Below are 113,903 nucleotides of genomic sequence, written 5' to 3' on the forward strand. Positions count from 1 at the left end.
GAGGCCATCGCCCCGGTCAGCGTCTCCGCCGATACCGGACCCATCGCACCGCCTGCGGACCTGCCGGATGCGGAGGACCTGAACATTCCCGGCCTGCCGGATGCGGCCTTTGCGGTGGCGGGCAGCCATGCCTTCAGCGGCGATGATCGCGCGCCTTTGATCTTTGCCCATGATGACCGGTTTGATCTGGTTCAGGGAACAATCGCGTTCAACTTCGAAATCGACACATTGGTCGACCATCAGGTGTTGTTCTCAAAGGATGCCAAGGGATATGGCGCTGGCGGTCACATGACGGCCTATCTGGATGCGGCGGGGGATGTGATTGTGCGCCTCCAGGATCAGGACGAGTCCTTTTACCTCAAGGCGCAGATTGGCCTGCAAACGGGCACGTCCTATGATTTTGCACTGTCCTTCGGTGAAGACGGGGCGGAGCTGACGATCAACGGAAACCGTGTCGCCTATGATGCTGATCTGGTCTTTGATCTGGAAACCAATACCGAAGCGCTGATCGTCGGCGCCAGTGGGTGGAGCAATACACCCGGCACGACGGACCGGATCCACAGCCACTTCAACGGCACCATCAGTGAATTCGTGATCTTTGATGAGCCGCTCACCGCGCAGCAGATGCGCGATGCGGGGTTTGGGGCAGGCACGCCCGGAACGCTGGGCAGTTCGGATGACGTGTTGATGGGCACAGTGGCGGCTGAGGTGCTGGACGGCGGTGCCGGGCAGGATCAGGTGGATTATGAGAATGCCCAATCGGGTGTGTTGGCTGATCTGGGTTATGCCCAGTTTGGAACGGGTGCAGCCGCAGGGGACACTTACGTGTCGATCGAAGGGCTTGCGGGAACGGAGTTTGACGACAATCTGCGCGGAGACAGCGGTGCCAATGTGCTGGAGGGCCGCGCAGGCGATGACATGCTGATCGGTCGTGGCGGTGACGATACGTTGTTGGGCGGAGAGGATGACGATGTTCTCAATGGTGGTGAGGGGCGTGATGCGCTTCATGGCGACGACGGGCGTGACCGGGCGGATTACATGCATGCCACCGCGGGTGTCATCGCGGACCTTGGCTTTGCCCATGTCGGCACGGGAGAGGCAGCCGGTGACAGCTATCGTTCGATTGAGGATCTGGCGGGTTCTAACGCCAATGACGGCCTGCGGGGCGATGCCGGTGACAACGTGATCTGGGGCCGCAATGGCAACGATGTGATTGTTGCACGTGATGGTGATGACACGCTGTATGGCGGCAACGGCGATGATGCGCTGAACGGCGGCTTGGGCGGCGATCTGCTGGTGGGCGGGGCCGGGCGCGACCGGGCGGAATATGTCCATGCCAGTGCCGGGATCCTCGCGGATCTGGCAGCAGCGGGCCGGAACACGGGTGAAGCGGCTGGGGACATCTACGCCTCCATCGAAGACCTTGCCGGGTCTGCTTTCAATGACAACCTGCGTGGTACTGCCGGCGACAACGTGATCTGGGGCCGGGCGGGCAACGACTGGATCGTGGCGCGTGGTGGGGATGACACCGTGCATGGTGGCAACGGCAATGATGTGATGAACGGCGGTGCTGGTGCAGATGATCTGCGCGGTGGCGCGGGTCAGGACCGTGCAGAGTATATGTTCGCCAGAGACGGTGTGACCGCCGATCTGATGAATGCCGCGCTGAACACTGGTGAAGCCGCGGGCGATACCTACAACAGTATCGAAGATCTGGGCGGATCGAAGGGGGCGGACATCCTGCGCGGGGACGCGGGGGACAACAACCTCTGGGGCCGCACGGGCAAAGATGTGCTGATGGGGCGCGAGGGCGAGGATACGCTGTCGGGTGGTGGCGGCAATGACATGCTGAATGGCGGCGCGGATGCGGATGTGCTGATTGGCGGCACCGGGCAGGACTGGGCGGGATATCTGAACGCCAGCAGCGGCGTGCGGGTCGATCTGTCGGGCACTGTTGGGGGTTTGGGAGAGGCAACAGGCGACAGTTTCGATTCCATTGAGAACGTTATTGGGTCGGCCCATGCGGATACGCTTCTTGGCGACAGCGGGAACAACATTCTGTCCGGTCGTGCGGGTGCAGATGTGCTCAATGGCCGGGAAGGCGATGACATGCTGCTGGGCGGTATGGGGGCTGACACTTTCGTTTTTTCAGCCGGTCAGAACCGCGTCCTCGATTTTGACGGTGCAGCAGGCGGGGACAGTGTCGATCTGAGTGGCGCATCGGGCATTGGTGATTTTGCCACCTTGATGGCGAGCTTTGTGTCTGAGGACGCCGACAGTTTTGCGGTCATCACGGATGCGCTGGGGTTTTCCGTTGTCCTCGAAAACATCGCTGTTGCTGACCTGACGGAGGCGCATTTCGTCTTCTGATGCGGCTGTCGGAGTGGCCTGTGGTGCAATGAGGGAAATGATCGCGCGGCAAGCACGGGTGATCATTTCCTTTGGCACTTGGAGATGTTCAGCGGAGCGGTGGTCCCTGACACGCCGCGTGCTGAGGGCGGGGCATGAGTTGCTCGGCCAGACCTTTGATCCTGCCTTAACGCTCCATCACCTCGCGCAGTTTTGCGCGAAAGCTGCGGCCCACCAGCACTTTCTGGTCAGAGGTCAGAACCAGTTCCGGCCCGCTTGGGGTTTTGTCGGTGCGCACCACATGGGAGAGGTTTACCCACCATGATCGGTGCACCTGAAGGCCCCCCAGCGGTTCAAGGTCCTGCACGACATCGCGCAACCGCATCAGGACCATTGCGCTGCCCCTGGTGGTTGTCACCTCCACATAGTGATCCTGCGCTTGAACCGCGATGATGTCGTGACCCAGATGATGGGGCAGCTTGCTTTGCAACAATGTTGGCGAAGGAGTGGCCGGGTGCGCTGGCGCCACTGGAGGCGCGGGGGCGGTCACCGGTTCATGGTGTTGCAGGTTCTTGACCAGATGGACCACCGTCGTGACCGCGATCAATGTGGGTGCCACATACATCGTCAGCCGCAAAAATCCGCTCAGATCCAGCCAGCCATCGGCAAACCCAGTGGCCAGACCTTCGGCCAGATAGACCGACCCCACGACCGGCAAAATGCCCGCAATGCCGGCCACGACAGAAACCAGCATCCAGTTCCAGTGACGCGCCTCTGTGACCCGGTAGGCATAGATCGACAGGAAGGTCATCAGCAGGGTGGAGAAGATGATCGTGGAGCCCCAATAGACCAGACGCTCGGGAAAGGTCATGCGTTCCAACGTGAAGTAGGGGCCTGCCATCGCGGTCAGTAAAACCGCCGCAACATTGATAATCCAATAGACCGGGCCGCTGATTGTGACCTGCAGTTGGCGAAGCGCCAACGACATTGGCGTGTCATTGGCGTGGTTTTGAATGTCGGCAACGTAATCCGGCTTGGGTTCGTTCATGGCCCCATGAATACGTCGGGATCACAAATACACAAGTCTTAGGATGTCCGATGTCAGACCAAAGAAATGCACTCCCCCTTTCAGCCCGTGGGTTGTCCAAGCGATTTGGCAGTGTTCAGGCCGTTTCGCATATTGATCTGGAGGTGGCACGCGGCGACGCGCTGGGTTTGCTGGGGCCGAATGGGGCGGGTAAATCGACGACCTTGTCGATGCTGATGGGATTGCGTCGCCCCGACGCGGGGGAGGCGTTGCTTTTCGGTCATGCCGCGGGCAGCCCGCAGGCACGCATGTTGACCGGGGCCACGCCGCAATCCACAGGCTTTCCCGATCAACTCTCCCCGCGGGAGATCCTGACCTATACCGCAGCGCGGTATGGCGGGCGGCCCCGGATCGATGATCTGGTTGCACGTTTTGGGCTGGAAAAGCTGATCGACAGACGGGTTGCAGGGTTTTCGGGCGGCGAGATGCGGCGGGTTGCGCTTGCACTGGCCTTTGTGGGGGAGCCGAAACTGGTGTTTCTGGATGAGCCGACCACGGGCCTCGACACGGCTGCGCAGGAGGGGTTCCGCGCGGTGGCGCGTGACTATGTGGAGGGCGGCGGCACGCTTGTTCTGACTTCCCACCATTGGGAAGAGATCGAAGAGATCTGCGGCACCATTGCGCTGATTGATCAGGGTGAGACAGTGCTGACGGGCCGTATTGAAGACATCCGCGCGCGCACTTCGATCAACCGCCTCAGCTTTGCCTTGGCAGAGAGTGCCGTGCCGCCGGAATGGATGCAGGCTACCCACGATGGCCAGCGTTGGCATGTGGAAACGGCAGACAGCGACGGCGTGTTGCGCCGGATGGTCAGCGACAGCGTTCCGTTCACCGGGCTCACCCTGGAGCCCTTGAAACTCAAAGACCTGATCGACCGGGTCCGCCAAGAGGAGATCCTCCAATGATCCGCCACCTACAGGCCGAATGTGCCCTGAGCCTTCGTATTCTCTTTCGTCAGCCGGGGTTCTGGATCCCGACCATCCTCTTTCCCGCGATGCTCTATGCGTTTTTCGGCGCGCAAAGCGGGGGAGGCCGGTGGGCTGCGAATGCAATGGCGTCCTTCACGGTCTATGCGGTTCTGGGGGTGGGGTTCTTCCAGTTCGGTGTGAGCGTCGCGCAGGACCGCGAAAGCACCTTCGCGACATGGCAGCGCAGCCTGCCGGGCAGCATCGCCTATCAGTGGGTCGCGCGGTTGCTGGCGTCGTTGATCTTTGTGACGATGGCTGTGTTGCTGGTCATCGGGGTTGCGCTGCTGATGACGGAGATCAGCCTCAACGCCGGGGCGTGGATGCGGCTTGGGGCGGTGTGCCTGATGTCGGTGGCGACGGCGACCTTGATGGGCATCGCGCTGGGGTCCTTGTCATCGGCCCGCGCGGCGGTGCCACTGGCGAACCTCATCTATCTGCCACTGGCCTATCTTGGGGGCCTTTGGGTGCCGCCGATTGCGATGCCTTCGGTGATCAACGCGATTTCACAATGGACGCCGACGCGCGCCATGGGTGAATTGAGCTGGGCCGCGATCAACGGAACGTCATGGGACGGCGGATACCTTGTGTTGTTGCTGTTCTGGACGCTGGCAGCGGCGGGGGTGGCGGCCTTGGCACAGACCCGCAACCGCCACCGGGTTGCCTTTTAGGGCGCTCAGCTGTCGCGCCTTGGTTCCGCTGATCTGAGCCGCAGGATCAGCGGCACAATCGCGAGCAAGAGGAGTGCTGCGACATAGAAAGGTGCGCCGGGCAGGTAGATGCCGTCGCTGTTGACAAAACGCTCGAACACGCCGGTCAGCATCAGGGGGGCCGCCACCGCTGCGATGGACGACAGCGACGCGATCACCCCCTGCACGAGGCCCTGTTGATCTTCCCCGACCCGGTTCGCCGCGAAGGCCGTCATCAGCGGTGGGGCCATGTCCGCAAGGGCGGCGACCGGCATGACGATGGCAACAATCAGCACGCTGTTGGCCAAGCCGAACCCGATAAATCCTACAAGAGCCGCGATGGTGGCGATGATCAGCGTTCTGAAATCACCCAGGCGCCGGGTCAGCTGGGGCAGCACACCGGCCTGGATCACCGCAATCAAGATGCCGTAGGCGGACAGCGAAAGACCGATGGTGAACCCGTCCCAGCCAAAAACCTCGCGGCCCCAGAATGCCCAGAGGGTGGGGTAGACCATATTGGCAAATTCAAAGACAAAAATGCAGATCAGCGGGATGGCCAGACCGGGGGTCGCAAAGGCGCGGGCAATGGTGCCAAACGGGTTGAGGTCGCGTTTGCCAAAGGGGCGGCGGTTCTCGTCCTTGAGAGATTCAGGCAGGACGAAGATGCCGAAGATGACATTGAGCGCCGACAGCCCTGCCGCGATCCAGAAAGGCGCTGTGATGTGCCAGCCGGAGGCCAGCCCGCCCAACGCCGGACCCAGCACGAACCCGATGCCAAAGGCTGCACCGATCATCCCAAAGCTGGCGGCGCGTTCTTCGGGTTTGGCAATGTCCGCGATATAGGCGGTGGCGGTGATATAGGTGGCCCCTGCAACCCCCGCGATGACACGGCCCACCAGCAGCACCCAATAGGTTTCCGCCATCGCCATGATCACGTAGTCCACCGTCAGCGTCAGCAGGGCGGCGATCAGGATTGGCCTGCGGCCATAGGCATCAGACAGGCTGCCGATGATCGGGCCGAACAGGAACATCGCAGCGGCATAGGCGGACATCATCACACCGCCCCAAAACGCGCCTTCCGCCGTGCTGCCCGCACCGACCCGGTCCATTAGATCAGGCATGATCGGAAAGACAATGCCAATGCCGATGGCATCGATCATCAGGGTCGCAAGAATGAAGAGATAGGCACCGGAGAGTTTCATGGCGCCACCCGACACGCGAATGGGAGGACTGGCAAGGCGCAAACTGGAAATGCGCTGATGAAATTGGGGTCGAGGCGGGCTGCGTCCTTGAACTTTCTCTGTTGAGGGTGCGCATCTGGTTTTTTGCACCGCTTGTGGTTGCGCTCGAACCCGGTCCTGGGGCCAAGGTCTGCGTGATCAACCCGATGGACCGACCGCGCCCCTTGCCCTATCGTTTCGGGAGCCGGGCAAGAGGGTCGTGTGACGCCGCACCATGCCCTTCAACGGATCAGGGGTGCGTAATGACAGATCAGCCGTGGAAGAAATACTACACCGAAGAAGCGCAGAACTTTGATCTGGCGAACATGGGCGCACAGACCTTTCCGGAAATGCTGGACAGGGCTGCCCGGCAATTCGGCCCGCGAAAGGCGCTGACCACGATCCTGCCATCAGGTGCCGAGACTTCTGTCACCTTCTCTGAGCTGCGCAGCGAAGCGGAGAATTTCGCGGTCTACCTCAGAGAGGTGGTTGGGCTGAAGGCTGGCGAAACGGTTGCAGTGATGACACCCAACTGCATCGGGTTTGCCGTGGCTTCCATGGGGATTGCCAAGGCGGGATGTATCGCGACAAATGTGAACCCGCTTTATACCGCGCGCGAATTGCAGCACCAGCTAAGCGACAGCAACGCGCAGGTTCTGGTGATCATCGACCTGTTTGGTGACAAGGTGGATGAGGTGATCGACAAGACGGACGTCCGTCAGGTCGTGACGCTGTCGTTGCTGGAGTTCTTTGTGCCGCTGAAACGGGCCGTTCTGGGGTTTGTGCTGAAGCGGGTGAAGAAAGCCATTCCCGCGATGCGGCGTGAGCACGTCACTTTCGCCGCCGCTCTTGCAGCAGGCGGCGCGCGCAGGAGGGATGCGGATGTGGCGGCCTATACAGCCCATGTTCAGCCGACGGATACGGCGCTTTATCAATACACCAGCGGGACAACCGGGCTGAGCAAGGGCGCGGAATTGAGCCATCTGGCCGTGCTCGCCAATGCCTATCAGGCGGAGCTGATGACCGCAGGCCTCAGAGACCCGGAGGGGGAGACGGCGCTTGTGGTCCTGCCGCTCTATCACATCACGGCATACGCGCTGGTTTTCATCGCGGGGCTGCGCACGGGGGGGCATGGGGTGCTGGCACCCAGCCCGCGGCCCCTGACAAATCTGAAACCGGCTTTTGAAAAGCACACGGTCACGTGGTTCACCGGGATCAACACTCTGTTTGCTGCACTTCTGACAGAGGATTGGTTCAAGAAGGAGATGGTTGAGAACCTGCATTTCTGTGGCTCCGGCGGGGCGGCGCAGACCACCGGCGTGGCGCAGAAGTTCAAGGATATGACCGGCATCGAGATCCGGCAGGGGTATGGCATGACCGAATGCGCCGGAGTGCTGACGCTCAACCCGACGGGCGACAACCGGTTTGGTTCTGTCGGTGTGCCGGTGCCGGGAACGGAAGTGCGGATCGTCGATGAGGCGGGCGATGACGTGGGGCAGGGCCAGCCCGGCGAAGTCATTGCCCGCGGCCCGACCGTGATGAACGGATACCTCAACCGCCCCGATGCCACGGCTGAAACGATTGTGGAGGGCTGGCTTCATTCAGGCGACATTGGCGTGATGGATGCGGATGGTTTCATCGAGATTGTTGACCGGAAGAAAGACATGATCCTGGTCTCAGGCTTCAACGTGGCGCCGAATGAGATCGAGGAGACGATCTCCAGAATGCCCGGTGTGGCGCAGGTCGGCGTGGTCGGCATTCCGGATGACAAAACCGGCGAAGTGCCTGCGGCTTTTGTGGTGCGCGCTGATGACAGCGTCACCGAAGAGGCGGTGCTGGCCGCCTGTCGCAAGGGGCTGACGAACTACAAGATCCCAAAGCTGATCCAGTTTGTGGACGAAGTGCCGGTGACGTTGTCCGGCAAGGTGCTGCGGCGCCAGTTGCGGCAGGACTATCTGCAATGAAGGTGGCTGCGTTGCGCCCAATGGAAGACAGCATGAGTGACCTTGAGACCAGCGTGCCACCGGGATCGGCACGCGCCTGCGTCCTCAACGGATTTCAGTGTCGGGCACACAGGCCTCTTCTGCATGATCGTTGACCTTATCCGCATTGGCCACGCGCCGGAGGATCCGCTCAGCCTGCGCCGGATGAAATCGATGTCCGCCGTGATCTTCTTTGTGATCATGTGTATGACGTTGGCGTTCTTTCTGGAACCGGACAGGTCTGTCTTTTACCGCGCGCTGGATTTTGTTGTGTTGGGCATTCTGACGACAAGCCTGCTTGTCCTTCATGTCTCCCGCAAAGTCGAAACTACGTTCTTTGCGTTCTTTCCCGCCTTCTTGTCAGTTCAGCTGGTTTTCATGCTGCTGAATGGCAATCGCGAGGGGGATGTCTTGCCGTTTCTGGTGACCCCGGCGGCGGCTGTGGTTGTGCTGGGGCCGGGCCGGTCCCGGCCTTGGTTTGTCGTCTGCATCCTTGTGATGTTCCTTGTCCCGCTTTTTGACAGTGCCTTGCCCGACATTTCGCTTGTCGTGAACCAGTCGCTGGCCAATCCGACCGGATCGCTCTTTCAGTCTCCGCTGAAGCAACCCATGGAAACGGGTGAAAGTCTGGCGATGACCATCGGCGTGTTCTTCATCTACTTCCTGATCTATTCGGGGTACCGGCAACTGGAGGCGGCAAGAGAACTCATTCTGGTTCAGAAAGCGCAAATTGAGCATGAGTTCGGGCGTTCCGAGCGGCTGTTGGAGAACATCCTGCCTGCGCCGATTGCGGAGCGGTTGAAACAGGAACCCAACAAGATCATTGCGGACGATCTGTTGCAGGTGACGATCCTGTTTGCCGATATCGTTGATTTCACCCCCCGCGCAAACCGCATGCAGGCGGCGGAACTGGTGTCCTTTCTCAACCGGGTGTTTTCTGAATTCGATACGCTTGCCGATGTGTATCACCTGGAGAAGATCAAGACGATTGGGGACGCCTATATGGTTGCGGGCGGGATGCCCGAGCCGCGCGCCGATCATGCGTCTGCTGTCGCGGATATGGCGTTGGAGATGCTCGCGATCACCAAGAGGATCGGTGAAGAAATGGGCGAAACGCTGGCGGTGCGGATCGGGATACACACTGGCCCTGCGGTCGCGGGTGTCATCGGGACGCGGAAGTTCTTCTATGACGTCTGGGGTGACACGGTGAACACCGCCTCGCGGCTGGAATCCTATGGGACACCGAACCGGATACAGGTGACGCAGGAAACCTATGCGGTCCTGTCTGGCGGCTACAGATTTGAAAAACGCGGAACCATCGACATCAAGGGCAAGGGCAGGATCGAAACCTACTACCTGATTGATCGTTGTGCGGATCAGGGTTCGCGAGAAGCGTAAGAATGGCGCGCTGCCGGTCTTTCAAGGCAAGCAATAGCGGCTGACATGTACGTTCAAAAAGAAAGAGGCCGGGGCATGTGCCACCGGCCTCTTCCGGTCTGTTTGAGGTAAATCAGTGCGTGAACTTCTTGATCTCGCCTGACTTGAGACGCGCACTGTAGGAGTCCAGCTCTTTGCGCACCACTTTCATCAGGAAGTAGAGGCAGAAGATATTGACCACCGCCATCGCAAAGATCGCCGCATCGGAGAAGTCGATGACCGGCCCGAGGCTCGCTGCTGCGCCAATGACGATGAAGACGCAGAAGATGATCTTGAAGACAAGCTCAGTCGTTTTGCCCTCGCCGAACAGATAGGTCCATGCCTTCAGCCCGTAGTAGGACCATGAGATCATGGTGGAGAACGCAAACAGGATCACCGCGATGGCCAGTACAAACGGGAACCAACTGATCGCAGATCCGAATGCCGCAGACGTCAGCGCGACACCGCTGTTGCCGTCGACCGTTGCAATGGCAGAACCAGCTTCGTTGAGCATGTAGTTGCCTGTTGCCTGATCAATGATCAACTGCTGTGAAATGATGATCACCAGCGCGGTCATCGTACAGATCACAACCGTGTCAATCAGCGGCTCAAGCAGGGACACGAACCCTTCCGTGATGGGTTCTTTGGTTTTCACCGCTGAGTGTGCGATGGCCGCAGACCCAACGCCGGCCTCGTTCGAGAACGCCGCACGTTTGAAGCCCTGGATCAGCGCACCGACGAAACCGCCGGCAACCCCAAGCCCTGTGAAGGCGCCTGCAAAGATCTGGCCAAACGCCCAGCCGATCATGTTGTAGTTCACAATCAGGACAACGAAGGCCGCGCCGACATAGAGGATCCCCATGAAGGGCACGACCTTTTCGGTGACTTTCGCGATGGATTTGATGCCGCCAACGATGACCGCAAACACCACTGCTGCAAAGACAACACCGGTGATCCAGCCCGGAAACTCCCCGGTGATCTGGGTGATCTGCGCATGTGCCTGATTGGCCTGGAACATGTTCCCGCCGCCCAAGGCCCCAAGGATACAGAAGACGGAGAACAGCACCGCAAGGATCTTGCCCCCCGGCAGGCCCAATTCATCAAACCCTTTTGAAATGTAATACATCGGCCCGCCTGAGACGGTGCCGTCAGGATATTCGTTGCGGTATTTCACACCCAGCGTACATTCAGTGAACTTTGACGCCATGCCCAGAAGACCCGCAAGGATCATCCAGAACGTGGCACCCGGTCCGCCGATACCGACCGCCACGGCAACACCGGCGATGTTACCAAGGCCAACGGTACCCGACAGGGCGGTTGCAAGCGCTTGAAAGTGGCTGACTTCGCCCGCGTCGTTCGGGTCAGAGTAATCGCCCTTCACCAGACCGATGGCATGGCCGAAGAAGCGGAACTGTACAGCGGCAAAGTAGACGGTAAAGACCGTCGCCCCGATCACCAGCCACATCACGATCCATGGAAAGTTTGTGCCGGGGATCGACATGAAGATGAAGTTCACGAACCAGCCGGTGGCGTTGGAGAATGCTTCATTGACGCGCGCATCAAGCGAGGCTGCGGCTTCTTGTGCCTGAGCGGGCACTGCAACGGCGAGAAAGGCCGTGACTGCCAGCAGCATTGAGTGAATTCTTGTCATTTGGACCAATCCTTATGCGACGACAGTGACAGGAACGCGCGCGTTCATCACGAGGTTTGCGGTTGAACTTCCGAAGATGCGTGATGTCAGGCCACCCGCGCTTGAACGCGCGACAATGATCTGGGAGGCACCTTCAGAATGCGCGATATCGTCGATTGTGTCCGCCACATCGCCGTGGCGCACGATTGCACGCGCGTCATGGCCAGCCTCTTTGAGAGAGGCGACAGCGGGGTTGACGACCCGCTCCATCGCGATGGAAATCTCTTCTTCGCGCCGCTTGTGTCGCTCTGCGTTTTCCTCTGCTGTCTGGAAGGAAAACGGTGACCATTCGATCACATAGACGACGATCAATTCACAATTGTCGCCGTGCGCTGCGATGCTCTTGGCGAACTCAAGGGCTTTTTCCCCTGAGCTCTGACCATCGAGTCCAATAACTAACTTCATGGTTTTGTCCCTATTTTTAGTCTTTTGACTAGGCTTGGATAATTGGGAGTTGCTTAAAAATGCTTGGTTCCCTTGTGCCTGAAGGTAGGCTAGCGAATGAAAGGGCACCGGTCTATGGGCTTACCAACTATAGGGGGAAATCTGCTTCGGGCTGGTGCTGGTGGTTGATGAATGACGTTCCAATGGGCAAGGGGGCATGGATAGGGTAGGGTTGCCTTGATGCACGGGGCAGGTCCGCTCACGGCAAGGGCGTGACCCCAAAGAGCCAGTGCAACAAGCAGCGGGTGCCGCATAAAACGGACCAAGCCGGGATGGGCCGGATCAAATTGCGCATTCCGGCTGCCACCGAAGGAAAACGGGTTTGGACGGCCGAGGGACATGGTCACGATCAGACAGACCGGCAGCATCACGGCCAATGGCACAAGGTTGAGCAAGGGGGGGCCACGCCCAGAGCGCAACAAATGGGGCTGCGTGTGCAGCATGGATCAGCCAGCCCAGAACAAGAAGGGACAGGGCGGCGCAGCAGGTCGTGAACCCTGCCTGCCCCAAGCGGGCTACCAACCATGATTTGACAGGCGGGCGTACCGGTATGGAATGGCTGGCAAAGAAGAATACAAACGCCAATGCAAAACCGAACCAAGCCATGTTCCACTCCCCTCAGCGTCAAAACGAAGACCTTTGGCGAAAGGCTTGATTGACATACCTGAGTAAATCCATCAGATAAATGCCCAGCGAACCATCCAGTGTTCTGGCGGGAGCGCCATGCTGTGATCTGCCGGACAGGTCACAGGATCACGCGGGTTGCCGACGGTGCTTTCTGGATCGCACGCTCAACGCCTCGCACCTATGACGGGAGGTGCACCGAGGCTTCATATCCTCCTGACATGCCAGCGCTTCGCCAGCAGTTCTTCCAAACATTGACTGGACACAGCATGAAACCTACACTCGTGATCACCACTGCATCAACATTCCTTCTGGGGGCCGGGCAGTACGTTTACGCCCAAGAGAGCGGCTTTTCCTGGGAAGGGGAGCTCGAAATTGGTGTCGATAGCACCTTTGATGCGGATGATCCGGCCGCGGAAATCACGGACACCTATCTGTCGCTTGAGCTTGCTTTTGAAGCCGCACTTTCGGATCGGCTGAGCGCATTTGGTGGTTTGACGCTCGAATCCGTTCTGGATACGACGGACGACAGAACCTTCGACGATATCGGTCTTTACTTCAGCGAACTTGGGCTGCGCTACAGCATGGGGGAGACACAGGTATCGCTCGGCAAGATCAGCCCGGTGTTTGCCGTGGCATGGGATGCGGCACCCGGCTTTTTTGGCACGTCGCTGGCGGAAGACTATGAGCTGAGCGAGATGATCGGTGTTGCGGGAGAGACACCACTGGGTGCAGGCACGGTGTCATTTGCCGTCTTCTATGCAGACGATACCGGACTGAGTGACAGTGTCGGAACCAAACGGGGTCGGACGTCACTTTCTGATGGTGGTGTGGGCAACACCGGGAAGCTTGATAACGTCGCATTGCAGTATACGCAGGACTTTGGCGATACCACCGCATGGGTGGGCGCGCGCCATCTGTCCGCCGGGGAGGGGGACGTCTCTGACGAAACTGGTGTGGTCGCGGGGCTTCGCCATGATTTTGGCAACGGCTTTGATGCCATCGGGGAAGTCGCGCATTTCCATGGGGCCGGGGGAACGGAGGATACTGCGACCTACATGACGGTTGGGGCGGCCTATGGGTTGGACGACTGGACCTTCTCTGCGGCGGCGACGGTTATCGACAACTCGGGCGCGGCGACGGACAGTCTGGTCACAATCGGGGTGGACCGCGCGGTCACCGACACGTTCGAGGTCAGCTTTGGGCTCGCGCGATTTGATGTCGGTGGAGAGCAATCCTCCGCCGTTGGCCTTTCCGGCATCCTGACGTTTTAGGGACGCAGCGGCAGGGCGGGGACAAACCGGCTCTGCCTCGGCATTATGGACGGCACCTCAACCCTGCGCCTCACATGGTCAGAAATATGTGCTAAGATAGGAAAATTGGTCGCCCCTGTGGGTTTGCTGGCAAACGCACCGGGGCTGAGCCATGCGTTGGGAGGTGCGTGTCATGACATCCAAGATCGCCGGATCCACACCTCCGGGCAAACCGTCGCCGCAGCGGCAAACCATGCTCAAGGTCAACAAGGTGACGACCGAAGATATCACGTCGTCGCTCAAGGCAGGGTTTGGCGACTTTCTGGCACGTCCTTTCATGAGCGCCTTCTTCGGCCTGTTCTATGCGGTGTTCGGGATCCTGTTTGTCTGGTGTCTGGTCTGGCTCGGCAAGATCTGGATGATCATTCCCGCCATGGTCGGCTTTCCGCTGGTCGCTCCTTTCGCCGCTGCCGGGCTTTATGAGATGTCCCGACGGTTGCAGAGCGATACGCCCTTCGGCTGGTTCGACATCCTGACTGTCATGGCCAATCAACGCAAACGCGAGATGGGTTGGATGGCGTTCGTCACCCTGTTCATTTTCTGGATATGGAGCTATCAGATTCGACTTTGGCTGGCGATTATCCTGCAAGACTCGTCCTTTTCGGATTTCGAGGGGTTTTTGAACATCGTGTTCTTCACACCGCAGGGGTGGACGTTCCTTGCCGTGGGCACCTGTGCAGGGGCCTTGCTGTCGGCTGTCCTTTTCACCGTGACGGTCGTCGCCATGCCGATGTTGCTGGACCGGGAGACGGACTTTGTGACTGCCATGCTGACGTCTGTTCGCGTCGTGACAGAGAATCCGGTGGTTATGCTCACCTGGGCGGCGATTATCTCCGTCACGATGCTGTTGTCGCTGGTGCCGGCGTTTCTGGGTCTGATCTTTACCCTGCCGATCCTTGGGCACACGACATGGCATCTATACCGCCGCGCCGTTCCACCGGTGGAGGTGGCGTGATCCGGTCAACACCCTGCGTGCCAGCTTCCTGTGCATGACCGAGTGTTTTCCCGTCAAACGAGCGCTTGAGCGTTTCCTTCCCTGCAAATGACGTTACAGTTCGTTGCACACCAACCATGGGAGGCACCTTGAGTGTTACATCTATCTCAGGCGTTGCGCCTTGCTTGCGTTTTCCTTTGTGTATCCTCCCTACAGGCGATTGCGCAGCAAGGGCCACCACCGGTGACGGTTGCCACCCCCCTGGTAAAGAAAATCGTGGAGGATGATGAGTTCGTTGGCCGATTTGATGCGGTGGCTCAGGTCAACGTGCGGGCGCGGGTGTCTGGGTATCTTGATGCGGTGCATTTCACTGACGGTAGTCTGGTGGAGGAAGGGCAATTGCTCTTCACCATCGACCCGCGTCAGTTCGACACGGCCATGCGGCAGGCGCAGGCGCAGATCGGCGTTGCGCAAGCGACCTTCGATTTTGCCGAAGAACAGCTTGAACGCGCGGAAAACCTCATTGCCAACGGAAATATCCCGCAAAGCACCGTGGACCAGCGGCGGGAGGAATACCTCGCCGCGCAAGGGGCACTGGAACAGGCGCGCGCGGCTGTGGAACTGGCAGAGCTCGACCTTGAATACTCCCAGATCCGTGCGCCCATGGCCGGGCGCATTGACCGCACCCGCATCGATCCCGGCAATCTGGTGTCTGCCAATGAATCCGTGCTCACCTCTATTGTGTCTTCCGACCCGATAAACTTCTACTTCGACATCGATGAGCGGTATTTTCTGGCCTATTCACGTGATGCCCGTGCGCGCGGCGTGTCGCTTCAGGAGGGCGGCGGCGGGCTCAATGTGCGCGTGACCCTCTCGGACAGGAGCATTGAGCCGCTGCCTGGCGTGCTCGACTTTTCTGAGAACCGTATCGACGCCGAAACCGGCACCATGCGCATCCGGGCGGTGGTGGCCAATCCTGATAACATCCTGACACCCGGTCTTTTTGGACGTGTGAACGTGCCGGGGTCACTGCCTTATGAAGGTATCCTGCTGCCCGACAGCGCCATCGTGGCGGACCAGAACCGCAGGCTGGTGATGACCGTGGATGCGGACGGCATTGTCGTCCCGCGCGAAGTGCGTCCGGGGCCCCGGATCGATGGCTACCGGGTGATCCGCGAGGGGCTCGATGGGTCTGAACAAGTGGTGATCAACGGGTTGATGCGCGCGCGCCCCGGCAGCGCGGTCACGCCTGAACCGACCGAGCTTCCTCCGGTTGCGGATAACTGAGGTGGGTCGTTTCTTTGTTGATCGGCCTATCTTTGCCGCCGTCGCCTCGATCATTCTGACCCTTGTCGGGGCGATCTCGTACTTCCTGTTGCCGGTTGAGCAATATCCCCCTATCGCGCCACCCTCGATTGTGGTCAGCGCGGCCTATCCCGGTGCCGATGCCGCTACGGTTGCGGCCACGGTCGCCACCCCGTTGGAGCAGGAGATCAACGGCGTCGAGGGCATGCTTTACATGTCCTCCTATTCCACCGCGGATGGGGCGATGGCGCTGACCGTGACGTTCGAGCTTGGAACAGATCTGGATGCCGCTCAGGTGCTGGTCCAGAACCGCATTTCCATCGCCGAGGCGCGGTTGCCGCAGGAGGTGCGCGCGCTTGGTGTGACGGCGGCAAAATCTTCGCCCAACCTCATGATGGTTGTGCACATGCTGTCGCCGGATGAGACGTTCGATCAACTCTATGTCTCCAACTACGCCCGTGCGCGGGTGCGCGACAGGTTGATCCGGCTTGATGGGGTAGGGGATCTGGCCATATTCGGGGAGCGGGAGTTCTCCGCACGGATCTGGATGGACCCGGACAAGCTTGGCTCGCTTGGGTTGACCGCAGGGGACGTTGTGGGCGCGCTGCGTGAGCAGAACGTGCAGGTTTCAGGCGGATCGCTGGGCGCGCCGCCAAACCCGACGGGCTCCGCCTTTCAGGTCGCCATCACCACCCAGGGCAGGCTGGAATCCGCGCGTGAGTTCGGCAATGTCATCGTGCGTGCCACTGATGAAGGACGGGTCGTGCGCGTGCGCGACGTGGCCCGTGTCGAGATCGGTGCGCGGTCCTACACGACCAATTCCTATCTGAACAACAAACCCGCTGTCGCCCTCGGCGTGTTCCAGCGGCCCGGCTCCAACGCGCTCGCCTCTGCCGAGGAAATCGTTGCGGTGATGGAAGAGTTGTCAGAAGATTTTCCCGACGGCCTTGAGTACCGGGTTGTCTACAATCCGACAGAGTTTATCGAGGCTTCCGTCACGGCGGTCTATGACACGATTTTCGAGGCCGTGTTGCTGGTGGTCGCCGTTGTGCTTGTCTTCCTGCAAAGCTGGCGCAGTGCGCTGGTGCCGCTGCTCGCGATCCCGGTATCGCTGGTGGGCACCTTCGCGGTGATGCTGGTGCTGGGGTATTCGCTGAACCTGCTGACGCTTTTCGGGCTGATCCTTGCCATCGGGATCGTGGTCGATGACGCCATCGTGGTGGTTGAGAACGTGGAGCGCAACATCGCGAACGGGATGAGCCCGCGCGATGCCTCTGCACGCACCATGGACGAAGTGCAGAATGCGATCATCGGCACAACACTTGTATTGATCGCAGTCTTTGTGCCCTCGGCTTTCGTGCCGGGTGTCACCGGGCAGTTCTACCAGCAATTCGCGGTCACGATATCGGTCGCCACGGTGATCTCCACCTTCAATTCCCTCAGCCTTTCGCCCGCGCTTGCCGCGCTCTTGCTGCGGCCCAAGAGCGAAAGCGGTGGCCTGATGGCGCGGATCTCGGCGGGGTTCAATCGCGGCTTTGATGCACTCAGCGCCGCCTACGGTGGATTGATCCGGTTTCTTGTCTCCTCAACGGCGATGCTGGCGGTCTGCCTGTTGGGTTTTGCCGGATTGCTTGGCGCCACGGCATATATCTCGCAACAGGTGCCCACCGGCTTCATTCCGGATGCTGATCAAGGCTATGCCATCGTGGTGGTGCAACTGCCTGACGGTGCCTCACTTGAGCGGACCGACGCAGTGACCCGTGCCGCCAGCGAAATCGTGCTCGGCACACCGGGCGTGACGAATGCCGTGGCATTTGCGGGGTTTTCCGGGGCGACTTTTACCAACCAGACCAATCAGGCGGTGATCTTCACCACCTTCGCGCCCTTTGACGAACGGCTTGAAGCCGGACAGCCTGCGGGTGCCATCGTGGGGGAGCTTTTTGGCCGGATGCAGGCCTTGCGTGAAGCCTTCATCATCGCCATTGCGCCTCCCTCGGTGCAAGGCGTGGGCAACGGCGGTGGCTTCAAACTGCAAATGGTGGATACCGAAGGCGCTGACATCGGGCGGGTGCTTGGGACGGCCTATGCGATCATGGGGGCCGCGGCACAGAATGACGCGGTTCAGGGTGTTTTCACCACATTCTCCGCCAGTTCCCCGCAGATCTATCTGGAGATCGACCGGGTGCGGGCGCAGATGCTCAACGTGCCAATCGGTGCGATATTCGAGGCTTTGGCGATCAATCTCGGCTCGGCCTATGTCAACGATTTCAACGCTTTCGGGCGGCTGTTTCAAGTACGCGCACAGGCGGATGCGGGTTTCCGGCTTGAGCCTGATGACATCGCAGCGCTTCGCGTGCGATCCGCCAGCGGGGATTTGGTGCCGTTGGGCACGCTGGTGGAGATACAGCCCGCCGCAGGCCCTGCGCTGATCCAGCGCTATAATCAGAAAGTCTCGGTACCGCTCCAGGGCTCCGCAGCACCCGGTGTATCCACAGGGGAGGCGCTTTTGGCGATGGAGGCGATTGCCGAAAGCGTCATGCCTCCCGGTGTTGATTATGAGTGGACGGAGCTGGCGTTGCAGGAACGCAATCAGGGCAACACGGCAATCTACATCTTCGCGCTGTCGGTTCTGCTCGCCTTTCTCTTCCTCGCCGCACTTTATGAAAGCATCGTGCTGCCCTTCGCCATCGTATTGATCGTGCCCATGGCAATCCTGTCTGCACTGTTGGGGGTCATGTTTCGGGGCATGGACAACAACATCCTCACACAGGTTGGATTGATCGTGCTCGTGGGCCTTGCGGCAAAGAACGCGATCCTCGTGGTGGAATTCGCCAAGCAAGCACAGGAAGAACGCGGCCTGTCCCCGATGGACGCCGCGATTGAGGCCAGTCGCCTGCGCTTGCGCCCGATCCTGATGACGGCCTTTGCGTTTATCCTTGGCGTGGTGCCGTTGATGATTTCGGTTGGTCCGGGATCGGAGATGCGTCAAGCGCTTGGCACGGCGGTGTTCTTCGGCATGTCCGGGGTGACGCTGATGGGCCTGCTGCTTACGCCGGTATTCTATGTCACGCTGCGAAGGCTCTTCCCCGGAGGGGCGGGGGCTCAAGCGCGGTGACGGGGGGCGCCTAACCACCATGCAGATGCTATTGAACCGTCAATAAAGCGTTGGAGCAGGAATGCACGTTCTCACCATCCTTGATCATCCGGATCCCAAGTCCTTCAGTTCAGCCGTTGCCGGTCAGTTTTGTGCCGGTGCGGAGAGCCTCGGGCATACGACCGAACTGGTTGACTTGCATGCGGAAGGCTTTGATCCGCGCTGGTCGATGGAGGACGTGGAAGGGGACGCATCAGGGCGCGTGCCACCTGATATCAAGGCAGAGCAAGACCGCATCGCGCGGGCGGATGCCATCGGGTTTGTTTTCCCGCTGTTCTGGTGGGGGATGCCTGCAATGACAAAGGGATGGGTGGATCGTGTCTGGTCGTGGGGCTGGGCCTATGACCAGTTGGAGGACCCTAATAAATCGCTCCAGAAGCCGCGCACAGGCGTGTTGCTGGTGCCTGCCGGTGCCCGTTCGGATGAAATGGACGAGAAGGGATATACGTCGGCGCTTGAGACGGCGTGGATTGCGGGCACTTTCGGCTACTTTGGGTTTGCCAGCCGAGAGCTGATTTTACTGAACGGCTCCAAGGGTTCTGACGCGCGGCGCAAAGCACTTCTGGACCGCGCCTATCAGGCGGGCGCCACGTTGAAAGCGCCAGATTGAGACAGCCACCCGATGGTGCGACTGCACCATCAACCCGGACGATTGGGAGACTTCTGGCACGCGGGTCTTGCCCGAAAGCCCCCTCATGGTTTGAAGGCAAACACGCCTATCGACACGGCTTCCAGCAAGGCGGTTTGCGTTGCGCGGACAAGGCCGGCCTTTGGCCCGTCCGCTCGGCTGACCAGACCGACGACGCGACGCGGGCTGTTTTCTCCAAGCGGGATCGTTTTTAACGGCAAGCTGCTTTGTTCGACGATGCACCTTTGCGGGACAATTGAAATGCCAAGCCGCGCTGCAACCATGCTTGAAATCGCTTCCAGTCCATCAAGCTCCATCGCGTCGTTTACAACGATCCCTTCGTGCTGCAACTAGGCCTCGATCTGCCGACCGACAACAGCGTCCCGGTTGAACCGGATGAAGGGGTTGTCGCGGAGCAGGTCGTGCGGTGACCGATCTTCCGTACCGTCCGCCACCAACAGGACAAGATCCTCTTTCGCAATGCTTGAGAAAGCCATCGTTTTGGGCAGAACCGGTGGGCGAGAGACGATTGCTGCGTGGATCTGGCCGCGCTCAAGCTGCAACAACAGTTGATTTGAGAGGCCGGGAACAATGCGTACCCGGATGCCGGGATGCTGGATCTTGAGCCGTGACAGGGCAAGCGGCACCAACCCGGTCAATGTCGTTGGCACGGCGCCCAGAACCAGCTCTCCTGACATGTCATCCTGCGCACCGAGCTTGTCCGGCAGGCCATCATAGTGCGACAGCAACGCGAACGCCTCATCAACCAGGGACAGGCCGGTCTCTGTCAGTTTTGGCGTTCGTTGAGCGCGGTCAAAAAGCTGTAGGTTCCACGTGTCTTCGAGGTGTCGCATTTGTTGGCTGACGGCGGCAGGTGTGAGGTTCACAGCATCCGCCGCGGCGCGAAAGCTACCGTGGCGGTGAACAGCAAGCAGCGTCCGGAACGCGCGAATACTCATTTTCTGTAGCTTTTCTCTTCCATCGGGGCCTGCTGACCATCTTAGGGGGTAAATTTTTGTGAATGATAGATCAAATATTTATCGTTTTTAGTGAATATTTTTTACCATTAGCATGGGGTCTGACATGAAATGCGATAGCAGAAAGATCAGAGGTCCTGATGGTTGCGCCAAAGACGAACGACTACAAATTGATCGCCGCAAAACCCTTTGCGCCAAATCTCGGGGCGGAGGTGTATGGGGTCGATCTCAGCCAGCCCGTGCCGGATGCCCAATTTGCCGAGATAAAGGATGCTTTTGCGCGCTATCAGGTCCTGTTCTTCAAGGATCAGAAGGAAATCCCACCGGAACAGCATATTGCCTTTGGCAAACGCTTTGGGCCATTGCACGCCCACCCTGCGGCGCCCACGATGGATGGTTATCCTGAGATATTTGAAATCCACGCGACAAAGGATTCAAAAGTCGCAAATGGGGAGTTCTGGCATTCTGATGTCTCATGTGATGAGACACCGCCGCTTGGCACCATGCTTCAGATCCATATCGCACCGCCATGTGGGGGTGATACGATGTTCAGCGATATGTATGCCGCCTATGATGATCTGTCCGAGCCGTTGAAGAAGATGCTTGGTGGGCTGTCGGCGCTTCACAGCTCGGAGCATATCTACAAAGGGCGCTACAGCGACCGTGGTCAGAAAGATGCCGATATTGACTGCCCCCAGGCGGTGCATCCAATCGTGCGCACGCATCCGGAGACGGGCCGTAAATCGCTGTTCGTCAACCGCACGTTCACAACCAAGATTCTGGGTCTTTCAGACAGCGAGAGTAAGGCCATACTGAACATGCTTTTTGAGCATGCAGAGCAGATCACCTATCAGATCCGGTTTCGATGGACCCTGAACGACATGGCATTTTGGGACAACCGCTGTTGCATGCATCGCGCAATCTGGGACTATTGGCCAGCAGAGCGGAAGGGCAGGCGGGTCACTGTCAAAGGCGACCGGCCAGTCTGAACGGTCCATTACATCGGGCGCAATCGAAAGCCACAGGGCTAAGGGAACAAGAACATGCGGGCAGCTGTTGTCAGAGAGTTCAATCAAGACCTTTCCATTGAAACACTCCCCGATCCGTCCTGTCCTGACAACGGCGTTGTGCTTGAGGTCGAGGCCTGCGGGGTGTGTCGGTCAGACTATCATGGATGGACCGGCGCGCATCCCAAGGTGCAGAACGGCTCGATCCTTGGCCATGAATACTGCGGTACGGTGGTTGCTGCCGGCCCGCTTGCACGGCATAAAATCGGTGATCGGCTGATCGCGCCATTTATCCTTGGTTGTGGTCGTTGTGATGCGTGCGAGACGGGGGTCTCAAACACCTGCGCTCACCAGATCGTTCCGGGATTTGGCACGCCCGGGGCATATGCCGAGTTTGTTGCAGTGCCCTTCGACCACAATCTTGTGCACCTGCCTGACACCCTGTCCCCGGCATTGGCCGCAGGGCTCGGATGTCGCGTGACGACAGCATGGCATGCCCTGACGGACCGGGCTGACGTGAAAGCCGGAGAGTGGGTTGCGGTGCATGGCACGGGCGGCATCGGCCTGTCGGTCTTGCTGCTGGCCAAGATGCTGGGCGCGCGCGTTGTTGTCGTCGACATCGTCGAAGAAAAACTGAGCCATGCAAAACAGCACGGGGCAGATGCCACGGTCAACGCAGCCGAAGTCGATGCGGCCGCCGCGATCCGCGAGATCACCGGCGGTGGTGCGCAGGTCTCCATTGAGGCGCTGGGGGTCGAGGCGACGACAAACGCCTCAGTTGAGTGCCTTGCAACGCTCGGTCGGCATGTACAGGTGGGGATGCCCTCCGGTGATGGCCGGATGGAGGTCAACATGCGGGCGATCTATGCAAAGCAGCTTGCCTTTTTCGGCACACGCGGCATGCCGTCGTGGAAGTACCCGCGTCTGCTGGGCATGATCGAGCGCGGCGAGGTTGATATCCGGCCAATGGTGGCAAGGGAGGTCCGGCTCAGTCAGACAAGCGCGGAGTTGCGTGCCATGCACGGACCGACCCCTCCCGGAACGGCGGTGATTATGGACTTTCAGAGCTAGGCGCAGAAGCCGTTACAATGGCGGGCGCCGGGTATTGGGAAGACCACGCGCTTGGCAGCGTAGGCTCTCTATACCAGCCACTCAAACAGATACCCCGCTGCCAGCGAACCCAGAACAGCCAAGACGAGATACAGGATGAACGGTTTCACTTTCAGGACCGGAGCAATTGCCAAGGCTCCCCAGATGCTGACAACACCGCCTGAGATCAAAAAGGCCATGGCAGCACCGTCTGACATCCCGTTTTCAATCAGACCGCGGGTCAAGGGAAGTGCGGCGTATCCATCGATATAGGCGGGTGCTCCGACAAAAACGGCTGCGGGTATGGCCCACCATTGATCCTCCCCGACATATGCGGCGAGCGATCCCGGCGTGAGCGCAGCATTCAGCGCATATTCGGCCGTGAATGCAGGGATCAGGCAAATCAGGATCAGCCGCGTCGTTGCCCAGAATTGTGCGCTGAACGACTGCCGTCGCGCCGCCGTTCTCCAAACCCATGGGTCGAAAGTCTGAGCCGCGCCACAGCGTTCAGCACTCAGCTGGCGCGCCAGTCCGTTGTCACGAAGCGCGTTCAACGCCCAATGTGTCTTGGCGAACAATCCAGTGATCGCGCCGCCAAAGACACCCAAACCAAAAGCCGCGAGCGTCTTGCCAATCGCAAAGCTCAGACCAAGGGTCGCGGCCGTCGTCGCAAGCATCGCTGGGTCTGTGATCGGGGATGACAACCAGAATGCCATAATCGGGGCCAGCGGAACCCCCGCTGCCAAAAGCCCGGCCATCAATGGCAATACCGTTACGCCACAGACGGGCGTAATCGCGCCAATCAAAGACGCGGCTACCACCGTTCGCAGCGTCTTGCCCTCGAACGCGCCGGCGATGTGGGCATCTGCGCCGCTGGCGATGATCCACGCCGCCAGAAGAATGCCCGGAATGACGATTGGCGCAACGACGACCAAACCCCACAGAACGAAATTCGCCGCATTCCATGCGTGTTCCGGCCAAGCAAAGCCGATACCCGTCATCAGGCAAATGCATATGCCCCAAAGTACATATGTCTTGTTGGACCGTCGGGGGGCAATTGCCTGATCGGACATTGGAAACTCCTCTGACCTTGAAAATTAGCGATCAGCGTGACATCTGTGAAACGAATAGTTTCAATTTTTGGTATCGGAAAAACTGATGGACCACCTGGACAGCGATTTGCTGCGCACGTTCGTCGCCGTAACTCAAGCAGGCAGTGTCACAGATGGTGCTGCGCGCATCCATCGGTCCCAATCGGCCACCAGTCTTCAAATCAAACGTCTCGAAGGCATCATCGGGCAACCCGTCTTTGAACGGCATGGGCGCGGCGTTGTCCTGAGCGACGCGGGCCGACAGTTGCTGCCCGTAGCACTGGAGGTTACCGCACGCCTTGACACCGTGTTGCGAGACATCTCCCAAAACACTGTAGTGGGGAAATTACGTGTGGGTATTCCTGACGATCACGGCCGGGCCAAGCTGGCGGACATCCTCGCGTCCTTTACCCGCCACCACCCCAAAGTCGAGTTGGATGTGACCTGCGCTTTAAGCACACATTTCCCCGATGCGCTGGACAAGGGAGTGCTGGACCTTGCGATTTATGAGGTGGAAACTCCGAAAGAACATGAAGAGGTGTTGATTGAGGATCCGACCTGCTGGGTGTCGTCTGCACATCGGGATTTCCCTGCTTCTGGTTGCCTGCCCGTGGCTCTGTTTGATCACACGTGCTGGTGGCGTGACGCCGCAATCGCTTCGCTGACAGCCCGTGGAAAGCCATACCGCATCGTCTATTCCAGCCAAAGCGTCTCGGGCGTCATCGCAGCAGTTGAAGCCGGGATCGCTGTTGGCCTGCTTGGTCGCTCCTCGTTGCACGTCGGCCTGTCGGTCATGGGCAAGTCTCATGGCTTTGGGGGGACGCCTGCCTCCAAGCTGGTGATGGCGGCACAGGGGTCACAGGAGACCCCGCAGAGGAATGCGATGAAAGCAGCCATCCGCGCTGCGTTCTTGAACGCAGTCTAGATCAATGGCCCTGCGTGCACCTTGCAGCATGCGTCAAACAAGGCTTTCCCGACATTTTGGTTCCATTCGCCAAACCCATGTCCGGCGCGCAGCGACCACCAGACTTCGCCTGTAGGGCCGCGAAGAATGCCGCACCGTAGGGGAGACATCTGTGCACTATAAACCGCGCAGCCGCACAAATTCCTGCTCGATCACTTCTTTACCCCACTGTGTGCCGGGTGTCTCATGGGCCAATGTGAAGCCGTGCTTTTCATATAGATGTCTCGCAGCCTCCAGACCCTTGAATGTCCACAGGCGTGTGCGATCAAAGGCGTTGTTGTCCACGAAGGACATCGCTTTTTTGATCAGAAGGCTTCCGATGCCCATGCCCTGCGCACGGGGGCTGACAATGAACCACCGCAGATGACTTGCCCCTTCGCCCAAATCCTCACCGTCGAGAGAGACTGACCCCAGCAGTTCGGCGCCCAGATAGGCAGAAAAGGTCGTGTTCAGAGGATTGTCGATGCGCCCCATGAACTCCGACATTTCGGTTGCGACTTTCCGCTCGAAAACGGCGCCAAACCCATAGTTCTGTGCGTAGAAGGAAGCGTGCAAGTGCGCCACCGCCGCGATGACGCCCGTGCAGTATCCTTCCCGCACGTCGATGTCCGGCACCCCACCTGTCACCCGTTCGCCTTCCCCGCTCAGAGACTGGGCAAACATCGAAAGACCCGCTTCAATCTGCGCAATATCGGGTGCTGACAGGGCATCCAAAGCGGAGCGAAGTTGCCGCCGCGCGAACTCTTCGATTTCGCTGAGCAGGTTTTTCCCAACCTGCGTTAACAAAAGAACGCGGTATCGTCTATCAACAGGGTCAGGTCCCACCTCGATCAGACCGTCGGTTTCCAGCTTTTGAACAAGGCGGCTGATACTGGACTTTTTCAGGTGCAACATTGCGCCGAGTTCGCTTGCATTGGTCACTGTGCCATATCCAAGCTCAATGATTGTATGCACTGCCGATGGGGACAATGAGGTGCCAGCCAGTCCCTTCTCCATAAACCCAAGCTCGCGCACGATATGCCGTGAAACGGCGCGCAGCTTGTCGATGCGGTGTGTTGTGAGGGTCTGATTCATGGTTGTATAATGCAACTAATATCATGAACCTGTCTAGTCAGGACACTAGACATTTTAGACGCGCGCGGCAGCGCGTCGGTCTGGATGTTCAGGCTCACTGCGGATCACCGCTGCAAGAGGGTGTGATGGCAGAGCAGGGGACGAGGTTGCTACGTCGGATCACACCATGAATGACCGCTTTAAGAAGTTTCCGTGCTATCAAGCAAAGCGACAATTTCTGAGCAGTTTTTGATTTGTCCGCCGCAGCAGTCCGCTATCAAGAACTGAACGAGCGCATTCACACTTGAAAGATTTGCCGCGTAGTGGATTTCGCGTTGATGGCGTGTTGCCGTCAAGACGCCAGCGCGTCTGAGAACTGAGAGATGGCCTGAAAGTGTTGATGCTTTCGTGCCCAACTGCCGCGAGATTTCCAAGGCCGGCAATCCTTTTGGGCCGACCCTGACCAGCAGGCGGAACGTTTCCAGGCGCGTTGGTTGTGCAAGGGCCGCAAAGGCCTCAATGGCATTAGCTTGTTCCATAATTCGTTATTGCCCGAATTAACGAAGCTTGACAAGATTTCCCCTCTGATCTAGCCAAATAATACTTCGGTGTTTGCCGAATTGATATGGGGAAACATCTGGATGTCTGGAACATCGATTTCGTCTGAAGTTGATTTTGATGTCTGCGGCAAGCAGTCGGGGTTTCTCCGCGTTCCGCACTCCGTTCATCGCTCGGCCTATGGCTGGATTCCTCTTCCGATAACCGTCATCAACAACGGCGACGGTCCGACGCTGGTTTTGATGGCGGGAAATCATGGCGATGAGTACGAAGGCCAAATCGCGGTATCGAACCTCGCGCGGGAGCTGGAGGCTGCCGACATTCGCGGGCGGCTGATCTTGCTGCCGATGGTGAATGCCCCTGCGGCACAGGCCGGATTGCGCACATCGCCGGTTGATGACGGGAACCTCAACCGGCTGTTTCCCGGCGACGCGCGTGGCAATCCGACCGCAATGATCGCGCATTACGTTGAAGAGGTCTTGATGCCATTGGCCGACTACGCGGTTGATCTCCATTCGGGTGGCAGCTCTCTTTTCTATCCGCCGACGCTGTTGCGCGGAACCGGCCATAGTGCTGAGGAGACGGAGGCTCTGATCAACCTCCAGGATGCGTTTGATTTGCCTTATGCTTGGGTTTTTACCAGTGGCGGTGGTCGCAGCAGCACGGCGCGCACGGCGATGGGGGCCGCCAACCGGAAGGGTGTGATCAACGTCATGGCCGAGCTTGGCGGAGGAGGTGAGGTCACGCCTGATATCCTCAAGCGCACCGAACGGGGCCTGCGCCGCATCCTGCATCGTCTTGGGATGCTGCCAGACTATACACCCGACGAGACGCGAGGCACGCGCGAGTTGAACGCCAAGGGGTCGGTTTTCGCCTACGCCGCAGGTCTGTTCGAGCCACTGAAATCCATTGGTGAGGACGTTGCCTTGGGCGAGCTTATCGGCTTGATCCATCATCCGGACATGCCTGAAGCTGAACCGGACAGGATCACGTCACCTTATCAAGGGATTGCCCTGTGCAGACGCGCCATTGCGCAGGTCGTGCCGGGTGATGCCGTTTATCAGATTGCTTCTGATGCCGAACCCCGGACAGATCAGGAATGAGCGAGCCTGCCGTATCATTCACCAACTTTCACTCTGCTCAGGCTTCACTTGCGGGCGCGGTTGTTGGCCCTGCCGCAGTTCTGAATGGGCAGGCCCCAACAAAGAACAAGACAGTCGCAACCCTTATCACTGGCGGCAATATCGACCGCACGCAGGGCGCGGCGCTCACGGGAGACATGGAATGACACTAGAACGACGCCTGATGGCCGAATGGCTGGGAACATTTTCGCTTTTGGCGACCGTCATCGGTTCTGGCATCATGGCCGAACGGTTGGCGGACGGAAATGTCGCCATTGCGCTTTTGGGCAATACGATTCCAACGGGCGCAATCCTTGTTGTGCTGATCACAGTCTTCGGACCGATTTCAGGCGCGCACTTCAACCCGGCCGTTACACTCAGCTTTGCACTTCGGCGCGAAATCGGTAGACGCGATGCGGTCCTATATGTGGTTGCCCAAATCCTTGGCGGCATCGTCGGTGTGCTTGCAGCCCATGTCATGTTTGAACATCCTCTGCTGGACCCCTCCACCACATCACGCAGTGGCATTGGCCAATGGGCAGGTGAGTTTGTCGCGACCTTTGGCCTGGTCGGCACGATCCTTGCGTGCATCAAGGCACGGCCTTCTGCGGTTCCGATGGTTGTCGGGCTTTATATTACAGCCGCGTATTGGTTCACGTCCTCCACGTCATTTGCAAATCCCGCGGTTACGATCGCACGCGGTTTCTCGGATACTTTTGCAGGGATCGCGCCAGTTGATGTCGCCGCTTTTGTTGGTGTGCAGATGATCGCTGCCATCTTGGCGACGTGGTTTTTTGGATGGCTTCTGAGAGAGACGCCGAATGACTGACCTCTTTGACTTTGACGAGGGGATCGACCGCCGCGAGGTTCCGGCCCTTAAGGTACACAGCATGGTGCTTGGGGCTGACGGAATGGACCTGTTTCCCGCCGGTGTCGCGGATATGGATTTCAGGGCCCCTGGACCCGTATTGGACGCAATGGCGCGGCGGTTGGAACATGGTGTTTTTGGCTATGAGACTGTGCCTGATCGGCTTTTGTCGGCGCTTGTTGCCTGGGTCAAAAAGCGGCACGGCTGGGACCTTAACCCCAATCATATTCTGCGTGCGCCCAATGTGTTGAACAGTCTGTCTATGTCCGCCAATCGGTTTACAGAGCCGGGCGATGGCATCATTGTCCAACCGCCCGTATTCTTTGATTTCGCGGATATCATTGCGGAAAACGGACGCTGCATGGTTGAAAACCCCTTGGTGCTTTCGTCCGGGCGCTATGAGATGGATTTTGACGGTCTGGAAGCCTGCGCCGCTGATCCGCGCACAAGGATGCTGTTCCTTTGCAATCCGCATAATCCAGTGGGTCGTGTCTGGAATAAGGCCGAGCTGGCCAAACTGGGGGCGATCTGCAGAAGAAACGGGGTCGTCGTGGTGTCGGACGAAATCCACGCGGACATCACGTTTCAAGAACACGCCTATACGCCGTTCGCCAGCATCTCCGAAGCTGATGCGCTGAACAGCATCACCTGCCTTTCTCCGGCAAAGAGCTTTAACATCGCGGCGTGTTGCAGCGCTTTCACGGTCGTTCCCGACAAGACCCGACGCGACGCCCTTAGAACAGAAAACAGCCGTCTGACGGTGAACAAGAACAACGCTTTCGCCAGCGTCGCGATGGAAGCGGCCTATGAGGAGGGCGGGCCGTGGTTGGATGCAGCCCTTGCATACATCGAGGGCAACCTGTCGTTGGTGCGCGCGCGTCTGGCTGACATGCCAGAGGTTTCTTTGATTGAACCTGAAGGCACCTTCTTGCTGTGGTTGGATTTTCGAAATCTGGGGCTGCAACCGGACGACCTGACCAAATTCCTGCGCAAAGAGGCCGGATGGGCCATAACCCGCGGTGTCGCTTTCGGGGACAGTGGCGCAGGGTTTGGGCGCCTAAACATCGCGTGTCCGCGCGCGCGATTGGAAAAGGCGCTGGATCGCCTTGTTCATGCAATTTCAACAACAAAAGACGGATCACGATGACCGACACACCCAATATCGACGACGACCACTTTCGGGACATAGACGAAGACCGTCTGTTGTCGGGTGGCCGTCTGGACCATCCGCCGCGCATCCTGTTGCTCTACGGCTCGCTTCGGGATCGGTCTTTCAGCCGGTTGATGACACAAGAAGCCGCGCGGGTGCTGATCCGTTTCGGGGCGGAGACGAAGACGTATGATCCCAGCGGGTTGCCCTTGCCAGATGATACGGATGCCGACCATCCAAAGGTTCGGGAATTGCGAGATCTGGTGGCATGGAGCGAAGGTATGGTTTGGTGTTCTCCCGAACGTCACGGAGCGATGACCGGCATTATGAAGTCCCAGATCGACTGGATCCCTTTGGTTTTGGGGGCGGTTCGTCCGACTCAAGGAAAAACGCTTGCCGTCATGCAGGTAAATGGCGGCTCGCAAAGTTTTAACACGGTAAATCAGCTGCGCACCCTTGGACGCTGGATGCGACTGCTCACAATTCCGAACCAGTCTTCGACGCCCAAAGCGTTCTTGGAGTTTGATGAAAATGACCGGATGAAGCCCTCCCCAAACTACGACCGTATGGTCGATGTCATGGAGGAGTTGGTGAAATTCACGCTCCTGACACGGGGCCGTTCCGATTATCTGGTTGAGCGCTACAGTGAGCGCAAGGAAACGGGCGAGGCGTTGATCAAGCGCGTGAATGAGGCGGCTATTTAGACTTTCCTCAGGAAGGTTGCAGATGGTTTCAGAAATGCTGAGATAAGTTCGTGGCTGACTACCGGTTGGTGTGCAGCATTGGTAACTTTGGGATCGCGCATCGCTTTCACCACGACTTGGAGCATTTTCCAATGCAACCCGAGGTAACGCACTGGGCTGTCGATCTTCATGTGACCAAGCAGGAGTTGCACAGCACGGAGATTGCCCGTCTTGCGATAAGAGACGCTGATCTGCGCCATGTCGGTGATGTAATTGAGGGCGACGATCTGATAGTTCATGACTTCGACGCCCAGGCGTTCTGAAAGATCTCGGCGCATCTTGTTGGGATCAGACAAAGCGTCGGGCTCGATCTTGTCGAGTGTGATCTTGATGCCGTCGACCGACTTGAGCGTTGCTTTGACCAGCGCGACGATGAATGACGTGGCCTTTGGACCCGTGGCCGCGTTCATCTTGCGTTCATTTGGTATTTGATCGCGCTTCATGTGCCTGTGCGAGCTTCACGCGCTTGAGACCACGGATGCAGACCCGTGGTGCAGGATTTGTTTGGAGATTGGAACAGGTGCGGGACAGTCTATTGGCGGCAAGATGCGCAGCGAGAAACCTCATGACGCGACGGGCCGCATGGGTTGGTGGTGCCTGTGCGGTTCTCGTGATCTGCACCTTTTGGGCACCCGCCTTCGCGCAATCCGCCAGTTTTCGCAACGTGGACACCAATTCGGACCGGGTGCTGAGCCGTGATGAACTTGTCACTGCGTTCGGTGCACGTGGTGCCGCACGGTTGCTGTCACAGTCCGACACCAACGGCGACGGCAAGCTGACAATCCAAGAGTTGCGACAAGGGAGCAGAAGCGGAGGGGAAGGGGGCGACGCCGACAGAAATGATAGGGACGACGGCGACGACGATGATGGGGGCGGTGATGACAACGGCAGCGCCGGCGATGGAGAAGGTGACAGCGACGGCGATGGTGGCGGCGACGGTGATGGAGATGGAGATGGTGGCGATGACTGATCTGCGGCCATCGCATGCCAATCGCCCCGTTCATCTCCCGTTCACCCGATTTGAGAGCAAAGGTTCATCAATCTGCCGGAAAGCTGTCAGCACCAGGCGTCAGACAGGAGGCACAACAGATGCTTCACAACGGAGACGACCAATGACCCAAATGAAATCACTTTCCCCCGCACTCTGCACAAGCGCAAAATGGGCCTTTACCACCCGCCGCGTCATCCGCACCGATGTGCGCGGACTCTCCACGAACTTTGCCACGGCCAAGGCCGGTGACCTGATCCTCTGCGAAATCGCTGAAATCGGGCAGCACAAGAAAATCCAGCTGGCAGAGCGCCGCGTGTCAGTCAGCTACCCCGGCGATCTTGTCGTTCTGTGTCTGGGTGATCGTTATGCGCCGGATCAGTTTCTGGCGTCCGCCGTCATCGACGACGATCTGATCGACCTTGTCGCCGGTGGTGGTGTCGCTGGCCGCGTTGATGTTGCGCATATCCGGATGGATGAGCCAACCCGCCTGAAGCCGCTGGGCCTTTTGACCGATGCGCAGGGTCAGGTATTGAACATTGCTTCATACGCACTGCCCTTTACAGCCCCGAACAATGAGGTGACCGTCATCGGTGTCTTTGGTGCCTCAATGAACTCGGGCAAAACCACAGCGGCATCCAGCCTTGCGCATGGTCTGATGAAATCTGGTTACACCGTTGCCGGTGTCAAAGCGACCGGAACGGGTGCCTTTGGCGACTTCAACAGCTTCGAGGACGGCGGCGCACCAGCGCTTGATTTCACGGATGTCGGGATGCCCACCACCTACCGGATGCCAATGGACCGGATCGAAGAGGGGTTCGACACGCTGGTCGCCACCGCTGCGGCACGCGGCGCAGAGGTTGTGGTGGTCGAGATCGCGGATGGGGTGTTCCAGCAGGAAACCCGTGCCATCCTCAAATCATCCAAAATCCGCGACCGTTTGGACGGGATCCTCTTTGCCGCACCCGATGCTCTCAGCGCGCTGGGGGGCGAAACGGTCCTGAACAAAATGAACCTTGGGGCCTTTGCCATCAGCGGCATGGTGAGTTGTTCCCCGCTTGCTGCTTCCGAGGCGGCAGAGGTTACTGGCCTGCCGATCCTGACCCGCGAAGACCTCTGGTCTCCTGATACCATTGCGTCGCACGTCGCCCCCCTGATGCGCCGTGCCCCGCAGACTGTGGCCGCATGACACCTCTCCCCCCAGTGGCCACAAGGGACCGCGTCTTTGACGCGGTCCTCGTCGTATCCTGCGGGATCGTGCAGGCCGCAGCCCTTGCTGTAGCCGCCTTTGCCACCCGTGATGCCTTTGCCGCGCTGCACGCCGGTGTCCCGCTTGCAACGGCAACAGTGCTGGAACTGGCGCTGGCCGGTGCGCTGACCGCGTTGTGTCTGTTCGTCTCCGGGTGTCGCGCCGAACGGCTTGGGCAAAGCTACGCCATTGATTTGCGCCGTGCGCTTTACGCCCAGATCGCGCGCCTGCCCAAAACGCGGCACGAGGAACGCCGTGTCGGGGCCTTGTCGCTGCGGTTTGTGGGGGATCTGTCTGCCGCGCGGTTGTGGTTCGGGCGTGGGCTTCCAGAAGTGCTGTCGGCCTGCGTGGTGCTGCCGGGTGCCGTCGGCATTCTCTATGCGCTGAGCCCGGATCTGGCGGCGCGGGGGCTGGCGCCGCTGGCAGTGGCGTTGGTTGTGATGGCTGCTGCCGCGTGGCATCTTGAACGACGCCACCGCCGGTTGCGCAAACGCCGTGCCGGGATCGCCATTGCCATGATCGAACGTATCGCCATTGCGCCGGAACTGGACGTGATGGGGCGCACCAGCGCCGAACTGCGCCGTCTGGACACGCAAGGCGCAAAGCTGCGTGAAGATGCCGTTGCCCGCCGGGGACGCACGGTCGGTCTGCAATCCCTGTTGCAGGCAGGAACGGTCGCCTCTGGCCTTGCAATGCTGTGGAGCGCGAGCGCGCTGGGAGTTGCGCCCGCCACGGTCGCCGCCAGCCTGTCGGTCATGGCGCTGATTGCCTTGCCGCTGCAACATCTGAGCGCTGCCTGGGACCAGTATTGCGCCTGGCGCGTTGCGCGCGAAAAGGCGCAGAACCTGCTGAGCGAGCCAGCTCTAAGCAGAGCGCGGCGGCGTGCAAAGGAAGCGGTCTCTGTGACGGCCGCCGGAAAAATCGGGCAGACACAGATCGCTCTTGACGTGGCGGGCGGAAGCGTCGCCCGTTTGAGCGGGCCAACCTGTCGGCAACTTGCACGTGCCATTGCCGGGCTTGATCGCTTTGACACCCTTGATGTGCGCTTTGAAGGCAAGACGACCCGCCCCAATGTCGCCTACATCGGTGACGATCACGTCGGATTGCAGGGCAGTCTGCGCCGCTCGGCCACGATGATGAACCGCAAGCGTCCCCGCGACACAGGCATCACCACCGTTTTGAAGGCCTTTGGTCTTGAGGATCTGGTGACGTCAGGCGGGCTGGACCAGCGTCTGTCAGAAAACGGCAAAGGGTTGAGCGCGGCGCAGACGCTCCGGCTTGATCTGGTGCGGGCTGTTCTGGGCAAGGCGGATGTGATTGTCATTGCATCGCTGCGCTGGTCCGCCGCGCCAGACACAGATGCGCTGCAAAAGACTTTGCTGGAAAACGCCTCTGCGACGCTGCTTTTGGCAGAGACTTCAGATATCTGCTCTACGACACAGAAACCGACGGTGACCTGACATGCGCTCAACCACACTTTTTGGCATCTATGCTGTTGTTGTCATCGGCCTGATCGGCGGTCTGGCGGGTCTAACGCTCTACAACCTCGAAAAATCCCGCTGGTGGGACGCCCGCACGCAACTGGCGCAGGAATCCCATGGGCTGCATCTGAAGCTGGAAACGAAACTCTATCGCTTGTTCAAACAACATAGTGGGGCGCTGCTGCTTGGGGGCAGCAAGGGGGGCGAAGCGGAACGCGAACTGCGCGCCAAGATTGATCAAACCCTGCTGGACATTCGCCAAACAATCGAGCGGGAGATCGAGATGGTCGGGGAGGAGGAGCTTGAGGAGCTTGAGCTGCTCGCTGAAATAGAAGCCGACATTCGCTCCCTGAATGCCACCGTCGCGGCACTGACGACCATCAATGATCCGCTGGAATCCTTCGTCCAGGCAGAACGCCTTGCCGCGCTTCTGGACGGTGGCATTGACGTGGAACTGGACCGCAAGATTGCCGCCGCTCTTGAAGAGGAAATTGAAGAAACCGAAGAAGTGCTGGCCGATGCTGTCGCGTTTCGGGCACGAAATGAAAAGCTGGTCTATGTGTTGGTGGCACTGGCGGTCGGAACGCTGATCGTCGCTCTGTTGTCCTTCAACGGACAAATCCGGCAACCTATCGTCCGCCTGCGCAATGAAATCGAGCGGTTGCGGGGGGCGGACTATTCCAAACCCGTGGCACTCGGCGGCAGTCTTGAGTTCCGCGAACTCGGCACGGTCTTGCAGGACATGGGTGAAGGACTTGCCGTGCGAGAGGCGACACGGGCGGAGCAGAAGAAACAGCTGGAAGAAACGGTCGATGCCCGCACGGCAGAATTGCAGCAGCTGATCAACAAGCTTGAAACGGGTGAGGAAAACCGCAAGCAACTGATGGCAGACATCAGTCACGAACTGCGCACCCCGCTGGCGATCATCCTGGGCGAGGCTGATGTGACCCTGCGCACCCAGCGCAAATTGGATGTGGACGTGTCGGACGCGCTGGCCCGCATTCGCGAATCCGCCAAACACACAAACCAGATCGTTGATGACATGCTGACCGTCGCCCGCCTTGAGGCGGGGCAACTCAGACTCGATCGCAAGGAGGTGGACCTGCTGAAGATCGTGCACGACGCGGTGTCCATGTTCCCCGACACGGTCCGCGTGGACAGTTCGGCCGCCAGAAGTGTCGGGAGCGTTGATGAGGTCAGGCTGCGCCAATCCGTGCTGGCACTGTTGCACAATGCCAAGCGGTATGGCGGCCCATCAATATCCGTATCGCTGCGCCAGAGCGCGACGGCCAACATCATCGCGGTGGAAGACGATGGGCCGGGGCTGAGCGCGGAAGAGAAATCCAAGGCCTTTGACCGGTTCTTTCGCGGATCAAACGCGTCAGGGCAGGGGATCGAGGGCAGCGGCCTTGGCCTGCCGGTGGTGAAATCCATTGTGCTTGCCCATGGCGGCACGGTTGAATTGGAAGATCCCGACGCAGGTGGTCTGCGCGTTGTCATGAAGATCCCGAAAGAGCCGCGTGAACAACCAGTGCCAACCGATGTCGGGCCCGGTTGAACGTAGATTTGTCTGGGAACCGAATTGGTCTTGCGCGCGGGCGACCGCGCGACGTGAGGAAGGAAACTGTCGATGAACATTCTATTGATTGAAGACGAGGGGCGGGTTGCCGATTTTGTCCGCCGTGGGCTGGCGGCGGAAGGATGGTCGGTCGATCATGCCGCCAACGGAGAAGACGGTCTGGAGCTTGCCGCGCAGAACAGTTACGACGTCGTGCTGCTAGACTTGATGTTGCCCGGCATTCAGGGGCAGGATGTCTGCCGCAAGCTGCGCGCGCGCAAATCCAAGATGCCGATCATGATGCTGACGGCGCTCGACGGACCCGAAGAAAAGGTCGAAGGTCTGAAAATCGGCGCGGATGACTACCTGCCCAAACCTTTTGATTTTGACGAACTTGTCGCGCGGGTCGAGGCGTTGCACCGCCGTGCCACCGGCTACGTCACAGATGTGAGCGACACGATCATCACCAGCGGTGCGATTGCGTTTGACCGTGCCTCCCTTGAGGTCAATGTGGCGGAAAGGCCGATTGAACTCTCGAAGAAAGAGCGCGATCTCTTGCAACTTTTCCTGACCAGCAATGGGCGGGTTTTGTCCAGAGAGCGCATTCTGAATACGGTCTGGGGACTGAATGCGGACCCTTTGACCAATGTTGTCGATGTCTATGTCGGGCGGCTGCGCCGAAAGCTCGGTCAGGAAGGACAGCGCATCGTGACGCTGCGCAATGTAGGATACCGGATGACGTAGAGTTTGAAGCCATCCGCTCCACGTCAGGTCACGACCCTGGGGAAAGGAATGAGGGAAAGCAGCTGCATAATCGGCCCTATGAAATCGACCTTCGGCGGCAAGAAATTCAACTTAGAAGGGTGACGAATGCCCGCCAGCACCTACATCCTTGGGAATAGAACTTCATCAGGGAGATTTCGGCATGTCAATTTCGTTAAAAGTCAATGGCAAGACCCAGGAAGTGGATGCAGATCCAGGCACACCGCTGTTGTGGGTCATTCGCGACGATCTAAAAATGACAGGCACAAAGTTCGGCTGCGGTGTGGCATCGTGTGGCGCGTGCACGGTGCATTTGAACGGCGAACCCGTACGCGCGTGTCAAACATATATTGACGACGTTGAAGGCGCCGAAATCACCACCATTGAAGCGATGAGCGAGGACAAGATCGGCGCAGCACTTCAGCAGGCCTGGGTTGAGCTGGACGTTGTGCAATGTGGTTACTGTCAGTCCGGGCAAATCATGTCGGCGGCGGGGCTGTTGCGGGAGAACCCGACGCCCTCAGCGACTGAAATCGATGACTATATGTATGGCAACGCCTGCCGCTGCGCCACGTATCAACGCATCCGTGCGGGCATTCAGCGCGCCGCAGAAATTCTGGAGGCTTAACCATGAATGTTAACACATCCCGCCGTGGATTTCTCAAGGGTGCTGCCGCCACTGGTGCCGTACTGGTCGTGGGCCTTCGGCCCGACGGTGCGCTTGCCGCGTCCGGCAACCCGACCATGCTGACCCCATTTGTGCAGATCGGCAGCGATGGGTCCGTTACCGCCATCATCAAACATTTCGAGATGGGGCAGGGGCCAGCCACCGGTCTGTCGACCCTCATAGCTGAGGAAATGGGCCTGTCCATGGACCAGATTGGCTATGATTTCGCGCCGTCGAATCCTCAAATCTATAACAACACGCTCTTTGGACCGATGCAGGGCACGGGCGGGTCGACAGCCATGGCCAACTCCTATCTGCAATACCGTCAGGCCGGTGCCGCCGCGCGCGATATGTTGCTGCAAGCGGCAGCACAGGCATGGGGTGCCGATGTCAGCGACCTTTCGTTTGCGGACGGGATGATCTCGGGGGCGGGTAAATCGGCACCGCTCGGTGACTTTGTCGAAGCGGCTGCCGCGCTGGAGGCGCCTGCCGAGCCGCGGCTCAAGGATCCGTCCGAGTTTCGCCTGATCGGAAATCCGGATGTGCGCCGCCTTGACAGTGCCGCCAAGGGCAATGGAACCGCGATGTTCGCTATGGATATCCAGCGCCCCAATCAGATGATCGCAATGATCGCGCGGCCCGAACAGCAGCGCGCCACGGCCGTCAGCGTGGATGCCAGCGGAGCCGAGGGGATCAAAGGCTTTATCAGTGCGGGCGTCCTGCCCAACAAGGCGGGCGTTGCGGTCTTTGCCGAAAGTACCTGGGCCGCGATGCAGGCGCGCAATGCCATCTCAGTCGAATGGGATACGAGTAACGCAGAGACCCGCAGTTCCGACCAGATCGAAGCGGAAATCCGCGCAGCGCTTGAGGCCGAACCGACTTACAACGTCAACGATGCGGACGTAATGGCGGTGCGGGCCGCCATTGACGGGGCGGATACGGTTGTCGAGGAAACATTCTACTTTCCCCTTCTGGCCCACGCGCCGATGGAGCCGCTCAACTGCACGATCGAACAGACCGAAGATGGCGGCATCCTGATGCACGACGGCTGCCAAATTCCGACCTTGCCCCACGGCGCACTGGCCGAGATATTTGGTGTCCCCTTTGAGAAAGTACAGATCAGGACCGTGCTTGCCGGTGGGTCATTCGGCCGCCGTGCCACGCCGCAGGCGGACTATCAGGTTGAGGCGGCCATGGCGTTTACGCTGACCGACCGCTCGCGCCCTGTGCACCTTGTCTGGTCTCGCGAGGATGACCTGCGCTCGGGCTATTACAGACCGGCCTTTGGGCACAAAGTGCGCGTCGGTCTGGATGGATCCGGCAATATTGTCGGCTGGGAACATCGGGTTGCGGGCCAATCTATCATGAAAGGCACGCCGTTTGAGGCCTTTGCGGTGCAGAACGGCATTGACCATTCCTCGGTCGAGGGCACAGTGGACAGTCCCTACCAGATCCCGATGGCCTCCTTTGGTCTTACGGATACCGAAAAGGCTACGAGCACGCTTTGGTGGCGCGCAGTGGGGCATACCCACACCGCCTATGTCATGGAAGTCATGATGGATATGGCCGCCGTGGCCGTGGGCATCGACCCGGTCGACTTCCGTCTGTCGTACCTGAACGGGGATGGCCCGGACCAGCAACGCAAGGCCGCTGTGCTGCAACTGGCCGCAGAGAAGGCAAACTGGGGCAACGCCCCGGCAGGACGGTCGCAAGGCATCGCCGTGCACAAATCCTTCAACTCCTATGTTGCCGAAGTGGTCGAAATCTCAGGCACCGCGGAAGACGGCATAAAGATCGAAAAGGTCACCTGCGCCGTGGATTGTGGTGTCGCTGTCAACCCCGACGTGATCAAGGCGCAGATGGAGGGTGCGATAGGCTACGGCATCGGCCACAACATGCGGGACAAGATCACGCTTACGGAAGGTGTCGTTGATCAATTCAACTTCCCCGACTACGAGCCGTTGCGGATCTCCGATATTCAAGAGATCGAGGTGCATATCGTCCCATCGGCGGAACCGCCAACCGGCGTTGGCGAGCCCGGCACCCCACCGGCCGCCCCGGCATTGGCCAACGCAATTGCGGCTGCCAGCAACCTGCGCATCGCGACACTGCCAATGAACGACAACGGCGCATCGTTCGTATGATCCCAAACCCCCGGCGATGAGCCGGGGGTCCATTTCCAGGATTTGGCTGGACTGATGGCGCGCAAGCCCTGTGATCCATGTCACTTCACAGGAAGAAGCGGTAACGGGTCGTGCACGTCCAAGGCCAAGATCATTGCGCACGACTGGCAGGGACATGGGCTGACTATTACCCTTGCCAGTCAGATTGGCCCACACCGTTCTGTTGCAATCGTTTGGCGCTGCCGCTCGTAAGGCTTATGTCTGTAAGCCGACAATCTGTCTTGATGCGCGCGCCCCGGCGCAGAGCGCCGGGGGTGGCTTTTGTTCAAGCGCTAGTTCAACGACTGGATAAAGGCGTTGACCTCTTCCAGCGGTATGTACTGCTTTTCGTCAATGCCGCTTTCGGTGAACACCCAGGACACCGCAGGGGCTGAAACGTCGCCATTTGCATCAAAGGTTACCGCACCGGTGCCACCCTGGAAGGACACGGGTTTGCCTTCGCTCAGCAGCGCCATGGCTTTCTTGAAACCTTCCACGTTGGCATCGACCGGCACGCCCGAGGGGTCGGTTACCATCGGCACCTTGGCCGCAATTTCCGCGCCCGTCGCGTCCTTGCCAGCGGCGTGATAGGCAAGCAACGATATGGCTGCCGCGTCAAAGCTGTTGGGCAGGCCGGGGCCGCTCGGCTCGCCGCCGAATTTGGCCTTGTAGGCCTCCACAAAGGCCGAGGCCGAGGCTGTACGCGGCGAAGACGTATCAGCTCCGATGAAGTCGCCAAGATACTGCATGCCAACCGCATCACGGAACTCCTCGGACCGCAGGGAATTGGCGCCCACCATCTTGGTCGTCCCCCCCAGTGAAATCCATTCGCGGGTCACCGCGATGCCTTCCTTGGGATAGAGCGCGAGGATGACCGCATCCGGGTTGCCCCCCAGCGCTTCGGTCACTTCTGCGCGGTAGGATGGCTGGTTGTCGGTGATCGCGATGGACGCAGCCACTTCGACGCCGGACGCTTTGAGCGCATTGTCCAGCAAGCTGGCCATGTCCTGGCCCCAGTCATCGTTCTTGTAAAACACGGTGACCTTGCCATAGCCCGCGTCCTTGGCGAGCTTTGTCAGGACCGCCGACTGTACGTTGCTTGTGGCAAAGGTGCGGAACCACAGGCCCTTGGTGCTGCCTTCTTCTGCCAGACCCGTGATCCGGGTGGAGGAGGAACAGCAGGAAATCTGCATCACGCCTGCGGGTACGGTCACGGACGTCAGGATTGGCAGCGTCACACCCGAAGACACAGCGCCCATCATCAGCTGCACCTTGTCCAGATCAACCATCGCCTTGGCCGCATCTACGCCCACCTTGGCGTCGACTTGTGTGTCGCGCAGGATGGTTTCCACCGGGCAGCCGTCAACGCCGCCCGCCTCATTGATCATGTCCGTGACCCAAAGCGCGGTTTCCGCGATCGGCTTGCCCCAATCGACAGATGTGGGCAAAGCGACACCGACTTTGACCGGGCAATCAGCCGCTGCGACCCCTGCGCCGCCGACCGTCAAAGCCGCCGCAACGGCAAGCTGTCTGAGATATCTGGTTTTCATGGATCATACTCTCCCTGGTTATCCTTGCGAAGCATTCTCACCGGGCGCTTCGTTCCCTGTCTTGGTTCTTTCAATACGCTCCGGCAGCAAACCCTGAGGGCGCCAGAGCAACATGCCAACGATGACCGATCCGATCATGATGTACTGGATCGGTCCAGTGTAGATTTGAACGGCCGTTGGCGCAAACTTGGACAAGAGAAAGCCGCTCGATGTCCACGCGCCCCAGATCAGGAATGCGCCGAGGACAGCGCCCCGATTGTTGCCCGCTCCACCTACGATAAGCATCGCCCATATCTGGAATGTCAGGATCGGGGCCATGTCCTGCGGGCTGATGAAGGCGTAGAAACTGACATAGAGCACCCCCGCCACCCCGATGATCGCCGACCCCAGAACGAAGGCTTCGAGCCGCAATCTGGTGGCGTTCTTGCCGAGCGCGCGTGCCGCGACCTCATCCTCGCGGATGGCGCGCAACACGCGGCCATAGGGGGATCGGACGAGGCGTTCGAGGCCTGCATAGACGGCAATCAGAATGATCACGACAAAGCCGAGAAAGGCCAGATTGTAGGTGAACTGGTCCGCAAACAGCCCCTCAAAGGGGCGGGGAAAGCCGCGCATCCCCTTGGCCCCGCCGGTCAGCCATTCGGCGTTGCGGGCCACCGCTTCAAGTGCGACGGCCACACCGAAGGTGGCAATGGCAAGGTAGTCGTGTCGAAGCCGCAGGGTCAGCAGGCCAACGGCCCAGGCCACGAGTGCCGCCAGCCCGATGCCACCGGCAAAGGCGATTGGATAGGGCAGTGCAAAACCACCCAACTGCTGTGGGTCTGCCGGGCCGCCCAGCATCATCGCACCATAGGCGCCCGCGCCAAAGAACGCGGCGACACCGCCGTTGAACAGCCCCGTGTTGCCCCATTGCAGATTGAGCCCCAGCACCGCAATCGCGAGGATCGCCGCAACGGTGCCGAAAAAGGCCAGATAGGAGATCACGCCGATCATGTCTGCGGCTCTCCGAACAGCCCGTGTGGGCGCACCAGCAGCACGGCGAGAATGATCAAGAAGGGCATGGCGGGAATATAGCCTGACGGCATGATTTGCAGCGCCAGCCCCGAAGCCGTGCCAACGATGAAGCCGCCCAGAAGTGCGCCATACACACTACCGATGCCGCCCACGATAGTGGCCGCAAAGACCGGCAGCAGGAAGTTGTGCCCGATCAGCGGGGACAGGTGATTGGTCAGTGCGTAAAAGACACCGGCGGCGGCAGAAAATGCGCCACCGATCAACCACACCACAATAACCATCCGCGCAAGCGGCACGCCCGCCACCTGCGCCAGAGCGGGGTTCTCCGCCACTGCGCGCAGGGCAAAACCAAAGGTCGTCCGGGACAAGACAAGATGGAAAATCGCCATGAGGACAAGCGCAGCCGCAAGGACAAAAATCTGGTCAGGTTTTATCAGCAACAGTGGGTCGCGGCTCAGCACCATGGCAAAGGCAATATCGTTTGAATAAAGCTCTGCCTTTAATCCAAAGATCAGGGTGATCACATTGCGGATGATCAGCGCTACGCCGAAAGAGGCAAAAACCATCGACAGCGCATCGGCTTTTTCGCGGATACGTTTGAAAATCGCCCAGTCGATCAGCACGGCAGAGGCCCCCGTGACCGCCATCGCAGCAAGCGTCGCCAGCGTCAGCGACCAGGTGAGGCTCAGACCACCAAAGGTCTGATCCGTCAGCGGCACCAGCGCGGCAAAGAGCCGGTCAAAGACCAATGCGGCATAGGCCCCGATGGCCAGCAGTTCGGCATAGGCAAAATTGGCAAAGCGCAGCATGTGCATCACCATCGTCAGGCCAATCGCCCCAAGCGAGATGATCGATCCGGTCAGGATGCCGTCCATGAGGTTCTGAATCATGCGTCGTTCATCCTGCGCCGCCCCAGATAGATTTCACCCACAATGGGATCTGCCAGAATGTCCGCAGCAGGGCCATCGACCTGGTTGCGGCCCTCCGCGAGGATATAGCAATGGTCGGACACCCTGAGGGCCTGCTTTACATTCTGTTCCACCAACAGGATCGACACGCCTTCGCGGGTCAATCGGTGCGCAAGATCCAGCACCTCAGCCGCTGCTTTGGGTGCCAACCCTGCGGAGGGCTCATCCATCAGGATCAGCGACGGTTCCCGCGCAAGTGCCATTGCCACGGCCAACATCTGGCGTTGACCTCCCGACAGGGACGCCGCCGGATCGGCTTGCTTGTCCTTCAGGGGCGGGAAAAGCGCGAACAGTTCTTCCAGCCGCGCCTCGCGCCTGCGGCTGAGGCGCAGGACAAGTGCGAGGTTTTGGCGGATCGTCAGGGTTTTGAAGATGTTGTCGGTCTGCGGCACATAGGCCATGCCGAGATCGGCCATTCGATCCGCTCGGATGCCCGTGATCTGTGTGCCATCCAATGTGACAGTACCGGCAGAAACGGGCACCAGACCTGCTATGGCCTTGATCAGTGTGGATTTCCCAGCGCCGTTCGGACCGATGATGGCGGTCAACGCATTGCGCCGAACCGCCAGGTTAATCCCACGCAGGATCGGCAGGTCCTTGACATAGCCCGCCTCAACCCCCTCAACGGTCAGAATACTATCGCCGCTCATGCGACCCCGGTCCCGAGATACGCATCAAGCAATCCCGCATCCGCCTGCGCATCTTGGGCTGTGCCTTCAAAGACCACCCGACCTTCCGCAAGCGCAATGATCGGCGCACAGTGGCGCATCACGAAATCCATATCATGTTCGATGATGAAGAACGTCATGCCTTGCCGGTTGAGTTCCTTTATCCGGTCGATCAGAACGTTGGTAAGCGATGGGTTCACGCCAGCGGCAGGTTCGTCAAGCAGAATGAGCGACGGCTCTCCCATCAACGCGCGGGCCAGTTCCAGCAATTTTGTCTGCCCTCCGGAGATTTTGCCCGCTGGCTGGTCGGCAAGGTCAGCCAAGGTCATGAAATCCAGAATTCCCATTGCCTTGTCGCGCAGTGCGCGTTCTTCCCGCGCCATTCTACCACGCTGGAAAATCGCCCCTGTCAGGGTTTCGCCGGATTGTTTTGGTGGTGCCAGAAGCAGGTTTTCCAGCACGCTCAACCGCCGGAAAGGGCGCGGGATCTGGAATGTCCGGGCAAGTCCAAGGTGAAACAGCCTGTCGGGGCTCATGCCGGTCACATCCACACCGTTGAAATGTACACGTCCTTCGGTGGGCTTCAAAGCCCCGGCAAGCAGGTTGAAGAAGGTGGTCTTGCCTGCACCATTGGGGCCGATCAGCCCTGTCATCGTCCCCGGCCGGATATCCAATGAGACCCCGTCGACCGCCCGCAATACGCCGAATGCGCAAGTCAGGTTGCTGGTGGACAGCATCGGTTGGTTGTCGCTCATTTCCGGCGCCACGCGACAGACCGAATGGAAATTCTGGCTTGATCCTGTCCGTGCACCGCATCCCCATTTCTCTGACCGATCGTTCACGTTACGTTAGACCAGCAAATGGCAGGTGGGAAGGTGATTGGCGCGTGAGGACTGTCTCGGTCATTGGACACGGGGAGATCGGCAGCGCGCTGGTGCGCGGTATCGCCGATCTGGAGGCCTGGCAGTTGGGCCGTGTGTTGACCCGCCGTCCGGTGCGCGACATTGCAGGGCAGACGCAGGACGTGGACGTGTTTCTCGCCCATCCATCCGATCTGATCATTGATGCGGCAGGCCCCGATGCGCTGCGCGTTCTCGGACCAAGGGCGTTGACCAATGCGCCGGTCTGGTCGGTGGGCGCGGTCGCCATGGCAGAGACCGAATTCCAAGTGCGCATCGCTTCCGTCTCGGAACGGTCCGGCCACCATTTGCGGCTCTTTGCCTGTGGCATGGCGAACATGCCGCTCACGGCCTGGCGCTTGCGGATCACCATGCGGGCACCAGAAATCGAAACGTCCTGGACCGGCCCCTTGTCGCAGGCGGTTGCCAAGTGGCCGGATCGGCTCAACACGGCGGTCGCGGCGGCGTTGAACGGGCCGGGTCTGGCCGCAACGATGTTGAGCATGCAGGCCGCTGGTGCAGATGCGCCGCATGAAATCGAGATCGAAGCGGAGGGGGATGGCATCACCTGGGAGCGCAGCATCAGGTTTGACATGACATCCGAAGGACCGCACCCGGTGGCGCAGATGCTGTTGACTGAGCTGGCACGTGCAGACCGATACTGGCAGGGCGTCTGACCTGTTCAGTCCCCTTTGGCTGCGTGGATCTGGTCGTCGGGATTGGTGTTGAGGTTGTATTTCATGATCCGCCCGTGCCGGCCGTTGCGGTCGCTCTCAAGGCCAAAGACCGGCCCCTTCGGCCCGCCTGATTGCGCCAGCACAGCGCCAATCTCTGCCCGATCCGCGTCGGTCAGGGCAAAGTCGAATATCTTCAGCGTTTGTGGCAGGTGCCGGGCATAGCGCGCGCCAACGATGGCCGCCGCGACCTGCGGCTGATCCAGCACCCAGCGCACGGCCACAGCACTAAGCGGCACGCCATGCCGCGCGCCGACAGCGTTCAGCGTTTCAAGCAGTGTTTGAAACAGGCCCCAGTCGCCAAATTCATCAATGATCAGCCGGTATTTGATCAGCGAGCGGTTGGAAAACGCAAAACCCGGATCAGGTTCGCCCAGCCACCGCTCGGTCAAGAACCCACCGGCGAGCGTTCCAAAACTGAGCAGATGCACGTCGTTTTCTGCGGCCCAGGGCGCAAGCGTTTGTGCGGGGCGGCGATCCAGCACCGAATACTGCACCTGAGCAGCGGCGATATCAAACCCGGCTTCAGTGAAGTGGGCAATGCTATCCGCGTCCCAGTTGTTCACCCCGAGATTGGCGACTTTGCCCTTCTCCTGACAGCGTTTCAGCGCTCCCAGTGCATCCAGCGCGTGACCCCGGCTCATGTCCCACCAGTAAAACTGAACCAGATGCAGGCGTTCGATTTGCAGGCGCTGCAAGGAGCGGTCAACAATCGCTTCGACATCCGCCTGCGAGAAGACTTCGAGCCGGGTCAAATCCGGCACCAGCTTGGTCTGTACAACCACCCGATTGGCGACCTCTGCCCCGCGTCGTTGCCGCAGGTCCGCGATAAAGGCACCGATCATCTCTTCAACACCGGTGTAGATATCGGCGCAATCGAACGTCGTGATCCCGGCGTCCACAAAGGCCTCCATGTCGGCGATGGCGGTGGTGCGGTCTACCTCGCCATGATCGCCCGCCAACTGCCAGCCGCCCTTGATGACGCGCGAAATCGTATGTCCGGGACGCAGGTCCATGGTTTCCGGTTTCGTCATTCGGGATCCTTCCAATAGGGTGTGCCGCGCGCATCCGGCAGGCCGGTCGTCTCCGCATGAGAGAACCAGCGCCGCTCTTCGCGCACAATCCGAAACCGTCCGCCACAATGGGGATCGGGGCAAGCGACCTCTGCATCGGTCGACATCCAGTCGCCCGGTGCCGTGTCGCGCTGCTTGGCTGGCAACAGGGGCAAGAGCCCCGCCAGCGCATACATCGAAACCTTCTGTTCCGCCCCGAAGATCAGGTTCTCGCCGACGACGCGAAAGCTCTCTCCTTGCACATGACGGCACACCGGGGTGCGGCCGTCCAGCACCGTTTCTACCCGCAGATCATACAGCCAGAAACCAGCCTCTTCGGATTTGTCCGCCATGCCAATCCTGCCTCCAAAGTTCGGATCAGGTTTGCACTTCCGGAAATTGTCGTCAATCTGGCGCAGCGACGTTGGATGATGATCGAAAGTAGGAGGAAACGACATGGCGACCCAAGCACCAGGGCCCGAGCGTATTGAGATCGCCCCCGGCATGGAAATCTGCCGGGTCCTGACCGGTCTTTGGCAGGTTGCCGATATGGAGCGAGATGGCACCGAGATCGATCCCGACGCGGGGGCTGATGCGCTGCAATCCTACGTGGATGCGGGGTTTGATACATTCGATATGGCCGATCACTACGGCAGCGCAGAAATCCTGACCGGACGGTTGTTGTCGCGCGGAGCGGACCCAAAGCCGCGGGCGTTCACGAAATGGGTGCCGACACCCGGCCCATTGGACGCAGATACGATCCGCGCCGGGGTGCAGGCGCGGCTGGACCGGCTGGGCACCAGCTGCGTCGATCTGCTGCAATTCCATGGCTGGGATTATCTGGACGATACCTTGCTGGAGAGCCTGCATGCCTTGGCACATCTGCGCGACGAAGGCCTGATCGCCGAATTGGGTGTGACCAATTTCGATGCCGCACATTTCAATCTGGCACTGTCGGACGGCGTGCCACTGCGCACAAACCAGATCAGCTTTTCGCTGATCGACAGGCGCGCGGCGGGCGAGATGGCGAAGGTCTGCGCCAAACATGGTGCCCATGTGCTGGCCTACGGCACGCTTTGCGGTGGGTTTCTTTCAGACCGCTGGGTCGATCAGCCGGAACCGGCTGAGATCGCCGATTGGTCCAAGATGAAATACAAACGTTTCATTGATGCCGCCGGGGGGTGGGACGCATTGCAGGCGACCCTGAGAGCCGCAAAGATGGTGGCCACGAAACACGGTGTTTCAGTGTCCAATGTCGCCACCCGGTGGGTGCTGGACCAATCGCATGTCGCCGGTGTCATCATCGGCGCGCGCCTGGGTGAGAACATGCACGCGGATGACAACCTTGGTCTGTTCTCCTTTACCCTCGATGAGGAGGACCGCGCCATTCTTGAAGAAAGCTTTGAGGCGACACAGCCCATCCCCGGCGATTGCGGGGACGAATATCGAAAACCACCCTTTCTGACCGCGTCGGGGGACCTGTCACACCACCTCAGCGAAATGCCTCCGCCGCAAACGGCGCATGCGGTACCGGGGCGTCCGGAAGAGACACGGGTTCTGACCGGGTCGAAATGGGAGGATATTGCAGGGTATTGCCGGGCGCGCCGTATCGGTGACCGTATTCTGGTTGCCGGGACCACGGCCGTTTCAGGCCACAGCCGGGCCGTGGCACCCGATGATGCCGGCGCGCAAACCGTCTATATCCTCGACCGTATCATCGCGGCGATTGAGGCGCTTGGCGGCCGCGCAGAAGACGTGGTGCGCACGCGCGTCTACATCACGGACGAAGCCGATGTGGTTGATATCTCGGAAGCACATGGGCGCGTCTTTCGGGACATCAAGCCCGTGAACACCCTCTATCGCATCGCCGGGTTGATCGGGGCGCACAAAGTGGAAGTCGATGTAGAAGCGATTGTGCGCGACGGTTGAGAGTTCTGCATGCGTCGCTTGGCCTGCGTCGGTTATGTGCAATACCAACGACCGAAGTGGGGAGATCGATCACCATTTTTGGCGATCCAAATGGCGGATCTTGCCATCGCCGTGGGACTGGTGCACGCTCGCGGCGAAGGTCCGATTTTACAAGGTCGGCCGAACCGGGGTCCGGTAATGGCAAAGGCGCGGGGTGTTTTTGGTAGTGCTCGCTTGACGATGTGGGATCGCTGAAATACACCCCATCGGAGTAAGCGGGCGTTGTGTAATGGTAAGACCTCAGCCTTCCAAGCTGATGATACGGGTTCGATTCCCGTCGCCCGCTCCAGACATCCCATCCTGCATTGCCTGCGCATAAGCCCGACCTGACCAATGCCATTCTGCCTTTGGTTCAACGTTCAAATTTTCGGATGCGACACCGGGGGCGCTTGACCCCGGCGTGTCCGCGGGCCATGACCAATCGACGAAATAAAAGGACGTTGCATGGCTCGCACTCCGACACCGACACCACCTGTGATACCTCCCGGCTCCGCCGCGGAGCCAGAGCGTGCCAAATCCAAAAAGATCGGCGCATTGCGCGCATTGGCGCCATTCGTGTTGCCCTATCGCAAGTTGATGGCTGCGGCGCTGCTGGCGCTGGTGCTGACGGCGATGTTGTCACTGACCCTGCCGCTGGCGGTGCGCCGGGTGGTGGATAACTTCGGCGCGGCTGATCTGGCGTTGCTGGACTACTACTTTCTTGCTGCCTTCGGCGTGGCCGCGCTGTTGGCGCTGGGCACCGGGCTGCGTTATGCGCTTGTCACGCGGCTGGGAGAGCGGGTTGTGGCGGACATCCGGCGCGCCTTGTTTGACCGGGTGATCGGCATGAGCCCCGCGTTTTACGAAAGGATCATGACTGGCGAAGTGCTGAGCCGGATCACCACGGATACCACGTTGATCCTGTCGGTCATCGGCTCTTCGGTTTCCATCGCGCTGCGCAACATTCTGGTGTTTGCGGGGGGGCTGGTGTTAATGCTGCTGACCTCGGCCAAGCTGACGGGGTTGGTCTTGCTGGTTGTGCCTGCCGTGATCGTGCCGATCCTGACGCTGGGGCGGCGCTTGCGGGTGATCAGCCGCGAAAATCAGGACTGGATTGCGGCATCTTCCGGCAATGCGTCAGAAAGTCTGGGTGCCGTGCAAACCGTGCAGGCGTTCACACATGAAGATGTGACCCGCGGTGCTTTTGCCGACATGACCGAGAGCTCCTACCTTGTGGCACGTCGCCGCATTCGCACGCGCGCCGCCATGACAGTGATTGTGATCTTCCTCGTTTTTGCGGGCGTGGTGGGCGTCTTGTGGGTGGGGGCGCATGACGTGCGCAATGGGGCGATGACCCCCGGCGCATTGGTGCAATTCGTGATCTATGCCGTACTGGTTGCCGGCGCGGTTGCCGCACTCTCGGAAATCTGGGGCGAATTGCAGCGCGCTGCGGGGGCGACGGAACGTCTGGTGGAACTGTTGCAGAGCGAGGATGCTGTCGAAGACCCCGCCCAAGCGGTGCCGCTGCCGGAGCCTGTGCGCGGGCAAATTACCTTTGAGGCGGTCGATTTCACCTATCCTGCGCGGCCCGATACGCCAGCCTTGCAAGCCGTCGATCTGACCATCAATCCGGGTGAGACTGTTGCGTTTGTCGGCCCGTCCGGTGCGGGCAAGACAACGATCATCCAACTGATCCTGCGGTTTTATGACCCTGCGTCTGGTCAGATCATGCTGGATGGCATTGATCTGCGCGAGATGGCGCGTGATCGTTTCCGGCAGGCGATAGCGCTTGTGCCGCAGGACCCGGTGATTTTTGCCACATCTGCGTCTGAAAACATCCGCTTTGGCCGCCCCGATGCCACCGACGCCGAGGTGGAGGCCGCGGCAAAGGCTGCCGCCGCGGACGGGTTCATTGCAGCGCTGCCCGAAGGCTATGACAGTTTTCTGGGCGAACGCGGCGTGATGTTGTCGGGCGGACAAAAGCAGCGCATCGCCATTGCCCGCGCGATCCTGCGCGATGCGCCGGTGCTGCTGCTGGATGAAGCGACCAGCGCGCTGGATGCGGAAAGCGAACGCGCCGTGCAGGGGGCGGTTGACCACCTGAGCAAGGGACGCACAACACTGATTGTTGCCCATAGGCTGGCCACTGTGAAGAAAGCTGACCGGATCGTCGTGCTGGAGGAAGGCCGCGTCGTGGCCATCGGAACCCATGATGAACTGGTGGCAAAGGGCGGTCTCTACGCACGTCTGGCCCGGCTTCAGTTCACCGACGGTATCGCTGCGGAGTGATTTTCGCGGGTTTTCCCCTTGCGCGATGGGGGCGGGCCGTCAAACATGACCCCAGCGGAAATACATCAAAAGGAGTATTGTGATGGGTTTGTGGAGTTTTGTGAAAGGTGCCGGCAAGAAGGTCTTTGGCGGCGATGATGAGCCTGAAGTCAGTGGTGCGGCATTAAAAGATGAACTGAAAGACCTCGGGCTCGATGCCGAAGGGCTCGACATCTCTGTGGAAGGGGACAAGGTCAAGATCAGCGGCTCCGCTGCAAGTCAGGAAGTGCGGGAGAAGGTCATTCTTGCCGTCGGCAACGTCGAAGGCGTGGCCGAAGTCGAAGACGACATTTCCGGCGGGGACGGGGAGCCGACCTTCCACACTGTCGAAAAGGGCGACACCCTGTGGGCCGTATCAGCCAAGGCGCTGGGCAGCGGTGCCCGGTACATGGAGATTTTTGAGGCCAACAAGCCGATGCTGTCTGACCCGGACAAGATCTATCCCGGTCAGGTGCTGCGCATTCCTGCGGCCTGAAACCGCCTGAATTTGTGACAACAGGGCGCGTGCCAGACCGGTACGCGCCCTTTTTGCGGCCCGCAGGTGCGATTTCGTGGAATTGACGCAAGGTTCCGCCACCAGGTTTGCTTGCGCATTGCGCGAATTCCAAGCATTCTGCGCGCTAATTTTAGCAACGCCCGCAAAGTGGCGCTCAGGGGAGGATGACAATGGGATATGCCGGTTTGGACGACCGCAATGCAATTGAAGGCGAAATGGCGTGGAAGGACCGGGATGTACCGGTAACGCTATACGGCCAATTGAGCCAGACGGCGGGAAAGTTCCCAAACCGAAACGCGATGAGTTTTCAGCTGTTGTCCGGTGCGACAGACAAGAAAGAAACGCTGAGCTGGAAGCAACTGCATGAGAAGGTTTCCCAGACGGCGAACCTTTTTCGCTCTCTTGGGATCGGACCCAAGGATGTGGTGGCCTATGTCCTGCCAAACAGCAATGAGACATTGCTGACCCTGTTGGGCGGTGCCGTGGCCGGTATTGCCAATCCCATCAACCCATTGCTTGAAGCGGATCAGATCGCTTCCATCCTTCGCGAAACCGGTGCGTCGGTGGTTGTCACCCTGCGGCCGTTCCCGAAAACGGATGTGGCTGAGAAGACGGCCGAAGCCGTGAAAATGGCGCCGGGCGTGCATACCGTGCTTGAGGTGGATCTGGTGCGGTATCTGACACCGCCCAAGTCGTGGATCGTGCCGTTCATTCGCCCCAAGGGGAAGGTGGGCAATCAGGCCAAATACCTGAATTTCAACGCGGAGATCGCAAAGCAGAAAACGACGCTGGATTTCGAGGATGTGCAGGAAGACCGCGTGGGCTTCTATTTCCACACCGGTGGCACCACGGGGATGCCGAAAGTCGCACAGCACCTCTATTCCGGGTCGATCTACAATGGCTGGGTTGGCACCACGACGTTGCTGAGCGAGGAAGACGTCCTGCTGTGTCCGCTGCCGCTCTTCCACGTGATGGCCTGTCAGGTGATGGTGATGGGGGCGCTGGCCTCTGGCGCGCATGTTGTTTTCCCCACGCCGCAGGGCTACCGGGGCGAGGGGGTGTTTGATAACATCTGGAAACTGGTCGAACGCTACAAGGTGACGTTCGTCGTCTCCGTTCCCACGGCGCTGGCGGCGACCATGCAGGTGCCGGTCAATGCCGACATCTCTTCTGTCAAAACGGCCTTCTCAGGCTCCGCACCGCTGCCGCTGGAATTGTTCAAACGGTTTGAAGATGCGACCGGCATGACCATTGTCGAAGGCTACGGCATGACGGAGGCGACCTGCCTTGTGTCAGGCAACCCGATTGATGGCGTCAAGAAGGTCGGCTCCATCGGTATCCCGTTCCCCTATACGGACATCAAGATCGTCAAAGGCTCCGCTGACGGGGACGTCGAAGCGGGCGTGGATGAGATCGGTGAAATCTGTGTGGCCAACCCCGGCGTCTATGTTGGGAACACCTATACCGAGGAAGACAAGAACAAGGGGCTTTACTACAACGATACGCACCTGCGCACAGGCGATCTGGGCCGTGTTGATGAAGATGGATATCTTTGGATCACGGGGCGCGCCAAGGATCTGATCATTCGAGGCGGCCACAACATTGACCCTGCCGAGATCGAAGAGGCATTGCTGGGCCACGAAGCGGTCGGATTTGCCGGGGCCATTGGTCAGCCAGATTCCCACGCGGGCGAAGTCCCATGTGCCTATGTTGAGTTGGTTGAAGGCGCATCTGCCACTCCTGACGAACTGATGGCCTTCTGCAAGGAGCACATCACCGAACGTGCAGCCCTTCCCAAACACATGGTCATCATGGACGAATTGCCTAAAACCGCCGTCGGAAAAATCTTCAAACCCGACCTGCGTCGGGAAGCGATCATTCGCATCTATGACGGATCCCTGACGAAAGCGGATCTGCCTGCACGGGTGGAAGAAGTGATCGAAGACAAGAAACGCGGATTGGTTGCGCGCATCGTGATGAACGGTGCCTCTGAGCAGGACGTCAACGCCGTGCTTGGATCCTTCACCCGCCCTTGGGAGGCTGTGTGAGCGAAGCGGACTACGAACAACTTCTCGATGACGAGGTCCGCGCGTATATCGCGCGGTCCGCGACCTTCTACCCGCCGGGTACTGTATCGCTGAGTATCGACGAACAGCGCGCGGTTTATGACCGCATGTGCGACGCGTTTAATGCTGGGCGCCCCGAGGGAGTGAGGGCCAGTGATCTTGCCTATGGCAATGTACCGTGTCGCTTGTATGAGGGTGCAAAATCTTCGGAGATCACGGTGATCTACTACCACGGCGGCGGGTTTGTCGTGGGCGGGCTGGAGAGCCACGACGATGTCTGCGCCGAGATTTGCGCGCGGACGGGTTTTCGGGTTGTGGCGGTGGACTATGCGTTGGCACCGGAGCACCGGTTCCCTGCGTGCTACAACGATGCGCTTGCAGCCTACACCGGGGTGCGCGCGGCATTTACGGGGCCGATCCTGTTGATGGGCGACAGTGCAGGCGGCAATCTGGCATCGGGCATAACCCATGCAGTGCGGCCTGACGGAAGGGTCATAGGGCAGGTATTGATCTATCCCGAGCTTGGCGCAGACAGGCACAAGGGCAGTTTCGTAGAACACGCGCATGCCCCTGAACTGACAGCTGCTGACGTGGTGGCTTACAGGATCTTGCGTTTTGGCGTTGCGGACCCGCCCGCAGGGGATCCGCGCTATTTTCCGTTGCAAGACAGGGATCTGTCAGGCCTGCCGTCGACGGTCATTCTGACGGTGGAATGTGATCCGCTGGCCAGCAATGGTCCGGCCTACCGCGACGCGGTCCGCGCAGCGGGCGGGCAGGCGGAATGGATCAACGGCAAGGGGCTGGTGCATGGATGCCTGCGCGCGCGGCATTGCTCGGTACGGGCGGGGGCGTTCTTTGATCAGATCGTCGATGCGGTGGATGCCTTGGGGCAGGGGCGCTGGCCCTATTGATGGCCGCAGGGTGCGCATCTATTGCGCACCTTCCCGGTTGGAAAAGTCAGCACGGTGCGCAGTAAAGGCGCACCCTACGGAGTAAGGAAGCTGCCTGCTTTCATGGTCTCTGCGACAGGCGCGCCAAGGCGGTGCAGGATTGTCGGGGCCAGTTGCAACTGGTCAATCACCACATCCTCAGCCGGACCCTCTGCATCGCCGAAATAATAAAGCGCCGCTTCCTGCTGCAAGGGATCACGCCCGCCATGATGCCCGCGCGCGTCCTGTCCATGATCTGCCGTCACAATCACTTCATATCCCGCAGCACGCCACTTGGGGATGAAGGGGGCCAGCATCTCATCCATCACGAAACAGGCGTGATCCATTTCCTGGCTTTCGTGGAAGAAGCGGTGGCCCATGCTGTCCAGCGTGCAGGTGTGCAGCATGCCGTAGTTCAGCCCGAACCGCAGACACAGGTTCGTCAGCGTACCGAACAGGTCCACGTCCGACGGGGTCATCTGGTTGGCCTGACCATAGCCCGTCATCGTGTGAAAGCGGCCGTGATTGATGGTGTCGCTCTCCGGCTCATCATACTCGACATCGCGGACGAAATCGAAAGGGTGGCGGTTGAAGAACTCCGACCAGAAGGAATGCGCAACAGCCCCGGTGACGCCGCCCCCCTGGCGCACTTGTGAAAACACATCCGGATGTGTGAGGCGGAACACATTGCCATTGCCGGTGCAGCCGTGCTCCGCCGGGACAACGCCGGTGTGGATGGAAGCATAGCAGGAGGCGGATATCGACGGCAGCACAGACCGGATTTTCCAGACACGCGCATCACCCGCATCGACCCAGCCTTCGAGGTTGCCGAACAGACGCCGCCAGTTGCGATAGGGCACGCCGTCCAGAATGATCAGCAGCAGTTTCTTGTCCATATGCACCTCCCTTTTCCGCCACGCTGAGGGAGGATGAAGGGGAGTGCAAGGCCCCAGATGCTCAGAACACCGCGTGATCGCCGCGTTCGAGGACGGCCCGGCCAGAGATCAGCGCATCGTAGTAGTCAAACAGCCTGTCTTCGCCGAATTCCGGTGTTGCATCGGCATCGTAGCACTGGCGCGCTTCGTCCCACAGCAGCATGGATTCGCTGGCGTAATACTGGCCGATCCGCGCAAGCTCCGCCTTGGTGGCGAGCTTGGGGCTGATCCGCCCAAGGCCCGATAACACGCCGCCGATGCCGCTGACAAGCCCAAGCGGTACATGCCGGAACTTCGGCGGTTTGCCTGTCGCTTCAAACAGGTAGTCGCCCATGTCACGGGGGCTGAGTGCCGGGCCGGGGCCTCCGATGGGCAGGGTGCGGTTGTGCAAGGCGGGATCATCGAGACAGTTGCTGATGTAGCGTCCCAGATCGCGATCACTGATGGGTTTGCAGGCTGTCAGTCGGCCGTCGCCGAACAGAAGGTACGGTTTGCCCAATTGCACCCGCTTGACCTGCCCGGCGAGCGATTTGAAAAAGGCCGTCGGACGCACGATCGAATAGGTCAGACCGGAGGTCATCAGTTCTTCTTCAAAGGCGCGCTTTGCGTGCTGGAAGGCGAGCCGGGGTTTCTGCACGCAAATCGCGGAGAGCAGGACCATCTGGCGCGCCCCGGTAGCCTGCGCTGCGGCCAGAACCGCGCTGTTGGCGCGGTGGTCGATGGCCCATGCGTCAGATGGCACCCCGGTCCGGGAGGCGAGGCAGGAGACCACGGCGGTTGCCCTGTGATCCCGCATCGCCTGCGTCAGCGGGGCGGGATCGGCAATCTCCCCGCTATGGAACGCAACGCCCCCGATCCCCGGATCCCGCCGCCCATAGGCCAGGACGGTGTGCCCTGCCTCTTTCAGGGCAATGGCTGCCGCGCGTCCTGCGGTGCCTGTCGCCCCCAGCAGAACGACGGATTGGGGAGTGGCTGCGCGCATCGGGACCCTGACTGTTGGTCCCTCACTCTAACGGCGGCGGTGCTGTGCTCGCAAGGATGTGAGGGGACGTGATGGGCAGTTTGCTTTGCCCCTGTTGCCAGGCGGTTAAGGTGAAACACCGCAAATCAAGGCCGGGGGACCAGATGAGCAAAAAATCCAGAACCAACAAGCGCAAACAGGCGCAGGTGGCGAAACAAGCCGATGTGTCCGCTGCTGTGCCGAACCGCCGCGCCATCCTGAAGATGGCGGGGGGCGGTGCGGTTGGGGTGCTGGCCTTGGGCGGGGCAGGGTATGTCGGGCGCGGTTGGTATCTGGCTTATGCGGCAGAACATGACCTGACCCGTATCGGGCAGGGCAAACCCGTGGTCGTGCAGGTGCATGACCCGACCTGCACGATCTGCACCGCCTTGCAGGGAGAAGCCCGCGCCGCCCTGCGGGACTTCGGCGAATGCGATATGCTGTACCTGATTGCGGACATCAAACAGGATGCGGGCTTTGCCTTTCAGGCCAAACACAATGTCCCGCATGTGACGCTGGTGCTGTTTGACGGCGCGGGCGAGGTGCAGCAGGTGGTGACGGGCATGCGCGACAGTGCAGAGCTCAGGACGATCTTCGCAGGCCATTTCGCGGCGCATGGGGCGCAGAGTTAATTCCCTGCGCTTTCCATTTTCCGGTTCGCCAAGACCTCTTCCAGCCAGCCCAGTTTCATCTCTGGCACAGAGCTGAGCAGCAGGTCGGTGTAGTCATCAAAAGGTGGTGACAGAACCTGCGATTTCGGTCCGTACCGCACGACGGCACCTTGATACATCACCGCAATGCTGTCCGCGATGGCCTTCACCGTCGCCAGATCATGGGTGATGAAGAGGTATGACACGTCCTCACGTTTCTGGAGTTGCAACAACAGTTTGAGAATGCCATCGGCCACCAGCGGGTCGAGGGCTGATGTGACCTCATCACAGATGATCAGCTTGGGCTTTGCCGCCAGCGCGCGCGCGATACACACACGCTGTTTCTGACCGCCTGACAGTTCCGCTGGATAGCGGTCCTGAAAGCCATCACCCAGTTCGATCTCATCCAGCAACTCCTGAATGCGCTCCTGTTTGGCTTTGCCTTTGAGACCAAAGTAGAACTCCAGCGGGCGGCCAATGATCGTGCCCACGGTCTGGCGCGGGTTCATCGCGGTGTCGGCCATCTGGTAGATCATCTGCAATTCGCGCAGATCGTCGATGGGGCGGCTGGGCTGATCGGGTGTCAGGGTGCGTCCGTCGAAGGTGATCTTGCCCTGTGACGGCGGCAGCAGCCCGGTGATCACCCGCGCAAGTGTGGACTTGCCTGAGCCCGATTCCCCCACAATGGCAAGGGTCTGCCCCGGATGAAGTTCAACATTCACGTCCTTCAGAACATCGAAATCTGTGCCGCGATAGCGGGCAGTGATGCCTTCGACCCGCAGCAGCGGATTGTCCGTCGGCACTTTTTCTTCGTGCGCGATGGACCGGACAGACACCAGCGCCTGCGTGTACTCTTCCTGCGGGTTGTTGATGATCTGATCGGTGGTGCCGTATTCGACCGTATTGCCCATGCGCAGCACCATGATGTGATCGCTGACCTGCGCCACGACGGCGAGGTCGTGGGTGATGTAGATCGCCGCCACGCCGGTGTCGCGGATCGCTTCCTTGATGGCGGCCAGCACGTCGATCTGCGTGGTCACATCCAGCGCGGTTGTCGGCTCATCAAACACCACCAGATCGGGTTCCGGGCAGAGGGCAAGTGCGGTCATGCAGCGCTGCAATTGCCCGCCTGAGACCTGATGCGGATAGCGGTTGCCGATGTTTTCGGGATCGGGCAGGCCGAGTTTCTTGAACAGTTCCACCGCGCGTGCTTCGGCTTCCTTGCGGGAGAATTTACCTTGCAGGATCGCGGCTTCGGTCACCTGTTCCATGATCCGCTTGGCCGGGTTGAAGGATGCGGCGGCGGATTGGGAGACGTAGGTGACTTCCCCTCCACGCAGTTTGCGCACATCGCGCATGCCCGATTTGAGGATATCGCGACCACTGACGGTAACTTCGCCACCGGTGATCTCAACCCCGCCACGGCCGTAAGCCATGGCGGCAAGGCCGATGGTGGACTTGCCAGCGCCGGATTCCCCGATGAGGCCCAGCACTTTGCCGGCTTCCAGATCGAAATCCACACCATGCACAATCTCAATCGGGCGGGGCCGTTCGCCGGGGGGGAAGATCGTCGCACCAATCTTGAGGCCACGGACCTTGAGCAAGGTGTCAGACATCAGCCGCGTCCCCCTTTGAGCGATGTGGTGCGGTTCAGGATCCAGTCCGCCACGAGGTTGATGGAGATGCAGAGCGTCGCAATGGCGAAGGCAGGGTAGAGCGCGGCGGCGATGCCGTAGTTGATGCCTTCCTTGTTGTCTTTCACGATGCCGCCCCAGTCTGCTTGCGGCGGCTGAACGCCAAGGCCCAGGAACGACAGGGTCGAGATGAAGAGCACCATGAAGATGAACCGCAGCCCCATCTCCGCGACCAGCGGGGAAAGGGCGTTGGGCAGGATTTCCCGGAAGATGATCCAGGCGGTTTTCTCACCCCGCAGACGGGCGGCCTCGACATATTCCATCACCGTGATGTCCACAGCGACCGCGCGGGACAACCGGTAGACGCGGGTGCTGTCCAAAAGGCCCATCAACACGATCAGGATGGTGAGCGTTGTGGGCATGACCGACAGGACCACCAGTGCGAAGATCAGCGAGGGGATCGACATGATCAGGTCGACAAAGCGGCTGATCAGCTGATCAACCCAGCCCCCGGTGACGGCGGCGAAAAAGCCAAGTGTGGCACCTGTTGTGAAACTCAGCAGGGTGGCCATTGTGGCGATGAAGATCGTTGTCTGTCCGCCGTAGATCAGGCGTGTCAGCAGGTCCCGACCGATGCTGTCCGTGCCCAGCAGGAATTCGCTGGAAGGTGGTTCCCAGACGTCGCCAACCACTTCGGCCATGCCGTAGGGGGCGATGAGGCCTGCAAAGATGGCCATGAGGAAATAAAGCCCGGTGAAGAACAGGCCGAAGAGGGCTGCGGGGGGGATATTTCTCATTTGGGATGTCTCAGACGTGGGTTGGCGAGGATAGAGACGATGTCAGCTATCAAGTTCAGGCAGATGTAAACGGCCGCAAAGATCAGGCCACAGGCCTGCACCACGGGCACATCGCGCTTGGTGACGTGGTCCACAAGGTATTGCCCCATGCCGGGGTAGGCGAAGACCACTTCGACCACGACGACGCCCACCACCAGATAAGCGAGATTGATCATCACCACGTTGACGATGGGCGCGATGGCGTTGGGGAAGGCGTGTTTGGAGATGATCTTGAGCATCCCCATGCCCTTGAGCTCCGCGGTTTCGATATAGGCCGATTGCATCACGTTCAGGATGGCGGCGCGGGTCATGCGCATCATATGCGCCAGCACCACAAGTGTCAGCACCATCACAGGGATCGCAATCGCGTTCAGTTTCTGTCCCAGGCTCATGGAATCATTGATGATCGCCACGGAAGAGAACCATCCCAACTGGATCGAAATCCAGTAGATCAGCACGTAACCAATCATGAATTCAGGGATCGAGATGGTGGTCAGCGTGACCCCGGAGATCAGCTTGTCGGGCCAGCGGTCCTTGTAGCGCACGGCCAACAGGCCGAGGAAAATCGCCAGCGGGACCGAGATGACGGCCGCCCAGAAGGCGAGGAACAGCGTGTTTTTGAGACGGCCCGACAGGCTTTCGGCAATGTCGCGACCATTGGTCAGTGCGGTGCCAAGATCGCCCTGGAGAATACCACCAAGCCAGCTGAAATAGCGGCTCACCGGTGGTTCATTAAGACCCAGTTCTGCGCGCAGGTTCTCAAGCGCCTGAGGCGTTGCAGACTGGCCAAGAATTTGCTGGGCCACGTCGCCGGGCAGCATCATCGTGCCGCCGAAAATAAGGATGGAAGCTGCAAAAAGCAGAAGGATGCCCAGCGCCAAGCGCTGGGCAACGAGTTTCAGGATGGGGTGCATCTGATCAATCCGCCTGTCTTAGGCGTCATTCAACCAGCATTTCACGTGGGAGAAGTTGTTCATCACCGGCCCGTTCGGGTCGTTCTCCCAGCCACCGATCTTGTCGGAGACACCTGCCACGAAGTCGTTGAACATCGGCAGGATCAGGCCGCCTTCTTCGCGCAGCATCCGGCCCATCTTGGAATAGATTTCCTTGCGCTTGGCTTCATCCAGCTCTGCCTTGGCGGCGTTGAGCATGTCGTCGAACTCAGGCCGCTTCCAGCGTGTGTCGTTCCAGTCTGCCGTGGACAGATACGCGGTGGAGTACATCTGGTCCTGCACCGGACGACCGCCCCAGTAGGAGGCACAGAAAGGCTGCACGTTCCAGACTTCGGACCAATAGCCGTCGTTTGGCTCGCGCTTGATTTCCAGTGGAATACCAGCGGCTTGCGCGGACTGCTGGAAGAGAGCTGCCGCATCAACCGCACCGGGGAAGGCGCCATCGGCAACGCGCAGTATGATGGGGGAGCCATCATGGCCGGACTTCTTGTAGTGCTCGGCGGCCTTCTCGATGGAATGCTCGCGCTGTGGAATGCTTGCATCAAACAGCGGGTAGGAGGCGTTGATCGGCATGTCATTCCCGATGGAGCCGTAGCCGCGCAGGATCTTGTCGACCATTTCCTCACGGTTGATCGCGTATTTCAGCGCCAGACGCAGTTCGTTGTTGTCAAACGGCGCTGTGTCGATGTGCATGATGAAGACGTAGTGACCACGGCCCGCAACGGATTCAACCGTCAGGTTTGGCGCGCGACCCAGCAGGGCAGCAACCTTGGGATCAACGCGGTTGATCACATGCACCTGACCCGATTGCAGGGCAGCGGTCCGCGCGGTGGCGTCGTTCAGCACAAGCTGCTCGACTTCATCGGCCCAGCCGCGGTTTTCGCTGTCCCAATAGTCTTCGCGGCGTTTGAACGCGTGACGCACACCGGGCTCATCAATCTCGATGGTGTAGGGGCCGGTGCCGATGCCGGCGCCTGGATTGTCCATGCCGCCACCGGGCTGGATCATCAGGTGGTAGTCGGCCATCAGGTAAGGCAGGTCCGCGTTGGGTGTTTCCAGATCGACAACGAAGTTGTCGCCGTCCACCTTCATGCCCGCGATGCCCTTCATGATGCCCAAAGCACCGGACTGGCTGTCTTCGTTGGAGTGACGCTCCATCGTTTTCATCACGTCGTCTGCGGTCATTTCCTTGCCGTTGGAGAACGGCACGCCTTTGCGGATCTTGAAAACCCACTGTTTTGCATCGGCGGAGGCTTCGACGCTTTCCGCCATGCGGAATTCGATCCCGCCTTCCTTGTTCACCTCAACCAGCGTCTCACCCCAGGAGCGCAGGTTGTTCAGCGGCACTTCGGAGGCGGTCAGTGCCGGATCCTGTGTGTTCGTGCTTTCACCACCCGAAGAGCCGATCTTCATCATGCCGCCGCGTTTGGGGGTGGCATGGCCATCGGCCTGTGCCTGGCTGGCCATCATGTTGGCCGCCGCAGCGGTGACGCCCAATGCGACCGCACGGCCGACAAATTCGCGGCGGGTCATATGGCCATCGGCCACCTTCTTGGACAGGTACTGGAGTTGTTCGTTCATTGATGTTCTCCCTTTGGAACTTGGCACTTGGCGTGCCTTTGCCGTGTTTATGTAAATAGAATGCCCATTTCAGGCGGGCTCGCAAGGGTTAATAGCCGTCATCGCGTGACGCTTTTGTTATATGTGATCCCTTGGGACCGCCTCTTCGACATCGCGTTCGTAGATGCGCGTCTCTCCTTCCCAGGCTTCCAGCCGTGCGCGGAGGTAGAATGTATCGGGGTCTGACCACATCTCGCAGGTGGTTTCGGTGCGCAGGTCGATATCCCCCCTTTGCAGGGTATCCGACCAATGGCAAGCACCATAGGCACAACAGGGGTCATCGGGGTGAATGCGCCATGTCTCACGGGCGATACTGCCCGTGATCAGACCGTGGTCTGCGTCTTTGATCATGCCAAAGTCATCCTCGATGAACAGGGTCACGGCACCTGTGACGCGATCTGTTTCAGTGCGCCTGATGTGGTTTTCCTGGCGCAGTTCTTCGGTCTCCCAGGGTGCTGCGGCATCGGGTGGGGGAAAGGCCACTTCGTCGCTGGTGCCGCTGGGACGTTGCGGCAGGGCAATCTGGCCTGCGGTCAGGTGCAAACTGGACTGATGCGGCGCAGGCCAGATCAGCGGCCAATAGGCATTCGAGATCGCCACCCGCAAACGGTGGCCTTTGGGTATGCGGGTTGCAATGTGATCCAACGACAGCGTGACCTCTTCCGCCGTGCCGGGCATCATCGGCTCTGGTGCGGACGCGGATCTACGGTGGCTGAGGTTGAGGACACCGTAGGTGATCCGGCTGCTTGCCCCATCGGGATGGACATGGTTCAGCCGCACGGCAATCTGCGCCTGAGGCCGGTCGCTGGCCAGAGTCAACGTGATCCTGGGGGCGCCGACAATGTCCATGTCGAAATCCAGCGGCGCGGTATCGAACGTGGTCGACAGCGCATCATCGCTGCGCTGGTCGCTCGGCATTTCCGGCCCCAGCCAGATCGCACAATACTCACCCCCCTCCGCCCCGCAGTGCGCGGGGGAGGAAATGGTCGCGTTGAGGTGGTCGGGATTGGCGCGCAACCCCCGGTCAGTCAGGTGCAGTGTTTCCGCCTCCAGATGGCTGGTGGCGCCGGTGTCTTCGGCAATCCAGCGGCCGGGGCGTTCTGCGTACCACGCGGCAGGACGCAACCCGTCCATCAGGTAGGCGCGGTAGTCGGGGTCGTCCTCCACCCCGGTGTCGATGTCTTTGAGCCAGCGGTCCCACCACCGCAGCGCTTCCTGCAGAAAACCGATGCGCGGTTCCGGCACGGCGAAATGGGGGTATTTGTGCACCCATGGCCCCACGATGCCCTTGGCACCGGGCAGGGCTTCGACCAATTGCGGGACGGCGTTTTTGTACGCGTCGCCCCAGCCGCCGATGGCCAGCACCTTGGCCTTGATCGCGGCGTAATCCTCGATGACCGATCCGTGCTGCCAATAGGCATCCCGGCGTTGGTGTTGCAGCCACTTGGCGGGCAGGAAGGGTTCGTTCTCCAGCCGTTCCAGCCACATCTCGCGCCAGTCGTCCGGGCGCAGGGCGGGGTCCGGTGCCCGGGAGGAATAGGACCACATCGTCGCGCCCCAGCCGAGGTTCTCGTTCAGCAGGCAACCGCCCTTGTAGTGGATGTCATCGGCAAAGCGGTCGACGGTGGAGCAGAGCGTGATCACAGCCTTGAGCGGGTCAGGGCCGAGGGCCGCGACCTGAAGCCCGTTGAACCCGCCCCAGCTGATGCCCATCATGCCCACCTTGCCGTTGCACCATGGCTGGGCGGCGGCCCAATTGATGATCTCCACCGCATCGGCCTGTTCCTGGGCGGTGTATTCGTCTTCCATCAGCCCTTCGCTGTCGCCATTGCCGCGCATGTCGACCCGCAGGCAGGCATAGCCGCGCATCGCGAAGTAGGGATGGGTCAGCGCGTCACGCGCACAGGTGCCGTCGCGTTTGCGGTAGGGCAGGTATTCGAGGATTACGGGGACAGGATCGTCAGTTGCGTCTTTTGGCATCCATACACGGGCGGAGAGGCGGCAGCCGTCGGAAAGGGTGATCCCCATATCGGGGGTTTCGGTGATGTCGCGGAGGGTGTTTTTGTTCATGAGGGAAGGGTTGGGGGAATGGTATGGTTTGTCAATCGTGATGGTGTGGTTGTGGGAACGGGTGGTGGGGCTGCAGGGCTCACCAAAACCAGCAGGTTTCAGACCCACCTTTGCCACCCCCTTGCGCCTGACAGCGATCGTCATCCTTGCCAAGAGGAATATCCGTCTCCCGCGAAGAGCGGGTCCCTCGGCGATTCCTCTTGGCAAGCGCGCCGCTCCCTGTCCGACTTGGGGCAGGCAAAGGCGGCTCCGAAACCAGCAGGTTGGGGATCATCGGCGGTCAGGGGCGCGCGGTGTCGAGCCAGATGGTCACCGGCCCATCGTTCGTCAGCGCCACGGACATATCCGCGCCAAACTTGCCCGTTTGGGTGGGGATGTTGAGCGCTTTAAGGGCATGGGCGCATTGCAGATAGAGCGTTTCGGCCACGTCGGGTTTGGCGGCATAGGAGAAGCCGGGCCGCGTGCCGCGCGACGTGTCGGCAGCGAGGGTGAATTGGCTGACGACAAGAGCCGCCCCCTGGGATTGGGCGATGTTGAGGTTCATCTTGCCGGCGTCATCCTTGAAGAGCCGCAGTTTGGCGACCTTGGCGGCCAGCGCCTTGGCGGTGTCGTATGTATCCTCCGGCATGGCACAGACGAAGATGAGCAGGCCAGGCCCGATGCGGGCAATCTCTGTGCCATCTACGGTGACCGAGGCTGCACTGACCCGTTGCAGAAGTGCGCGCATCAGTCGTGCCAGCCGATGATGTCATCCGCATCGGCCCGTTCCGTTCGGAAGCTGTTGGCGGGGTTGTCGGGGTCTGGATACCCAAAGGAGATGCCGCAAAGGATGTTGCGGTCTTCCGCGATGCCAAGGCGTTCGCGCAGCAGCGGGGCAAAGGCGGCGACAGCGGCCTGCGCGATGGTGCCGATGCCGAGCGAGGTCGCGGCCAGCGTGAAGGCGGTGACAAAGCCGCCCGAGTCCATCGCGCCATAGGGGCCGAGTTCCGCCGGGGCGTGCAGGATCGCAACATGGGGGGCGTCGAAGAACGCATAGTTGCGCAGCATTTGTGCCTGACGGCCTGCACGGTCGGATTTCTCGATCCCCACCGCATCATAGAGCTGAAACCCGCAGGTGCGGCGGCGGTCGGCATAGGCGCCTGTGTATTTGGCGGGCCAGTCGAGGTCGGGTTGCGGTGCGGTTCCTTGTGCGGCCTCGGTCAGGGCCGCGCGCAGGCTGTCGGTGGCTGCACCGCGGGTGATCTCCAACTGCCAGGGTTGGGCGTTGCACCATGAAGGTGCGCGGCGGGCGGCGGTGACAATCCGGGTGATCACGGCGTCCGGCACCGGGTCAGGCAGATAGGCGCGGCAGGAATGGCGCGCGGTCAGGATGTCGTGCAGGGTATCGTAGGATTGTGTCATTGGTTCACGGCCACTCCATAACCGATGAGGCCTGCCACGATGAGGCCCGCGAGCACGGCAAAGGTAATTTTCAAGGTCGAATAGGGGCGTTCGCCCTGCACCCGGCCCGTGCGGCCATTGACCACAAATCGGTAGGTTTTGCCACGGTATTTGTAGGCCGCGAGCCAAACGGGCAGCAGGATGTGCTTGAACGTCAGATCGCTGAGATCGGTGTCGATGTGCTGTACCCGCTGGCGGTCGCCGCCGATGTCAAATTTCACGTCCCGTTCGATGATGCGGTCCATATAGGCGCGCGCCTCCGCAAAGCCGTCCTGCAGGGAGACGTGGTAGGCTTCTGCACGGAAGCCCGCCAGATATTCCGGGCGGTAAGGTTCCATCGCGGAGAGGTCCCAGGGTTCCAGCGCATCGGTAAAGCGCTTGGGCAGGGAGGTGGACGCGAGCACCAGCACATCGTCAAAGAACCGCCGCACGCGGCCCGATGCCGGGCTCCAGCGGACCTTGGGGACCTGTTGCTGCACCCGCTTGCCGTTGCGGGTCACGGTGCGGGTGACGTAATAGACCGTGCCGCGCTGGCCACGGTAGCTGGACCGGGTGTCGGCGTCATAGGTCCAGTAGGGCACATAGATGCCCTGCATCTGGCGGCCCTTGCGGGCATAGGCCTGCAGGCCGTTGGGCGCGAACCACAACCCGCCCAGCCAGTCTTTCATCGCATCGCGGGCGGTTTCCTGACCCAGCGCAAAGGGCAGCACACCGCGCGGCTTGATCTGGCGGTGGGTGCCGGTGTCCACCACGACGGGGGTGGCGCAGAAGGGGCATTCGGTGGCGTGCTTGCCGTTACGGAATTCGACCTCTGCCGCGCAATTGGGGCAGGAGGTGACGCGGGTTTCCTCCATCTGCGCGGCAGGCAGGTCCGCAGCAAGGCCTTTCCGGAGGTCAAGTTCGGCCATGGGGTGCAGATGGTGACCGCCATCTTCGATCGCCTGCTGGTTGCCGCAATGGTCACAGATGAGCAGGCCCGCCGCCGGATCAAAGCGCAGGTCCGAACCACAGGTGTCGCAGGGAAAGCGATGCTCTGCCACGGGGGCGGGCGGCGGTGCGGCGGGGTCGGGCATGCAGGCTCCGGCAGGATGCAACAAGGGGGGAGGGCCCGGCGCGCGGGGCGTCGGACCCGGTTTGGATTACGCGCCGGGGGGCGGCGGGGGCAGTACGGTGAAAAGCTGCGCCAGCTCCGCTACATCCTCGGCCCTTTGCCAGCCGTCCTGACCGGGGGTCCAGACATAGGTGTCGCGGGTCAGATCCCCGTCGGTGGTTTTGCGGCCCATCGCCGCTTTGGAGAAGGGGCCGGAGGTCTCTCCGTTTTCAGCGATGTGCCAGACGTGTTCGACAGGTGGCGGCGGAGGGGCGATCTGGGCCGGGGTCGCGGTGCGGGCGCCCCAGTGGCCCTGGGCATTCGCGGCCTGCTGGCCGATCTGCATGCCCAATCCGGCACCCAGACCCGCCTGGATCGCGGCGGCCCCTGCGCCATCGCTGCCAAGGGCCTCAGCCGCCTGAAACTGCATGTATTCGTTCAGGTTGCCAATCACGCCCATGGAGGAGCGTTTGTCCATCACCTCTTCCACCGCGGGCGGCAGGGAGATGTTTTCAATGTAAAGTTCAGGCAGGGTCAACCCATAGGTACCGATCTGTGCGGCGATCTCCTGAGAGACCAGTTTGCCCAACTCGCGGGTGTTGGCGGCCATGTCCATCACCGGAATGCCCGCGCGCGCGATGGTGCGCGAAAACTCCTGCACGATGATGTTGCGGATCTGGAAGCTGATCTCATCCATGGTGAATTCACCGTCTGTGCCGACGATCTCGGACAGAAAGCGCGCCGGTTCGCTGACCTTGACGCTGTAGGTGCCGAAGGCGCGCAGGCGCACGGGGCCGAATTCCGGATCGCGGCAGATGACCGGGTTCTTGGTGCCCCATTTGAGGTCATTGAACCGGGTGGTGTTGACGAAATAGATCTCGGATTTGAACGGGCTTTTGAACCCGTGGTCCCAGTGTTGCAGGGTCGTCATGATCGGCATGTTGTTGGTCTCAAGCATGTAGAGACCGGGGGTAAAGACATCGGCCAGTTGCCCTTCGTGCACAAACACCGCCGCTTGCCCCTCGCGGACGGTCAGTTTGGCGCCGTATTTGATCTCATGGCCTTCACGTTCGAACCGCCAGACCATCGTGTCGCGGGTGTCATCGACCCAATGGATGACGTCGATGAATTCACCGGAGAGGAAATCGAAAATACCCATGAGATGTGCCTTTTGTTGGTTGGATCAGCGCCGACGGCGGCGGTTGGGAGTTCAGCGGGTTGCGTGTCGCGGGGTCATTGCGGGCCACCTGTCAGCTCACGCGCGATGGTACGCACGATTGGGGCGGCTTGTGCGGCTGTCATCCCCGGCTCAAGTCGCGGGTCATACAGCATCCTCAGCAACAGCTCGTCATGGCGCGTCAGCAAGGCGAATTCGTCATCATCGTTGAAGATCGACGGGCGGGCGTCGGGGCTGTCGTTGGACAAACCCATGCCCTGGGCGAGCTCTTCGTGAATACAAGACAGCCGGAGAAGGTCAGGATTTTCCGCCCGCACGATGGCCAGCGCAGCGGTATAGACATCCGGGTCCGCCCCGGTGGCGTAAGCGGCGACAAGACAATAGGTGTCGCGCGGCATTTCGCGCACGGTGGCAAGGCTGCTTTTTGAAATCCCCGGCACCCGTGCAGCGGCCTTGGCAAGCATTTCCTCGCGGTCATCTTCGCCTGCGATGACAACAATGAAATTCGGCCTGCCGTTCATGCTGACAGGATGTCCTGTGACGCGGCTCAGGCGCTTGGCGTAGGAGGCGACGGCCTGCGTGTCTGTGCGTTGTTGAGAGGGCGGGATGCTGTCGCCAAAGAGGACTTCCATCCGCACAGGCCCTTCCCAGCGGTTCAGCGGGCTGGCCCCTCCGACACCGGCAAAATTGCCGTCATATTCGTTGAAGAACGCGATCCGCTCAAAGTTGCGGACAAGGGTATCGGCGTTGAACGGCGTGTCCGTCCCACCACCGTCCTGGCGCAGCAAGCCCTGGCTCAGCTGGGCTTGCTCCACTTGCGCAAAGTAGCTGCGCAAGCTGGCACTGCGTTCGGAGGTGGGCCGCGCCACCACGGGGGCGGCTGACGCAGGCGCCGCCGGGCGGGCCTGCGGTTTGAGGGAGGCATTCACATTGGGGTCCAGCAGGTCGCAGCCGACCAGCAGCGCTGCCGCAAAGGACAGCGCTGAACAGGTTCGGATAAGACGCTGGCGACCCACGTGTTGCCCCTTAGCCCGGAACCGCGCCGCCGGCGGTTTCGCCAAGTCCGGTCTTCTTGGCCTTGGCAGAGGCCAGCGTGTCGCGCAGTTTGGCTTCCATCTCCTGCAACTCCTTCTCGGCGGCGGCGCGTTTGGCCTTGCCTTCGTCGGCGATTTGCAGGCTTTCCTCAATGGTGCCGATCAGATCGGCATTGGCTTGCTTGACGGCTTCAATGTCAAACACGCCGCGCTCCATCTCTTCGCGGATCATCTTGTTGCTGTCGCGCAGATTCTTGGCGTTGGAGGTCAGGAGTTCGTTGGTCAGGTCATTGGCCTCCCGCACCGCAGTCGCGGCCTCCGCCGAGCGTTGGATCGTCACAGCCTGCGCCAGCTGCGTCTCCCACAGCGGCACGGTGTTCACGAGGGTGGAGTTGATCTTGGTCACAAGGCTCTTGTCGTTTTCCTGCACCAACCGGATGGAGGGCAGGGACTGCATGGTGACCTGACGGGTCAGTTTCAGGTCATGCACCCGGCGTTCCAGATCATCGCGGGCGGCGCGCAGATCGCGCAATTCCTGTGCCACCATGACCTGATCATTCTCGGCTGCGGCTTCGACGTCTTTCTCCTTGGCGGGGATCACCGTGGCATCAAGATCGGCCAGCTTGGCCTCACCGGCAGCAATATAGAGGGCAAGTTCGTCATAGAACTGCAAGGTCTTCTCATAGAGCATGTCGAGCGATTTGATGTCCTTGAGCAGCGTGTGTTCATGGTTCAGCAGATTATCTGTGATCTTGTCGATCTGGTTCTGGACCTTTTCAAACTTCGCGGTGAATTTCGCGAAAGGTGCAGCACGGCCCAGCAGCTTCTCCCACCAGCTGCGCTTGCGGCGCACGTCAAGTTCAGAAACGGAAAAGCCCCGGATCGCTGAGACGATGCTGCGCAGGCTGTCGCCCGCCGGGCCCACGTCCTTGTTGCGCACATCCTGCAACATGGATTGGCTGATTTCCTGTAACTCCGCCTGCGCGGCAGAGCCAAAAGAGACGATGGACTGCGTGTCTTCCATGTCGATCTCAGCCATCCGGCGTTTGATCTCGGCGCTTTGTGGCTTGTCGGCGGTCTCAAGCGGGACAATGGCATTGGCGTCTGTCGGCTCAGGCAGGACCATGGCGCTGACCTCTTCAACGATGGCAGTGGCCTGAGCGGCTTTTTCACGAACAGTTTCAGACATATACTTTACTCTCTTCTGGGAAAAGTTGGGGGCAGACATCACTCAAGCCGGACCCCTTCGCGGGACAGCCGGTCGCGCAGCACGTCAATTTCGACTGTCAGGTCAGTGCGGTCGTCCAGCAGGGATTTGCGGTTTCGGGCGGCGAAGTTCTGATCCAGATCGTCCAGCAGCGCAAGGTAATCAGCGCGTGCCTGCGGATCGCGGGTGCGGGCGTAAATGTCTGCGAACTTTGCGGTCGCGTCACGGGCACCCATCAGATAGACGCCAAGATATTTGCGCGCTGCGGTCAGATCACGCGGGTCTTCCTCAACGGTGCGAATGAGCTGCCGGGCGGTGTCCTGAAAATCATCCAGACGTGCCGCCGACACACGGTCGTTTGCCCGTGCCATCGCATCGCGCATCGCGGCGAGGTGCTTTTCCGCTTCATCCACCACCCGGGCAACACGGTCCTGCTGGTGGCTGTCGATGCCTTCCGCCCCCTTGGATTTCAGCGGGTCAATGCCGAATGCCGCCACATGCAGGCCTGTCGCACATAACCCATAGAGCACGGCCGCAAGGACATCGGCGGTGTCGTTCAGATGTGCCAGAACGGCCAGCCCCGCGCCTGCGCCGGTCAACGCGCTGGCCATCATCTTGCGCGGCCACGCAGGCCTGCGCGCCACTTTGCGGGCGTCAAAAGCGGCTTCGGCTTTCAGCCCCTCGCGCAGCAGGATCGCAGCCAGCGTCAGCGCACCGGCACCCAGCAATCCAAAAGTCAGGGGCAGGGGGCCGTCGCTGAAAGTGGTGGCCACAAGCACGATTGCCGGTACGAACAGGACATTCGCCCTGCCGCCTGCCGGTTCGACCTGAATGCGTTTGTGGGGCTGGGCTGCGGATGCTTGTGCATCATCGCCCCCCTCGGGGCTGAATTTTCCGCCATAGCGTGTTGCCATGCTATCGCCCTCCCAGCCAGCCGCTGCTGACACCAAATAGGACGACGATCAGCGCCGTGTAAGCTGCCTTGCGAAACCCGCTGTGCGTTTTCATGCCTTCCCTGACCAGCCTGCGCTCAAGCTGTTTGGTGCTGTGTCCCCGTTGGGTCTCATTTGTTTCGCTTTGCGCAACAATTGCGTCTGCAATGCCGTCGCGCGTCTGGATTGGAAACAATCAAAGCCCGCTCGTCTCTCGATCGTTAACATAAGCGTTTCGCCGCCTGTGCGCCAGTGTGACTTGGCGCAGGCCCATGGGCGAAGGGGACGGTGGTGCGGCAAGGGTATCCGGGCGGCAGCGCGCAATATGTGGTGGTCTCTCTCATCGCGGTAAAGGTAAGGCGCGGATGCAGGGAATGAAACGCCGCATTGCGGGGAAAATGCAGGCAGTTGGCCCCGTTACCGGCGTCTTGCGGATCCGCTCAGCGCCGTGGTTTGGCCGGCCTGCGCTTGCCTGAGCGTTGCACGGCCTTCGGTTTTTTCCGCGCTTCGCCGCTGTCGTCCTCCAAGGTCAACCCCAATTGATCGCGCACGACCTTACGGCGGAGTTCTTCGACCGCGCCGGATTTGAGCTCCCCCAACTGAAACGGTCCATAGGAGATGCGGATCAGGCGGTTCACGTTCAGGCCAATCGCTTCCATCGCGCGGCGGATCTCGCGGTTCTTGCCTTCGCGCAGCCCCACCGTCAGCCAGGCATTTGCGCCCTGCTGGCGGTCAATAGCGACGTCCATCCCCTGAAACCGCATGCCCTCCACGGTGATCCCCTTTCGCAAGGGCGCAAGCGTGTCATCGGTTGGCCGCCCGTTCACCCGCACGCGATAGCGCCGCAGCCAGCCGGTGCTGGGCAACTCCAGCTTGCGCTTGATGCCGCCGTCATTGGTCAGCAGCAGCAGCCCTTCCGAATTGATGTCGAGCCGCCCGACGCTCATCACCCGTGGCATATCCTCGGGCAGGGCATCAAAGATCGTGTCGCGCCCTTTCTCGTCGCGGTTGGTCGTCACCAGCCCGGTGGGTTTGTGATAGAGCCACATGCGCGGTGGTTCGGGTTCGGAGATTTGCTTGCCATCAACAACGATCTGATCTGTGTCGGTGACATTCAGGGCGGGGCTGTCAATCTTTGTGCCGTTCACACTGACGCGGCCTGCCTCGATCATCCGCTCCGCCTCCCGGCGGGAGGCAACGCCGGCACGGGCAAGGACTTTGGCGATGCGGTCGCCTTGCGGCGTGGATTTTGGGGTGCTGTCATTCATGACCTGCGCTTACCCGGTTTGATCTGCTTGCGAAAGCCCGCGCTTTGCGGCCCTATGCGGTCATGTCTTCGCAAACCTATATGGATATCGCTCTGCAAGAGGCTCAGGCCGCCGGCCAAAGGGGCGAAGTGCCAGTGGGTGCCGTGGTGATCGACCGCGAAGGAGCCGTAATTGCACGGGCTGGCAACCGGACGCGGGAACTGAACGACCCGACCGCCCATGCTGAGATACTTGCCATCCGCGCGGCTTGTGCGGCGGCGGGGTCCGAACGGCTGGGTGACCACGTGCTCTACGTAACGCTGGAGCCCTGCGCGATGTGTGCAGGCGCCATCACCGCCGCGCGACTGGCGCGGGTGGTCTATGGGGCGTCCGACCCCAAGTCTGGCGGTGTAGCGCAGGGCGCGCGCGTCTTTGCGCATCCCCAGTGCCATCACGTGCCGGAAGTGGTCGATGGTGTGGGAGAGGCACAGGCGGAGGCGTTGTTGAAAGATTTTTTTACCGAACGGCGTTAAGGCTAAAGCACAATCGCCTGCATCACCTGCGGCTCAACCACATCCACCCCCGGCAGGCCCTGCGCCAGCACTTCCGCCGATTGCTCAAGCAGTGGGAAAGTGAGGTAGTGGCAGGGGATCACGGTCTTGAAATTGAAGTACCGTTTGGCGGCATAGGCGGCCTCGCGCATGCCCATGGTGAAATGCCCGCCCGCCGACAGGATGCCGATGTCAGGTTTGTAGAAATCCCCGATCCAGTCCATGTCGGCCATGATGCCCGTATCGCCTGAGTGATAGAGGCACCGCCCGTCGCCCTTGATCACAAAGCCGGATTCGTTGCCCATATAGGGCCGCGCGCCATCCATATCCGCGCTTGAGGAATGCGAGGCCGGCACCATGCTGACGCTGACCTTGTCGCCGATACCAATCGTGCCGCCCATGTTGAATGCCATCCCCTCCACAGCGCCTTGCGCCGTCAGGTGCTGGGCCAGTTCATACATGCCCGATACCGGCGCGCCCGTGTCCTTGGAGATCTGCACAACATCGGTGATGTGGTCGAAATGGCCGTGGGTGACGAGGATATGCGTGGCTCCGGCAACCGCGGCAGCGTGCTGATCCTCGGCCAGCATCGGATTGCCCGTAAGCCATGGGTCGATCAACACCACCTGATCTTCGATTTCGATGCGGAATGAGCCGTGGCCAAGCCAGATGATGTTCATTTATGATCTCCCTGTTGTTGATCCAAGAATACCCATTTTGCGCGCCTTGGCGAGAAGGCTTGCGGCCGGTTGCGGGCAAAGCCTGTGCAGGGCGCCTGAAAAACGATCCCCACAAGGGGCCGCACCCTTGCGAGGCGGCGCGCGGAGGGGTAGACGGACGCTCATGAAAATGGAGAGCCGTCATGTCAATTGATCCAAGCACAGCCGCCCGCGTGGCCAAGCTGGCGCGCATCCGGGTGGAGCCCGACGCGCTGCCTGCACTGGCGCAGGAATTCAACACCATTCTGGGGTTCATTGAGCAGCTTGAGGAAGTGGATGTTGAAGGGGTGGAGCCGATGACGTCCGTCACGCCCCAACGTCTGAAGCGGCGCGAAGACGTGGTGACGGACGGCGACCAGCAGGACAAGGTGCTGGCCAACGCGCCCGATGCGCGCGAGGGCTTCTTTGCCGTGCCGAAGGTGGTGGAATAATGTCTGATCTGAACAAGCTGGGGCTGGCGGAAGCCCGTGACGCGCTGCGGTCTGGCAAGACAAGCTCCAAGGAACTGACCCAGGCCTGTCTGAGCGCCATCGAAGGGGCGGGGGCGCTGAACGCCTTTGTCCATCATACACCTGAGATTGCCCTGGCGCAGGCGGATGCGGCGGATGCGCGGCTGAAAGCCGACAAGGACGCGCCCGCGATGTGCGGCTTGCCAATTGGCATCAAGGATTTGTTCTGCACCAAGGGCGTGCCGTCACAGGCTGGCAGCCGCATTCTGGAAGGGTTCAAGCCCGAATATGAAAGCACGGTCAGCCAGAACCTGTTTGACGCAGGCTCTGTCATGTTGGGCAAGCTCAACATGGATGAATTTGCGATGGGCTCTTCCAATGAGACTTCCGTTTATGGCAACGCGGTAAACCCATGGCGGCGCGGGAATGAAGATACCGCGCTCACGCCCGGTGGGTCCTCGGGCGGGTCGGCCGCTGCGGTTGCGGCGGATCTGTGTCTGGCCGCAACGGGCACTGATACGGGCGGCTCCATCCGTCAGCCTGCGGCGTTCACGGGTATCACCGGGATCAAGCCAACCTATGGGCGCTGTTCGCGGTGGGGCATCGTGGCCTTTGCCTCCTCTCTGGATCAGGCGGGACCGATGACCAAATCCGTGCGCGATGCAGCGATCATGCTGGAAGCGATGTGCGGGCATGACGCCAAAGACAGCACAAGCGCCGATCTGGCCGTGCCAAATTTCGAAGCCGCGCTGACAGGCGACGTGCGTGGCAAGAAAGTCGGCATTCCGAAGGAATACCGCATGGACGGGATGCCGGAGGAGATCGAAACGCTCTGGCAGGACGGCATCGCGATGATGAAGGATGCGGGCGCGGAGATGGTCGATATCTCCTTGCCGCACACGAAATACGCGCTGCCTGCCTACTATGTGATCGCGCCTGCGGAGGCGTCCTCAAACCTCGCGCGTTATGACGGGGTGCGCTATGGCCATCGCGCGAGGCTGGAGCAGGGCGATGGCATCACCGAGATGTATGAGAAAACCCGCGCCGAAGGCTTCGGCCCCGAGGTGCAGCGCCGGGTGATGATCGGCACCTATGTGCTGTCGGCTGGTTTCTATGACGCCTATTACAACCGCGCGCGCCGGGTGCGGACGTTGATCAAGAAGGATTTCGAGGATGTCTTCGCGCAGGGGATCGACTGTATCCTCACACCTGCGACGCCCTCGGCCGCCTTCGGGCTGGGCGAGATGACGGATGCCGATCCGGTGCAGATGTACCTCAACGACGTCTTTACCGTGACGGTGAACCTTGCGGGTCTGCCGGGTATTGCAGTGCCCACGGGGCAGGACCGCAAGGGGCTGCCCTTGGGCCTGCAACTGATCGGGCGTCCGTGGGAGGAGGCAGATTTGCTGTCTTCCGCCTATGCGCTCGAACAGGCAGCTGGTTTTGTGGCAAAGCCGGACAAATGGTGGTAAGCTGCGCGTCAGGCAAAAAACAAAACGATCAAGCAGGTCACATGATGAAACGGGTTGTCCTCTCCCTCGCCGCAGGCGTTTTCGTATCGGCTTGCGCGCCGACCATTCCGGAGTCCGGCCGCGGGGTCGGGTTTGATGGCACCCTCGCAGACCTCCAGCGCCAGCAGGATGCGCAGTTGCAGGGCGGCATTCCAGCCCCCGCGTCAGTGTCCGCGCAACCGCTGGAAAGCTCTTCTGCCGCAGCCCCTGCGGGGTCGGCTGCTGCGACGGCTGCGGAAACCCGGCGTGTGCTGGCCGCAACGCGGGCAAGCAACACACCCGTGGGCACCACCAATACAGCAGCGCTGAGCGGGGCCAGCAATGGCTTGGGCAATGACCAGCGGACCAACTCCGGTCAGGAACCCCTGCAAGCCAGCCCCGCAAACGCCGCACCTGAACTGGTGAACGTTGCGGGGATCTCGCGGGAGAACAACTTTGACGCGGTCTCCAACCAGCGCAGCATCGAAGGGGACGCCGCCCGACTGGCCCGCAACCGTGCGCAATACGAAGTTGTCCAGCCGCAGGCCTTGCCGAGCCGCACCAACACAGGCCCCAATGTGGTGGCCTATGCCTTGCAGACCAGCCATGCGCGCGGCACGCAGGTTTACCGCCGCATCGGGTTGAACAAGGCTGCAAAGTTTCAACGCGCCTGTGCGCAGTTTGCCACGGCGGATGAAGCGCAGATCGCGTTTCTGGCGCAGGGCGGACCCGAGCGGGACCGTCAGGGCATGGACCCCGATGGGGACGGCTTCGCCTGCGCGTGGGATCCTGCGCCATTCCGGCGGGCCGCGCAGCAGGGCTGAGCCTTTTGTCCCCTGAGACCATTCCCCACCCGTCGCCCAATTCCGGGCCACGGCGGGATGGGCTGACCCCGCATCTGATCGTGCTCCACTACACGGCGATGGAAAGTGCGGAGGCGGCGCTGGCACGCCTGTGTGATCCAGAGGCGGAGGTTTCCGCGCACTACCTCATCGCCGGAAACGGGCAGGTTTTCCAGATGGTGGCTGAGGATCAGCGGGCCTGGCACGCCGGTGTGGGCCAATGGGCCGGGCAGGATGACATCAACTCCCGCTCCATCGGGATTGAGCTGGACAATCGCGGGGACCATCCGTTTTCCGAACCTCTGATGCACAGCCTTGAAGCGTTGCTGCGGCAGATCATGCCGCGCTGGGACATTGGCGAAGCAGGGGTCATTGGCCATTCGGATATGGCGCCGGGGCGAAAGGCTGATCCGGGGCCGCATTTTGACTGGGTGCGATTGGCGCGACAGGGTCTTGCAGCGCCGGCCGGTGTTGACGCAGGCCCCATTGATCCACGTCCTGAGACGTTCCGCAGCCTTGCACGCGATGCGGGGTTCACCAGCGACGTGGATGACGCGACGCTGCTGGCCGCTGTGCGGTTGCGCTATCGCCCTTACGCGACAGGCCCGCTTTGCGCAGAGGACTACACCCCTTTGGGTCATACCGCGCTCTGGACTTGACCGGGGCTGCCCCCTCACGATAGGGCGACGGGGCGCGGAAGGTTGGATGATCGCTGCGTCACTGTTTCGTCGCTGAGGCGGTGCTGCTCTCATCGTGGCTTTGGCCACGACTGCCGCAGCGTCGCTTTTGCGGGGCAAAAGCGACGTAGAGGAAAGTCCGGACTCCAAAAAGCAACGGTGCCGGGTAACGCCCGGGCGGGGCAACCCGACGGAAAGCGCCACAGAGAACAGACCGCCCCGGTGCGCCGGGGTAAGGGTGAAACGGTGGGGTAAGAGCCCACCACGCCGATGGCAACATCGGTGGTCTGGCAAGCCCCACCGGGAGCAATGCCAAATAGGGACCGCGTGCCGCCGGCCTTCGGGTTTGGGGGCGGGGCTGCTTTTGCCCCAGCAGGTCCGGGTTGGCAGCTGTAGCCGTCGCAGCAATGCGGCGGTCAGATGAATGATCATCCAAGGGGGCAACCTCTGGACAGGATCCGGCTTATAGACCTTCCGCGCGTATCCGCTCCTGTCGGCTTAGAGCCTGCGCGGCCGGGGAAGGCGTGATTTCGATTCTGCCAGAAAAAGCGGCGCGCGCATCCTTGATCTGCATAAAAAGAGGGCGATTGAAAAACTGCCGCTGTTTTCAGCGGGTATTCAGCCAAGTGCCCTTTTATCCAGCACCTGCATGGTTCACCGGAACGGAAAAAACCGGATCAGGGAAGGATCAAGAAAATGAACGGAGCGGATACCGCCTGGATCATCGTTGCCACTGCGTTGGTATTATTCATGACATTGCCGGGACTGGCGTTGTTCTATGGTGGATTGGTGCGGGCGCGGAACGTGCTCAGCGTCTTCATGCAGTGTTTTTCAATCGCCTGTTTGATGAGCATCCTGTGGCTTGTGGCGGGCTATTCCATCGCCTTTGGTGACGGCAACGCCTATTGGGGCGGCCTTGGAAAGGCCTTCCTGAACGGCGTTGATGCTGACACGGTGTCGGGCACCATTCCCGAAGTGCTGTTCTTTGCCTTCCAGATGACCTTTGCCATCATCACCCCCGCCCTGATTGTCGGCGCCTATGTGGAGCGGATCGGCTATGGGTTTGTGATGCTTTTCTCGGGCCTGTGGATGTTGATCTGCTATGCGCCTGTGGCCCACTGGATCTGGGGCGGCGGTCTGCTGGCCGGGGCGGAATGGTCGCTCTTTGCAGAGGGGGTGAATGATTTCGCCGGCGGCATCGTGGTGCACCAGACCGCGGGGATCGCGGCGCTGGTGCTGGCGGTGATGCTGGGACCACGGTCCAACAAGAGCGTGCCGCCGCACAATCCGGGCATGGTGATGATCGGGGCGGCAATGCTCTGGGTCGGGTGGTTCGGGTTCAATGGCGGGTCGCAACTGGCGGCGGATGGCGGGGCGGCGATGGCCTTGACCGTGACCCATATCTCAGCCGCGACAGCCTCGCTCACCTGGGCAGGGTGGGAGAAAATCCGCTATGGCAAGGCCTCTCTGGTGGGGCTGGTGACGGGAACCATTGCCGGGTTGGCGTCCATCACACCTGCATCGGGGTCTGTTGGCCCTGTCGAAGCGCTGGCGATTGGCGCGATTGCGGGCGTGATGTGTCAGGAATGCTGTGGTCTGATCAAAGGCGCGTTGAAGATCGACGACACTCTTGATGTCTTTGCGGTGCATGGTGTTGGCGGGATGTTCGGCATCATCATGCTGGCGTTGCTGGGACACGCCAGCTGGACGGCGCAACTGGGCGGCTTGGCTGTGGTTGGCGTCTGGACACTGGTCACCACGGTGGCAATCATCAGTGTTGTGCGGCTGATCACGCCGCTGCGGGTGAACAAGGAAGACGAGGTCGCGGGCCTTGATCTGAGCGCCCACGGGGAGCGGGCGTATGACATCACATCATAGGGCCTGAGACCGCGTATGAAGACCTGGCCGGTCCCTGTTAGGGCCGGTCTTTTCGGGGACAAGGTGCACAGGGCACGGGCCGCGACATCCGGGCAGGATAAGCCTGACATAAACGGTGCTTTTGCGGTTGACTCAGAACCCTATGCCGTTACAAGCCGGGCTTCAGGATTCACGCATCCTTTCCACCGGGAACAGGACGCAGCAGGAGAAGACACATGGCGAAGCCAACCACGATCAAGATCCGTCTGAACTCGTCCGCGGGCACAGGCCATTTCTACGTCACCAAAAAGAACGCACGCACCATGACCGAGAAGATGGTCATTCGGAAATACGACCCTGTTGCGCGCAAGCACGTTGAGTACAAAGAAGGCAAGATCAAGTAAGATCACCTGACTTTGTGTTGCAAGGCCGCGCCCCGTGCGCGGCTTTTTGCGTTTGTGGTGTGTGATGCGCGGGCAAAAGGGGCAAATTCATGGGCGATCTGATCATCAGACCGGGACGGGCAGGGGATATAGCGCCGCTGGACGCGCTTCTTGCGCGCAGCTACCCGCGCCTGCTGGCCAAGGATTATCCGCCCTCCGTGCTGGTCACCGCGATCCCACGGATCGTCAAGGCGCAGCCGAAGCTGGTGACCTGCGGGACCTATTTCGTTGCACTGCGCGATGGTGTCTTGCTGGGGGGCGGCGGCTGGACAGGCGGTGCCCCCGGCACCGGTGTGCGCGGGCCATCGCGGCTTGGCCATATCCGGCACTTTGCCACGGATGTTGACGCTGTGCGGCAGGGGGTTGGCCGCGCGCTGATGGAGCGGGTGTTTGAAACGGCGGTGGCGGCCGGGGTGCAGTCGCTTGCCTGCCTGTCGACCCGGACAGCCGTGCCGTTCTACAGGGGGGCAGGGTTTCGTGGAGATGAGGAAGTCGAGGTGCAACTGGACGCCGGGATCACATTCCCAGCCATTCGCATGTCGAAGGTACTGTGTTGATGCAGCGGGTGATGATTGTTGGCGGGCCGGGGTCTGGCAAATCCACTCTGGCGCGGGCGATGGGCGCGCGCACGGGACTGCCTGTTTTTCATATGGATCAGTTCCATTGGAAAGAAGACTGGGTCGAACGCCCCACGGCTGAGAAAATCCCGATGATCAGCGCTGTCGAAGCGCAGGACCGCTGGATCCTCGAAGGCGGCGCCTCGGCCACGTATGACAACCGCATCCGGCGTGCGGATCTGGTGATCTGGCTGGATCTGCCTGTCGGGCTTCGCCTGTGGCGGGTGACCAAGCGTCTGTTCCGCTATTTTGGTGTGGCGCGGCCAGACCTGCCGAAAGGATGTGTCGAACGGCTGCACCCTGAAACGCTGGCATTCTATTGGTTTATCTGGACCTCCCGCCATAGATCGCGTGGAAAAATCGCGCAAGCGGTGCAGGCGCAGGCAGGGGCCACGCGGGTTGTGCATCTCAGGCGCCCGCAGGAAGTTGGCGATTTCATCGCGACCCTTCCATAAGTCGCGCGCCAAAACCTCCCTTGCGCGATGCCACTGCACAGGCGATAGTCGGGGCCTGCAAGCTGCCAAGGAAGACTGTTATGACCATGAAGCTGGTCGCTGCCGCGATCACCGTAGCCACTCTGTCCGCCTGTGCTGGCGAATTGGGCGGGCCCCCTCCTGCGCCGATTGAGGGAGGGACCTATTCAAGCTCTGTCGGCTTCACCGGTATCAGCCACCAGCTGCCGCCCCGCGTCGCACCGGGTCAAGCGGGGACAATCGTCTACGTTGGCGGCAGACCGACACTGGTCGAGAAGCGGCGCTACTGAGAGGCGCGGATTTGTGGCGCGGCACTGCGCCTGAATGAAATGAAAAAAGGCCGGTTCGATGTGAACCGGCCTTTTTCTGTTTAGGTTGCCAAGTGTGCTTATTCGCGGTTACCGAACAACGACAGCAACATCATGAACATGTTGATGAAGTTGATGTACAGGCTCAGCGCGCCCATGATGGCGGCCTTGCCCAGCCATTCGGTATCACCGTGATGCGCATGGGCCAGATATTCGGTCTTGATGCGCTGCGTGTCATACGCCGTCAGCGCTGCGAAAATCAGGACGCCGATAGAGGAAATCGCAAACATCAACGCGCCGGACTGCAGGAAGATGTTGGCGACGGACGCCACGATCAGACCAATCACACCCATGATCAGGAAGCTGCCCCAACCGGAGATGTCCTTCTGGGTGGTGTAGCCCCAAAGGGACAGACCTGCGAAAGCAATCGAGGTGATCAGGAAGATCTGAGCGATCGAATAGCCGGTGAACACCAGGAAGATGGAGCTGATGGAGATACCCATCACAGCCGCGAAGACATAGAAGACCGTCTGCGCCGTTGCTGCGGACATCTTGTTGATTGCTGCGCCAAAGCCAAAGACAAAGGCAAGCGGTGCAAACATCACCACGTATTTGAAGGCGGAGCCATAGAGCACGTAGCCCAGTTGCGTCAGATACTGGCCTTCCCCGATCTGGGCCACCGCAGCGGCAGGATCCGATGTGACCGCAAGGCCGGAAATCGCCCATGCAGCGGCGAAGGTGATCAGCATGCCCACGGACATTGTGCCGTAGACCTTGTTCATATGTGCGCGCAGACCCGCATCGATGTCGGCGGCGCGGGCTCCGGCTGTTGTCCGGATTGTATTCACGTCAGCCATTAAAGACCTCCAATTGACTAGTGGTTTCGGTACCACGCAGGGTTCGCACGGTATTGGGGCAAATATCGGGAGTGTTTGCATCTATTTCAAGTGCTTTGATGCGGCGAGACGCCGCAGATCGCCAATCAATTGAGGTATTGGTTAACTTTGGGTCAGCAAGTCCAGTTTGCCGGGGCATCCCAGGAGGTGCGGCGCGCTTCTCTTTGGGCGTCCGCCTCGGAAATCCCAATGTCTGCAAGCTCATGCGCTGAGAGGTTTCCAAGCGCGCGGCGCGACCGATAAAGCGCGCGCGCCGTCTGGATGCGCGCCCAAAGGCCGGGTCCGATGCCGGAGGTCAGGGGGAAGAGGCGGGTCAATGTACCAAACATGTCGTTTCCTTCGATTCTCGTGATGCTTTCGGGTGATGCATCTTGATGCTTGATATATCGGTGATCTGCGAACATAATGAAAACGAATGTTTGTGAATTGTGATATCAGGATCTGTGATATGAGAAATTTGGACATCACCACGCTGCGCTCGTTCGTGGCAGTCGCTGATGCAGGGGGGGTGACGCGGGCCGCCGGTTTTCTGCACCTGACGCAATCTGCCGTCTCCATGCAGCTCAAGCGTCTGGAAGAGATGTTGGATATGCAGCTTTTTGATCGAAGCGGCCGCACCATCGCGCTGACCTCGTCCGGAGAGCAATTGCTGGCCTATGCGCGGCGCATGGTCGCTTTGAATGACGAGGTGATCTCAAGACTGACGGATCAGGCGTTTGAAGGGGAAATGACGCTGGGTGTGCCGCATGACATCGTCTATCCGGCGATCCCACAGGTGTTAAAGCAGTTCCACGCGCTTTATCCGCGGGTCAAGGTGCATCTGGAAGCGTCTTACACCAAGACGCTGAAAGACCAATTCGCGCGGGGGGCGTGTGACATTATCCTGACAACAGAACAGGGGTTGGATCAGGGCGGGCAGACGCTGTGCACCAAGGATCTGATCTGGGTCGGTGCGCCGGGCGGGACAGCATGGCGCCAGCGGCCCTTGCAGCTGGCCTTTTGTAAATTCTGCATGTTCCGGGGCCCTATCACGGTTGAACTGGATAAGCAGAACATCCCCTGGGAAATGAACGTGGATACCGAAAGCGACCGGGCGGTCGAAGCATCCGTCAGCGCGGATCTTGCGGTGCATGCGGTGGTTGACGGGACGCAGCCCCCGTTCCTGGAGCGGATCGAGCATGGCGGCGCGCTGCCGCCTCTGACCCCGCAGAAGATCAATCTGTATGCCGACAGCGGCCAGAACGGGGAGGTGCACAAGGCGCTGGTGTCCCTGTTGCAGGGCGCTTTTCAGGAGCGGGCCACCGGTAAACTGCGGGCGGTATAGTACACTTTTGCCAGATCGGCGGGAATCAGCCGATGGCGCGCCAACTGACGCGAACAAGCATCACATTCTGCAATTTCTTGAGGTTCTGGCCGTCTTGAGGTGTAAACGTCAAAGAAATCTACCTTAGGTAGAGCCGTCATGTGGGGCGGAAATGTCCAAGTCTTAAGCATACTCTACGAAAACACTTTGCTATTGCGTCAAATATGGGCTTTGTTATCGGCGTGCGGACTACGAATAAACGAATTAGAATACTCTAAGTTGTGCGGGTGCCAGAATGTGTGTCGGTTAGGCACGGTCAACATCTGGCGTTCGTTGTCCATTGGTCTCAACCAATGGAGACGGGGGTTCTGAAATCGATGCGTTTTAGCGGTAACTCGTGTCTGTGAGTTTTAAGGTTAGGCCCGTAAGGGAGGTATGAAAGATGGCACATAGAGTCGACGTTCACGTGGGCAAGCGGATCCGGCAACGGCGGTGGCTGGCTGGTATGACGCAGCAAACACTTGCAGAGCTTGTTGGGATCAAGTTCCAGCAGATCCAGAAGTATGAGACCGGCACCAACCGGGTCAGTGCATCCCGTTTGTGGGACATCGCTGACGCGCTGGGGGTCAAGGTTGCTTACTTCTTCGAAGGTCTGGAAGAGGAAACGGCATCTGGTGGAGAAGGCAAGGAAGCTCCGCTTGACGTTTTGGGGGACAAGGAAGCGATGGATCTGATCCGGTCCTATTACGCCATCCCCGAAGACCAACGCCGCCGCCTTTTTGAATTGGCGCGGGTGCTGAGCGACGTTGCGTAAGCGCAAACCTGCCTGAGGGCATGTGTGAACCGGACCCGCAGCATGCTGCGGGCCTTCGGTCTTGCAGTGTCGCGGTTGACCTGTCACTTCAGCCACATGAGACATCCTTCGACCTTTGATCCAGACATCCGCCGCGTGGCGCATCAATTGGCAGATGCGGCGCGGCAGGTCATCCTGCCGTACTTCCGCGATATGTCGTTGGGGGCGGAAAACAAGCTCGAAGACAGCTTTGACCCCGTCACCATCGCCGACCGCGCAGCGGAGGAAGCGATGCGTGCGATCCTGGCCCATGCGCGGCCGGACGATGCGATCCTCGGTGAGGAATTCGGCGCCAAGGATGGCACATCCGGTCTGACCTGGGTGTTGGACCCGATTGACGGCACCCGTGGCTTCATCAGTGGCACGCCGACATGGGGTGTTCTGATCGCGGTGAGCGATCGGCAGGGGCCGTTTTACGGCATCATTGATCAGCCCTACATCGGAGAACGATTTGAAGGGGCACCGGACGGCGCCGTGCTGGCGGGCCCGCAAGGGGTGAGGGCACTCGGCACCCGCAAAGCCCGGCCATTGCAGGAAGCGACTGTGCTGACGACGTTTCCCGAAGTGGGGGAGCCCGGCGAAGGCCGCGCGTTCCACGACGTTGCGGGCCGGACCCGGCTGACCCGGTACGGAATGGATTGTTATGGCTACGCCCTGCTTGCAGCAGGGCAGGTGGATCTGGTGATTGAGGCGGGTCTGGCGCCCTATGACATTCAGGCGCCCATCGCTGTTGTGCAGGCCGCAGGCGGCGTTGTGACCGATTGGCAGGGCGGCCCTGCCCACAACGGGGGGCGCGCGCTTGCGGCGGCCAACCCGGACCTCCACGCAGAGGCGCTTGCGGTTTTACAAAGGCACACCTAGGGTTGAACTCTGACAGGGTCTTCGTCTGTTTTCCCCCTGCCAGTTTCCTCAAGCATTGAGACAGACCCTTCAAGAAAGGGTGCTTACCTATGAAAGAGATACTCATCCAGCGCGCTGATATGGTGGTCACCATGGACGGTGCGCGGCGCAAGCTTGCCGGTGCAGATGTACTGATCCGGGATGGCGTCATCGCCGATATCGGGCAGGGGCTTACCAGCGCAGGGGAGCGGGTGGACGCGGCAGGCTGTTTGGTCACGCCGGGCCTGGTGAACACCCATCATCACCTCTACCAAACCCTGACCCGCGCGGTGCCTGCGGCGCAGGATGCAACGCTCTTTGGCTGGCTTGGCACGCTCTACCCCATATGGGCGCGGATGACGCCGGATCACTTCCGCGCCTCTGCTGAGGTCGGGCTGGCAGAACTGGCACTGTCGGGCTGCACGCTCAGCACCGATCATCTGTACCTTTATCCCAACGGCACGCGGATGGAAGACACGATTGAAGCCGCCCGCGCCGTTGGATTGCGGTTTTATCCCACCCGCGGCTCAATGAGCATTGGTCAAAGCAAGGGCGGTACGCCGCCCGATGATCTGGTGGAGGATGAAGCGGCCATCCTGGAGGATTGCATCCGTCTTGTGGATGGGTTTCACGATGCCCGCGAAGGGTCTATGTGTCGCGTGGGATTGGCCCCGTGTTCGCCGTTCTCCGTCAGCCGCGAATTGATGCGCGACACGGCCGTGCTGGCGCGGGACAAGGGGGTGATGATGCACACCCATCTGGCAGAAAATGACGAGGATATCTCCTATTCGCAGGACATGTTCGGCTGCCGTCCGGGGGAATACGCTGAAAGCCTCGGTTGGGTGGGCCGCGATGTCTGGCATGCCCATTGCGTGAAACTTGATGCGGCGGAGATTGATCTGTTTGCCCGCACCGGAACAGGCGTCGCGCATTGCCCATGTTCCAATTGCAGGTTGGGGTCGGGGATTGCCCCGATCCGCGCCATGCGGGATGCAGGCGTGCCGCTGGGGTTGGGCGTCGATGGGTCCGCCAGCAATGACGCCGCCAATCTGGTGGCAGAGGCGCGGATGGCGATGCTGCTGCAACGGGTGAGCATGGGGGCTGATGCCATGTCGTCGGATGAAGCGTTGGAGATTGCGACCTGTGGCGGCGCTGACATGCTGGGCCGACCGGATTGCGGGCGGATCGAAGTGGGCAAACGCGCCGACATCGCGATCTGGGATATCAGCGGGGTGGAATCAGCGGGGTCCTGGGACCCCTCGGCGCTGCTGCTGGCGGGGCCGCGCACGGTGCGGGATCTGTTTGTGGAGGGGCGGCAGGTGGTCCGGGATGGCCATGTACAGACCATTGATCTGGGGGCCGCGACCGCGCAGTTGCGTCAGATGGCGCTGGATCTGGCAGCCGGCTGAAGGACACCCGCCACCCAGACGTCTGCCACCGCGCGGTCGTCACCCATCATCAGCGTGGCAAAGGCGGCTTCCCAGAGGTCCGACGCCTGTGCCACCCGCTGCGCGATTGCAGGGGTGGAGGCGAGGTTGAGCACGCAAATGTCCGCCTCAAACCCTTCGGCCAGCGTTCCGATCTTGTCGCCCAGATGCAGGCTGTGCGCCGATCCGGCGGTGGCCAGCCACATCAGCTGTGCGGCATGCAAGGGGGTGCCGCGCAACTGCCCGATTTCATAAGCTGCGGCCATGGTGCGCAGCATCGAAAAGGACGACCCGCCACCGGTATCCGTCGCCAGCCCCAGCCGGATGCCGCGCGCGGCCAGCCCGGCTGTATCGAACAGACCTGAGCCGATGAAGGTGTTGGAGGTCGGGCAATGGACAAGCGCCGCACCGGTCTCTGCCAGACGGTCAATCTCACGCGGTTCAAGATGGATGGCATGGCCATAGATTCCGCGCGCGCTCAACAGGCCGTGTGCCTCATAGGTATCCAGATAATCCCGCGCCTCGGGGTGGAGCGCGCGGACCCATGCGATCTCATCCGTCTGCTCGCTCAGATGCGTCTGCATCAGGCAATCGGGCCGCTCTGCCCAGAGCGCGCCAAGCGCGGCAAGCTGTTCTGGACTGGAGGTCGGCGTGAAGCGCGGTGTGATCGCATATGTCGCGCGGCCCGTGCCGTGCCAGCGGTCGATCAGGGCCTTGCTGTCGTCATAGGCGGATTGTGCCGCATCGCACAGGCCATCCGGCGCGTTGCGGTCCATGCAGGTCTTGCCCGCGACAATGCGCTGATTGCGGGCATGTGCTTCTTCAAAGAGGGCATCGACGCTGTGGGGGTGGATCGTGCAGTAGGAGGCAACCGTTGTGGTGCCATGGGCAAGCGTCAGATCCAGATAGCGCGCTGCGATGGCACCGGCATATGCGGGATCCGCCAGCCGCATCTCCTCCGGAAAGGTGTAGGTGTTCAGCCAGTCGATCAGCCGCTTGCCCCATGACGCGATGATCGCTGTCTGCGGATAGTGCACATGGGCGTCCACGAACCCCGGACAGATCAGGTGATCCTGCCCGTATCTGACCTGTGATGCCTTTGGATGCGCCTTGATCAGGGCGGCGGATGTGCCCACTGCGCCGATCCGGTCCCCCTGCACCAGCACGGCACCCTCTGTGTCGATCCACACGGCGTCTTCCCAGGGGGTGACAAGCGGATCACCCGCAAAGCGCAGGACGGGGCCAATGATCAAAGTTGCATCTGTCATGCCCTCTTTTTAGTCGAGCCTGAAGGCAGGCGTAAGCGGTTTCTGACAGGCCGGTCCCGCGCCATTGAAACCCCTGCCACGCTTGCCTATGGTCGCGCCAGTCACGGAGGGCCAGCCAATGTCGGATCAGATAGAAGAGTTGGCACAGCCCCTTGAGGAGGCCAGCGACAGCGCCGACTACAAGCTGGAGCGCAAGCAGGTCGCTTCGGTTCTCTATGCGGTTGATATCGACGACCGGGACAAGCTGATTGAACTGATGGAGCCGCTGCATGCAGCGGACATCGCGGACCTGCTGGAACAGATCAACGCCTATGACCGGAGCCGGTTGATCCGCCTCTATGATCGGGAATTTGACGGGGAAATCCTGTCTGAACTGGACGAATCCATCCGCGAGGAGGTGATCGCGGTCCTCACACCACAGGTGCTGACGGACGCGGTCCGGGACATGGACAGCGATGACGTTGTCGATCTGATCGAAGACCTTGAGGACGCACAGCAGGAACAGATTCTCGGGGCGCTGGAAGACAGCGACCGGGTCGCGGTGGAACAGGCGCTGACCTGGCCGGAATACTCCGCCGGACGTCTGATGCAGCGCGAAGTGGTGATGGCACCGCAGCATTGGAGCGTGGGGCAGGCGATTGATCATCTGCGCGCCACACCAGAAGATGATCTGCCGGACCAGTTCTATCATATCGTCATGGTCGACCCGCGTTTGCATCCGGTCGGGAATGTCACGCTGGGCAAGCTGATGCGGTCCAAGCGCGACACACGGCTGGTGGATATTCTGGAGGAGACCTTCCAGATCATCCCCGCCGATCAGGACGAGGGGGAAGTGGCCTATGCCTTCAACCAGTATCACCTGATCTCTGCACCGGTGGTTGACGGGGAAGGGCGGTTGATTGGGGTGATCACAATTGATGACGCGATGGCCGTGCTGGATGAAGAGCACGAGGAAGACATCCTGCGTCTGGCCGGTGTTGGCGAGGGATCGTTGTCGGACCGGGTTATCGGAACCACCAGACAGCGCCTGCCGTGGCTGGCGGTCAACCTTGTCACGTCGATTGCGGCCTCCATGGTGATTGCGCAGTTCGAGATGGCGATTGCACAGATCGTGGCGCTGGCGGTTCTGATGCCCATTGTCGCGTCCATGGGGGGCAACGCCGGCACGCAGAGCCTCACCGTCGCGGTGCGCGCAATAGCCACCAAGGATTTGACCGGATCGAACATCTGGCGCGTGATCCGGCGGGAATGTCTGGTGGGGCTGATCAATGGCGTGATCTTTGCCGTTGTCATGGGCATTGTCGGTGTTGTCTGGTTCGGCTCTCCGGCGCTGGGCTATGTGATTGCAGCGGCGATGGTGGTCAACATGGTGGTTGCCGGATTGGCGGGCACGGGCATCCCGATCCTGCTGGAGCGGGTCGGCGTGGACCCTGCGCTGGCCTCTGGCGCCTTTGTCACGACAGTGACGGATGTGGTGGGGTTCTTTGCCTTTCTCGGGCTGGCTGCGGCGGTGCTGTTGTGAGCCTGGCGGAGGTGAAAGCAGCCGCGCGCAAGGCGGCCTTTGCCCGGCGCAAACCGCTGTTCGATAACGCAGGCCCCGCGCAGGCGGGATACCTCAGCGAAGTCCTTGCGGGGTATCGGGGTGTGCCGCTGTCGGGGTTCATGCCCATCCGGACAGAGATCGACCCGCTGCCCGCCATGGCAGAGGCCTCAGCCCACGGCCCGGTCAGCGTGCCGGTGATTGACGCAGCCGACCACCCTTTGCGGTTTGCCCGCTGGACACCTGAGACGGAGATGGTGGCAGGGGCGTTTGGGGCACGCATCCCGGCCACGCCCGAGTTTTTGGAGCCCGAGATCCTGATTGTGCCCCTGTTGGCGTTCAGCCGACAGGGCGGGCGGCTGGGCTATGGCGGCGGTTTCTACGACCGCACGCTTGAAGGGCTGCGCGCCAAACGCGCGACACTGGCCATCGGCTTTGCCTTTGCAGGGCAGGAAAGCACAGATGTGCCGCTAGAACCGACCGACCAGCCGCTGGACATGATCGTGACCGAAGCGGGTGTGATCGAGGTCAAACGCTAATCCTCAGGCTCAAAGTTCAGAATGTCGCCCGGTGTGCACGCCAGCACCTCACAGATCTTTTCGAGCGTTTCAAACCGGACACCTTTGACCTTGCCGGATTTGAGCAAGGACACGTTCTGCACGGTGATGCCCACCCGTTCCGCCAGTTCCTTGGATCGCATTTTGCGGCGGGCGAGCATAACGTCAAGCGTAACGATTATGGGCATAATTGAGGTCCGGCCGCACTTAGACGAAAGCGCGATTTTCAGCATCAAGGCGGGTGGCGTCGACCATGATATGGCCCACGGCAACGATCACCAGCCCGATCACCATGGCGTAGAAATCACCGTCTGACATGGAAATCGAACCATGCAGCCCCGTCGGATCGCGCCAGTGATGCAACAGCATCGATGCGCACATGTTCACCAACACCCCCACGGGCGCGATGATAAACACCAGCCAGCCAATGCGGCGCAGACGCTCCGCTGTTTGGGTGGTGAAGATGCCCCGTGCACGGATGCCCACAAAAAGGGCCCGGATCTGCAACAGCATGATAAAGGCGACGACATCGCTGATCAGCCAAAGCAGGGTCAGCAGCAGGGCCTGCGGAATGCTCAGGAAGGGGGCTGGGTCATTCATGCCCAATTGGTCCGCCAGAAGGCGCGCGGCCTCGCCGCTGTCAGTGAGGGCGGTCCACAGGAAGAAGGCAATCACGCCGGACAGCAGGATCAGCACTGCTGTTGTGAGCCAGACGCCAAGGGTGGCTGTGGTCTGAAGGCGGTCTGCGGTCTTGGGAAGAGAGGGCATGATTGGGAATCTCCGTCAGTATTTCCAAAAATTATCGTGAAACAATAATTAGTACAATCCTTAATTTGCATTTTGGTCGCTGATCTCGGCAGCGTGGCCTGTCACAGGGCGTGCAGGGTGAGGGGGGCGATCAGGAGAGAACGCGGTCGATCATCTGTTCCGCGCGCCCATTGCCACGGCCCATACGGCCCCTTGTGATCTGCCGCAAGCACTTGCGCTTGGGGGCGTCTGGTCCTAACGCTTCTGGGATGAAAATTCTCTTTCTTGGCGATGTGATGGGCCGCGCGGGGCGTCGGGCGATTACGGAAAAGCTGCCGCAGCTGCGCGAAGCGTGGAAGCTCGATTTTGTCGTGGTGAATGGGGAGAATGCCACCGGTGGCATGGGCCTTTCCGGCGCGCATGCCAAGGTGTTGCTGGATGCGGGGGCTGATTGTCTGACGTTGGGCGATCATGCGTTCGACCAGAAAGACATGCTCAGCTTCATCGAACAGGAGCCGCGCATTGTCCGGCCGCTGAACTTCTCCAAGACCGCACCGGGCAAGGGCGCGCGGGTGTTTGTTGCCAGGAACGGCCGCAAGGTGCTGGTGACGCAGGCCCTGGGGCAAGTATTCATGAAACGGCCATTTGATGATCCGTTCTCTGCGTTGGAGCCGGTGCTGAAGGCGCATCCGCTGGGCGGCATGGCATCTGCGGTGATTGTCGATATGCATTGCGAAGCCACGTCGGAGAAGATGGCGATGGGCCATTGGTGCGACGGCAGGGCAAGCCTTGTGGTGGGTACCCATACCCATGTGCCAACAGCGGATGCGATGATCCTGCCCGGTGGGACGGCGTATCTGACCGATGCAGGCATGTGCGGGGATTATCATTCCGTCATCGGCATGGAAAAGACCGAACCGATGCGCCGTTTTATCACCGGCATGCCGAAAGAGCGGTTTACCCCCGCCAATGAAGAAGCAACGCTGTCGGGCGTTTATGTCGAGACCGACGACCGCACAGGCCGTGCGGTGCGTGTGGTGCCGGTGCGTGACGGAGGTGTCTTGCAGGCCGCCGCCCCATGACCGGGCGCATGACCGCGTTCTACACCGTCTGTCTTGTGCTGATGGGTGCGGGCTGGGGCGTGACGCAGCCTTTGACCAAGATCGCCGTCAGTACAGGCTACGGCCACTTCGGGCTGGTGTTCTGGCAAATGGCGTTGGGGGCGATGCTGATGGGGATCATCTGCACGATCGGGGGATTGCGGCTGCCGCTGCATCGCCGGGCGCTGCGGCTTTATGTGATCCTTGCGCTGATTGGCACGATCCTTCCGAACACGATTTCCTATCAGGCGGCGGTGCATCTGCCGTCTGGGATCATGTCGCTGCTGCTCAGCATGATCCCGATGTTTGCCTTTGTGATCGCACTGGCGCTGGGCAATGACAGCTTTCAATGGCGGCGCGTTGTGGGGCTGGGTTTTGGGCTGGTGGGGGTGCTGATCATCATCGTCCCTTCAGTCGATCTGGGGCAGTCCATTCCGGTGTTCTGGGCGATTGCCTATCTGGTGACGGGGCTCTTTTATGCGTTTGAAGGCAATTACATCGCTAAATGGGGGACAGAGGGGCTGGGGCCGTTTCAGGTCATGCTTGGGGCTTCGTTGATGGGGATGATCGGGATTGCGCCTGTGGCAGTGGCGACGGGGCAGTTCATTGCGCCTGACACAACGCTGCCCGTGCCGCAACTGGCGCTGATCGGTGCCTCTGTCGTGCATGTGTTTGTCTATGCGACCTATGTGTGGCTTGCGGGCCGGGCAGGGGCGGTGTTCACCGCGCAGGTCAGCTATCTGGTGACGGGCTTTGGCCTGCTCTGGGCCTATCTGATCCTGTCAGAGGCCTATGCGCCCACGCTCTGGCTGGCGCTGGCGGCGATCTTTGCGGGCATGTATCTGGTGCAGCCCCGCCCGCGTCTTGCAGGCACTTCCCCGATGGGGGAGACTGTATCCTGAGCGCGCACAACGGGGGATGCTCTTGATGGATCTGGTGACCCTTTCACCGCTGGGGCAATCCGTGCTCGCCCTGACTGTGGTGTTTGTGATGTTCGTGCTGTTCGTGCGGGAGTATTTTCCGACCGAAGTGGTGGCGCTGGCGGGGGCGGCGGTGCTGTTGGCCACGGGCGTGCTGCCTTACGAGACCGCGCTGGCGGTCCTGTCGAATTCCGCCCCCTGGACAATTGCGGCGATGTTCATCGTGATGGGCGCGCTGGTGCGCACAGGGGCGTTGGAAGTGCTGACGCAGTTTGCCGACCGCGCGGCGCGCACCAATCCCCGCATGGCGGTGATCGGCGTGATCCTGTCGGTGATGGGGGCCTCCGCGATTATGAACAACACGCCTGTGGTCGTGGTGATGATCCCGGTGGTGGTGCAATTGAGCAAGACGCTGGGCACCAAGGCCTCCAAACTGCTGATCCCTTTGAGCTATGCCGCGATCATGGGCGGGTCGCTGACCTTGCTTGGCACGTCGACCAACCTGCTGGTGGATGGTGTCGCACGGGGAGAGGGGCTGGAGCCTTTCGGCATCTTCGAGATCCTGCCCATCGGTTTGGTCGTCTGCGCCTGGGGGCTGACCTATATGGCGCTGATAGGGCGGCGGTTGCTGCCGGACCGTGACAGCATGGCGATGATGCTGTCGGATCGGTCCAAGATGAAGTTCTTCACCGAAGCTGTGATCCCGCCGGACAGCAATCTGATTGGCCGGGAAGTGCTGGATGTGAAGCTGTTCAAACGCGAGGGCGTGCGGCTCATCGACGTGATCCGGGGGGATCAGTCTCTTCGCCGCGCCCTCAAGGGGGTGGCCTTGCAGGTGGGCGACCGGATCGTGCTGCGCACGGAGATGACGGAGTTGTTGAGCCTTCAGCGTAACAAGGAGTTGAAACGCGTCGATCAGCTGTCCGCGGTGGAGACGAGTACGGTGGAGGTGCTGATCACCCCCGGTTGTCGCATGGTCGGTCGGTCATTGGGGTCGATGCGGCTCAGGCGGCGCTACGGGGTCTATCCGCTGGCGGTGCACCGCAGGAACCAGAACATCGGGCGGCAGCTGGATAACCTGATTGTCAAGGTGGGGGATACGCTGCTGCTGGAAGGGGCGGCAGAGGATATTCAGCGTCTTGCGGCGGATATGGAGATGGTCGATGTCAGCCACCCGTCCGCGCGAGCCTACCGCCGGGGTCATGCGCCGATTGCGATTGCGGCGTTGATTGGGATTGTGACGCTGGCAGCTCTGGATGTGGCACCGATCCTGCTTTTGGCGGTGCTGGCGGTGGCGCTGGTGCTGGTGACACGCTGCATTGATGCAGAGGAGGCGTTTTCCTTCGTGGACGGGCGTTTGCTGGCGTTGATCTTCTCGATGCTGGCGGTGGGGGCCGCGTTGCAGAGTTCGGGTGCTGTGGCGTTGGTGGTGGATGCCATCGCACCGGGGCTGGGTGTCATGCCGCCCACGCTGGTGATCTTCTGCGTGTTTCTGCTGACCACGATTCTGACAGAGATCGTGTCGAACAACGCAGTGGCGGTGATCATGACGCCCATCGCGATCTCGCTGGCGGCGGCATTGGGGCTGGATGCGCGGCCGTTGGTGGTGGCGGTGATGATTGCGGCCTCCTGTGCCTTTGCCACGCCGATCGGCTATCAGACCAACACGCTTGTGTACGGGCCCGGTGGATATCGGTTCACGGATTTCATGCGGGTGGGGATACCGTTGAACCTGTCGATGTCGGTTGTGGCGAGTCTCGTCATTCCGCTTGTGTGGCCGGTGTAGGAGAAGGGCCAGAATGGCCCTATGGGAGCTTTGCTCCCAAACCCTCAGGATATTTAAGGAGAAAAGAGGGGGGCGGGCGCTTACAGGGGCCAGAAGACGAGGATAGCGGGGATGGAGACGGCGACCACGATGATTTCCAGCGGCAGGCCCATGCGCCAGTAGTCGCCGAAGCTGTAGCCACCGGGGCCGAGGATCAGCGTGTTGTTCTTGTGGCCGATGGGCGTGAGGAAGGCACTGGAGGCGGCGACGGCGACGGCCATGAGGAAGGGGTCTGGGTTGACGTTGAGGCTTTGCGCCATCTGGATGCCCACGGGGGCGGCGACAATCGTGGTGGCGGTGTTGTTGAGCACGTCCGACAGGGTCATGGTGACCACCATCAACACGGTCAGCACCATCCAGGGGGCGAGGCCGTCGGTCAGGCCGACAAGGGCGCCCGCGATGAGTTCGGTGCCGCCGGATGTTTCAAGGGCAGCACCAAGGGGGATCATCGATCCGAGGAGGACCACCACGGGCCATTCGATGTGGGTGTAGAGTTCCGACAGCGGCACGATCTTGGCCAGCACATAGGCGATGACCACGAAGCCAAGCGCGATTGGCAGATAGATAACGCCGACACTGGCCGCCAGCACGGCCGCGCCGAAAAGGCCGATGGCGAGCCAGACCTTGCCATTGTCAGTCACTGCAAGGCCGCGGTCGGCCAGAGGCAGGACCCCCAGCCAGTCCGTGACATCCGCTGCGGTATCGCGCGGCACCAGCAGCAACAGGATGTCGCCTGCCTGCAAGGGGGTGGTGCGCAGATGGGACGTGATCTTGCGGCCCTGACGGGAGATGCCCAGCAGGACGGTGCGTTGGCGCCACGCCAGCCCGACGGCCTGGGTTGTGCGCCCGCTGAGCCGGGAGGTTTCGGTGACCACCACTTCGATGATCTCCACCCCTTCGCCACCTGCTTTCAGCCGCTCCTCCCGGTCGCTGTCGGCCAGCGCAAGGTCCAGCGTGCTGCGGAATTCATCAAGCGCGTCGGGTGTCGCTTCAAGCACCAGCGCATCGCCGGCCTCAAGCGGGATATTGCGCGCGGTCCCATAGCGGCGTTTGCCGTTGCGCATCAGGCCAAGGATGGCCACGTCGGATTTGTCGGCAACCTCGGACAGTTCGCTCAGCCGTTTGCCGATCTGCTTGTTGCCTTCGGGCACCGTCAGTTCTGCGATGTATTGTGCGATGTCCTCGGAGGACAGGCTGGCGTCTTCGCGCGCGGGGATCAGCCGCCAGCCGATAAGTGCCACAAAGATCAGGCCCGCGACGGCCGCAACCCCACCGACGGGGGCGAAATCAAACATTCGGAAAGGCGCGCCCAGCGATTCCTCGCGGATGGCGGCGATGATGATGTTCGGCGGCGTGCCGATCAGCGTCACCATGCCGCCCAGAATGGTGGCAAAGCTCAAGGGCATCAGGCTGAGGCCGGGCTGGCGCCCTGCCTTGCGCGCGGTCTGGATGTCGACGGGCATCAGCAGGGCAAGGGCCGCGACGTTGTTCATGAAGGCCGACAGGATACCTCCGACCGCGCCCATCAGCGTGATATGCGCGCCTAAGGAACGGGAGGCATCCACAAGCGTGCGGGTGATCAGCAGCACCGCGCCTGAACGCACCAGCCCGGCCGAGACGACCAGCACCAGTGCCACAACCAGCGTGGCGGGGTGCCCAAAGCCGTCAAAGGCTGCGTCGCTGGGCACCACGCCCAGCACCACGGCTGCCATCAGGGCAGCAAAGGCCACAATATCATAGCGGAACCGCCCCCAGAGCAGCAGGCCAAAGACCGCGCCGAAGAGCGTGAAGAGTATAATCTGATCTGTTGTCATCCCGGCACCATGTTTGGATTGGCCGCTCAGCACAAGAGGGGAGTGGAGACCGGCAGGCATGTGCGGGTTAAGGCCGTGGTCCCTGCCGCAGATGTGAGCCTTGCCCCTCGCGCGCCCCCTGCATTATACACGCGCCGAACAATCAACCGTCAGACATATCCAGACAGGTAGGGAACTTTCATGGCAGGCCATTCCAAATGGGCAAACATCCAGCACCGCAAGGGACGTCAGGACAAGATCCGCGCCAAGCTGTTTTCCAAGTTCAGCAAGGAAATCACCGTTGCTGCCAAGATGGGCGATCCCGACCCTGACAAGAACCCCCGCCTGCGGCTGGCTGTGAAGGAAGCCAAGGCCGCCTCCATGCCCAAGGACAACATCGACCGCGCGATCAAGAAATCCGTTGCGGGGGAGGGGGATGACTACAAGGAAATCCGCTATGAAGGATACGGCCCCAATGGCGTCGCGGTGATTGTCGAGGCGATGACGGACAACATCAACCGGACGGCGTCGACCGTGCGGTCCACGTTCACCAAGAACGGCGGCAACCTGGGCGAAACCGGCAGTGTCGGGTTCATGTTCGACCGCAAGGGCGAAGTCACCTATCCGGCGGAGGTGGGCGATGCCGATACGGTCATGATGGCCGCGATTGAAGCCGGGGCGGAGGACGTCGAGAGCACGGAGGACGGCCATGTCATCTGGTGTGCGGACACGGATCTGAATGACGTCTCGACCGCTTTGGAAGCAGAGCTGGGCGAAAGTGAAAGCACCAAGCTGGTGTGGAAACCCACCACCACCACCGAGATGGATCTTGAGGGTATGGAGAAGCTGATGAAGCTGGTCGATGCGCTGGAAGATGACGATGACGTGCAGCGGGTGACCACCAACTTTGAAGCCACTGACGAGGTGATGGATCAGCTGTCAGAGTGAGTGGCAGCAACAAAAAACCGCCCCTCGGGGCGGTTTGACGTATCATGATCGCGGGCGCAGGGGGCGATCGGTTCAATCCAGAATGCGCGTCATTCCGAACCAGCCTGTCGTGGCGGCCGTGCCTGGCTTTTCTTCTGGCGGCTTTTGCTGATCCAGCATGCTGAGCACCCGCTTGACCCCGTTCAGCCGTTGCAGGGCGGCGGAGGCCCCCGCGCCCGCTTCGACGTTCAGGATCTGGGACTGCGTGTGCAGCGCGTCTTCGATAATTGCCAGTTCTTCCTGGCTTACTTCCAGCTTTTGCATTTTTTCAAACATTGCTTTCGCCTCTAATACTCGAACAACACATAGGTACGGTGAAGGGTATACGCCACATGTTGCAGCCCAGATCACTCATTTGTGTCACTGATGTGATTTCTAAACGACATAGTTTAGAAAATTCTCAACAACAAGAGTATGGTAGGCCGCTTTGTTCAGGTTTTTGGTCTTGACCTCATGTTCTTCTAAACACGAGTTTGCGCAGGACTCTGCCATGGCAATCCCGGAGCCTTGCCGTTAGACGGGCAGCCGTTGTGAACGGAACACTGAAATGCTGACGTCTTTGCTGCCCGGTTTTCTTCTGAGCCTGACGCTGATCCTCGCGATTGGTGCACAGAACGCCTTTGTCCTGCGGCAGGGGCTGCGGCAGGAGCATGTCTTTTGGTGTTGCCTGACCTGCGCGGTCTCGGACGCGCTGCTGATTGCAGCAGGGGTGGCGGGGTTCGGCTCTCTCGCGCAGGCGGTGCCGTGGTTTGAACCGGTGATGCGCTATGGCGGGGCGGCGTTCCTGATCTGGTATGGTGCGCGCAATGCGCTTTCGGCCTGGCGCGGTGGCAATGTGCTGGAAGTGGGCGGGCAGAGTGCGGGAAATCTGCGTCGGACGATCCTGACGCTTCTGGCGCTGACCTGGCTGAACCCGCATGTCTATCTGGACACGGTGGTTTTGCTGGGGTCGATCTCTGCGGGGTATCCGGACCGGCTGGCGTTTGGGGTGGGGGCCGTGCTGGGCTCCTTCACCTTCTTCTTTTCCCTCGGCTACGGCGCGCGCCTGCTGACGCCGTTTTTTTCCAAGCCGTTCAGCTGGCAGGTCTTGGATGCGGTGATCGCGGTGACCATGTGGGCCATCGCGTTGAAACTTTTGCTGATGTGATCTTGCCCTTGGTGGGCGATGCGCAGAATGTGCGGCCATGACCAGCCCACACTCAGACCGACCCGTGACAGGCATCCTGTGGATGCTGACAACCGGTGTCTGTTTCATCGCCGTGACGGCATTGGTCAAATACATGGGACCCAGATTGCCGGCACCGGAGGCGGCCTTCCTGCGCTATGCGATGGGACTGGTCCTGTTGTTCCCGGCCTGGAACGCCCTGCGGGACGCGCGTCTGACCGGGCGGCAATGGTCGCTTTTTGCCGCGCGCGGGTTCTTTCATGCGCTGGGCGTGATTCTGTGGTTCTTCGCCATGACGCGCATTCCCATCGCGGAAGTTACGGCAATGAATTATATGGCGCCGATCTACGTGACTGTGGGTGCCGCGATTTTTCTGGGCGAAAAGCTGGCGCTGCGCCGGATCGTGGCGGTTTGCATGGGGCTGGCAGGGGCCGTGGTGATCCTGCGTCCGGGGTTCAGGGAAGTCAGCCCCGGCCATCTGGCGATGCTGATTGCGGCGGTTGTTTTTGCCGGGTCCTATCTGCTGGCCAAGATCATGGCGGATGAGGCGCGCCCGGCGGTTGTTGTCTCCATGCTGTCGATCTTTGTGACGATTGGCCTTGCGCCCTTTGCCCTTGCGGTCTGGATCATGCCGCAGCCGCAGGAGCTGCTGATCCTGGCGGCCGTCGCCTTCTTCGCGACGGCAGGCCATTACACCATGACCCTTGCCTTTGCCGCCGCCCCGGTGACGGTCACCCAGCCGGTGACGTTCCTGCAACTGGTCTGGGCCACCGCATTGGGCGCACTGGTGTTTGCAGAGCCGGTCGACATCTGGGTGATCATCGGCGGGTTCCTGATCCTGTCATCGGTCACTTTCATCATGTGGCGCGAGGCGATGCTGAAACGGCAGATCACGCCGGATTCATCGGCCACAAAACTCTAGCGCAGACCACGTGCGTTTTTATTGATTGACGAGTCAATAAAGAAAAAAGTAGGTCTTCGGATGTAACAATCCGAGGACAGATAATGCCCAAACTCGGCATGGAACCCATTCGCCGCAACGCACTCGTCCAGGCCACGATCGCAGAGATCGGGGCGGCGCGGACCTTGGATGTGACCGTCAGCCAGATTGCGCGGCGTGCGGGCATGTCCAGTGCGCTGGCGCATCACTACTTTGGCGGCAAGGACCAGATCTTCCTCGCAGCGATGCGCCATATCCTCAGCGCATACGGCGCCGAAGTGCGCCGCCATCTGGCGCGCGCCCGCACGCCCCGCGCACGGGCAGAGGCGATCATCATTGCCAGTTTTGATGAGACCTGTTTCGCGCCGGCGACCGTGGCGGCGTGGATGACGCTTTATGCCGCGGCCCCGACCCACGCCGACACGCGCCAGTTGCTGACGCTCTATCAACGCCGTTTGCGGTCGAACCTGACCCATGCGCTGCGGCCGCTGAGTGCCACGCCGGAGGCCGATGCCGATACGTTGGCCGCGCTCATTGACGGGCTGTACCTGCGCGCAGCCCTTGCACCCAGCGGCACACCGGATGCCGCCCGCAGCAGTGCGCTGCGCACGCTTGAAATGCTGTTGGAGCGTCCCGCATGAGCAAACCGAACATTCTGATCTTCATGGTCGACCAGCTGAACGGGACGCTGTTCCCGGATGGCCCCGCCGATTGGCTGCACGCGCCGAACCTCAAGAAGCTGGCCGCGCGATCCACACGGTTTGCCAATACCTACACCGCCTCACCCCTCTGCGCGCCGGGGCGGGCGGCTTTCATGTCGGGGCAATTGCCTTCGGCAACGGGGGTTTATGACAACGCGGCGGAGTTTTGTTCCTCCATCCCCACCTACGCGCATCACCTGCGCCGGGCGGGGTATTACACGTGCCTGTCTGGCAAGATGCACTTCGTTGGCCCCGACCAGATGCACGGGTTCGAGGACCGTCTGACCACAGACATCTACCCCGCCGATTTCGGCTGGACGCCGGATTACCGCAAGCCGGGGGAGCGGATTGACTGGTGGTATCACAACATGGGGTCCGTGACAGGGGCGGGTGTGGCGGAGACGTCGAACCAGTTGGAATACGACGATGAGGTCGCCTTCAACGCGCGCGCCAAGCTTTACGAACTGGCGCGGGGCAATGATGCGCGTCCATGGTGCGTGACCGTCAGCTTCACCCACCCGCATGACCCTTACGTGGCGCGGCGCAAGTATTGGGATTTGTACGAAGACTGTGACCATCTGCTGCCCGAGGTCCCCGCGATGGCCTATGAGGACCACGACCCGCATGCGCAGCGCATCTTTGACGCCAACGACTGGCGCAGCTTCGACATCACCGAACAGCACATCCGCGATTCCCGCCGCGCCTATTTCGCCAACATCAGCTATCTCGACGATCAGATCGGGCAGTTGTTGCAGGTTGTGGAGGACACGAAACAGGAGGCAATCGTCATGTTTGTCTCCGACCACGGGGATATGCTGGGCGAGCGGGGATTGTGGTTCAAGATGTCCTTCTACGAAGGCTCCGCCCGTGTGCCGCTGATGATCAGCGCGCCGGGTATGGCGCCGGGGGTGCAAACGACGCCGGTCAGCACCATCGACGTCTGTCCGACGCTTTGTGATCTGGCGGGGGTCAGCATGGCAGAGGTCGCCCCCTGGACCACCGGGCAATCGCTGGTGCCCATGGGGCAGGGGATAGAGCGGACCGAGCCGGTGGCGATGGAATATGCGGCGGAGGCCTCCTATGCGCCGCTGGTTTCGCTGCGCTATGGCAAGTGGAAATACAACCGATGCGCGCTGGACCCCGATCAGCTGTTTGATCTGGAGGGTGATCCCCATGAGCTGACCAATCTGGCGGATCATCCCGACCATCAGGGCACGGTGACCAGCCTGCGCGCCAAGTCTGAAGCCCGCTGGGATCTGGAGGCTTATGACGCGGATATCCGCAAATCCCAGGCCCGCCGCTGGGTCGTTTATGAGGCGTTGCGACAGGGCGGCTACTACCCCTGGGACTACCAGCCGCTGCGCCGCGCGTCCGAGCAATACATGCGCAATCACATGGACCTCAACGTGCTTGAGGACAGCAAACGCGCGCCCAAGGGTGACTGAGCCGTCACACCTTTTCAACGTTTTACCGCAGAGGTCTTCCCACAATGGCATATGACACGCAGCCCCCCGCCAGCCACTTCATCAATGGCGCCTATGTTGAAGACAAGGCCGGCACGGCGATTGACGTGATCTATCCCGCGACGGGCAAGGTCATCGCAACCGTCTATGCCGCGACCCCTGCCATCATCGAACAGGCGCTGGATGCTGCGAAAAGCGCCCAGAAAAACTGGGCGGCGATGAGCGGGACGGAACGGGGCCGCATCCTGCGCCGGGCGGCGGACATGATCCGGGCGCGGAATCACGATCTGAGCGTGCTGGAAACATGGGACACCGGCAAACCCTATCAGGAGACATCGGTTGCGGACGCAACATCGGGTGCAGATGCGCTGGAGTATTTCGGCGGCATGGCTGCGACCCTGACCGGGGACCATATCCAGTTGGGGGAAAACTGGGTCTACACCCGGCGGGAACCTCTGGGCCTGTGCGTCGGCATCGGGGCGTGGAACTACCCCACGCAGATCGCCTGCTGGAAAGGTGCGCCGGCATTGGCCTGCGGCAATGCGATGGTGTTCAAACCGTCAGAAACCACGCCGCTTTGTGCTTTGAAAGTGGCGGAGATCCTACATGAAGCGGGGCTGCCTGCGGGGCTCTACAATGTCATTCAGGGCATGGGCGAAGTTGGTGGTGCGCTGGTCACGGACCCGCGCGTCGACAAGGTGTCCCTGACGGGGTCGGTGCCCACGGGCCGCACGGTCTATGCGGCGGCTGCGGCGGGCATCAAACATGTGACAATGGAATTGGGCGGCAAATCCCCGATGATCGTGTTCGAGGACGCGGATATCGAAAACGCCGTCTCCGGCGCGATCCTTGGGAATTTCTACAGTTCCGGTCAGGTCTGCTCCAACGGGACGCGGGTCTTTGTGCATACCGCGATCAAGGACGCCTTTCTCGCCCGGCTGAGCGCGCGGCTCGGCAATGCGGTCATTGGCGATCCGATGGACCCCAGAACCAGCTTTGGTCCGATGGTGTCAAAACGGCAGATGGAAGTCGTGCTGGGCTATATCGAAAAGGGCAAAGCCGAAGGCGCGCGGCTGGTAACAGGAGGGACGGCGGTGGAAGGCGCGGGATACTTCCTGCGCCCCACGGTCTTTGCCGATGTCACCGATGACATGACCATCGCGCGCGAGGAGATTTTTGGCCCCGTCATGGCCGTGCTCGATTTCGAGGATGAAGCGGAGGTCATGGCCCGTGCCAATGACACCGAATTCGGGCTGGCCGCAGGGGTCTTCACCCGCGACCTGACCCGCGCCCACCGCGTTGCCGCCGCGTTCGAGGCCGGGACCTGCTTTATCAACAGCTACAACGATGCGCCGGTTGAAGCGCCTTTTGGCGGGATGAAAGCCTCTGGCGTGGGACGGGAGAACGCAGCTGCGGCGATTGCGCATTACAGCCAGTTGAAGTCGGTGTTTGTGCGCATGGACGATCTGGAGGCGCCGTTCTGATGGGGGTGCTGTTAACCGGCGCGCTGGCGCGCATTCCCTTTATGGGCGCCTGTGGCGGCGTGAGCTCCAAAGGGCGGCGATGGTGCGTCTTGTGAGGGTTTTGGAATGTGCTGAGAGGTGCTTGAGGCCACAGTCTGTGGCTCAAGACACCTTTGCAATTGTGAGGTGCGATTCCCCACAGCCTCAAGGACAAGCCGGGCAAAGCCCGGTCGCTGCGCGATCCTTGACCCTGTGTGGAATCACGGAAGGTGACTGAGATGAAGGCGGAATTTGTGATTGTGGGCGCGGGCAGCGCGGGGTGCGCGATGGCGTATCGGCTGGCCGAAGCGGGCCGCGATGTGATTGTGATTGAACATGGGGGTACGGACGCGGGGCCCTTCATCCAGATGCCTGCTGCGCTGAGCTATCCGATGAACATGAAACGGTACGACTGGGGCTACATGTCCGAGCCGGAGCCGCATCTGGGCGGGCGCAAGCTGGCCTGTCCGCGGGGCAAGGTGATTGGCGGCTCGTCCTCCATCAACGGGATGGTCTATGTGCGCGGTCATGCGCGCGACTTTGATCATTGGGAGGAGAGTGGCGCGCGGGGGTGGTCCTACGCGGATGTGTTGCCCTACTACCGGCGCATGGAAAGCTGGCATGACGGGGGGCATGGCGGCGACCCTGCATGGCGCGGCACTGACGGCCCCCTGCACGTGAGCCGCGGGCCACGGGACAATCCGCTGTTCGAGGCTTTTGTGCAGGCCGGCGCGCAGGCGGGGTATCAGACCACTGGCGATTACAACGGGCAGCAGCAGGAGGGCTTTGGCCCGATGGAGCAGACCGTCTGGCAGGGGCGGCGCTGGTCGGCGGCGAATGCCTATTTGCGGCCAGCGATGAAGACCGGCCATGTGACGCTGGTGCAGGCTCTGGCAGAAAAGATCGTGATCCGGGACGGCTGCGCGCAGGGGGTGCAGGTGTTGCGCAATGGCGCGCGGGAGGTGATCGAAGCGGGACGGGAGGTTGTCGTGGCAGCCTCCTCCATCAATTCGCCAAAGCTGTTGATGTTGTCGGGCATCGGCCCGGCGGCGGAACTGAAATCCCACGGGATCGAGGTGAGCGCGGACCGGGCAGGCGTGGGCAAGAACCTTCAGGACCATCTGGAGATGTATGTGCAGATGGCCGCCTCCCAGCCGGTGACGCTCTACCGGTACTGGAACCTGATCAGCAAGGGATTGATCGGAGCGCAGTGGCTGTTCAGCAAAAGGGGCATGGGCGCCTCCAATCAGTTTGAAAGTGCTGCGTTCATCCGGTCCAGGGCAGGAGTGGAATACCCTGATATCCAGTATCATTTCCTGCCGATTGCCGTGCGGTATGACGGCAAGGCGGCGGCTGAGGGCCATGGGTTTCAGGCCCATGTGGGACCGATGAGGTCGAAGTCGCGCGGGGCGGTGACGCTGCGCTCGGCCGATCCGGCAGATGATCCGCGTATCCTGTTCAACTACATGTCCCATCCCGAGGATTGGGAGGATTGGCGCACCTGCATCCGCCTCACGCGGGAGATTTTCGGGCAGGACGCTTTCAAGCCTTTTGTGAAGCATGAGATACAGCCCGGACCGGATGTGCAATCGGATGATCAGTTGAACGATGCCATCCGCGAGCATGTGGAAAGCGCCTATCACCCCTGCGGCACCTGCCGGATGGGCGCGGCGGATGATCCGGGCGCCGTGGTGGACCCGGAGGCCCGTGTAATCGGCGTCGAGGGGTTACGGGTGGCAGACAGTTCGGTCTTTCCGCGCATCACCAACGGGAACCTGAATGCGCCGTCGATCATGGTGGGAGAGAAAGTCTCTGACCACCTGTTGGGGCGCGATCCGCTGGCGCGGGCGAATGATGAGCCCTGGATACACCCGGATTGGCAGAGCTCTCAGCGCTAGGGTCTGTTGACATTCAGCACAGTTCACCAGCGCGAGACAGATTTTGCCTCCAGCGTCGCTGATTTGACCGCAGCGATGCGGGCCATCGGAAGGGCAAATCAGCGACGCTGGAGGCAAAATCTGTCTCGCCGCGAAGCGGTTTCGCCGAAATTGACCAGGGCGGCGTCACGTGAGCTTGAAATAACCCGCTATTCCTGCGCTCACGTTCCTAGACCTGAGCAATTTCGGACTGAAACTGGTGAATTGTGATGAATGTCAACAGACCCTAGGCATTTCTTAACTAATGTTAAGATCTTCCGTTGATTAACGCCTGAACCGCCCCCACCTTCGAGGGGTGTTAAGGGTTTGTTTACTTATTGTCGGGACGCTTATGGCGGTCCCCGTGGCGGCGGCTGAGGCCGAGATCACGGGCACCCTGCGCGTCGTGGATGCCGATACCGTTGATGTCGCCGGACAGCGCATCCGGCTGCACGCCATTGACGCGCCAGAGGTCGATCAACCCTGCGAGACAGAACATGGACAGCCCTGGGCCGGGTGTGGGGCCTGGGTCAGCCATGTGGTGGCGCAGGATTATGACGGCGCCACAGCGCGGTGTATGCCGCTGGAGCGGGATGACTATGACCGGGTCGTTGCCCGCTGCTTTGTCGGCGGAGAGGATCTTGGGGCCGCGCTGGTGCGTCGGGGCTTGGCTTTTGCCTATGTGCAATACGGGGACGATTACGTGGCGCAGCAAGCCGCTGCGGCGGCGGTGGACCGGGGGCTGCATGCCTTGCGGGTGACCCAGCCGTCCTGGCATCGGCAGACGCGGGCGGTGGGCCGCATCCCGACTGATCCCGCATGTGCGATCAAGGGCAACATCGGCGCCAGCGGCAAGATCTATCACCAGCCGGGACAGGCCTTCTATGAACGCACCGGCATCCGGCCCGAACGGGGGGAGCGGTGGTTCTGTTCCGTAGCGGAGGCACAGGCGGCGGGGTGGCGCGCCGCGCGGCGCTGATCACTCCACCCGGTAGGGCAGGATGTCGCGATTGTCCGGGTCGACGATCAGTTTGCGCTCAAGCGGCGGCACGGCACGTTGGTGGCAATGCTGGCGGTCGCAGATCCGGCAGGAGATGCCGATGGGTTCAAACGCTGCCGCCCGCGTCATGTCCAGACCATCCGCATAGACCAGCGCACTGGCGTGGCGCATCTCGCACCCCAGCGCGATGGCAAAGCGCCGCACAGGCGCGCCAAAGCGACCTGCGGGTTTGGAGATGTCCCGCGCAAGGCTGATGTAACGGACACCGTCCGGCGTTTCGGCCAGTTGCCGCAGGAAACGGCCGGGTGTCTCAAACGCGCGGTGCACGTTCCACAGAGGGCAGGCCCCGCCGAAGCGGGCAAATTGCAACCGCGTGGCAGAATGGCGTTTGGTGATGTTGCCGGCCTGATCCACACGCACAAAGAAAAACGGCACGCCTTTGGTGCCGGGGCGTTGCAGTGTGGAGAGGCGGTGGGCCACCTGTTCGATGGAGGCGCCGAAGTGGCCTGCCAGCAGTTCCAGATCGTGGCGGCAATCCTGCGCCATCTGGTGGAAGGCCGTGTAGGGCATCAGCGCCGCGCCTGCGAAGTAATTGGCCAGCCCGATCTTGGCGATGTCGCGGGCGGCGGGGCTGTGAAAGCGGGCCAGATCCAGCGTGGCTTCGAGCAGGCTGTCCTGACGGGTCAGGGCCACTTGCAACAGCAGCTGGAAGGTCTGCGTCTCAGGTGGGGCGCGGTTGGACAGATACAGGATCTTCTCCGCCGCATCGAAGTGCCGCAGACTGTCGCGGTCGGCGAAATGCACGGTGACGCCTGTGTTTGACAGGGCCGATACGGCGGCAACGCGCATGTTGCGGTGTCCGCCTTCGCGGGTGGCGAACAGCTCTGCCGCGCGGTCGACCGCGTCGATGTAATTGTCGCAATAGTGGAAGAAGTCGCGCACCTCTTCCCAAGGGGAGGGACGCGCGCGGGCATCCTCGCGGCCCAGTGCTTCGTCGAGGGAGGCGAGGCGCTCATGCGTCTGGCGGTAGTGTTGGTGCAATTCGATGAAGGCGCGCGCAAGGCCGGGGGCGTTGGAGGCCGCAAGACGCAGATCGGCGAGGGGGGGCATGTTGTCGGCAAAGACCGGATCGGCGAGGGCTTCGCGCATGTCGCTGACAAGGCGTTCGCCATCGCCTGCGCTCAGTTCGGTGACGTCGAGGCCAAACTCGCTCGCCAATGCCAGCACAACGGTGGTACTGACGGGGCGGTTGTTGTTCTCCATCTGGTTGAGATAGGGCAGGGAGATGCCCAGCCGTGCTGCGAAGTCTTTCTGCGTCAGGCCAAGGCGCGTGCGCAATTCGCGCAGTTTCGCGCCGGCGTAGAGTTTTTGGCTGGCCATCGTATGCTCTTAGCAGATTTGCAGGGGCTTCAGTCTACCTTTGCAAAGCCTGCGCTGCAAGCCTGCGTGATCAGTTCGGGCGCAGGCCCAATGCCTTCTCCCGCCGGATCACCACAAGGATACACAGCAATCCGGCGATGGCGGTCAGCAGCATCAGCCACAACAGCGGGAAGGCGCCTGTTTCGGGTGTCAGCAGCGCCCCTGCCAGAACCGACAACCCCGCGCCGCCGCCGATCATGATCGCACCGCCCAGTCCTGCCGCTGTGCCTGCCAGATGCGGGCGCACCGACAGCATGCCTGCCGTCGCGTTCGGGATGCACAAGCCGTTGCCAAGGCCCACGAGCGTCATCATGCCAAAGAACGTCAGCGCGCTGCCGTACCCCGACAGGAAAATCATCAGTGACACCGTGCCACCCACCGCATTGGCAAAGCAGCCCCACATCACCATCGCGTTCACGCCAAACCGCGTGGCGTATCGGCCCGTGAGGAAGTTGCCAAAGAAGTATCCCACCGCCGGGGAGCCGAAATAGATGCCCAGCCAGAAAGGGTCGAGGTCGAACACAACACTGCCCACAAACGGCGCACCGCCCAGATAGGCAAAGAACGCGCCGGAACAGAATGCCGCGGCCATGGCATAGCCCCAGAAGCGGGGCGAGCGCAGCAGTTCCGGATACTCCGCAAACTGTGCCAGCATGGATTTATCCGAGATTTGGGCGGTCTCTCCCATGTCGAAATACACCAGCGCAAACAGGCTCAATCCAAGCGTCGCCATCAGCCAGAAACTGGCCTGCCATCCAAAGAGCTGCTCCAACCCGCCGCCGACGGCAGGGGCGACCATCGGCACCAGCGCCATGCCCATGGTGACATAGCCGATGACCGATGCGGATTGATCCTGGCTGTACAGGTCACGGATCACGGCGCGGCTGAGGACCATGGCCGTGGCGATGATCGCCTGGGAGATGCGGAAAAACAGGAACATGCCGGTGTTTGTGGCCATCAGGCAACCAAGTGTGGCCAGCACGAACAGGGCCAGCCCCCACAACATCACCCGCCTGCGGCCAAGGTTGTCTGACGCGGGGCCGATGAACAATTGCAGGATCGCGCTACAGAACAGGTAAAGCGGCACGGACAGGCCAATGATCGCGTAAGACGTGCCGAAATGCGCGGCCATCGCAGGCAGGCTGGGCAGGAAGACATTCATCACCAATGCGGACATGCCTGCCAGCAGGATCAATGTTGTGATGTGGGGGGCAGTGCCGCGATCCAGAAAACGGATCACGGGCGCATTGCCGGTGCTCTCATTCATGCAAATGCAACTAAACCGATCCGTTTTGGTTGTCCATGGGGCAAGCCGCAAAAGGTGTGAACTATGCAGATTTACAATTAGCTAACCGCTGTCTGAAAACACTTTGCAAATTTGCGAGAATGCCCTTTGGTTGTCCGCCATGCGGCGTTAGTATGCGCGGAAATTGCATGCAGGGGTTCCCGATGAAAGACATTCTTGAACAGCTCGAACAGCGCCGCAACGTTGCCCGGATGGGTGGCGGCCAAAAGCGGATTGATGCGCAGCATGGCCGCGGCAAGCTGACCGCGCGGGAGCGGGTCGATCTGCTGCTGGACGAGGGCAGTTTCGAAGAGTTCGACATGTTCGTCAGTCACCGCTGCACGGACTTCGGCATGGAAAACCAGCGGCCTGCGGGCGACGGTGTTGTCACCGGCTGGGGCACGATCAATGGCCGTCTGGTCTATGTGTTTTCTCAGGACTTCACGGTGCTGGGCGGATCGGTGTCGGAAACCCACGCCAAGAAGATCTGCAAGATCATGGATATGGCGATGCAAAACGGTGCGCCTGTGATCGGCATCAACGATTCCGGTGGCGCGCGTATTCAGGAAGGGGTCGACAGCCTTGCGGGCTACGGCGAAGTGTTCCAACGCAACATCGAAGCCTCCGGCGTGGTGCCGCAGATCAGCGTGATCATGGGCCCCTGCGCGGGCGGTGCGGTCTATTCACCGGCGATGACCGACTTCATCTTCATGGTCAAAGACAGCTCGTACATGTTTGTGACGGGCCCGGACGTGGTGAAAACCGTAACCAACGAACAGGTAACGGCGGAGGAATTGGGCGGGGCGGGGACCCATACCAAGAAATCTTCCGTTGCCGATGGCGCGTTTGAAAACGACGTCGAAGCGCTGGCCGAAGTGCGCCGCCTTGTGGATTTCCTGCCCTCCAACAACCGCGAAGCGCCGCCTGTGCGGCCCTTCTTTGATGAGCCTGACCGGATCGAGGATTCCCTCGACACGCTGGTGCCAGCCAATCCCAACACCCCCTACGACATGAAGGAACTGATCCTGAAGCTGGGGGATGAGGGGGATTTCTATGAGATCCAGGAAGACTTTGCGAAGAACATCATCACCGGGTTTATTCGGATCGAAGGCCGCACCGTTGGTGTGGTGGCGAACCAGCCCATGGTCTTGGCGGGCGTGCTCGACATCGACAGCTCCCGCAAGGCCGCGCGGTTTGTGCGCTTCTGCGATGCCTTTGAAATCCCGATCCTAACGCTGGTGGATGTGCCCGGCTTCCTGCCCGGCACGACGCAGGAGTATGGTGGCGTGATCAAACACGGCGCGAAGCTGCTGTTCGCCTATGGCGAGGCGACCGTGCCGATGGTCACCGTGGCCACGCGCAAGACCTATGGGGGGGCTTATGTGGTGATGGCCTCCAAACATTTGCAGGCGGATTTCAACTATGCCTGGCCCACGGCAGAGGTTGCCGTCATGGGCGCAAAGGGCGCGGTGGAGATCATCCACCGTGCAGACCGCGACGATCCGGAGAAGATCGCAGCGCATACCGCGCATTATGAAGACCGCTTTGCCAACCCGTTTGTCGCGGCAGAGCGCGGGTTCATTGACGAGGTGATCCAACCGCGCACCACGCGCAAGCGCATCGCGCGGGCGTTTGCATCGCTGCGGAACAAGAAGACGACGACGCCTTGGAAAAAGCACAACAACATTCCGTTGTGAGACCGGCAGTGTTTTGTACGTCCTCAAATACCTTGTGGGGCAGGGGAGCGTTGAAGTGAAAGCGCTCCTCACGGCTCTCCTTATTTTGGCTTCCCCCGCGCTGGCTATGGATGTGCCCTCCGGCCAGCCCGTCACCTTGCACGAAGTGCTGGTCGACGAAGTCGGCACCGAAGCCTGGGTGCGTTTCCGCTTTGTCACGCCAGACATCTCACGCGATGGCGGCAGTGTTGCCTATGAGGTCGCTGCCGACGATATGACTCACCTGTGCGAGCAGCTTGCCATCCCCTACATCGGCGAGTTTGCGCTGACGGCGGACGTCATAATCATCGCATTGGCCGACCGGATCACCGAATTTGGCATTCCTGACCCAGCAGCGACACAATTCATCGAAGCCTACAGGGCCGATGGCGCCACATGTTCTTGGGAGCCGCTGTGATGTCGCCACAACATATAGATCAATTGGCCGATTTCCCGGCGGTCAATGGTGCATGGGAGACACATCGTTGCCGATTGCACGTTGCCCCATATGCAAGTGCAGCACTTTCACATATTGTGCCGCCAAGGCATACCTGTGTATCCCTTACCTCTAACCCGGGGTCCGCGAGGCGCGTAGCAGTGTCGGATCTCATTAAAATTGACAGGAGACATCAATGTCCAAGAGCATCAAACTGCTGGCCATGTTCGGTTTTGTCGCCACCGTGGCCGCGTGCGGCTCCAGCGGCCAGACCGACGAAGAATACGTTGTGGTTGAGCCAGAGCCCATCACGGTTGAGCCAACATACACCGGTAAGTACAAGTAATTTACCATCAGGACAGGCGGCGACGCCTGTCCTGAACCCCACGCAGGCCCCAGTGAAGGAGGCCGCGTGATGCCCGCCTATATGCTCAAACATCGCGGGTTTCCGGGCCGTCTGCCCGGCACCGATTTCCAGTTTACCATCCGCAGACCCAATCCGCGCGGCGTGACCCCGATCACCCGGCGTGAGCGACGTTCCGACCGCAAGCCGCCCGACCGGCGCGCCGATACGGCTTTTATGATGGCCTTGTGGGAAGCCTTCGGCGATCAGCCGTTTGAGCGGGGCAATCTGGATGCGGGGCGTTTGTCATGGCTCTTTGGCCGTGAGGTTCTGCCTGCAACAGACCCGTTTGACCCTGCGGATTACGAAGCCCTGCTGGTCATCGACGAAGGTGCAGCGCGGGCGGCATTCCCGGAGGCGTTTCCATCATGATCGGCGTCTTCCTGCCAGCCTTCCGACCTGTTGAGCGAGCCTTGGCCGATTTCGCGCCCCGTCGACGTCAGTCCTTGGCGTGGGCCTCCAAGGGCCGCAGATATAGGGCTGCGGTGCAGGATGTGGGCAACACACAGCCTGCGTCGCTCAGACGAGACCAGACCCCTTCCCCTGGCGGGCGGCGGCACGCAGCCGCGCTGCCGTTGCCCGCATCTTTCATGCTGGTGTGCGCATGGGGAAAGCGCTACGGTAGCGTCACAAAAACCGGAGGCGCGGAACCGGGCCAGAAGCCCTGCGTTAATCCGGTACAGAAGAGCATTGAAGGAGCAGGTCCATGTCTATCCGTACATATATCCTCGCCATTGCTGCCTGTGGCAGCCTTGCCGCCTGTGGCGACACGCTGGGCGAACAAGCGCTTGCCGGAGGTGCCATCGGCGCCGGTGCGGCAGCCCTCACCAGCGGCAGCCTTGCGCAAGGCGCTGCCATTGGTGCGGCAGGCAATATCGCCTATTGTCAGCTTAACCCCGGCCGCTGCTGATCTGACAGCCCCGTCGGCGGACGCCACTGCGCGCCGCCCCGATACAGTTTCACACCCCCGCACAGGCATGCCTGTAGCGGGGCTTTCCGCGTTTATCCAAAGACCCAGAAGGATACCCCATGTTCAATAAAATCCTGATCGCCAACCGGGGCGAGATCGCCTGTCGCGTTATCAAGACCGCGCGCAAGATGGGGATTGCCTCTGTTGCGATCTATTCCGACGCGGATGCAAATGCGTTGCACGTCAAGATGGCCGATGAAGCCGTCCACATTGGCCCGCCCCCCGCGAACCAGTCCTACATCGTGATCGACAAGGTCATGGCCGCGATCAAGGAAAGTGGGGCAGAGGCCGTGCATCCGGGATATGGTTTTCTAAGCGAAAACAGCAAGTTCGCGGAGGCTCTTGAGGCCGCTGGCGTCGCCTTCGTTGGCCCGCCTGTTGGTGCGATCGAAAAGATGGGGGACAAGATCACCTCCAAGAAAATTGCACAGGACGCCGGTGTCAGCACGGTGCCCGGCTACATGGGCCTGATCGAAGACGCGGATGAGGCGGTCAAGATTTCCAATGACATCGGTTATCCGGTGATGCTCAAGGCCTCTGCCGGGGGCGGCGGCAAGGGGATGCGGATCGCATGGAACGACGCAGAAGCGCGTGAGGGCTTCCAGTCGTCCAAGAACGAAGCGGCGAACTCCTTCGGGGATGACCGCATTTTCATTGAGAAATTTGTGACCCAACCCCGCCACATCGAAATTCAGGTGCTGTGTGATGCCCATGGCAACGGCATCTATCTGGGCGAACGTGAATGTTCGATCCAGCGCCGCAACCAGAAGGTTGTCGAAGAAGCGCCCAGCCCCTTCCTTGATGAAGCAACCCGCAAGGCCATGGGCGAACAGGCGGTCGCACTGGCGCAGGCGGTGGGGTATACCTCTGCCGGGACGGTCGAATTCATCGTGGATGGCGACAAGAACTTCTATTTCCTTGAGATGAACACCCGTTTGCAGGTGGAACACCCGGTCACCGAACTGATCACGGGCGTCGATCTGGTGGAACAGATGATCCGGGTGGCGAATGGCGAAAAGCTGACCATCAGCCAGAAGGACGTCACGCTCACCGGCTGGGCGATTGAGAACCGTCTTTACGCCGAAGACCCCTATCGCGGCTTCCTGCCGTCGATTGGCCGACTGACCCGCTATCGCCCGCCGCAGGAACTGGCCGCGGGACCATTGTCCGACAATGGCAAATGGGCCGACGACGCGCCTGTGGCGGAGATGGCGGTGCGCAATGACACCGGCGTTTTCGAAGGCGGTGAAATCTCCATGTATTACGACCCGATGATTGCCAAGCTCTGCACCTGGGCGCCCACACGGGCGGAGGCGATTGAGCAGATGCGCGTGGCGCTCGACAGTTTTGAAGTCGAGGGGATCGGGCACAATCTGCCGTTTCTGTCCGCGGTGATGGATCACCAGATCTTCATCGACGGCACCATGACCACGGCCTTTATCGAAGAACAATACCCCGACGGGTTCGATGGGGTTGAACTGGCCGAAGCGGAATTGCGCCGGATCGCAGCGGCGACAGCGGCGATGCACCGCGTGGGTGAAATCCGCCGCGCGCGGGTTTCGGGCCGGATGGACAACCACGAACGCAAAGTGGGCAGCGACTGGAACGTCGCGGTGCAGGGCCATTCCTTTGACGTGGTGATTGAAGCGGACCCCGGCGGGGCGACGGTGCATTTTGACGACGGCTCCAGCCTGCGCGTTGCAGGCGATTGGACACCGGGGGACAAGCTGGCCACGATGACCGTGGCAGATGCGCCTTTGGTGATGAAGGTCGGCAAGATCTCGGGCGGGTTCCGCATCCGCACGCGGGGCGCTGATCTGCGCGCGCATGTGCGCACGCCGCGTCAGGCCGAACTGGCCCGGCTGATGCCTGAGAAAGTCGCGCCCGATACCTCCAAGATGCTGCTTTGCCCGATGCCGGGTCTGGTGGTGAAGATGGATGTGGCTGTGGGCGACGAAGTGCAGGAAGGTCAGGCGCTCTGCACCATCGAGGCGATGAAGATGGAAAACATCCTGCGCGCCGAGAAGAAGGGCGTTGTCGCCAAGATCAACGCCGAGGCAGGCGACAGCCTTGCCGTGGACGATGTGATCATCGAGTTCGAGTGAACGAGAGCGGCGTCATATCCTGGGCCTCCGGCGTGGATGCCCGCATCTGGCAGGCGGTCATTGCGGGCGCTTTCCTTGCGGCGGGGTGGCTGGTCAACGGCTGGCAAAACCGCCGCGTGGCAGCTGCCTTGCGGGCGGAAAAACTGCGTGACTACCACCGGGCGATCTATGCGGAGATCGGGGCCAATCTTGCCAACCTCTGGGACGCTGCGGAGTTGGAAAGCTACCGCGATCAGATGGTTGAACGGATGAAAGACGACCCGGCCTTTGTGCCCTTCATCCCGATTGAGCGGCATGACACGGTTTTTGACGCGCTGATTGCAGATATTCACATCCTGCCGCGTCAGACCATCGACCCGATTGTGATCTATTATTCGCAGTTGAAGTCAGTGGCCGCATTGGCTGCGGATATGCGTGCAGATGCTTTTGCGGCGATGGAACCCGCACGCCGCATTGTCATGTATCAGGATTACATCGCGATGAAGGTGCAACTGCTGGCCTTTGGCCGCTACGCAAATGCCCTGATAGATGCGTTTTCACGGGGCGGCAAAGCGGCGGCAGATGAAAAAGCAGCGCGGATCAATAGCCGGGCTGAGGG

106 protein-coding genes, 1 tRNA gene, 1 other RNA gene and 2 pseudogenes (1 of these 110 running past the window's edge) are annotated in these 113,903 nt (G+C 60.7%); 67 read left to right on the forward strand and 43 right to left on the reverse strand.

Features of this window, described 5'->3' with window-relative positions:
* On the forward strand, positions 1–2,370 hold a 2,370-nt coding region (locus tag Q1A91_RS15810; RefSeq protein WP_299879560.1), incomplete at its 5' end, for a calcium-binding protein.
* Between the two features lie 166 nt (positions 2,371–2,536).
* Here Q1A91_RS15810 and Q1A91_RS15815 read toward each other — a convergent pair.
* The gene (locus Q1A91_RS15815) at positions 2,537–3,397 is read right to left on the reverse strand and encodes a LytTR family DNA-binding domain-containing protein (RefSeq protein ID WP_299879564.1); all 861 of its coding nucleotides are present in this window, start codon (positions 3,395–3,397) and stop codon (positions 2,537–2,539) included.
* A gap of 50 nt (positions 3,398–3,447) precedes the next feature.
* Between Q1A91_RS15815 and Q1A91_RS15820 the strand changes: the two genes are divergently transcribed.
* Both Q1A91_RS15820 and Q1A91_RS15825 read left to right on the forward strand, forming a co-directional pair.
* The gene (locus Q1A91_RS15820; protein ID WP_299879566.1) at positions 3,448–4,341 is read left to right on the forward strand and encodes an ABC transporter ATP-binding protein; all 894 of its coding nucleotides are present in this window, start codon (positions 3,448–3,450) and stop codon (positions 4,339–4,341) included.
* Positions 4,338–5,072: an ABC transporter permease gene (locus Q1A91_RS15825; protein WP_299879569.1), complete on the forward strand. Its 735-nt coding sequence runs from the start codon at positions 4,338–4,340 to the stop codon at positions 5,070–5,072. Before Q1A91_RS15820 ends, Q1A91_RS15825 begins: the two co-directional genes overlap by 4 nt.
* A gap of 5 nt (positions 5,073–5,077) precedes the next feature.
* On the opposite strand, the gene Q1A91_RS15830 is transcribed toward Q1A91_RS15825, so the two are convergent.
* Positions 5,078–6,292, reverse strand: a complete 1,215-nt coding sequence (locus Q1A91_RS15830; RefSeq protein ID WP_299879572.1) for a TCR/Tet family MFS transporter — start codon at positions 6,290–6,292, stop codon at positions 5,078–5,080.
* A 281-nt stretch (positions 6,293–6,573) separates the two neighbouring features.
* On the opposite strand from Q1A91_RS15830, the gene Q1A91_RS15835 reads away from it, so the two are divergent.
* Together Q1A91_RS15835 and Q1A91_RS15840 are read left to right on the forward strand one after the other, a co-directional pair.
* Positions 6,574–8,274: an AMP-binding protein gene (locus Q1A91_RS15835; RefSeq protein WP_299879575.1), complete on the forward strand. Its 1,701-nt coding sequence runs from the start codon at positions 6,574–6,576 to the stop codon at positions 8,272–8,274.
* Between the two features lie 123 nt (positions 8,275–8,397).
* Entirely contained in the window at positions 8,398–9,690 is a 1,293-nt protein-coding gene (locus Q1A91_RS15840) for an adenylate/guanylate cyclase domain-containing protein (protein WP_299879578.1), read from the forward strand.
* 112 nt (positions 9,691–9,802) lie between these two features.
* Here the strand turns inward: Q1A91_RS15840 and Q1A91_RS15845 are convergent, their stop codons facing one another.
* From Q1A91_RS15845 to Q1A91_RS15860, 4 genes are all read right to left on the reverse strand, one after another.
* Positions 9,803–11,359, reverse strand: coding sequence for a sodium:alanine symporter family protein (locus tag Q1A91_RS15845; RefSeq protein WP_299879581.1), 1,557 nt, complete (start codon positions 11,357–11,359; stop codon positions 9,803–9,805).
* A 12-nt stretch (positions 11,360–11,371) separates the two neighbouring features.
* Complete coding sequence (locus Q1A91_RS15850) at positions 11,372–11,803, reverse strand: universal stress protein (protein ID WP_299879584.1); 432 nt, start codon at positions 11,801–11,803, stop codon at positions 11,372–11,374.
* 89 nt (positions 11,804–11,892) lie between these two features.
* Entirely contained in the window at positions 11,893–12,210 is a 318-nt protein-coding gene (locus Q1A91_RS15855; protein WP_367278688.1) for a hypothetical protein, read from the reverse strand.
* Entirely contained in the window at positions 12,125–12,448 is a 324-nt protein-coding gene (locus Q1A91_RS15860) for an NnrU family protein (RefSeq protein ID WP_299879586.1), read from the reverse strand. The genes Q1A91_RS15855 and Q1A91_RS15860 overlap by 86 nt, the downstream gene beginning before the upstream one ends.
* Positions 12,449–12,735: 287 nt before the next feature.
* On the opposite strand from Q1A91_RS15860, the gene Q1A91_RS15865 reads away from it, so the two are divergent.
* From Q1A91_RS15865 to Q1A91_RS15885, 5 genes are all read left to right on the forward strand, one after another.
* Complete coding sequence (locus Q1A91_RS15865; protein WP_299879589.1) at positions 12,736–13,740, forward strand: hypothetical protein; 1,005 nt, start codon at positions 12,736–12,738, stop codon at positions 13,738–13,740.
* Between the two features lie 172 nt (positions 13,741–13,912).
* Complete coding sequence (locus tag Q1A91_RS15870) at positions 13,913–14,734, forward strand: DUF2189 domain-containing protein (RefSeq protein ID WP_299879592.1); 822 nt, start codon at positions 13,913–13,915, stop codon at positions 14,732–14,734.
* Positions 14,735–14,956: 222 nt separating this feature from the next.
* Positions 14,957–16,000 (forward strand): efflux RND transporter periplasmic adaptor subunit, encoded by a 1,044-nt coding sequence (locus tag Q1A91_RS15875; protein ID WP_299879595.1) that lies wholly within the window; start codon positions 14,957–14,959, stop codon positions 15,998–16,000.
* 1 nt (position 16,001) lies between these two features.
* On the forward strand, positions 16,002–19,133 hold the full coding sequence (locus tag Q1A91_RS15880; RefSeq protein ID WP_299879598.1) for an efflux RND transporter permease subunit: 3,132 nt from the start codon (positions 16,002–16,004) through the stop codon (positions 19,131–19,133).
* Positions 19,134–19,194: 61 nt separating this feature from the next.
* Complete coding sequence (locus tag Q1A91_RS15885) at positions 19,195–19,782, forward strand: NAD(P)H-dependent oxidoreductase (protein ID WP_299879601.1); 588 nt, start codon at positions 19,195–19,197, stop codon at positions 19,780–19,782.
* An 83-nt stretch (positions 19,783–19,865) separates the two neighbouring features.
* Here the strand turns inward: Q1A91_RS15885 and Q1A91_RS15890 are convergent.
* A pseudogene (locus tag Q1A91_RS15890) lies at positions 19,866–20,759 on the reverse strand (LysR family transcriptional regulator).
* A 158-nt stretch (positions 20,760–20,917) separates the two neighbouring features.
* On the opposite strand from Q1A91_RS15890, the gene Q1A91_RS15895 reads away from it, so the two are divergent.
* Complete coding sequence (locus Q1A91_RS15895) at positions 20,918–21,766, forward strand: TauD/TfdA family dioxygenase (RefSeq protein WP_299879604.1); 849 nt, start codon at positions 20,918–20,920, stop codon at positions 21,764–21,766.
* Between the two features lie 54 nt (positions 21,767–21,820).
* Positions 21,821–22,855 carry a zinc-binding dehydrogenase gene (locus tag Q1A91_RS15900; protein WP_299879607.1) on the forward strand — a complete coding sequence of 345 codons (1,035 nt, stop codon included), beginning with the start codon at positions 21,821–21,823 and terminating at the stop codon, positions 22,853–22,855.
* A gap of 68 nt (positions 22,856–22,923) precedes the next feature.
* Here Q1A91_RS15900 and Q1A91_RS15905 read toward each other — a convergent pair whose 3' ends face one another.
* A complete protein-coding gene (locus Q1A91_RS15905; protein ID WP_299879609.1) occupies positions 22,924–23,946 on the reverse strand; it encodes a permease in 1,023 nt (340 codons plus the stop codon).
* An 85-nt stretch (positions 23,947–24,031) separates the two neighbouring features.
* On the opposite strand from Q1A91_RS15905, the gene Q1A91_RS15910 reads away from it, so the two are divergent.
* A complete protein-coding gene (locus Q1A91_RS15910) occupies positions 24,032–24,889 on the forward strand; it encodes a LysR substrate-binding domain-containing protein (RefSeq protein ID WP_299879612.1) in 858 nt (285 codons plus the stop codon).
* A 156-nt stretch (positions 24,890–25,045) separates the two neighbouring features.
* Here the strand turns inward: Q1A91_RS15910 and Q1A91_RS15915 are convergent, their stop codons facing one another.
* Together Q1A91_RS15915 and Q1A91_RS15920 are read right to left on the reverse strand one after the other, a co-directional pair.
* A complete protein-coding gene (locus Q1A91_RS15915) occupies positions 25,046–26,002 on the reverse strand; it encodes a helix-turn-helix domain-containing GNAT family N-acetyltransferase (RefSeq protein WP_299879616.1) in 957 nt (318 codons plus the stop codon).
* A 179-nt stretch (positions 26,003–26,181) separates the two neighbouring features.
* Positions 26,182–26,520 (reverse strand): helix-turn-helix transcriptional regulator, encoded by a 339-nt coding sequence (locus Q1A91_RS15920; protein WP_299879617.1) that lies wholly within the window; start codon positions 26,518–26,520, stop codon positions 26,182–26,184.
* A gap of 102 nt (positions 26,521–26,622) precedes the next feature.
* Here Q1A91_RS15920 and Q1A91_RS15925 point away from each other — a divergent pair, with 102 nt between their 5' ends.
* The 4 genes from Q1A91_RS15925 (at position 26,623) to arsH (ending at position 30,382) form a co-directional block, all read left to right on the forward strand.
* Positions 26,623–27,642: a succinylglutamate desuccinylase/aspartoacylase family protein gene (locus Q1A91_RS15925; RefSeq protein ID WP_299879619.1), complete on the forward strand. Its 1,020-nt coding sequence runs from the start codon at positions 26,623–26,625 to the stop codon at positions 27,640–27,642.
* A gap of 181 nt (positions 27,643–27,823) precedes the next feature.
* Complete coding sequence (locus Q1A91_RS15930) at positions 27,824–28,489, forward strand: MIP/aquaporin family protein (protein ID WP_299879621.1); 666 nt, start codon at positions 27,824–27,826, stop codon at positions 28,487–28,489.
* Entirely contained in the window at positions 28,482–29,675 is a 1,194-nt protein-coding gene (locus Q1A91_RS15935; RefSeq protein WP_299879623.1) for a MalY/PatB family protein, read from the forward strand. Before Q1A91_RS15930 ends, Q1A91_RS15935 begins: the two co-directional genes overlap by 8 nt.
* Positions 29,672–30,382, forward strand: a complete 711-nt coding sequence (gene arsH / locus Q1A91_RS15940) for an arsenical resistance protein ArsH (protein ID WP_299879625.1) — start codon at positions 29,672–29,674, stop codon at positions 30,380–30,382. Before Q1A91_RS15935 ends, arsH begins: the two co-directional genes overlap by 4 nt.
* A 134-nt stretch (positions 30,383–30,516) precedes the next feature.
* On the opposite strand, the pseudogene Q1A91_RS15945 reads toward arsH, so the two are convergent.
* Positions 30,517–30,618 (reverse strand): annotated as a pseudogene (locus Q1A91_RS15945) (integrase); the annotation flags it as partial.
* Between the two features lie 368 nt (positions 30,619–30,986).
* On the opposite strand from Q1A91_RS15945, the gene Q1A91_RS15950 reads away from it, so the two are divergent.
* The 7 genes from Q1A91_RS15950 to Q1A91_RS15980 all read left to right on the forward strand — a co-directional run bounded on the left by Q1A91_RS15950 (position 30,987) and on the right by Q1A91_RS15980 (position 39,270).
* Positions 30,987–31,391, forward strand: coding sequence for an EF-hand domain-containing protein (locus Q1A91_RS15950; protein ID WP_299879627.1), 405 nt, complete (start codon positions 30,987–30,989; stop codon positions 31,389–31,391).
* Between the two features lie 142 nt (positions 31,392–31,533).
* Positions 31,534–32,598, forward strand: coding sequence for a hypothetical protein (locus Q1A91_RS15955; RefSeq protein WP_299879629.1), 1,065 nt, complete (start codon positions 31,534–31,536; stop codon positions 32,596–32,598).
* On the forward strand, positions 32,595–34,118 hold the full coding sequence (locus tag Q1A91_RS15960) for an ABC transporter transmembrane domain-containing protein (RefSeq protein ID WP_299879631.1): 1,524 nt from the start codon (positions 32,595–32,597) through the stop codon (positions 34,116–34,118). Before Q1A91_RS15955 ends, Q1A91_RS15960 begins: the two co-directional genes overlap by 4 nt.
* Position 34,119: 1 nt before the next feature.
* The gene (locus Q1A91_RS15965; RefSeq protein WP_299879633.1) at positions 34,120–35,697 is read left to right on the forward strand and encodes a HAMP domain-containing sensor histidine kinase; all 1,578 of its coding nucleotides are present in this window, start codon (positions 34,120–34,122) and stop codon (positions 35,695–35,697) included.
* Between the two features lie 72 nt (positions 35,698–35,769).
* A complete protein-coding gene (locus tag Q1A91_RS15970; RefSeq protein WP_299879635.1) occupies positions 35,770–36,441 on the forward strand; it encodes a response regulator transcription factor in 672 nt (223 codons plus the stop codon).
* 181 nt (positions 36,442–36,622) lie between these two features.
* Positions 36,623–37,087 (forward strand): (2Fe-2S)-binding protein, encoded by a 465-nt coding sequence (locus Q1A91_RS15975; RefSeq protein WP_299879637.1) that lies wholly within the window; start codon positions 36,623–36,625, stop codon positions 37,085–37,087.
* A 2-nt stretch (positions 37,088–37,089) separates the two neighbouring features.
* A complete protein-coding gene (locus tag Q1A91_RS15980) occupies positions 37,090–39,270 on the forward strand; it encodes a molybdopterin cofactor-binding domain-containing protein (RefSeq protein ID WP_299879639.1) in 2,181 nt (726 codons plus the stop codon).
* A gap of 311 nt (positions 39,271–39,581) precedes the next feature.
* On the opposite strand, the gene Q1A91_RS15985 is transcribed toward Q1A91_RS15980, so the two are convergent.
* Genes Q1A91_RS15985 through Q1A91_RS16005 form a run of 5 tightly spaced genes read right to left on the reverse strand, consistent with a single transcriptional unit; the run spans position 39,582 to position 44,243 of the window.
* On the reverse strand, positions 39,582–40,838 hold the full coding sequence (locus Q1A91_RS15985) for an ABC transporter substrate-binding protein (protein ID WP_299879640.1): 1,257 nt from the start codon (positions 40,836–40,838) through the stop codon (positions 39,582–39,584).
* An 18-nt stretch (positions 40,839–40,856) separates the two neighbouring features.
* A complete protein-coding gene (locus Q1A91_RS15990) occupies positions 40,857–41,831 on the reverse strand; it encodes a branched-chain amino acid ABC transporter permease (protein WP_299879641.1) in 975 nt (324 codons plus the stop codon).
* On the reverse strand, positions 41,828–42,742 hold the full coding sequence (locus Q1A91_RS15995) for a branched-chain amino acid ABC transporter permease (protein ID WP_299879642.1): 915 nt from the start codon (positions 42,740–42,742) through the stop codon (positions 41,828–41,830). Before Q1A91_RS15995 ends, Q1A91_RS15990 begins: the two co-directional genes overlap by 4 nt.
* Positions 42,739–43,470 carry an ABC transporter ATP-binding protein gene (locus Q1A91_RS16000; protein ID WP_299879643.1) on the reverse strand — a complete coding sequence of 244 codons (732 nt, stop codon included), beginning with the start codon at positions 43,468–43,470 and terminating at the stop codon, positions 42,739–42,741. The genes Q1A91_RS15995 and Q1A91_RS16000 overlap by 4 nt, the downstream gene beginning before the upstream one ends.
* Positions 43,467–44,243, reverse strand: coding sequence for an ABC transporter ATP-binding protein (locus tag Q1A91_RS16005; RefSeq protein ID WP_367278685.1), 777 nt, complete (start codon positions 44,241–44,243; stop codon positions 43,467–43,469). The genes Q1A91_RS16000 and Q1A91_RS16005 overlap by 4 nt, the downstream gene beginning before the upstream one ends.
* Positions 44,244–44,374: 131 nt before the next feature.
* Between Q1A91_RS16005 and Q1A91_RS16010 the strand changes: the two genes are divergently transcribed.
* Entirely contained in the window at positions 44,375–45,064 is a 690-nt protein-coding gene (locus Q1A91_RS16010) for an aspartate dehydrogenase domain-containing protein (RefSeq protein ID WP_299879645.1), read from the forward strand.
* Positions 45,065–45,069: 5 nt separating this feature from the next.
* On the opposite strand, the gene Q1A91_RS16015 is transcribed toward Q1A91_RS16010, so the two are convergent.
* The gene (locus Q1A91_RS16015; RefSeq protein WP_299879647.1) at positions 45,070–46,155 is read right to left on the reverse strand and encodes an aldo/keto reductase; all 1,086 of its coding nucleotides are present in this window, start codon (positions 46,153–46,155) and stop codon (positions 45,070–45,072) included.
* Positions 46,152–46,526, reverse strand: a complete 375-nt coding sequence (locus tag Q1A91_RS16020) for a TIGR04076 family protein (protein ID WP_299879649.1) — start codon at positions 46,524–46,526, stop codon at positions 46,152–46,154. Before Q1A91_RS16020 ends, Q1A91_RS16015 begins: the two co-directional genes overlap by 4 nt.
* Positions 46,527–46,629: 103 nt before the next feature.
* Here Q1A91_RS16020 and Q1A91_RS16025 point away from each other — a divergent pair, with 103 nt between their 5' ends.
* From Q1A91_RS16025 to Q1A91_RS16050, 6 genes are all read left to right on the forward strand, one after another.
* Positions 46,630–48,102 (forward strand): aldo/keto reductase, encoded by a 1,473-nt coding sequence (locus Q1A91_RS16025; RefSeq protein ID WP_299879651.1) that lies wholly within the window; start codon positions 46,630–46,632, stop codon positions 48,100–48,102.
* A gap of 254 nt (positions 48,103–48,356) precedes the next feature.
* Positions 48,357–48,430, forward strand: a tRNA-Gly gene (locus Q1A91_RS16030).
* Positions 48,431–48,585: 155 nt separating this feature from the next.
* Positions 48,586–50,409, forward strand: a complete 1,824-nt coding sequence (locus Q1A91_RS16035) for an ABC transporter transmembrane domain-containing protein (RefSeq protein WP_299879653.1) — start codon at positions 48,586–48,588, stop codon at positions 50,407–50,409.
* An 82-nt stretch (positions 50,410–50,491) separates the two neighbouring features.
* Positions 50,492–50,923 carry a peptidoglycan-binding protein LysM gene (lysM, locus tag Q1A91_RS16040; protein WP_299879655.1) on the forward strand — a complete coding sequence of 144 codons (432 nt, stop codon included), beginning with the start codon at positions 50,492–50,494 and terminating at the stop codon, positions 50,921–50,923.
* A 191-nt stretch (positions 50,924–51,114) separates the two neighbouring features.
* A complete protein-coding gene (locus Q1A91_RS16045; protein WP_299880529.1) occupies positions 51,115–52,992 on the forward strand; it encodes an acyl-CoA synthetase in 1,878 nt (625 codons plus the stop codon).
* Positions 52,989–53,921: an alpha/beta hydrolase gene (locus Q1A91_RS16050; RefSeq protein WP_299879657.1), complete on the forward strand. Its 933-nt coding sequence runs from the start codon at positions 52,989–52,991 to the stop codon at positions 53,919–53,921. Before Q1A91_RS16045 ends, Q1A91_RS16050 begins: the two co-directional genes overlap by 4 nt.
* 74 nt (positions 53,922–53,995) lie before the next feature.
* On the opposite strand, the gene Q1A91_RS16055 is transcribed toward Q1A91_RS16050, so the two are convergent.
* Together Q1A91_RS16055 and Q1A91_RS16060 are read right to left on the reverse strand one after the other, a co-directional pair.
* Complete coding sequence (locus Q1A91_RS16055; RefSeq protein ID WP_299879659.1) at positions 53,996–54,835, reverse strand: alkaline phosphatase family protein; 840 nt, start codon at positions 54,833–54,835, stop codon at positions 53,996–53,998.
* A gap of 61 nt (positions 54,836–54,896) precedes the next feature.
* Positions 54,897–55,856 carry an NAD(P)H-binding protein gene (locus Q1A91_RS16060; protein WP_299879662.1) on the reverse strand — a complete coding sequence of 320 codons (960 nt, stop codon included), beginning with the start codon at positions 55,854–55,856 and terminating at the stop codon, positions 54,897–54,899.
* Between the two features lie 143 nt (positions 55,857–55,999).
* Between Q1A91_RS16060 and Q1A91_RS16065 the strand changes: the two genes are divergently transcribed.
* A complete protein-coding gene (locus Q1A91_RS16065) occupies positions 56,000–56,506 on the forward strand; it encodes a hypothetical protein (RefSeq protein WP_299879665.1) in 507 nt (168 codons plus the stop codon).
* On the opposite strand, the gene Q1A91_RS16070 is transcribed toward Q1A91_RS16065, so the two are convergent.
* The 13 genes from Q1A91_RS16070 to Q1A91_RS16130 form a co-directional block, all read right to left on the reverse strand.
* Positions 56,503–58,140 (reverse strand): ABC transporter ATP-binding protein, encoded by a 1,638-nt coding sequence (locus Q1A91_RS16070; RefSeq protein ID WP_299879668.1) that lies wholly within the window; start codon positions 58,138–58,140, stop codon positions 56,503–56,505. The genes Q1A91_RS16065 and Q1A91_RS16070 overlap by 4 nt on opposite strands.
* Positions 58,140–58,955 (reverse strand): ABC transporter permease, encoded by an 816-nt coding sequence (locus Q1A91_RS16075; protein WP_299879670.1) that lies wholly within the window; start codon positions 58,953–58,955, stop codon positions 58,140–58,142. Before Q1A91_RS16075 ends, Q1A91_RS16070 begins: the two co-directional genes overlap by 1 nt.
* Entirely contained in the window at positions 58,952–59,908 is a 957-nt protein-coding gene (locus tag Q1A91_RS16080) for an ABC transporter permease (protein WP_299879672.1), read from the reverse strand. Before Q1A91_RS16080 ends, Q1A91_RS16075 begins: the two co-directional genes overlap by 4 nt.
* An 18-nt stretch (positions 59,909–59,926) precedes the next feature.
* Positions 59,927–61,528, reverse strand: coding sequence for an ABC transporter substrate-binding protein (locus tag Q1A91_RS16085; protein WP_299879675.1), 1,602 nt, complete (start codon positions 61,526–61,528; stop codon positions 59,927–59,929).
* A 117-nt stretch (positions 61,529–61,645) separates the two neighbouring features.
* Positions 61,646–63,637 (reverse strand): CocE/NonD family hydrolase, encoded by a 1,992-nt coding sequence (locus Q1A91_RS16090; protein ID WP_299879678.1) that lies wholly within the window; start codon positions 63,635–63,637, stop codon positions 61,646–61,648.
* Positions 63,638–63,917: 280 nt separating this feature from the next.
* Positions 63,918–64,364, reverse strand: a complete 447-nt coding sequence (gene dtd / locus Q1A91_RS16095; RefSeq protein ID WP_299879681.1) for a D-aminoacyl-tRNA deacylase — start codon at positions 64,362–64,364, stop codon at positions 63,918–63,920.
* Positions 64,364–65,038 carry a nitroreductase gene (locus Q1A91_RS16100; protein WP_299879684.1) on the reverse strand — a complete coding sequence of 225 codons (675 nt, stop codon included), beginning with the start codon at positions 65,036–65,038 and terminating at the stop codon, positions 64,364–64,366. Before Q1A91_RS16100 ends, dtd begins: the two co-directional genes overlap by 1 nt.
* Complete coding sequence (locus Q1A91_RS16105) at positions 65,035–66,150, reverse strand: TFIIB-type zinc finger domain-containing protein (protein ID WP_299879687.1); 1,116 nt, start codon at positions 66,148–66,150, stop codon at positions 65,035–65,037. The genes Q1A91_RS16100 and Q1A91_RS16105 overlap by 4 nt, the downstream gene beginning before the upstream one ends.
* 66 nt (positions 66,151–66,216) lie before the next feature.
* Entirely contained in the window at positions 66,217–67,326 is a 1,110-nt protein-coding gene (locus Q1A91_RS16110) for an SPFH domain-containing protein (RefSeq protein ID WP_299879690.1), read from the reverse strand.
* 74 nt (positions 67,327–67,400) lie between these two features.
* A complete protein-coding gene (locus Q1A91_RS16115; RefSeq protein WP_299879693.1) occupies positions 67,401–68,360 on the reverse strand; it encodes a DUF2927 domain-containing protein in 960 nt (319 codons plus the stop codon).
* Between the two features lie 10 nt (positions 68,361–68,370).
* Positions 68,371–69,567: a toxic anion resistance protein gene (locus tag Q1A91_RS16120; RefSeq protein ID WP_299879696.1), complete on the reverse strand. Its 1,197-nt coding sequence runs from the start codon at positions 69,565–69,567 to the stop codon at positions 68,371–68,373.
* A gap of 38 nt (positions 69,568–69,605) precedes the next feature.
* The gene (locus Q1A91_RS16125; protein WP_299879699.1) at positions 69,606–70,499 is read right to left on the reverse strand and encodes a 5-bromo-4-chloroindolyl phosphate hydrolysis family protein; all 894 of its coding nucleotides are present in this window, start codon (positions 70,497–70,499) and stop codon (positions 69,606–69,608) included.
* Positions 70,500–70,957: 458 nt separating this feature from the next.
* Positions 70,958–71,785 (reverse strand): pseudouridine synthase, encoded by an 828-nt coding sequence (locus Q1A91_RS16130; protein WP_299879702.1) that lies wholly within the window; start codon positions 71,783–71,785, stop codon positions 70,958–70,960.
* Between the two features lie 62 nt (positions 71,786–71,847).
* On the opposite strand from Q1A91_RS16130, the gene Q1A91_RS16135 reads away from it, so the two are divergent.
* On the forward strand, positions 71,848–72,297 hold the full coding sequence (locus tag Q1A91_RS16135; protein ID WP_299879705.1) for a nucleoside deaminase: 450 nt from the start codon (positions 71,848–71,850) through the stop codon (positions 72,295–72,297).
* Between the two features lie 2 nt (positions 72,298–72,299).
* On the opposite strand, the gene Q1A91_RS16140 is transcribed toward Q1A91_RS16135, so the two are convergent.
* Positions 72,300–72,995, reverse strand: a complete 696-nt coding sequence (locus tag Q1A91_RS16140; protein WP_299879708.1) for a metal-dependent hydrolase — start codon at positions 72,993–72,995, stop codon at positions 72,300–72,302.
* A gap of 182 nt (positions 72,996–73,177) precedes the next feature.
* Between Q1A91_RS16140 and gatC the strand changes: the two genes are divergently transcribed.
* The 10 genes from gatC (at position 73,178) to Q1A91_RS16190 (ending at position 80,172) form a co-directional block, all read left to right on the forward strand.
* Positions 73,178–73,465, forward strand: coding sequence for an Asp-tRNA(Asn)/Glu-tRNA(Gln) amidotransferase subunit GatC (gene gatC / locus Q1A91_RS16145; RefSeq protein WP_299879711.1), 288 nt, complete (start codon positions 73,178–73,180; stop codon positions 73,463–73,465).
* Positions 73,465–74,955, forward strand: a complete 1,491-nt coding sequence (gene gatA, locus Q1A91_RS16150; RefSeq protein WP_299879714.1) for an Asp-tRNA(Asn)/Glu-tRNA(Gln) amidotransferase subunit GatA — start codon at positions 73,465–73,467, stop codon at positions 74,953–74,955. Before gatC ends, gatA begins: the two co-directional genes overlap by 1 nt.
* A gap of 41 nt (positions 74,956–74,996) precedes the next feature.
* Positions 74,997–75,797 (forward strand): hypothetical protein, encoded by an 801-nt coding sequence (locus tag Q1A91_RS16155; RefSeq protein ID WP_299879717.1) that lies wholly within the window; start codon positions 74,997–74,999, stop codon positions 75,795–75,797.
* Between the two features lie 5 nt (positions 75,798–75,802).
* The gene (locus Q1A91_RS16160) at positions 75,803–76,474 is read left to right on the forward strand and encodes an N-acetylmuramoyl-L-alanine amidase (protein WP_299879720.1); all 672 of its coding nucleotides are present in this window, start codon (positions 75,803–75,805) and stop codon (positions 76,472–76,474) included.
* 34 nt (positions 76,475–76,508) lie between these two features.
* Positions 76,509–76,974, forward strand: an RNA gene (rnpB, locus tag Q1A91_RS16165) — RNase P RNA component class A.
* A 214-nt stretch (positions 76,975–77,188) separates the two neighbouring features.
* Complete coding sequence (locus Q1A91_RS16170) at positions 77,189–78,370, forward strand: ammonium transporter (protein ID WP_299879723.1); 1,182 nt, start codon at positions 77,189–77,191, stop codon at positions 78,368–78,370.
* A 215-nt stretch (positions 78,371–78,585) separates the two neighbouring features.
* A complete protein-coding gene (gene rpmG, locus Q1A91_RS16175) occupies positions 78,586–78,753 on the forward strand; it encodes a 50S ribosomal protein L33 (protein ID WP_013961079.1) in 168 nt (55 codons plus the stop codon).
* Positions 78,754–78,842: 89 nt separating this feature from the next.
* On the forward strand, positions 78,843–79,349 hold the full coding sequence (locus tag Q1A91_RS16180; protein ID WP_299879727.1) for a GNAT family N-acetyltransferase: 507 nt from the start codon (positions 78,843–78,845) through the stop codon (positions 79,347–79,349).
* Complete coding sequence (locus Q1A91_RS16185) at positions 79,349–79,864, forward strand: AAA family ATPase (protein ID WP_299879730.1); 516 nt, start codon at positions 79,349–79,351, stop codon at positions 79,862–79,864. Before Q1A91_RS16180 ends, Q1A91_RS16185 begins: the two co-directional genes overlap by 1 nt.
* An 80-nt stretch (positions 79,865–79,944) precedes the next feature.
* Positions 79,945–80,172: a hypothetical protein gene (locus tag Q1A91_RS16190; RefSeq protein WP_299879731.1), complete on the forward strand. Its 228-nt coding sequence runs from the start codon at positions 79,945–79,947 to the stop codon at positions 80,170–80,172.
* Between the two features lie 98 nt (positions 80,173–80,270).
* Here Q1A91_RS16190 and Q1A91_RS16195 read toward each other — a convergent pair whose 3' ends face one another.
* Positions 80,271–81,047 (reverse strand): Bax inhibitor-1/YccA family protein, encoded by a 777-nt coding sequence (locus tag Q1A91_RS16195; protein WP_299879734.1) that lies wholly within the window; start codon positions 81,045–81,047, stop codon positions 80,271–80,273.
* Between the two features lie 152 nt (positions 81,048–81,199).
* Complete coding sequence (locus Q1A91_RS16200; protein WP_299879737.1) at positions 81,200–81,415, reverse strand: DUF1127 domain-containing protein; 216 nt, start codon at positions 81,413–81,415, stop codon at positions 81,200–81,202.
* A 119-nt stretch (positions 81,416–81,534) separates the two neighbouring features.
* Between Q1A91_RS16200 and Q1A91_RS16205 the strand changes: the two genes are divergently transcribed.
* The 4 genes from Q1A91_RS16205 (at position 81,535) to Q1A91_RS16220 (ending at position 85,530) form a co-directional block, all read left to right on the forward strand.
* The gene (locus tag Q1A91_RS16205) at positions 81,535–82,410 is read left to right on the forward strand and encodes a LysR family transcriptional regulator (RefSeq protein WP_299879739.1); all 876 of its coding nucleotides are present in this window, start codon (positions 81,535–81,537) and stop codon (positions 82,408–82,410) included.
* Positions 82,411–82,831: 421 nt separating this feature from the next.
* Complete coding sequence (locus tag Q1A91_RS16210; protein ID WP_299879741.1) at positions 82,832–83,203, forward strand: helix-turn-helix transcriptional regulator; 372 nt, start codon at positions 82,832–82,834, stop codon at positions 83,201–83,203.
* A 96-nt stretch (positions 83,204–83,299) separates the two neighbouring features.
* The gene (gene hisN / locus Q1A91_RS16215; RefSeq protein WP_299879744.1) at positions 83,300–84,103 is read left to right on the forward strand and encodes a histidinol-phosphatase; all 804 of its coding nucleotides are present in this window, start codon (positions 83,300–83,302) and stop codon (positions 84,101–84,103) included.
* Positions 84,104–84,192: 89 nt separating this feature from the next.
* Positions 84,193–85,530, forward strand: a complete 1,338-nt coding sequence (locus tag Q1A91_RS16220; protein WP_299879747.1) for an 8-oxoguanine deaminase — start codon at positions 84,193–84,195, stop codon at positions 85,528–85,530.
* Here the strand turns inward: Q1A91_RS16220 and guaD are convergent.
* Positions 85,500–86,816 carry a guanine deaminase gene (guaD, locus tag Q1A91_RS16225; protein WP_299879750.1) on the reverse strand — a complete coding sequence of 439 codons (1,317 nt, stop codon included), beginning with the start codon at positions 86,814–86,816 and terminating at the stop codon, positions 85,500–85,502. The two genes, Q1A91_RS16220 and guaD, sit on opposite strands and share 31 nt — an antisense overlap.
* Before the next feature lie 118 nt (positions 86,817–86,934).
* Here guaD and mgtE point away from each other — a divergent pair, with 118 nt between their 5' ends.
* Positions 86,935–88,338, forward strand: coding sequence for a magnesium transporter (gene mgtE, locus Q1A91_RS16230; RefSeq protein WP_299879753.1), 1,404 nt, complete (start codon positions 86,935–86,937; stop codon positions 88,336–88,338).
* Positions 88,335–88,895, forward strand: coding sequence for a 5-formyltetrahydrofolate cyclo-ligase (locus tag Q1A91_RS16235; protein ID WP_299879756.1), 561 nt, complete (start codon positions 88,335–88,337; stop codon positions 88,893–88,895). Before mgtE ends, Q1A91_RS16235 begins: the two co-directional genes overlap by 4 nt.
* Here the strand turns inward: Q1A91_RS16235 and Q1A91_RS16240 are convergent.
* On the reverse strand, positions 88,892–89,101 hold the full coding sequence (locus tag Q1A91_RS16240) for a helix-turn-helix transcriptional regulator (protein WP_299879759.1): 210 nt from the start codon (positions 89,099–89,101) through the stop codon (positions 88,892–88,894). The two genes, Q1A91_RS16235 and Q1A91_RS16240, sit on opposite strands and share 4 nt — an antisense overlap.
* 19 nt (positions 89,102–89,120) lie before the next feature.
* Positions 89,121–89,681, reverse strand: coding sequence for a DUF2975 domain-containing protein (locus Q1A91_RS16245; RefSeq protein WP_299879762.1), 561 nt, complete (start codon positions 89,679–89,681; stop codon positions 89,121–89,123).
* Positions 89,682–89,929: 248 nt separating this feature from the next.
* Here Q1A91_RS16245 and Q1A91_RS16250 point away from each other — a divergent pair, with 248 nt between their 5' ends.
* The 3 genes from Q1A91_RS16250 to Q1A91_RS16260 are packed head-to-tail and all read left to right on the forward strand — an operon-like array spanning position 89,930 to position 93,466.
* Complete coding sequence (locus Q1A91_RS16250) at positions 89,930–90,742, forward strand: TIGR00282 family metallophosphoesterase (protein WP_299879765.1); 813 nt, start codon at positions 89,930–89,932, stop codon at positions 90,740–90,742.
* The gene (locus tag Q1A91_RS16255; protein WP_299879768.1) at positions 90,739–91,662 is read left to right on the forward strand and encodes a DMT family transporter; all 924 of its coding nucleotides are present in this window, start codon (positions 90,739–90,741) and stop codon (positions 91,660–91,662) included. The genes Q1A91_RS16250 and Q1A91_RS16255 overlap by 4 nt, the downstream gene beginning before the upstream one ends.
* Positions 91,663–91,687: 25 nt before the next feature.
* A complete protein-coding gene (locus Q1A91_RS16260) occupies positions 91,688–93,466 on the forward strand; it encodes an SLC13 family permease (RefSeq protein WP_299879771.1) in 1,779 nt (592 codons plus the stop codon).
* 80 nt (positions 93,467–93,546) lie between these two features.
* Here Q1A91_RS16260 and Q1A91_RS16265 read toward each other — a convergent pair whose 3' ends face one another.
* Positions 93,547–95,319, reverse strand: a complete 1,773-nt coding sequence (locus tag Q1A91_RS16265) for an SLC13 family permease (RefSeq protein WP_299879774.1) — start codon at positions 95,317–95,319, stop codon at positions 93,547–93,549.
* A gap of 180 nt (positions 95,320–95,499) precedes the next feature.
* Here Q1A91_RS16265 and Q1A91_RS16270 point away from each other — a divergent pair, with 180 nt between their 5' ends.
* On the forward strand, positions 95,500–96,246 hold the full coding sequence (locus Q1A91_RS16270) for a YebC/PmpR family DNA-binding transcriptional regulator (RefSeq protein ID WP_299879777.1): 747 nt from the start codon (positions 95,500–95,502) through the stop codon (positions 96,244–96,246).
* 72 nt (positions 96,247–96,318) lie between these two features.
* Here Q1A91_RS16270 and Q1A91_RS16275 read toward each other — a convergent pair whose 3' ends face one another.
* Complete coding sequence (locus tag Q1A91_RS16275) at positions 96,319–96,561, reverse strand: hypothetical protein (protein WP_299879780.1); 243 nt, start codon at positions 96,559–96,561, stop codon at positions 96,319–96,321.
* Between the two features lie 271 nt (positions 96,562–96,832).
* Between Q1A91_RS16275 and Q1A91_RS16280 the strand changes: the two genes are divergently transcribed.
* From Q1A91_RS16280 to Q1A91_RS16310, 7 genes are all read left to right on the forward strand, one after another.
* Entirely contained in the window at positions 96,833–97,432 is a 600-nt protein-coding gene (locus tag Q1A91_RS16280; RefSeq protein ID WP_299879783.1) for a LysE/ArgO family amino acid transporter, read from the forward strand.
* A gap of 37 nt (positions 97,433–97,469) precedes the next feature.
* Positions 97,470–98,372, forward strand: coding sequence for a DMT family transporter (locus tag Q1A91_RS16285; protein ID WP_299879786.1), 903 nt, complete (start codon positions 97,470–97,472; stop codon positions 98,370–98,372).
* Between the two features lie 83 nt (positions 98,373–98,455).
* Complete coding sequence (gene betI / locus Q1A91_RS16290) at positions 98,456–99,031, forward strand: transcriptional regulator BetI (protein WP_299879789.1); 576 nt, start codon at positions 98,456–98,458, stop codon at positions 99,029–99,031.
* A complete protein-coding gene (gene betC, locus Q1A91_RS16295; RefSeq protein WP_299879792.1) occupies positions 99,028–100,536 on the forward strand; it encodes a choline-sulfatase in 1,509 nt (502 codons plus the stop codon). Before betI ends, betC begins: the two co-directional genes overlap by 4 nt.
* A gap of 44 nt (positions 100,537–100,580) precedes the next feature.
* Positions 100,581–102,038, forward strand: a complete 1,458-nt coding sequence (gene betB, locus Q1A91_RS16300) for a betaine-aldehyde dehydrogenase (RefSeq protein ID WP_299879795.1) — start codon at positions 100,581–100,583, stop codon at positions 102,036–102,038.
* A 257-nt stretch (positions 102,039–102,295) separates the two neighbouring features.
* Positions 102,296–103,954 carry a choline dehydrogenase gene (betA, locus tag Q1A91_RS16305; RefSeq protein ID WP_299879797.1) on the forward strand — a complete coding sequence of 553 codons (1,659 nt, stop codon included), beginning with the start codon at positions 102,296–102,298 and terminating at the stop codon, positions 103,952–103,954.
* A 370-nt stretch (positions 103,955–104,324) separates the two neighbouring features.
* Positions 104,325–104,951: a thermonuclease family protein gene (locus Q1A91_RS16310; RefSeq protein WP_299879800.1), complete on the forward strand. Its 627-nt coding sequence runs from the start codon at positions 104,325–104,327 to the stop codon at positions 104,949–104,951.
* Here the strand turns inward: Q1A91_RS16310 and Q1A91_RS16315 are convergent, their stop codons facing one another.
* Positions 104,952–106,352, reverse strand: a complete 1,401-nt coding sequence (locus Q1A91_RS16315; RefSeq protein ID WP_299879803.1) for a short-chain fatty acyl-CoA regulator family protein — start codon at positions 106,350–106,352, stop codon at positions 104,952–104,954.
* Positions 106,353–106,422: 70 nt separating this feature from the next.
* A complete protein-coding gene (locus Q1A91_RS16320; protein WP_299879806.1) occupies positions 106,423–107,658 on the reverse strand; it encodes a multidrug effflux MFS transporter in 1,236 nt (411 codons plus the stop codon).
* A 182-nt stretch (positions 107,659–107,840) separates the two neighbouring features.
* Between Q1A91_RS16320 and Q1A91_RS16325 the strand changes: the two genes are divergently transcribed.
* From Q1A91_RS16325 to Q1A91_RS16355, 7 genes are all read left to right on the forward strand, one after another.
* Positions 107,841–109,373 (forward strand): acyl-CoA carboxylase subunit beta, encoded by a 1,533-nt coding sequence (locus tag Q1A91_RS16325; RefSeq protein WP_299879808.1) that lies wholly within the window; start codon positions 107,841–107,843, stop codon positions 109,371–109,373.
* An 85-nt stretch (positions 109,374–109,458) separates the two neighbouring features.
* Positions 109,459–109,809 carry a DUF6497 family protein gene (locus Q1A91_RS16330; protein WP_299879811.1) on the forward strand — a complete coding sequence of 117 codons (351 nt, stop codon included), beginning with the start codon at positions 109,459–109,461 and terminating at the stop codon, positions 109,807–109,809.
* Between the two features lie 214 nt (positions 109,810–110,023).
* Positions 110,024–110,173, forward strand: a complete 150-nt coding sequence (locus Q1A91_RS16335) for a hypothetical protein (protein ID WP_299879814.1) — start codon at positions 110,024–110,026, stop codon at positions 110,171–110,173.
* Positions 110,174–110,254: 81 nt separating this feature from the next.
* Positions 110,255–110,602, forward strand: coding sequence for a hypothetical protein (locus tag Q1A91_RS16340; protein WP_299880532.1), 348 nt, complete (start codon positions 110,255–110,257; stop codon positions 110,600–110,602).
* 334 nt (positions 110,603–110,936) lie between these two features.
* Positions 110,937–111,140, forward strand: a complete 204-nt coding sequence (locus tag Q1A91_RS16345) for a hypothetical protein (RefSeq protein WP_299879817.1) — start codon at positions 110,937–110,939, stop codon at positions 111,138–111,140.
* A 119-nt stretch (positions 111,141–111,259) separates the two neighbouring features.
* A complete protein-coding gene (locus Q1A91_RS16350) occupies positions 111,260–113,305 on the forward strand; it encodes an acetyl/propionyl/methylcrotonyl-CoA carboxylase subunit alpha (protein WP_299879820.1) in 2,046 nt (681 codons plus the stop codon).
* Positions 113,302–113,903, forward strand: partial view of a hypothetical protein gene (locus tag Q1A91_RS16355; RefSeq protein WP_299879823.1) — the 5' portion only. It continues 25 nt past the right edge of the window; only the first 602 of its 627 coding nucleotides appear in the window; its start codon is at positions 113,302–113,304; the stop codon falls past the right edge of the window. Before Q1A91_RS16350 ends, Q1A91_RS16355 begins: the two co-directional genes overlap by 4 nt.

The organism is uncultured Sulfitobacter sp., assembly GCF_947500075.1.
In the GTDB taxonomy this organism is placed as follows: domain Bacteria; phylum Pseudomonadota; class Alphaproteobacteria; order Rhodobacterales; family Rhodobacteraceae; genus Sulfitobacter.

Coding starts and splice junctions, on each gene's coding strand:
- gatC (WP_299879711.1), top strand. CDS start 73,178: ATGTCAATTGATCCAAGCACAGCCGCCCGCGTGGCCAAGCTGGCGCGC.
- Q1A91_RS16035 (WP_299879653.1), top strand. CDS start 48,586: ATGGCTCGCACTCCGACACCGACACCACCTGTGATACCTCCCGGCTCC.
- Q1A91_RS15860 (WP_299879586.1), bottom strand. CDS start 12,448: ATGGCTTGGTTCGGTTTTGCATTGGCGTTTGTATTCTTCTTTGCCAGC.
- Q1A91_RS16060 (WP_299879662.1), bottom strand. CDS start 55,856: ATGCGCGCAGCCACTCCCCAATCCGTCGTTCTGCTGGGGGCGACAGGC.
- Q1A91_RS15960 (WP_299879631.1), top strand. CDS start 32,595: ATGACACCTCTCCCCCCAGTGGCCACAAGGGACCGCGTCTTTGACGCG.
- guaD (WP_299879750.1), bottom strand. CDS start 86,816: ATGACAGATGCAACTTTGATCATTGGCCCCGTCCTGCGCTTTGCGGGT.
- Q1A91_RS15850 (WP_299879584.1), bottom strand. CDS start 11,803: ATGAAGTTAGTTATTGGACTCGATGGTCAGAGCTCAGGGGAAAAAGCC.
- Q1A91_RS16070 (WP_299879668.1), bottom strand. CDS start 58,140: ATGTCTGACACCTTGCTCAAGGTCCGTGGCCTCAAGATTGGTGCGACG.
- Q1A91_RS15855 (WP_367278688.1), bottom strand. CDS start 12,210: ATGCTGCCGGTCTGTCTGATCGTGACCATGTCCCTCGGCCGTCCAAAC.
- Q1A91_RS16240 (WP_299879759.1), bottom strand. CDS start 89,101: ATGCCCATAATCGTTACGCTTGACGTTATGCTCGCCCGCCGCAAAATG.
- Q1A91_RS15830 (WP_299879572.1), bottom strand. CDS start 6,292: ATGAAACTCTCCGGTGCCTATCTCTTCATTCTTGCGACCCTGATGATC.
- lysM (WP_299879655.1), top strand. CDS start 50,492: ATGGGTTTGTGGAGTTTTGTGAAAGGTGCCGGCAAGAAGGTCTTTGGC.
- Q1A91_RS16020 (WP_299879649.1), bottom strand. CDS start 46,526: ATGGCGGACAAATCCGAAGAGGCTGGTTTCTGGCTGTATGATCTGCGG.
- Q1A91_RS15995 (WP_299879642.1), bottom strand. CDS start 42,742: ATGATTCAGAACCTCATGGACGGCATCCTGACCGGATCGATCATCTCG.
- Q1A91_RS16280 (WP_299879783.1), top strand. CDS start 96,833: ATGCTGACGTCTTTGCTGCCCGGTTTTCTTCTGAGCCTGACGCTGATC.
- Q1A91_RS16000 (WP_299879643.1), bottom strand. CDS start 43,470: ATGAGCGGCGATAGTATTCTGACCGTTGAGGGGGTTGAGGCGGGCTAT.
- Q1A91_RS15825 (WP_299879569.1), top strand. CDS start 4,338: ATGATCCGCCACCTACAGGCCGAATGTGCCCTGAGCCTTCGTATTCTC.
- Q1A91_RS15980 (WP_299879639.1), top strand. CDS start 37,090: ATGAATGTTAACACATCCCGCCGTGGATTTCTCAAGGGTGCTGCCGCC.
- rpmG (WP_013961079.1), top strand. CDS start 78,586: ATGGCGAAGCCAACCACGATCAAGATCCGTCTGAACTCGTCCGCGGGC.
- Q1A91_RS15955 (WP_299879629.1), top strand. CDS start 31,534: ATGACCCAAATGAAATCACTTTCCCCCGCACTCTGCACAAGCGCAAAA.
- Q1A91_RS16255 (WP_299879768.1), top strand. CDS start 90,739: ATGACCGGGCGCATGACCGCGTTCTACACCGTCTGTCTTGTGCTGATG.
- Q1A91_RS16325 (WP_299879808.1), top strand. CDS start 107,841: ATGAAAGACATTCTTGAACAGCTCGAACAGCGCCGCAACGTTGCCCGG.
- Q1A91_RS15900 (WP_299879607.1), top strand. CDS start 21,821: ATGCGGGCAGCTGTTGTCAGAGAGTTCAATCAAGACCTTTCCATTGAA.
- Q1A91_RS16085 (WP_299879675.1), bottom strand. CDS start 61,528: ATGAACGAACAACTCCAGTACCTGTCCAAGAAGGTGGCCGATGGCCAT.
- Q1A91_RS15815 (WP_299879564.1), bottom strand. CDS start 3,397: ATGAACGAACCCAAGCCGGATTACGTTGCCGACATTCAAAACCACGCC.
- Q1A91_RS15840 (WP_299879578.1), top strand. CDS start 8,398: ATGATCGTTGACCTTATCCGCATTGGCCACGCGCCGGAGGATCCGCTC.
- Q1A91_RS15870 (WP_299879592.1), top strand. CDS start 13,913: ATGACATCCAAGATCGCCGGATCCACACCTCCGGGCAAACCGTCGCCG.
- Q1A91_RS16015 (WP_299879647.1), bottom strand. CDS start 46,155: ATGACGAAACCGGAAACCATGGACCTGCGTCCCGGACATACGATTTCG.
- Q1A91_RS15925 (WP_299879619.1), top strand. CDS start 26,623: ATGTCTGGAACATCGATTTCGTCTGAAGTTGATTTTGATGTCTGCGGC.
- Q1A91_RS16185 (WP_299879730.1), top strand. CDS start 79,349: ATGCAGCGGGTGATGATTGTTGGCGGGCCGGGGTCTGGCAAATCCACT.
- Q1A91_RS16335 (WP_299879814.1), top strand. CDS start 110,024: ATGTCCAAGAGCATCAAACTGCTGGCCATGTTCGGTTTTGTCGCCACC.
- Q1A91_RS15920 (WP_299879617.1), bottom strand. CDS start 26,520: ATGGAACAAGCTAATGCCATTGAGGCCTTTGCGGCCCTTGCACAACCA.
- Q1A91_RS16170 (WP_299879723.1), top strand. CDS start 77,189: ATGAACGGAGCGGATACCGCCTGGATCATCGTTGCCACTGCGTTGGTA.
- Q1A91_RS15835 (WP_299879575.1), top strand. CDS start 6,574: ATGACAGATCAGCCGTGGAAGAAATACTACACCGAAGAAGCGCAGAAC.
- Q1A91_RS16210 (WP_299879741.1), top strand. CDS start 82,832: ATGGCACATAGAGTCGACGTTCACGTGGGCAAGCGGATCCGGCAACGG.
- Q1A91_RS15985 (WP_299879640.1), bottom strand. CDS start 40,838: ATGAAAACCAGATATCTCAGACAGCTTGCCGTTGCGGCGGCTTTGACG.
- Q1A91_RS16130 (WP_299879702.1), bottom strand. CDS start 71,785: ATGAATGACAGCACCCCAAAATCCACGCCGCAAGGCGACCGCATCGCC.
- arsH (WP_299879625.1), top strand. CDS start 29,672: ATGACCGACACACCCAATATCGACGACGACCACTTTCGGGACATAGAC.
- Q1A91_RS15910 (WP_299879612.1), top strand. CDS start 24,032: ATGGACCACCTGGACAGCGATTTGCTGCGCACGTTCGTCGCCGTAACT.
- Q1A91_RS16195 (WP_299879734.1), bottom strand. CDS start 81,047: ATGGCTGACGTGAATACAATCCGGACAACAGCCGGAGCCCGCGCCGCC.
- Q1A91_RS16045 (WP_299880529.1), top strand. CDS start 51,115: ATGGGATATGCCGGTTTGGACGACCGCAATGCAATTGAAGGCGAAATG.
- Q1A91_RS16075 (WP_299879670.1), bottom strand. CDS start 58,955: ATGAGAAATATCCCCCCCGCAGCCCTCTTCGGCCTGTTCTTCACCGGG.
- gatA (WP_299879714.1), top strand. CDS start 73,465: ATGTCTGATCTGAACAAGCTGGGGCTGGCGGAAGCCCGTGACGCGCTG.
- betC (WP_299879792.1), top strand. CDS start 99,028: ATGAGCAAACCGAACATTCTGATCTTCATGGTCGACCAGCTGAACGGG.
- Q1A91_RS16265 (WP_299879774.1), bottom strand. CDS start 95,319: ATGACAACAGATCAGATTATACTCTTCACGCTCTTCGGCGCGGTCTTT.
- Q1A91_RS16345 (WP_299879817.1), top strand. CDS start 110,937: ATGTCTATCCGTACATATATCCTCGCCATTGCTGCCTGTGGCAGCCTT.
- Q1A91_RS16350 (WP_299879820.1), top strand. CDS start 111,260: ATGTTCAATAAAATCCTGATCGCCAACCGGGGCGAGATCGCCTGTCGC.
- Q1A91_RS16120 (WP_299879696.1), bottom strand. CDS start 69,567: ATGTCTGAAACTGTTCGTGAAAAAGCCGCTCAGGCCACTGCCATCGTT.
- Q1A91_RS16055 (WP_299879659.1), bottom strand. CDS start 54,835: ATGGACAAGAAACTGCTGCTGATCATTCTGGACGGCGTGCCCTATCGC.
- Q1A91_RS15820 (WP_299879566.1), top strand. CDS start 3,448: ATGTCAGACCAAAGAAATGCACTCCCCCTTTCAGCCCGTGGGTTGTCC.
- hisN (WP_299879744.1), top strand. CDS start 83,300: ATGAGACATCCTTCGACCTTTGATCCAGACATCCGCCGCGTGGCGCAT.
- Q1A91_RS16285 (WP_299879786.1), top strand. CDS start 97,470: ATGACCAGCCCACACTCAGACCGACCCGTGACAGGCATCCTGTGGATG.
- Q1A91_RS15905 (WP_299879609.1), bottom strand. CDS start 23,946: ATGTCCGATCAGGCAATTGCCCCCCGACGGTCCAACAAGACATATGTA.
- Q1A91_RS16155 (WP_299879717.1), top strand. CDS start 74,997: ATGATGAAACGGGTTGTCCTCTCCCTCGCCGCAGGCGTTTTCGTATCG.
- betA (WP_299879797.1), top strand. CDS start 102,296: ATGAAGGCGGAATTTGTGATTGTGGGCGCGGGCAGCGCGGGGTGCGCG.
- Q1A91_RS16270 (WP_299879777.1), top strand. CDS start 95,500: ATGGCAGGCCATTCCAAATGGGCAAACATCCAGCACCGCAAGGGACGT.
- Q1A91_RS15970 (WP_299879635.1), top strand. CDS start 35,770: ATGAACATTCTATTGATTGAAGACGAGGGGCGGGTTGCCGATTTTGTC.
- Q1A91_RS16200 (WP_299879737.1), bottom strand. CDS start 81,415: ATGTTTGGTACATTGACCCGCCTCTTCCCCCTGACCTCCGGCATCGGA.
- Q1A91_RS16100 (WP_299879684.1), bottom strand. CDS start 65,038: ATGACACAATCCTACGATACCCTGCACGACATCCTGACCGCGCGCCAT.
- mgtE (WP_299879753.1), top strand. CDS start 86,935: ATGTCGGATCAGATAGAAGAGTTGGCACAGCCCCTTGAGGAGGCCAGC.
- Q1A91_RS15990 (WP_299879641.1), bottom strand. CDS start 41,831: ATGATCGGCGTGATCTCCTATCTGGCCTTTTTCGGCACCGTTGCGGCG.
- Q1A91_RS16140 (WP_299879708.1), bottom strand. CDS start 72,995: ATGAACATCATCTGGCTTGGCCACGGCTCATTCCGCATCGAAATCGAA.
- Q1A91_RS16135 (WP_299879705.1), top strand. CDS start 71,848: ATGTCTTCGCAAACCTATATGGATATCGCTCTGCAAGAGGCTCAGGCC.
- Q1A91_RS16065 (WP_299879665.1), top strand. CDS start 56,000: ATGAGCAAAAAATCCAGAACCAACAAGCGCAAACAGGCGCAGGTGGCG.
- Q1A91_RS15950 (WP_299879627.1), top strand. CDS start 30,987: ATGACGCGACGGGCCGCATGGGTTGGTGGTGCCTGTGCGGTTCTCGTG.
- Q1A91_RS16080 (WP_299879672.1), bottom strand. CDS start 59,908: ATGCACCCCATCCTGAAACTCGTTGCCCAGCGCTTGGCGCTGGGCATC.
- Q1A91_RS15895 (WP_299879604.1), top strand. CDS start 20,918: ATGGTTGCGCCAAAGACGAACGACTACAAATTGATCGCCGCAAAACCC.
- Q1A91_RS16205 (WP_299879739.1), top strand. CDS start 81,535: ATGAGAAATTTGGACATCACCACGCTGCGCTCGTTCGTGGCAGTCGCT.
- Q1A91_RS16220 (WP_299879747.1), top strand. CDS start 84,193: ATGAAAGAGATACTCATCCAGCGCGCTGATATGGTGGTCACCATGGAC.
- Q1A91_RS16245 (WP_299879762.1), bottom strand. CDS start 89,681: ATGCCCTCTCTTCCCAAGACCGCAGACCGCCTTCAGACCACAGCCACC.
- dtd (WP_299879681.1), bottom strand. CDS start 64,364: ATGCGCGCACTTCTGCAACGGGTCAGTGCAGCCTCGGTCACCGTAGAT.
- Q1A91_RS16340 (WP_299880532.1), top strand. CDS start 110,255: ATGCTCAAACATCGCGGGTTTCCGGGCCGTCTGCCCGGCACCGATTTC.
- Q1A91_RS16250 (WP_299879765.1), top strand. CDS start 89,930: ATGAAAATTCTCTTTCTTGGCGATGTGATGGGCCGCGCGGGGCGTCGG.
- Q1A91_RS16090 (WP_299879678.1), bottom strand. CDS start 63,637: ATGAACAAAAACACCCTCCGCGACATCACCGAAACCCCCGATATGGGG.
- Q1A91_RS16190 (WP_299879731.1), top strand. CDS start 79,945: ATGACCATGAAGCTGGTCGCTGCCGCGATCACCGTAGCCACTCTGTCC.
- Q1A91_RS16110 (WP_299879690.1), bottom strand. CDS start 67,326: ATGGGTATTTTCGATTTCCTCTCCGGTGAATTCATCGACGTCATCCAT.
- Q1A91_RS16315 (WP_299879803.1), bottom strand. CDS start 106,352: ATGGCCAGCCAAAAACTCTACGCCGGCGCGAAACTGCGCGAATTGCGC.
- Q1A91_RS16275 (WP_299879780.1), bottom strand. CDS start 96,561: ATGTTTGAAAAAATGCAAAAGCTGGAAGTAAGCCAGGAAGAACTGGCA.
- Q1A91_RS15975 (WP_299879637.1), top strand. CDS start 36,623: ATGTCAATTTCGTTAAAAGTCAATGGCAAGACCCAGGAAGTGGATGCA.
- Q1A91_RS16005 (WP_367278685.1), bottom strand. CDS start 44,243: ATGAGCGACAACCAACCGATGCTGTCCACCAGCAACCTGACTTGCGCA.
- Q1A91_RS16320 (WP_299879806.1), bottom strand. CDS start 107,658: ATGAATGAGAGCACCGGCAATGCGCCCGTGATCCGTTTTCTGGATCGC.
- Q1A91_RS16025 (WP_299879651.1), top strand. CDS start 46,630: ATGGCGACCCAAGCACCAGGGCCCGAGCGTATTGAGATCGCCCCCGGC.
- Q1A91_RS15915 (WP_299879616.1), bottom strand. CDS start 26,002: ATGAATCAGACCCTCACAACACACCGCATCGACAAGCTGCGCGCCGTT.
- Q1A91_RS16180 (WP_299879727.1), top strand. CDS start 78,843: ATGGGCGATCTGATCATCAGACCGGGACGGGCAGGGGATATAGCGCCG.
- Q1A91_RS15930 (WP_299879621.1), top strand. CDS start 27,824: ATGACACTAGAACGACGCCTGATGGCCGAATGGCTGGGAACATTTTCG.
- betI (WP_299879789.1), top strand. CDS start 98,456: ATGCCCAAACTCGGCATGGAACCCATTCGCCGCAACGCACTCGTCCAG.
- betB (WP_299879795.1), top strand. CDS start 100,581: ATGGCATATGACACGCAGCCCCCCGCCAGCCACTTCATCAATGGCGCC.
- Q1A91_RS15965 (WP_299879633.1), top strand. CDS start 34,120: ATGCGCTCAACCACACTTTTTGGCATCTATGCTGTTGTTGTCATCGGC.
- Q1A91_RS16260 (WP_299879771.1), top strand. CDS start 91,688: ATGGATCTGGTGACCCTTTCACCGCTGGGGCAATCCGTGCTCGCCCTG.
- Q1A91_RS15935 (WP_299879623.1), top strand. CDS start 28,482: ATGACTGACCTCTTTGACTTTGACGAGGGGATCGACCGCCGCGAGGTT.
- Q1A91_RS16125 (WP_299879699.1), bottom strand. CDS start 70,499: ATGGCAACACGCTATGGCGGAAAATTCAGCCCCGAGGGGGGCGATGAT.
- Q1A91_RS15845 (WP_299879581.1), bottom strand. CDS start 11,359: ATGACAAGAATTCACTCAATGCTGCTGGCAGTCACGGCCTTTCTCGCC.
- Q1A91_RS16310 (WP_299879800.1), top strand. CDS start 104,325: ATGGCGGTCCCCGTGGCGGCGGCTGAGGCCGAGATCACGGGCACCCTG.
- Q1A91_RS15865 (WP_299879589.1), top strand. CDS start 12,736: ATGAAACCTACACTCGTGATCACCACTGCATCAACATTCCTTCTGGGG.
- Q1A91_RS16105 (WP_299879687.1), bottom strand. CDS start 66,150: ATGCCCGACCCCGCCGCACCGCCGCCCGCCCCCGTGGCAGAGCATCGC.
- Q1A91_RS15885 (WP_299879601.1), top strand. CDS start 19,195: ATGCACGTTCTCACCATCCTTGATCATCCGGATCCCAAGTCCTTCAGT.